The 114,359-nt window shown below is 69.9% G+C and carries 101 protein-coding genes and 1 riboswitch (2 of these 102 cut by a window edge); of the genes, 45 read left to right on the top strand and 56 right to left on the bottom strand.

Translation table 11 applies throughout. The features are described 5' to 3' along the window. Positions 1-473 carry the start of a sigma-70 family RNA polymerase sigma factor gene (locus ATL42_RS11245; RefSeq protein ID WP_169925401.1) on the bottom strand. The gene continues 3,049 nt to the left of window position 1, outside the view, so only the first 473 of its 3,522 coding nucleotides appear in the window; it begins with the start codon at positions 471-473; its stop codon lies off the left edge, out of view. Between the two features lie 166 nt (positions 474-639). Here ATL42_RS11245 and ATL42_RS11250 point away from each other — a divergent pair, with 166 nt between their 5' ends. Beyond that, positions 640-1,407 (top strand): hypothetical protein, encoded by a 768-nt coding sequence (locus tag ATL42_RS11250; RefSeq protein ID WP_098455418.1) that lies wholly within the window; start codon positions 640-642, stop codon positions 1,405-1,407. 79 nt (positions 1,408-1,486) lie between these two features. Here ATL42_RS11250 and ATL42_RS11255 read toward each other — a convergent pair whose 3' ends face one another. Next, on the bottom strand, positions 1,487-1,792 hold the full coding sequence (locus ATL42_RS11255) for a DUF1540 domain-containing protein (protein WP_098456524.1): 306 nt from the start codon (positions 1,790-1,792) through the stop codon (positions 1,487-1,489). Positions 1,793-2,009: 217 nt separating this feature from the next. On the opposite strand from ATL42_RS11255, the gene ATL42_RS11260 reads away from it, so the two are divergent. Beyond that, positions 2,010-2,762, top strand: coding sequence for a phosphotransferase (locus tag ATL42_RS11260; RefSeq protein ID WP_098455419.1), 753 nt, complete (start codon positions 2,010-2,012; stop codon positions 2,760-2,762). 15 nt (positions 2,763-2,777) lie between these two features. On the opposite strand, the gene ATL42_RS11265 is transcribed toward ATL42_RS11260, so the two are convergent. The 5 genes from ATL42_RS11265 to ATL42_RS11285 form a co-directional block, all read right to left on the bottom strand. Continuing rightward, positions 2,778-3,158: a heat shock protein transcriptional repressor HspR gene (locus tag ATL42_RS11265; protein WP_098456525.1), complete on the bottom strand. Its 381-nt coding sequence runs from the start codon at positions 3,156-3,158 to the stop codon at positions 2,778-2,780. A gap of 107 nt (positions 3,159-3,265) precedes the next feature. Next, positions 3,266-4,279: a DnaJ C-terminal domain-containing protein gene (locus ATL42_RS11270; protein ID WP_098455420.1), complete on the bottom strand. Its 1,014-nt coding sequence runs from the start codon at positions 4,277-4,279 to the stop codon at positions 3,266-3,268. Positions 4,280-4,424: 145 nt separating this feature from the next. After that, positions 4,425-4,985, bottom strand: coding sequence for a nucleotide exchange factor GrpE (locus ATL42_RS11275; protein WP_098455421.1), 561 nt, complete (start codon positions 4,983-4,985; stop codon positions 4,425-4,427). After that, positions 4,982-6,841, bottom strand: a complete 1,860-nt coding sequence (gene dnaK / locus ATL42_RS11280) for a molecular chaperone DnaK (protein ID WP_098455422.1) — start codon at positions 6,839-6,841, stop codon at positions 4,982-4,984. The genes ATL42_RS11275 and dnaK overlap by 4 nt, the downstream gene beginning before the upstream one ends. A gap of 651 nt (positions 6,842-7,492) precedes the next feature. Further along, positions 7,493-7,870 (bottom strand): hypothetical protein, encoded by a 378-nt coding sequence (locus ATL42_RS11285; RefSeq protein ID WP_098455423.1) that lies wholly within the window; start codon positions 7,868-7,870, stop codon positions 7,493-7,495. A gap of 164 nt (positions 7,871-8,034) precedes the next feature. On the opposite strand from ATL42_RS11285, the gene ATL42_RS11290 reads away from it, so the two are divergent. Continuing rightward, complete coding sequence (locus tag ATL42_RS11290) at positions 8,035-10,116, top strand: heavy metal translocating P-type ATPase (protein ID WP_211281804.1); 2,082 nt, start codon at positions 8,035-8,037, stop codon at positions 10,114-10,116. A 71-nt stretch (positions 10,117-10,187) separates the two neighbouring features. Here ATL42_RS11290 and tehA read toward each other — a convergent pair whose 3' ends face one another. Continuing rightward, positions 10,188-11,201 carry a dicarboxylate transporter/tellurite-resistance protein TehA gene (tehA, locus tag ATL42_RS11295; protein ID WP_098455425.1) on the bottom strand — a complete coding sequence of 338 codons (1,014 nt, stop codon included), beginning with the start codon at positions 11,199-11,201 and terminating at the stop codon, positions 10,188-10,190. 209 nt (positions 11,202-11,410) lie between these two features. Here tehA and ATL42_RS11300 point away from each other — a divergent pair, with 209 nt between their 5' ends. The 3 genes from ATL42_RS11300 (at position 11,411) to ATL42_RS11310 (ending at position 13,815) form a co-directional block, all read left to right on the top strand. After that, complete coding sequence (locus tag ATL42_RS11300) at positions 11,411-11,812, top strand: GNAT family N-acetyltransferase (protein WP_098455426.1); 402 nt, start codon at positions 11,411-11,413, stop codon at positions 11,810-11,812. 58 nt (positions 11,813-11,870) lie between these two features. Further along, a complete protein-coding gene (locus tag ATL42_RS11305; protein WP_098455427.1) occupies positions 11,871-12,401 on the top strand; it encodes a DinB family protein in 531 nt (176 codons plus the stop codon). A 454-nt stretch (positions 12,402-12,855) separates the two neighbouring features. Continuing rightward, positions 12,856-13,815: a hypothetical protein gene (locus ATL42_RS11310; RefSeq protein WP_143556748.1), complete on the top strand. Its 960-nt coding sequence runs from the start codon at positions 12,856-12,858 to the stop codon at positions 13,813-13,815. Positions 13,816-14,163: 348 nt separating this feature from the next. On the opposite strand, the gene ATL42_RS11315 is transcribed toward ATL42_RS11310, so the two are convergent. Next, positions 14,164-15,033, bottom strand: a complete 870-nt coding sequence (locus ATL42_RS11315; RefSeq protein WP_098455429.1) for an NAD-dependent epimerase/dehydratase family protein — start codon at positions 15,031-15,033, stop codon at positions 14,164-14,166. A 324-nt stretch (positions 15,034-15,357) separates the two neighbouring features. Beyond that, on the bottom strand, positions 15,358-15,789 hold the full coding sequence (locus ATL42_RS11320; RefSeq protein ID WP_098455430.1) for an organic hydroperoxide resistance protein: 432 nt from the start codon (positions 15,787-15,789) through the stop codon (positions 15,358-15,360). 86 nt (positions 15,790-15,875) lie between these two features. Between ATL42_RS11320 and ATL42_RS11325 the strand changes: the two genes are divergently transcribed. Beyond that, entirely contained in the window at positions 15,876-16,415 is a 540-nt protein-coding gene (locus tag ATL42_RS11325) for a MarR family winged helix-turn-helix transcriptional regulator (RefSeq protein ID WP_098455431.1), read from the top strand. A 224-nt stretch (positions 16,416-16,639) separates the two neighbouring features. Beyond that, a complete protein-coding gene (locus ATL42_RS11330; protein WP_143556749.1) occupies positions 16,640-17,476 on the top strand; it encodes a hypothetical protein in 837 nt (278 codons plus the stop codon). A 133-nt stretch (positions 17,477-17,609) separates the two neighbouring features. On the opposite strand, the gene ATL42_RS11335 is transcribed toward ATL42_RS11330, so the two are convergent. From ATL42_RS11335 to ATL42_RS11345, 3 genes are read right to left on the bottom strand one after another with little or no spacing between them, the layout of a single operon-like run. After that, on the bottom strand, positions 17,610-18,488 hold the full coding sequence (locus tag ATL42_RS11335) for a PP2C family protein-serine/threonine phosphatase (protein WP_098455433.1): 879 nt from the start codon (positions 18,486-18,488) through the stop codon (positions 17,610-17,612). Next, on the bottom strand, positions 18,485-19,669 hold the full coding sequence (locus ATL42_RS11340; RefSeq protein WP_098455434.1) for an RDD family protein: 1,185 nt from the start codon (positions 19,667-19,669) through the stop codon (positions 18,485-18,487). Before ATL42_RS11340 ends, ATL42_RS11335 begins: the two co-directional genes overlap by 4 nt. A gap of 35 nt (positions 19,670-19,704) precedes the next feature. Continuing rightward, the gene (locus ATL42_RS11345) at positions 19,705-20,784 is read right to left on the bottom strand and encodes a methylenetetrahydrofolate reductase C-terminal domain-containing protein (protein ID WP_098455435.1); all 1,080 of its coding nucleotides are present in this window, start codon (positions 20,782-20,784) and stop codon (positions 19,705-19,707) included. A 59-nt stretch (positions 20,785-20,843) separates the two neighbouring features. Here ATL42_RS11345 and ATL42_RS11350 point away from each other — a divergent pair, with 59 nt between their 5' ends. Next, on the top strand, positions 20,844-21,500 hold the full coding sequence (locus ATL42_RS11350; RefSeq protein WP_098455436.1) for a cyclodeaminase/cyclohydrolase family protein: 657 nt from the start codon (positions 20,844-20,846) through the stop codon (positions 21,498-21,500). Here ATL42_RS11350 and ATL42_RS11355 read toward each other — a convergent pair. Beyond that, positions 21,389-22,978, bottom strand: a complete 1,590-nt coding sequence (locus ATL42_RS11355) for an amidohydrolase family protein (RefSeq protein ID WP_098455437.1) — start codon at positions 22,976-22,978, stop codon at positions 21,389-21,391. The genes ATL42_RS11350 and ATL42_RS11355 overlap by 112 nt on opposite strands. 232 nt (positions 22,979-23,210) lie before the next feature. Between ATL42_RS11355 and ATL42_RS11360 the strand changes: the two genes are divergently transcribed. From ATL42_RS11360 to ATL42_RS11375, 4 genes are all read left to right on the top strand, one after another. After that, entirely contained in the window at positions 23,211-23,783 is a 573-nt protein-coding gene (locus ATL42_RS11360; RefSeq protein ID WP_169925402.1) for a flavin reductase family protein, read from the top strand. Between the two features lie 73 nt (positions 23,784-23,856). Beyond that, positions 23,857-24,300, top strand: coding sequence for a cupin domain-containing protein (locus ATL42_RS11365; RefSeq protein WP_098455439.1), 444 nt, complete (start codon positions 23,857-23,859; stop codon positions 24,298-24,300). Then, entirely contained in the window at positions 24,297-25,394 is a 1,098-nt protein-coding gene (locus tag ATL42_RS11370; RefSeq protein WP_098455440.1) for an acetamidase/formamidase family protein, read from the top strand. Before ATL42_RS11365 ends, ATL42_RS11370 begins: the two co-directional genes overlap by 4 nt. A gap of 87 nt (positions 25,395-25,481) precedes the next feature. Continuing rightward, on the top strand, positions 25,482-26,105 hold the full coding sequence (locus tag ATL42_RS11375; RefSeq protein WP_098455441.1) for a hypothetical protein: 624 nt from the start codon (positions 25,482-25,484) through the stop codon (positions 26,103-26,105). Here ATL42_RS11375 and ATL42_RS11380 read toward each other — a convergent pair. The 6 genes from ATL42_RS11380 to ATL42_RS11405 all read right to left on the bottom strand — a co-directional run bounded on the left by ATL42_RS11380 (position 26,102) and on the right by ATL42_RS11405 (position 32,410). Next, positions 26,102-27,082 carry a 4Fe-4S dicluster domain-containing protein gene (locus ATL42_RS11380; protein WP_169925403.1) on the bottom strand — a complete coding sequence of 327 codons (981 nt, stop codon included), beginning with the start codon at positions 27,080-27,082 and terminating at the stop codon, positions 26,102-26,104. The genes ATL42_RS11375 and ATL42_RS11380 overlap by 4 nt on opposite strands. Positions 27,083-27,095: 13 nt before the next feature. Further along, a complete protein-coding gene (locus ATL42_RS11385) occupies positions 27,096-27,776 on the bottom strand; it encodes a TorD/DmsD family molecular chaperone (protein ID WP_169925404.1) in 681 nt (226 codons plus the stop codon). A gap of 5 nt (positions 27,777-27,781) precedes the next feature. Then, the gene (locus ATL42_RS11390) at positions 27,782-28,732 is read right to left on the bottom strand and encodes a dimethyl sulfoxide reductase anchor subunit family protein (protein WP_098455444.1); all 951 of its coding nucleotides are present in this window, start codon (positions 28,730-28,732) and stop codon (positions 27,782-27,784) included. Between the two features lies 1 nt (position 28,733). Continuing rightward, on the bottom strand, positions 28,734-29,348 hold the full coding sequence (locus ATL42_RS11395; RefSeq protein WP_245862469.1) for a DMSO/selenate family reductase complex B subunit: 615 nt from the start codon (positions 29,346-29,348) through the stop codon (positions 28,734-28,736). An 18-nt stretch (positions 29,349-29,366) separates the two neighbouring features. Beyond that, positions 29,367-31,823: a DMSO/selenate family reductase complex A subunit gene (locus ATL42_RS11400; protein ID WP_098455446.1), complete on the bottom strand. Its 2,457-nt coding sequence runs from the start codon at positions 31,821-31,823 to the stop codon at positions 29,367-29,369. Positions 31,824-32,095: 272 nt separating this feature from the next. After that, positions 32,096-32,410 (bottom strand): DUF6457 domain-containing protein, encoded by a 315-nt coding sequence (locus ATL42_RS11405; protein WP_098455447.1) that lies wholly within the window; start codon positions 32,408-32,410, stop codon positions 32,096-32,098. Between the two features lie 132 nt (positions 32,411-32,542). Here ATL42_RS11405 and ATL42_RS11410 point away from each other — a divergent pair, with 132 nt between their 5' ends. Continuing rightward, positions 32,543-34,264, top strand: a complete 1,722-nt coding sequence (locus ATL42_RS11410; RefSeq protein ID WP_098455448.1) for a hypothetical protein — start codon at positions 32,543-32,545, stop codon at positions 34,262-34,264. A gap of 44 nt (positions 34,265-34,308) precedes the next feature. On the opposite strand, the gene ATL42_RS11415 is transcribed toward ATL42_RS11410, so the two are convergent. The 7 genes from ATL42_RS11415 to ATL42_RS11445 all read right to left on the bottom strand — a co-directional run bounded on the left by ATL42_RS11415 (position 34,309) and on the right by ATL42_RS11445 (position 42,373). Then, positions 34,309-35,103 carry a creatininase family protein gene (locus ATL42_RS11415; protein ID WP_098455449.1) on the bottom strand — a complete coding sequence of 265 codons (795 nt, stop codon included), beginning with the start codon at positions 35,101-35,103 and terminating at the stop codon, positions 34,309-34,311. A gap of 4 nt (positions 35,104-35,107) precedes the next feature. Then, positions 35,108-36,478, bottom strand: a complete 1,371-nt coding sequence (locus tag ATL42_RS11420) for an FAD-binding oxidoreductase (protein WP_098455450.1) — start codon at positions 36,476-36,478, stop codon at positions 35,108-35,110. Between the two features lie 42 nt (positions 36,479-36,520). After that, positions 36,521-37,702, bottom strand: coding sequence for a hypothetical protein (locus ATL42_RS11425; RefSeq protein WP_098455451.1), 1,182 nt, complete (start codon positions 37,700-37,702; stop codon positions 36,521-36,523). Between the two features lie 132 nt (positions 37,703-37,834). Next, positions 37,835-38,893, bottom strand: coding sequence for an ABC transporter permease (locus ATL42_RS11430; RefSeq protein ID WP_098455452.1), 1,059 nt, complete (start codon positions 38,891-38,893; stop codon positions 37,835-37,837). Continuing rightward, complete coding sequence (locus tag ATL42_RS11435) at positions 38,890-39,672, bottom strand: ABC transporter ATP-binding protein (RefSeq protein WP_211281805.1); 783 nt, start codon at positions 39,670-39,672, stop codon at positions 38,890-38,892. Before ATL42_RS11435 ends, ATL42_RS11430 begins: the two co-directional genes overlap by 4 nt. A gap of 5 nt (positions 39,673-39,677) precedes the next feature. Beyond that, positions 39,678-41,228, bottom strand: a complete 1,551-nt coding sequence (locus ATL42_RS11440; protein WP_211281806.1) for an amidohydrolase family protein — start codon at positions 41,226-41,228, stop codon at positions 39,678-39,680. Then, positions 41,225-42,373 carry an MBL fold metallo-hydrolase gene (locus tag ATL42_RS11445; protein WP_098455453.1) on the bottom strand — a complete coding sequence of 383 codons (1,149 nt, stop codon included), beginning with the start codon at positions 42,371-42,373 and terminating at the stop codon, positions 41,225-41,227. The genes ATL42_RS11440 and ATL42_RS11445 overlap by 4 nt, the downstream gene beginning before the upstream one ends. A gap of 238 nt (positions 42,374-42,611) precedes the next feature. Here ATL42_RS11445 and ATL42_RS11450 point away from each other — a divergent pair, with 238 nt between their 5' ends. The 6 genes from ATL42_RS11450 to ATL42_RS11475 all read left to right on the top strand — a co-directional run bounded on the left by ATL42_RS11450 (position 42,612) and on the right by ATL42_RS11475 (position 48,605). Further along, on the top strand, positions 42,612-43,226 hold the full coding sequence (locus ATL42_RS11450) for a helix-turn-helix domain-containing protein (RefSeq protein WP_211281807.1): 615 nt from the start codon (positions 42,612-42,614) through the stop codon (positions 43,224-43,226). A gap of 49 nt (positions 43,227-43,275) precedes the next feature. Next, on the top strand, positions 43,276-43,932 hold the full coding sequence (locus tag ATL42_RS11455; protein WP_098455454.1) for a pyridoxine/pyridoxamine 5'-phosphate oxidase: 657 nt from the start codon (positions 43,276-43,278) through the stop codon (positions 43,930-43,932). Positions 43,933-44,100: 168 nt separating this feature from the next. Beyond that, positions 44,101-45,789: an AtzH-like domain-containing protein gene (locus ATL42_RS11460; RefSeq protein WP_211281808.1), complete on the top strand. Its 1,689-nt coding sequence runs from the start codon at positions 44,101-44,103 to the stop codon at positions 45,787-45,789. Then, on the top strand, positions 45,786-46,592 hold the full coding sequence (locus ATL42_RS11465; RefSeq protein WP_098455455.1) for a cysteine hydrolase family protein: 807 nt from the start codon (positions 45,786-45,788) through the stop codon (positions 46,590-46,592). Before ATL42_RS11460 ends, ATL42_RS11465 begins: the two co-directional genes overlap by 4 nt. After that, positions 46,589-47,632 (top strand): bile acid:sodium symporter family protein, encoded by a 1,044-nt coding sequence (locus ATL42_RS11470; protein WP_245862472.1) that lies wholly within the window; start codon positions 46,589-46,591, stop codon positions 47,630-47,632. Before ATL42_RS11465 ends, ATL42_RS11470 begins: the two co-directional genes overlap by 4 nt. A 148-nt stretch (positions 47,633-47,780) precedes the next feature. Then, positions 47,781-48,605 (top strand): HNH endonuclease family protein, encoded by an 825-nt coding sequence (locus ATL42_RS11475; RefSeq protein WP_098455456.1) that lies wholly within the window; start codon positions 47,781-47,783, stop codon positions 48,603-48,605. A 7-nt stretch (positions 48,606-48,612) separates the two neighbouring features. On the opposite strand, the gene ATL42_RS11480 is transcribed toward ATL42_RS11475, so the two are convergent. The 3 genes from ATL42_RS11480 to ATL42_RS11490 are packed head-to-tail and all read right to left on the bottom strand — an operon-like array spanning position 48,613 to position 52,536. Further along, entirely contained in the window at positions 48,613-49,746 is a 1,134-nt protein-coding gene (locus tag ATL42_RS11480; protein ID WP_098455457.1) for an ABC transporter ATP-binding protein, read from the bottom strand. Continuing rightward, a complete protein-coding gene (locus ATL42_RS11485; RefSeq protein ID WP_098455458.1) occupies positions 49,746-51,437 on the bottom strand; it encodes an ABC transporter permease in 1,692 nt (563 codons plus the stop codon). Before ATL42_RS11485 ends, ATL42_RS11480 begins: the two co-directional genes overlap by 1 nt. 4 nt (positions 51,438-51,441) lie before the next feature. Then, on the bottom strand, positions 51,442-52,536 hold the full coding sequence (locus ATL42_RS11490) for a thiamine ABC transporter substrate-binding protein (RefSeq protein ID WP_098455459.1): 1,095 nt from the start codon (positions 52,534-52,536) through the stop codon (positions 51,442-51,444). A gap of 57 nt (positions 52,537-52,593) precedes the next feature. Beyond that, a riboswitch (TPP riboswitch) is annotated at positions 52,594-52,698 on the bottom strand. Between the two features lie 94 nt (positions 52,699-52,792). Between ATL42_RS11490 and ATL42_RS11495 the strand changes: the two genes are divergently transcribed. The 5 genes from ATL42_RS11495 to ATL42_RS11515 all read left to right on the top strand — a co-directional run bounded on the left by ATL42_RS11495 (position 52,793) and on the right by ATL42_RS11515 (position 55,202). After that, positions 52,793-53,035 carry a DUF4235 domain-containing protein gene (locus tag ATL42_RS11495; RefSeq protein WP_098455460.1) on the top strand — a complete coding sequence of 81 codons (243 nt, stop codon included), beginning with the start codon at positions 52,793-52,795 and terminating at the stop codon, positions 53,033-53,035. 142 nt (positions 53,036-53,177) lie between these two features. Next, the gene (locus ATL42_RS11500; protein WP_098455461.1) at positions 53,178-53,546 is read left to right on the top strand and encodes a YbaB/EbfC family nucleoid-associated protein; all 369 of its coding nucleotides are present in this window, start codon (positions 53,178-53,180) and stop codon (positions 53,544-53,546) included. Further along, positions 53,546-53,869: a type VII secretion target gene (locus tag ATL42_RS11505; RefSeq protein ID WP_098455462.1), complete on the top strand. Its 324-nt coding sequence runs from the start codon at positions 53,546-53,548 to the stop codon at positions 53,867-53,869. The genes ATL42_RS11500 and ATL42_RS11505 overlap by 1 nt, the downstream gene beginning before the upstream one ends. Further along, positions 53,866-54,789 (top strand): WXG100 family type VII secretion target, encoded by a 924-nt coding sequence (locus ATL42_RS11510; RefSeq protein WP_098455463.1) that lies wholly within the window; start codon positions 53,866-53,868, stop codon positions 54,787-54,789. The genes ATL42_RS11505 and ATL42_RS11510 overlap by 4 nt, the downstream gene beginning before the upstream one ends. Further along, complete coding sequence (locus ATL42_RS11515) at positions 54,786-55,202, top strand: YbaB/EbfC family nucleoid-associated protein (RefSeq protein WP_098455464.1); 417 nt, start codon at positions 54,786-54,788, stop codon at positions 55,200-55,202. Before ATL42_RS11510 ends, ATL42_RS11515 begins: the two co-directional genes overlap by 4 nt. A 486-nt stretch (positions 55,203-55,688) precedes the next feature. Here the strand turns inward: ATL42_RS11515 and ATL42_RS11520 are convergent, their stop codons facing one another. From ATL42_RS11520 to ATL42_RS11555, 8 genes are all read right to left on the bottom strand, one after another. Continuing rightward, the gene (locus ATL42_RS11520; RefSeq protein WP_143556750.1) at positions 55,689-56,291 is read right to left on the bottom strand and encodes a hypothetical protein; all 603 of its coding nucleotides are present in this window, start codon (positions 56,289-56,291) and stop codon (positions 55,689-55,691) included. Positions 56,292-56,377: 86 nt separating this feature from the next. Continuing rightward, positions 56,378-59,977 carry a glycoside hydrolase family 9 protein gene (locus ATL42_RS11525; protein WP_098455466.1) on the bottom strand — a complete coding sequence of 1,200 codons (3,600 nt, stop codon included), beginning with the start codon at positions 59,975-59,977 and terminating at the stop codon, positions 56,378-56,380. 53 nt (positions 59,978-60,030) lie between these two features. Further along, the gene (locus tag ATL42_RS11530; RefSeq protein WP_098455467.1) at positions 60,031-61,206 is read right to left on the bottom strand and encodes a glycoside hydrolase family 88 protein; all 1,176 of its coding nucleotides are present in this window, start codon (positions 61,204-61,206) and stop codon (positions 60,031-60,033) included. A gap of 96 nt (positions 61,207-61,302) precedes the next feature. Continuing rightward, positions 61,303-61,941, bottom strand: a complete 639-nt coding sequence (locus ATL42_RS11535) for a YesL family protein (RefSeq protein WP_169925405.1) — start codon at positions 61,939-61,941, stop codon at positions 61,303-61,305. Between the two features lie 68 nt (positions 61,942-62,009). Beyond that, positions 62,010-62,894, bottom strand: a complete 885-nt coding sequence (locus ATL42_RS11540) for a carbohydrate ABC transporter permease (protein WP_098455469.1) — start codon at positions 62,892-62,894, stop codon at positions 62,010-62,012. Further along, the gene (locus tag ATL42_RS11545) at positions 62,894-63,856 is read right to left on the bottom strand and encodes a carbohydrate ABC transporter permease (protein ID WP_098455470.1); all 963 of its coding nucleotides are present in this window, start codon (positions 63,854-63,856) and stop codon (positions 62,894-62,896) included. The genes ATL42_RS11540 and ATL42_RS11545 overlap by 1 nt, the downstream gene beginning before the upstream one ends. Before the next feature lie 65 nt (positions 63,857-63,921). Further along, positions 63,922-65,247, bottom strand: a complete 1,326-nt coding sequence (locus tag ATL42_RS11550) for an ABC transporter substrate-binding protein (protein ID WP_098455471.1) — start codon at positions 65,245-65,247, stop codon at positions 63,922-63,924. Between the two features lie 60 nt (positions 65,248-65,307). Then, positions 65,308-67,206 carry a DUF2264 domain-containing protein gene (locus tag ATL42_RS11555; protein ID WP_098455472.1) on the bottom strand — a complete coding sequence of 633 codons (1,899 nt, stop codon included), beginning with the start codon at positions 67,204-67,206 and terminating at the stop codon, positions 65,308-65,310. A gap of 257 nt (positions 67,207-67,463) precedes the next feature. Here ATL42_RS11555 and ATL42_RS11560 point away from each other — a divergent pair, with 257 nt between their 5' ends. Further along, positions 67,464-68,609: a LacI family DNA-binding transcriptional regulator gene (locus ATL42_RS11560; RefSeq protein WP_169925406.1), complete on the top strand. Its 1,146-nt coding sequence runs from the start codon at positions 67,464-67,466 to the stop codon at positions 68,607-68,609. A 10-nt stretch (positions 68,610-68,619) separates the two neighbouring features. Here the strand turns inward: ATL42_RS11560 and ATL42_RS11565 are convergent, their stop codons facing one another. After that, the gene (locus tag ATL42_RS11565; RefSeq protein ID WP_098455474.1) at positions 68,620-69,192 is read right to left on the bottom strand and encodes a TetR/AcrR family transcriptional regulator; all 573 of its coding nucleotides are present in this window, start codon (positions 69,190-69,192) and stop codon (positions 68,620-68,622) included. A gap of 109 nt (positions 69,193-69,301) precedes the next feature. Here ATL42_RS11565 and ATL42_RS11570 point away from each other — a divergent pair, with 109 nt between their 5' ends. The 3 genes from ATL42_RS11570 to mobA are packed head-to-tail and all read left to right on the top strand — an operon-like array spanning position 69,302 to position 71,918. Further along, on the top strand, positions 69,302-69,955 hold the full coding sequence (locus ATL42_RS11570) for a peroxiredoxin-like family protein (protein ID WP_098455475.1): 654 nt from the start codon (positions 69,302-69,304) through the stop codon (positions 69,953-69,955). A gap of 53 nt (positions 69,956-70,008) precedes the next feature. After that, positions 70,009-71,241 carry a molybdopterin molybdotransferase MoeA gene (locus tag ATL42_RS11575; protein WP_098455476.1) on the top strand — a complete coding sequence of 411 codons (1,233 nt, stop codon included), beginning with the start codon at positions 70,009-70,011 and terminating at the stop codon, positions 71,239-71,241. Beyond that, positions 71,238-71,918, top strand: a complete 681-nt coding sequence (gene mobA, locus ATL42_RS11580; protein ID WP_245862476.1) for a molybdenum cofactor guanylyltransferase — start codon at positions 71,238-71,240, stop codon at positions 71,916-71,918. Before ATL42_RS11575 ends, mobA begins: the two co-directional genes overlap by 4 nt. Here the strand turns inward: mobA and ATL42_RS11585 are convergent. After that, on the bottom strand, positions 71,908-74,325 hold the full coding sequence (locus ATL42_RS11585; RefSeq protein ID WP_098456531.1) for an ATP-binding cassette domain-containing protein: 2,418 nt from the start codon (positions 74,323-74,325) through the stop codon (positions 71,908-71,910). The two genes, mobA and ATL42_RS11585, sit on opposite strands and share 11 nt — an antisense overlap. 148 nt (positions 74,326-74,473) lie before the next feature. Then, the gene (locus tag ATL42_RS11590; RefSeq protein ID WP_098455477.1) at positions 74,474-75,283 is read right to left on the bottom strand and encodes a CPBP family glutamic-type intramembrane protease; all 810 of its coding nucleotides are present in this window, start codon (positions 75,281-75,283) and stop codon (positions 74,474-74,476) included. Between the two features lie 149 nt (positions 75,284-75,432). Here ATL42_RS11590 and ATL42_RS11595 point away from each other — a divergent pair, with 149 nt between their 5' ends. The 6 genes from ATL42_RS11595 (at position 75,433) to ATL42_RS11620 (ending at position 85,562) form a co-directional block, all read left to right on the top strand. Beyond that, a complete protein-coding gene (locus tag ATL42_RS11595) occupies positions 75,433-76,782 on the top strand; it encodes a nitrate/nitrite transporter (RefSeq protein WP_098455478.1) in 1,350 nt (449 codons plus the stop codon). Positions 76,783-76,795: 13 nt separating this feature from the next. Then, the gene (locus tag ATL42_RS11600) at positions 76,796-80,551 is read left to right on the top strand and encodes a nitrate reductase subunit alpha (protein ID WP_098455479.1); all 3,756 of its coding nucleotides are present in this window, start codon (positions 76,796-76,798) and stop codon (positions 80,549-80,551) included. Then, positions 80,551-82,251, top strand: coding sequence for a nitrate reductase subunit beta (gene narH / locus ATL42_RS11605; RefSeq protein ID WP_098455480.1), 1,701 nt, complete (start codon positions 80,551-80,553; stop codon positions 82,249-82,251). Before ATL42_RS11600 ends, narH begins: the two co-directional genes overlap by 1 nt. Then, positions 82,251-82,958, top strand: coding sequence for a nitrate reductase molybdenum cofactor assembly chaperone (gene narJ, locus ATL42_RS11610; protein WP_098455481.1), 708 nt, complete (start codon positions 82,251-82,253; stop codon positions 82,956-82,958). The genes narH and narJ overlap by 1 nt, the downstream gene beginning before the upstream one ends. Further along, positions 82,958-83,704 carry a respiratory nitrate reductase subunit gamma gene (gene narI / locus ATL42_RS11615; RefSeq protein WP_098455482.1) on the top strand — a complete coding sequence of 249 codons (747 nt, stop codon included), beginning with the start codon at positions 82,958-82,960 and terminating at the stop codon, positions 83,702-83,704. The genes narJ and narI overlap by 1 nt, the downstream gene beginning before the upstream one ends. Before the next feature lie 73 nt (positions 83,705-83,777). Then, positions 83,778-85,562, top strand: coding sequence for a SpoIIE family protein phosphatase (locus tag ATL42_RS11620; RefSeq protein ID WP_169925407.1), 1,785 nt, complete (start codon positions 83,778-83,780; stop codon positions 85,560-85,562). Positions 85,563-85,577: 15 nt separating this feature from the next. Here ATL42_RS11620 and ATL42_RS11625 read toward each other — a convergent pair whose 3' ends face one another. Further along, positions 85,578-85,973, bottom strand: coding sequence for an ArsR/SmtB family transcription factor (locus ATL42_RS11625; RefSeq protein WP_098455484.1), 396 nt, complete (start codon positions 85,971-85,973; stop codon positions 85,578-85,580). A 75-nt stretch (positions 85,974-86,048) separates the two neighbouring features. On the opposite strand from ATL42_RS11625, the gene ATL42_RS11630 reads away from it, so the two are divergent. The 3 genes from ATL42_RS11630 to thrC all read left to right on the top strand — a co-directional run bounded on the left by ATL42_RS11630 (position 86,049) and on the right by thrC (position 91,471). Continuing rightward, complete coding sequence (locus ATL42_RS11630; protein WP_098455485.1) at positions 86,049-87,350, top strand: FAD-dependent oxidoreductase; 1,302 nt, start codon at positions 86,049-86,051, stop codon at positions 87,348-87,350. 1,061 nt (positions 87,351-88,411) lie between these two features. Then, on the top strand, positions 88,412-89,692 hold the full coding sequence (locus ATL42_RS11635; RefSeq protein WP_098455486.1) for an MFS transporter: 1,281 nt from the start codon (positions 88,412-88,414) through the stop codon (positions 89,690-89,692). 354 nt (positions 89,693-90,046) lie between these two features. Continuing rightward, the gene (thrC, locus tag ATL42_RS11640; RefSeq protein WP_098456532.1) at positions 90,047-91,471 is read left to right on the top strand and encodes a threonine synthase; all 1,425 of its coding nucleotides are present in this window, start codon (positions 90,047-90,049) and stop codon (positions 91,469-91,471) included. Positions 91,472-91,501: 30 nt separating this feature from the next. Here thrC and ATL42_RS11645 read toward each other — a convergent pair whose 3' ends face one another. The 6 genes from ATL42_RS11645 to arsB all read right to left on the bottom strand — a co-directional run bounded on the left by ATL42_RS11645 (position 91,502) and on the right by arsB (position 97,625). Further along, positions 91,502-92,626, bottom strand: a complete 1,125-nt coding sequence (locus tag ATL42_RS11645) for a HupE/UreJ family protein (RefSeq protein ID WP_098455487.1) — start codon at positions 92,624-92,626, stop codon at positions 91,502-91,504. A gap of 3 nt (positions 92,627-92,629) precedes the next feature. Beyond that, a complete protein-coding gene (locus ATL42_RS11650) occupies positions 92,630-93,751 on the bottom strand; it encodes a YHYH protein (protein WP_169925408.1) in 1,122 nt (373 codons plus the stop codon). Between the two features lie 57 nt (positions 93,752-93,808). Then, on the bottom strand, positions 93,809-94,741 hold the full coding sequence (locus ATL42_RS11655; protein WP_211281809.1) for a YHYH protein: 933 nt from the start codon (positions 94,739-94,741) through the stop codon (positions 93,809-93,811). A 196-nt stretch (positions 94,742-94,937) separates the two neighbouring features. Beyond that, complete coding sequence (locus ATL42_RS11660; protein ID WP_098455489.1) at positions 94,938-95,408, bottom strand: arsenate reductase ArsC; 471 nt, start codon at positions 95,406-95,408, stop codon at positions 94,938-94,940. Continuing rightward, a complete protein-coding gene (locus ATL42_RS11665) occupies positions 95,405-96,511 on the bottom strand; it encodes a metalloregulator ArsR/SmtB family transcription factor (RefSeq protein ID WP_098455490.1) in 1,107 nt (368 codons plus the stop codon). Before ATL42_RS11665 ends, ATL42_RS11660 begins: the two co-directional genes overlap by 4 nt. 10 nt (positions 96,512-96,521) lie before the next feature. Then, entirely contained in the window at positions 96,522-97,625 is a 1,104-nt protein-coding gene (gene arsB, locus ATL42_RS11670) for an ACR3 family arsenite efflux transporter (protein ID WP_098455491.1), read from the bottom strand. 247 nt (positions 97,626-97,872) lie between these two features. On the opposite strand from arsB, the gene ATL42_RS11675 reads away from it, so the two are divergent. Continuing rightward, complete coding sequence (locus ATL42_RS11675; protein ID WP_098455492.1) at positions 97,873-99,174, top strand: APC family permease; 1,302 nt, start codon at positions 97,873-97,875, stop codon at positions 99,172-99,174. On the opposite strand, the gene ATL42_RS11680 is transcribed toward ATL42_RS11675, so the two are convergent. The 4 genes from ATL42_RS11680 to ATL42_RS11690 form a co-directional block, all read right to left on the bottom strand. After that, entirely contained in the window at positions 99,116-100,444 is a 1,329-nt protein-coding gene (locus ATL42_RS11680) for an MFS transporter (protein ID WP_169925409.1), read from the bottom strand. The genes ATL42_RS11675 and ATL42_RS11680 overlap by 59 nt on opposite strands. A 156-nt stretch (positions 100,445-100,600) precedes the next feature. After that, positions 100,601-100,765, bottom strand: coding sequence for a hypothetical protein (locus tag ATL42_RS16440; RefSeq protein ID WP_169925410.1), 165 nt, complete (start codon positions 100,763-100,765; stop codon positions 100,601-100,603). Next, positions 100,755-101,438, bottom strand: a complete 684-nt coding sequence (locus tag ATL42_RS11685; RefSeq protein ID WP_098456534.1) for a DsbA family oxidoreductase — start codon at positions 101,436-101,438, stop codon at positions 100,755-100,757. The genes ATL42_RS16440 and ATL42_RS11685 overlap by 11 nt, the downstream gene beginning before the upstream one ends. A gap of 43 nt (positions 101,439-101,481) precedes the next feature. After that, a complete protein-coding gene (locus tag ATL42_RS11690) occupies positions 101,482-102,162 on the bottom strand; it encodes a DUF2510 domain-containing protein (RefSeq protein WP_098455494.1) in 681 nt (226 codons plus the stop codon). 270 nt (positions 102,163-102,432) lie between these two features. Here ATL42_RS11690 and ATL42_RS11695 point away from each other — a divergent pair, with 270 nt between their 5' ends. From ATL42_RS11695 to ATL42_RS11705, 3 genes are read left to right on the top strand one after another with little or no spacing between them, the layout of a single operon-like run. After that, a complete protein-coding gene (locus ATL42_RS11695; RefSeq protein WP_098455495.1) occupies positions 102,433-103,044 on the top strand; it encodes an AIM24 family protein in 612 nt (203 codons plus the stop codon). Between the two features lie 2 nt (positions 103,045-103,046). Then, positions 103,047-103,721, top strand: a complete 675-nt coding sequence (locus tag ATL42_RS11700) for an AIM24 family protein (protein WP_098455496.1) — start codon at positions 103,047-103,049, stop codon at positions 103,719-103,721. 14 nt (positions 103,722-103,735) lie between these two features. Beyond that, the gene (locus ATL42_RS11705) at positions 103,736-104,485 is read left to right on the top strand and encodes an AIM24 family protein (RefSeq protein ID WP_098455497.1); all 750 of its coding nucleotides are present in this window, start codon (positions 103,736-103,738) and stop codon (positions 104,483-104,485) included. A 75-nt stretch (positions 104,486-104,560) separates the two neighbouring features. On the opposite strand, the gene ATL42_RS11710 is transcribed toward ATL42_RS11705, so the two are convergent. Together ATL42_RS11710 and ATL42_RS11715 are read right to left on the bottom strand one after the other, a co-directional pair. Beyond that, positions 104,561-105,610: a glycosyltransferase gene (locus tag ATL42_RS11710; RefSeq protein WP_098455498.1), complete on the bottom strand. Its 1,050-nt coding sequence runs from the start codon at positions 105,608-105,610 to the stop codon at positions 104,561-104,563. Further along, positions 105,607-108,249 carry a sodium-translocating pyrophosphatase gene (locus tag ATL42_RS11715; RefSeq protein ID WP_098455499.1) on the bottom strand — a complete coding sequence of 881 codons (2,643 nt, stop codon included), beginning with the start codon at positions 108,247-108,249 and terminating at the stop codon, positions 105,607-105,609. The genes ATL42_RS11710 and ATL42_RS11715 overlap by 4 nt, the downstream gene beginning before the upstream one ends. Before the next feature lie 242 nt (positions 108,250-108,491). Between ATL42_RS11715 and ATL42_RS11720 the strand changes: the two genes are divergently transcribed. The 3 genes from ATL42_RS11720 to ATL42_RS11730 all read left to right on the top strand — a co-directional run bounded on the left by ATL42_RS11720 (position 108,492) and on the right by ATL42_RS11730 (position 111,394). Beyond that, the gene (locus tag ATL42_RS11720; RefSeq protein ID WP_211281810.1) at positions 108,492-109,160 is read left to right on the top strand and encodes a biliverdin-producing heme oxygenase; all 669 of its coding nucleotides are present in this window, start codon (positions 108,492-108,494) and stop codon (positions 109,158-109,160) included. Between the two features lie 92 nt (positions 109,161-109,252). Beyond that, on the top strand, positions 109,253-110,233 hold the full coding sequence (locus ATL42_RS11725; protein WP_098455500.1) for a phosphodiester glycosidase family protein: 981 nt from the start codon (positions 109,253-109,255) through the stop codon (positions 110,231-110,233). Positions 110,234-110,242: 9 nt separating this feature from the next. Further along, the gene (locus ATL42_RS11730; RefSeq protein WP_098455501.1) at positions 110,243-111,394 is read left to right on the top strand and encodes a bifunctional glycosyltransferase family 2/GtrA family protein; all 1,152 of its coding nucleotides are present in this window, start codon (positions 110,243-110,245) and stop codon (positions 111,392-111,394) included. A gap of 24 nt (positions 111,395-111,418) precedes the next feature. On the opposite strand, the gene ATL42_RS11735 is transcribed toward ATL42_RS11730, so the two are convergent. Together ATL42_RS11735 and ATL42_RS11740 are read right to left on the bottom strand one after the other, a co-directional pair. Then, on the bottom strand, positions 111,419-112,417 hold the full coding sequence (locus ATL42_RS11735) for an Ig-like domain-containing protein (RefSeq protein WP_169925411.1): 999 nt from the start codon (positions 112,415-112,417) through the stop codon (positions 111,419-111,421). Continuing rightward, positions 112,417-114,359, bottom strand: partial view of an Ig-like domain-containing protein gene (locus ATL42_RS11740; protein WP_098455503.1) — the 3' portion only. The gene runs 610 nt beyond the window's last position; only the last 1,943 of its 2,553 coding nucleotides appear in the window; its start codon lies off the right edge, out of view; it ends in the stop codon at positions 112,417-112,419. Before ATL42_RS11740 ends, ATL42_RS11735 begins: the two co-directional genes overlap by 1 nt.

Here is a 114,359-nt window from a genome sequence, read left to right on the forward strand (position 1 = left end):
AGGACGGACTGCCACCGCTCGGGGAGGGAGCGGAACGCTTCGGCGACCGTCGTGCGCTCGAATCCCTGGAGGGCGGGCTCTTCGGTCGAGGCCAGCGGGCCGAAGGCCGACTCGAAGGCCTCCGTGTCGTCCGTCGGCTGGGTCCGGCGGGCTCCGTTGATCATCTCGAACGCGCGCCGACGCACCACGGTGAACAGGTAGGCACGGAAGGCGATGTCTGGGCCGCCGCCGCCGCTGACGATGACGAGGACCTTGGTGAACGCGTCCGCCACGGCGTCGTCGACCTCGCTCGGTGAGCGCAGGTACTGCCCAGCGACCCGGCACGCCGCTGCCGCGTGCCGCTGGTAGAGCGCCCCGAAGGCCTCGTTGTCACCGAGACGAACAGCCGTGATGAGCTCGGCATCCGAGGAGCCTGCGCCCCATGCTGCCCCGTGCTCGTCCGTCACCTTGCCCGCTCTCGACGCTCGCTCCACGACCCGATCAGGTCCTTTGTGCCAGCGCCCCGCACACGCCCTGTCGAATTCGGCAGGACGTACGGTTGGTGCCGTTATCACTCAGGATAAGGGGCGATGGGCGAAAGTAAGAAAGTCCTCACGCAAAAACGCGTCATGATCGACCTCACGAGAACTCTCACAGAGTGTGGAGATCCTCGTTCAGGGCGCTGTGCCGCCCACTGGCGCGCTGCGCGAGCAGTGGCGTGAGGCGAGCCTCCAGACTGCCTGGCTCCACGAGGACGACTGGTACCACCCCGCGGTCGACGCGGTCGTCGAGGCCCTCGCTGACGGGACCCCGACGCTCCGTGCGTGCGAGCGGCTCGGTCTCGCACGTGCCTCCAGCGGGTGCGGGATCGGCGAGACCATCGACGACCTCATGTGCCTGCTCGGCTCAGCATCAGCCTCGGACGTCGGTGCTGCGCTGCGCGCGCTCTGCAGCGGGTGGGCGGACGGACAGGTTCCGCCACCCAGCGTCGACGGCTGCACGGATCCCGAGACGGGGTTGCGTACGGCCGACTATCTCGTAGCTCGCGTCGCGGAGCTGTATGGCTCGACAGGTGATCTCCCGGCCGACCCTGGCACGTCCCACGCGCTCATCGTCGTCGACGTCAGCCTGGACCGCGTCTCACCGTGGGAACGGATGGCTCGCTCGGCAAGCATGGGACGCACGCTCGTCGACGCGTTCGGTCCGAGCCACCCGATGGCTCCTCTCGGCGGTGGCGTCTTCGTGGTCCTCGTCGAGCGCGACGGCACTGTGCTCACGACGCTCGACGAGGTCCGGCTCCTCATCGAGCAGGACTCCGCCGACCTCGGGGTGTCGACGATCGTCCGCCGGCCACCCCGCCTCTGGATCGAGCACCTGCCCTCGACCTCGCGAGCGGCCGTGCACCTGCTCCAGAGGCTCGCCCGCTGACGAGCACGATCAGCAGGTCGCCGCGGATCGGGCGCACCCGGACAGCGAGACCCGCGCCACGGGGCAGTCTCGGCCTGCGTCAGCGCGGGGTGTAGGTGAGGCAGTCCGCGAGCTCGTCCATCGAGGAGCCTGCTCCGATGCGGATCGAGTCCGCATGACACTCGAGCGACTCGTTGTGCGCACATTCTCCGCGCTGGCACGCGCCGACCTGCGCGACGACCTTGTCGAGCCCGCCCTTGACCGACAACGGAATGAAGGTGGCGCACTCTGCTGCGGAGCCGTGCCCACCGACCGTGACGGCGCCAGCATGGCACCCGTCGTGGTTGTATCCGCAGGTGGAGGCGGTGCAGTCGACGACGTGCGGGAGATCGAGGAGCGAGCTCATCATTCCTCCAGGGAATGTGTCACGGGAGGTGCGCGACGGTTCCGTGCCCACCTTTGGGTCGTTCCCACGATAAACCTGCCCAGCATTCTTGTATAGACAGGAAAGGCTCACCACAAAAGACCTGCGAGCACGAAACAACGAGGCCTGCAAAGAGATTTCGACGGACAGGGCGCGGGTATCCGCTGCACGACGTGCGACCAGGCACTACGGTCGAGGCATGGACGCTGATGCCCGCCCTCGGACGGGGTACGACACCACCACGACAACCCCCGACGAGAGGCTGCCGGTCCTTGACGACTGTCACCTGCTGACGAGCGGTCGCACGTCGAACGTGTACCTGCTCAACGACACCCAGGTGGTGCGCCGCCTCCACGATCCGGACGCCTCGTTCGACAACGTCGAGCTCATCCGGTACCTCGACACCGAGGACTTCCCCACCGCCCGGCTCGTCCAGGCGCAAGGCCCTGACCTGGTCTTGGAGCGCCTGCACGGCCCGACGCTCCTCCAGTCGCTCGACGTCCAGGACGTGAGCATCTCCGAGGGCGTGCGCATCTTGCTCGACCTCCACGAGGCGCTGCACGGGATCACGGCGCCTCCGCCGGGAGTGGCTGCCCGCGTCATCGGTCAGGGAGAGTGCATCGTCCACCTCGACCTGCACCCGGCCAACGTCCTCATGACGGACGAGGGTCCGTTCCTCATCGACTGGGAGGCCGCCGGGCTCGGGCCGGCAGGGCTCGACCTGGCCACGACCGCGCTCGTCTTCGCGGAGATCGTCGCCGACGAGGACGAGTATGCCCGGCCGGCTCTGGCGCTCCTGCGGGCGTTCACGACTCTCACCGGACCGGCGTTCTCTGACCACATCGCGGACGCGGCCACGCACCGGGCATCGAGCAGGACGGCAGACCCGGAAGAGGTCGAGCTCATCCCCCGAGCGCAGGCGATCGTCGAGCGGGAGCTCGCGCGGCACTGAGCAGCGCGGTGGCCGTCACGGACGCCACAGGACGACTGCTGCGCGCTCGTCGCCCTGCTCGCCAGAGACCTCCCGCCGCCCCCAGCCACGACGCCGGGACCACGGGCCTCGCCGCACGGCGACGACGTCCCCTGACGCTGCTGCGGTGAAGACTCTGGACCCCGGGTCCACCGCTGCGGTGAGGTGCTCGACCTTGTGCTCGAGGCGTCGTACCTGCGCTTCGAGGTCGAGGATGCGTTTGATCCCGGCCAGGTTGATGCCCTCGTCCTGGCTGAGCGCCTGGACCTCGATGAGCTGCAGCACGTCTCGCCGGGAGTACCGCCGGCCTCTGCCTGCGGTCCGTCCCGGCGAGACGATGCCGAGCCTGTCGTACTGACGGAGCGTCTGCGGGTGCATGCCCGCGAGCTCTGCGGCGCGGGAGATCGGGAAGACAGGCTCGTCGTCGCGAGACCCGCCGGCTGCTCCGGGCTCCAGGTCGTCGAACACGATCTCCACGCGCACGGCTACTCCTTCGCTCGGGCGCTCAGGTCGGCACGGACGTTCTCCCCGCTCGTCGCCTCAGCGAACGCCTCGACCGCAGCACGGGCCTCGTCGGAGAGCCGCTGCGGCACGACGACCTGGATGGTGACGAGAAGGTCGCCGGTCTCTTTGGCCGTCTTGACGCCGTGGCCCTTGACGCGCATGACCCGGCCGGAGGGGGTTCCTTCCGGGACGCGCACCTTGACGACCGTGCCGCTGAGCGTGGGAACCTCGAGCTGGCTGCCGAGCGCCGCCTCCGCGAACGTGACGGGCACGGCGACGCGCAGGTTGTGGCCGTCGATGGTGAAGACCGGGTGCGGTGTGACGGCGACGGTGATGACGAGGTCACCAGCCGGACCGCCTCCGGCGCCAGGGCGTCCCTTGCCCCGCAGCCGGATCTTCTGTCCGTCACGGACTCCGGCGGGGATCCGTGCGGTCACGGACCGCCCGTCGACGCCGAGCGTGACGGTGCATCCCTCGACCGCGTCGCGGAACGGGAGCGTCGTGGTCGCAGCGATGTCCTGTCCGGCCTGCGCGCGCGTGTTGGGGCGGAACCCCGTCTGCCCACCGCGGCCGCCCGCCGAGCTGCCGAACATGCTGCTGAGCACGTCCTCGAAGCCGTCAGGCATGCCGCCCTGGCTCGTGGAACGGGTGCGGCCGCCGGTGCCGGCTCCGCCGAACATGCCGCCGAAGAGGTCTTCGAAGCCGCCGGCGCTCCGACCGCTCGCGCCGCCGGGTCCTGCCGCGAAGCGTGCACCGCCGCCGGCCATCGCACGGATCGCGTCGTACTGCTGGCGCTGTTCCGTGTCGGAGAGCACCGAGTAGGCCTCGCCGATCTCTTTGAACTTGCTCTCGGCTGCGGCGTTCCCGGCGTTCTGGTCCGGGTGGTACTTGCGCGCGAGCTTGCGGTACGCCTTCTTGAGCGCTGCGTCGTCTGCGTCTTTCGAGACGCCCAACGCGGCATAGAAGTCCTTCTCGATCCAGTCTTGACCGGTCATGGCGCCTCCTTCCGTTCGATGTTCTGCACGCTCTGCTTCCTCTGCCTCGGAGAGTACCGACTACGGGCACCGCACCCGCACGCCAGGCCGGTCAGGGCCTGTCGGCGAGCGGGGTGCCCGTGGTCGGTCGTGCTCGGTGCTGCTGTCAGGCCTCGGGGCCGACGACGGCGACGCGCGCCGCGCGGACCACGCGGTCACCGATGCGGTAGCCGACCTCGACCACGTGCTGGACGGTCGTCGACTCTGCCTCGGCGGACGTCTGGTGCATGAGCGCCTCGTGCTTGGCGGGGTCGAACTCTTCCCCCACCTCGCCGTACGTCTCGACGCCGAAGCGTGAGAGCGCACCGGTGAGCTTCTCCGAGATGGCTTCGAACGGCCCGGTGAGGTCGCCTGCCTGACGAGCGCGGTACACGTCGTCGAGCACGGGGAGCAGGCTGACGAGGACGTCCTCGACGCCGCGGGCACGTGCTGCCTCCTGCTCGCGCTTGGCGCGCTTGGAGAAGTTCACGTACTCGGCGTTGAGGCGCTGGAGGTCGTTGAGACGGTCGGCAGACTCGGCCTGGGCCTTGTCGAGCTCGGTCATCTCCACGACGGGCTCCGACGCTTCTGCGACGGGCTCGTCCACGTCGAACGCCTCCTTCGAGGGTTCGAAGTCGAGTCCTTCGAGCGGGTCGCCGCTCTGGTTCTCGTCGTTGGGCGTCGTCACTTGGTGTCTTCCTCGTCGTCCACGATCTCGGCGTCGACGACGTCCTCGTCAGAGGCCGACGGCTTGCCGGCGTCACCCTCGGGTGCGCCCTCGGCTGCTGCTGACTCCTGGGCGTAGAGGGCCTCGCCGATCTTCTGGGCGACCGTGTTGAGGTTCTCCTGCTTGGCCTTGATCTCCGTGATGTCCGTGCCCTCGAGCGCGGTCTTCACCTCGTCGACGGCTGCCTGGACCTCGGTGCGGATCTCCTCGGAGAGCTTCTCCTCGTTGTCCTTGAGGAGCTTCTCGGTCGAGTAGGCGAAGGACTCGGCCTGGTTGCGGGTCTCGGCCTCTTCACGACGCACCTTGTCCTCGGCTGCGTGCTCTTCGGCCTCGCGGACCATGCGGTCGATGTCTTCCTTCGGCAGCGCGGAGCCACCGGTGATCGTCATCGACTGCTCCTTGCCGGTGCCGCGGTCCTTGGCGCCGACGTGGACGATGCCGTTGGCGTCGATGTCGAAGGTGACCTCGACCTGCGGCACGCCGCGCGGCGCGGGTGCGATGCCGGTGAGCTCGAACGTGCCGAGCGCCTTGTTGTCGCGGGCGAACTCGCGCTCGCCCTGGAACACCTGGATGAGCACGGACGGCTGGTTGTCGTCAGCGGTGGAGAAGATCTCGCTGCGCTTGGTGGGGATGGCCGTGTTGCGCTCGATGAGCTTGGTCATCACTCCGCCCTTGGTCTCGATGCCGAGGGACAGCGGCGTGACGTCGATGAGGAGGACGTCCTTGCGCTCTCCACGGATGACACCGGCCTGGAGGGCTGCGCCGACGGCGACGACCTCGTCCGGGTTCACGGACTTGTTGGGCTCCTTGCCGCCGGTGAGCTCCTTGACGGCCTCGGTCACGGCGGGCATGCGGGTGGATCCACCGACGAGCACGATGTGGTCGATGTCGCCAACCGAGATGCCCGCGTCACGGATGACGGAGTGGAACGGTGCCTTCGTCCGGTCGAGGAGGTCCTGCGTCATCTGCTGGAACTGCGCGCGGGTGAGCTTGGAGTCCAGGTGGATGGGGCCGTTCTCGCTCATGGAGAGGTACTGCATCGAGATGTTGGTGCTGGTGGCCGAGGAGAGCTCCTTCTTGGCCTGCTCAGCAGCCTCGCGCAGACGCTGGAGGGCGATCTTGTCCTTCGACAGGTCGACTCCGGAGGAGTTCTTGACCTCCTTGATGAGGTGCTCGACGATCCGGTTGTCCCAGTCGTCGCCGCCGAGGCGGTTGTCACCGGAGGTGGAGCGGACCTGGATGGTCGAGAAGTCGTCCTCGTCCTTGCCCACCTCGAGGAGGGAGACGTCGAACGTTCCGCCACCGAGGTCGAAGACGAGGATGAGCTCGTCTTCCTTGCCCTTGTCGAGGCCGTAGGCGAGCGCGGCGGCGGTGGGCTCGTTGACGATGCGCAGGACGTTGAGGCCGGCGATCTGGCCGGCGTCCTTCGTGGCCTGGCGCTCGGCGTCGTTGAAGTAGGCGGGGACGGTGATGACCGCGTCGGTGACGGGCTCGCCCAGGTACTCCTCGGCGTCGCGCTTGAGCTTGCCGAGCACGCGGGCGCTGATCTCCTGCGCGGTGTAGTTCTTGTCGTCGATCGCGACGGACCAGTCGGTGCCCATGTGGCGCTTGACCGAGCTGATGGTGCGGTCGACGTTGGTCACGGCCTGGCGCTTGGCGATCTCGCCGACGAGCACGTCGCCCGTCTTGGAGAAGGCCACGACGGAGGGCGTAGTGCGGGCGCCTTCGGCGTTCGCGATGACGGTGGGTTCTCCACCTTCGAGGACGGAGACCACGGAGTTGGTGGTACCCAGGTCGATTCCGACTGCACGAGCCATGTGTGGAGCCTTTCAGTGCGAACGGGACCAGGATGCTGCGAGACGTTCGATGCGCGTCCTGGTTGAGTCTCTTGCGCTCAAGTCTGCGCCTTCGTTCTCGCGGGTGCAAGTTCGAGGGACAAACTTGAGTCTGTCAGGCTCAACCTTGGAGGGCGGGGTTGTATTCCAGGGGATGGAGAACGGGGCGTCAGGGCGTCGGGGCGGCGGCACGGAGCGCTCGGGAACGGTGGCGACGGTCGGGGCGCGACAGGTCGCACAGGGGATGCCTGCGAGGCTCCCCGGTCCGGTGCCAGCCAGAAGCGCTGCCCCGGACGCTTTTGGTCCGCGGCCATAGGCCGACGTGTACTTTTTGGCGCGTCCTCGAGCTCTCGTGGTCGTAGACCGCGAACTTCGGCCCGCCAGGCGTACGGATCGCCGCTCAACCGCTGCTCATCGAGGGCTCTGACGGTCCTGCGAAGCGGTCACGCTTCCCCAACTTCATTCTGCGTGGCCGCCGACTGACGAGTCCGCGTGGTTGACGTGAAGGCGCCATCCTCCCTGACGAAGCCTGATGTCGTCGCGGCCCTCGACTGAACTCGAGGAGTGATCGACGGTCGGGGCTAGGAGTACGAGATCTGGACAGGCGATGGCTGCCAGACCGTCCCGGTCCCCTCAGTCGATTCGAGGGGCGGAGCACGCCGGACGGTCAGCACTCTCTGCCCTCGAGCACAGGTCCCGCAGCACCTCTTGCGGGTCGGTGCCGTCCGGGATCGCGCCCGGCACTTCGCCTGCGCCTGCGAGCCACTCGTCTGGTGACCCGCAGTAGCGCAACGACCGACTCTCGGTGTCGGCGAGCACGATGTTGGCAACACCTTGGCGAGCTGAGGCCATCTCAGAGAACGCCGCCTGGCAGATGCTCATGTGCCCAACGGCGGGCTCCGCGCCAGCACCCGGATCGCACGCCCTCAGCGCGGCCACGACCCCGACAACGACGACGAGCACACCGAGACGGGCTGGCCACCGACGCGCACCCTCGATCGCTCGCACCACGACCTGACCTCCTCAAGCGCTGGGACCAGTCACGTATGCAGGGGCGCCCGTACGGAGACCCGCCCCGCCGACCGGCGAAGCATCAGCTCCGAACTGCCTCCACACCCCGTCCAAGATAACGTGCGCAAGAGGCCGTTCTCGAGTTCTGTCCGCGGGGAGTCACCATGAATGCCATGCAGGAGCATCATCACGGCCCCTCGACGGAGCCGGGTCCGAAGCTAGATCCGAGCCGTCCGCGAGACCCGGATCACGACCTCGGGCATGCGGGTGGGATGCACCACGACCACGGCGATCACGTGGGACAGTTCCGGCGGTTGTTCTGGCTGATGCTCGTGCTGGCACTGCCGACGGCCTACTTCAGCGAGATGTTCGCGTCGATCCTCGGCTACTCCCTACCCGAGGTGGGGGCGGTGGCTGTGATCTCCCCGGTACTCGGAACGGTGATCTACGCGTGGGGAGGGCGTCCCTTCCTCGCGGGCGCCGTCTCCGAGCTCAAACAACGCTCCCCCGGGATGATGCTGCTGATCGCGATGGCGATCACGGTGGCCTTCGTCTCGTCCTGGGGCGCCAGCCTGGGAGTTCTCTCCCACGAGCTCGACTTCTGGTGGGAGCTGGCTCTCCTGGTCGTCATCATGCTCCTCGGCCACTGGATCGAGATGCGTTCGCTCGCCCAGACCTCGTCCGCGCTGGACTCTCTCGCGGCGCTGCTCCCGGACACTGCCGAACGCATCGACGGCGACCAGGTCACTCAGGTCAGCCCGGCCGACCTGCAGGTCGGCGACGTGGTCATGGTCCGGCCCGGAGGACGCGTCCCGGCCGACGGGCACGTCGTCGACGGCACGGCGGACGTCGACGAGTCCATGATCACCGGAGAGTCCCGACCCGTGCAGCGCTCCTCCGGCGATCGCGTCGTAGCCGGAACAGTGTCCACCGATTCCGCCCTCCGCATCGAGATCTCGGCAGTCGGGGAGAACACCGCCCTGGCCGGGATCCAGCTGCTCGTCAGCGAAGCCCAGTCGTCGTCCACCCGTGCCCAGCGCCTGGCCGACAAGGCCGCCGGATGGCTGTTCTGGTTCGCGCTCGTCTCGGCCGCCTTGACTGTCGCGGCCTGGCTGGTCTTCGGCAGCCCCGAGAGCGCGCTGATCCGTGCGATCACCGTGCTGGTGATCGCCTGCCCGCACGCCGTCGGCCTGGCGATCCCGCTGGTCGTCTCGATCTCCACCGAACGTGCCGCTGCTGCGGGCATCTTGATCAAGGACCGGATGGCCCTGGAGCAGATGCGGACCGTGAGCACGGTGATCTTCGACAAGACGGGCACCCTGACGAGAGGCACCCCGGGCCTGCGGAAGGTCCTCGCCACCGACGATCACAGCGAGCAGATCGTGCTCGCCTGGTCGGCCGCAGTCGAGCGCGACAGCGAACATCCCTTGGCACGAGCGATCGTCTCAGCAGCAGACGATCGAGGCGTCACCGTTCCCAGCGCGACAGACTTCCAGGCGTCCACAGCGGTCGGGGTCACCGCAACGGTCGAGGGCCACACCGTCAGCGTCGGCGGCCCCAGCATGCTCCGCGCGCACGACCAAGAGCCCCTGGCCGGGAGCCAGGCCTGGTCAGCCCAGGGGTCCATCGTTCTTCACGTCCTGATCGACAATGAGGTCGCGGGAGCGTTCGAGCTCGTCGACGAGGTTCGCCCCGAGTCGCGCGAGGCCGTCGACGCGCTGCAGGCTCGAGGGATCCAGGTCGTGATGATCACCGGCGACGCTGAGCCCGTCGCTCGTTCGGTCGCCGACGAGCTCCACATCGAGCAGGTGTTCGCCGGTGTCAAGCCCGAGAACAAGAGCGGCCACGTCCAAGAGCTCCAGCACGGCGGCCGGCTCGTCGCGATGGTCGGCGACGGTGTCAACGATGCCCCGGCCTTGGCACAGGCCGACGTCGGGATCGCGATCGGAGCGGGAACCGACGTGGCGATCGCCTCCGCCGGAGTGATCCTGGCGAGCGACGACCCGCGGTCCGTGCTCTCCGTGATCGACCTGTCTCAGGCGTCGTACCGGAAGATGAAGCAGAACCTCTGGTGGGCCGCCGGATACAACCTCGTGTCCGTGCCGCTGGCGGCAGGGGTGCTCGCCCCGATCGGGTTCGTCATGCCGATGGCGGTCGGTGCGCTGCTGATGTCGCTGTCGACCGTGGTCGTCGCGCTCAATGCCCAGCTGCTGCGCCGTCTCGACCTTCGCGTGGACGCGCGCTAGGCCAGCAGGCGGGCTTCAGCGCTGACCTGCCGACACCCGACACCGGACACGGAGACGCCAGAACGAGCCGGTTACCGTGACGTCGTCGCGGACGGCACCGGCGGTACCGGCTCGGGCCCGCCAGAGGACGCTGGTCGCGCAGCAGGCACCAGACGACCGCGGACCACGAGGACCACTGTCCCGACGATGAGCGCGACCAGCAGCGCCGTGGCGATCACCACGACCGCGATCGCCACGATCCGGACGTCGGTGTCTGGTCGGGAGTACAGGAACCGCAGCCCGGTGTTGGACATCGCTGCGAGACCGAAAGAGAAGGCCCAGAGCCCAGGCGTGAAGCCCGCAGCGAGGATCCAGCGCCACAGACGCAGCATGAGCACCAGCTGCAGCACCCCGTAGCCGAAGAGCCCGAGCGCGAGGGTGTCGAACCGCCCACCGTTGACCGCCAGGTAGGCATAGCAGGCGACGAAGGCTGGAGCGAGCTGCACGCCGATCACGCCGCGCGCAGCCGGGGGCGTCTCCGGCCCGGTGCGCAACCGGTGCGTGATGAGCGGTTCGAGCGTCAGCCACGAGATCACGCCGGCTCCGAGAAACAGGTACCCGAGCTTCTCGTGCCCTGCCGCACCGAGCCCGATGGCGCTGATGAAGTTGGCTGCGACGAACGGGAGGTAGAGCCCTGGGGTCGTGGCGTCGAGCGGCTGGGTACCGGCCCACAGCGGCGCGCAGCGGACAGCCACGAAGGCGAGCTGCCCAGCGATACCGAGCCACAGGAGCACGGCCGCAACGACGGGGACGTACGGGTGCAGCCCGACAGAGACCAAGACGCCGCCCGCGGGCAGGAGGCTGATGAACGAGAAGGTCGCCGGGTCACGCCACTCCGCTGCGACGCCGTCTCGCGCGGTCAGGAAGCGGTAGACATAGACGGCCACCAGCGCGAACCACACCCCGCACCCGGCGAGCACGCCGACCTCGCCCACCCAGTGCGGGACGAGCCCGATGCTCGCGCCGTACCGCCACGTGCTCCCGAGCCCGAAGACGCCGAGGACCATGCCGAAGAAGCTCGCCGGGACACGCTGGAGGGTGCGCACGAGCTCACCTCCTACAGGTCTGGCGAACGGTCGACGGTTCACACCCGACCATAATGACGACGAGTGCACGAGATGTGGGTCGTTCGTCCGGCGGCAGGTGCCATCCGGCCGGCGGCCTCGTCAATGGTCGGCAGTGGTTGTCAGCGGTCGGCAGCGGTCGTCCCGACAGACGGGACCAATACGACCCGACACCGGGAGAGGATCGAGCCATGGACCCCGCGATCGAGCTGCACATCAGAGACGACCTGGACGACGCTGACCTCGAAGCCCTGCACGCCGCCGCGTTCGGGCACCCGGTCACCTCGACCCCGTGGCGACGACGCCTCGCAGACCACAGCATCACCTGGATCGCCGCGCGCACCGATGGCCGACTCGTGGGGTTCGTCAACGTCATCGGCGACGGCGGCGCCCATGCCGTCCTCCTCGACACGTGCGTCGCGCCAGATATGCGCGGGCGCGGACTGGGGCGAGCGCTCGTCGCGGCCGCGATCGAGGAAGCGCGGCGTGCAGGCTGCCAGTGGGTGCACGCCGACTATGAGCCCCACCTGGTCGGTTTCTACGAGGGCGCGTGCGGCCTGCGACACAGCGAGGCCGGGCTCGTCCGGCTCTGATAGCGGGCAGGGAGCTCGTCCCCGCCCGCCCCGACCGCTTCCATCTAGGCTCACCGTCATGATCGAGACGCCCGCAGACGCCACGCAGGACCTCCGAAGCCACCCGCCCTTCATGGCAGGCGACCGGGAGAGCCTCGAGAGCTGGCTCGAGCTGTACCGGACGACCCTGCCGCTCAAGATCGACGGCCTCACGCCGGAGCAGCTGAGCGCACGGTCCGTCCCGCCGTCGACGTTGTCGCTCCTCGGGATCGTCCGACACCTCACGGGTGTCGAGCAGTACTGGTTCACCGTCGTCGTCGGCGGGAACGAGACCCCGCCCATCTACTGCGAAGACGATGACGACGGCGACTTCGACGACGCCCGTGCAGAGACCGCGAGCGCGGACGTGGCCCGCTACGGTGCCGAGCTGAACACCGCGCGAGAGCGCGCGGGCGAGGTGGTGGACCTCGACGCGGCCCTGCCGGGTCGGCGGCGCGGGAGCGAGGTCAACCTGCGGTGGGTCTATGTCCACATGATCGAGGAGTATGCCCGTCATCTCGGGCATGCTGACCTGCTCCGCGAGGCGGTCGACGGGGTGACGGGCTACTAGTCCCCCCGTGGGGAGATATGCCATTTATCGTACATGTCACACCATGTCGGCAAATGCGATCTACTTCACATACCGTCGGTCGGTGACTGTGCTCACCGAGATTCTGAGGGCAAGAGTGCGGGCAAAACCTGCCCCGCAACCCTCTTTCACCTGCGACACACCCCGCCTCTTCAGCTGCAACACACCCTGGCTCCTGTCTCCTGCCTCCTGCCTCCTGCCTCCTGCCTCCTGCCTGAGCGTCGCCCGCCACAGCGTCACGCCGCTGAGTTCGGTACTTTGTGCCGAGGTCGGCATGTGCGTATGCCGACCTCGACGCGCGGTGCCGAACTGGCGAGTCTCGCCGGGACAGTGCACAGGGCGACTCGCTGGTGCACAGGCCCTCAGGAGCCCTGCCTGTCCACAGGTCAGCGCCCCGGACGCAATGCGCCAGGCGCCTGTCGCACACCATCTGCTCATGCCTCGACGCCCCGGCCCTCTGTCTCCGACGCAGCTCAGCACCGCACCGCTGCCCGCCGTGCATCTCGCGCGGGACTTCACCGCCGCCCACGTCCGATCGTGCGCTCGGGACGGGACCTGGATCCGCGTCCGCCCCGGCGCCTACCTGTCCACGACTGAACATCCCGCCAGCACCCGCGACCGTGACGTCGCCCTGTCGCGCATGATCGCTCTCGCCCGCCAGTCGACGGTGCCGCTGACGTTCAGCCACATCTCCGCCGCGCTCCTGTGGGGTCTGCCGATGGTCCCTGGGCACGAGCACACTCACGTCGTCCAGGGGTCGCGGCCCGGCACACGAGGCGACCGCGGCGTCGTCCGCCACCGGACCACCCTGCACGACGAGCACCGGACCCGGCACAACGGACTCATCGTCACGACGCTCGAACGCACTGTCGTCGACTGCCTCCGGATGCTGCCCCCGCTGAGCGGGCTCATCATCGCGGACGCCGCGCTGCACGTCGGCGCCGACCGCACGGTGTGCTCGCAGATGCTCGAACAGCTCGCGGGCTCGAGGGGGATCATCAAGGCCCGCGAGGTCCTCGCGCTCGCAGACGAGGGTGCCGAGTCACCAGGCGAGACGACCGTGCGCTTCGCGGCGCTCCGGATGGGGCTGCCCGTCCCCGAGACGCAGATCAAGGTCGTCACCAGCTCGTCGACGTACTGGGCAGACCTCGGGTGGCGCGGGTGGCGACTGCTCGTCGAGTACGACGGTCGGCAGAAATACGCAGACGCGGCGACGGACGTCCTCCTCCACGAGCGCCGACGCCAAGAGTCCGTCGAGGATGCAGGCTGGCACGTGGTGCGTGTCATGAAGGAGGACCTCCGGACACCAGGCCTCCTGCGTCGCCGGCTCCTGCGCCACGTCCCGACGACCGCGCACGCCCACCTCTCTCGACGCCCGGTCCTCAACAGCCGCTGACGTCGCCAGGACCCGGCGACCGATGACCCCGGGACGTCCCTCGATCCGAACCGGTCATCACGTTCGACACTCCCGACAGGCACCAGCGCTCCCGGACGAAGTCGGCACGCCCGGCTGAGGTCCGCACGCGCGGCTGAGGTCCGCACGCTCAGCCGAGGTCCGCACGCTCAGCCGAAGTCGGCACGCTCAGCCGAAGTCGGCACGCTCGCCCGAGGTCGGCACATGAGACGGCCGACATCGGCTGAGAGTGCCGAACTCACGGGCCACGCCTGAGGCACGCGGCTGTCGCACCAGCCCTTTGGGATTCAGCAGTGAGTCAGCCGCTGACGCAGACCTCGCCCCTGCGTCTCAGGCTCGGGTCGTGATCCGCCAGCTGTGCTCCGGCTCGAACCCGAGGAGACGACGCGCCTTGTCGATGCCCAGCAGCGTGCTGTGCTCACCGACGTCGCCACGGAACTCGACGTCAGGGAACTCTGCTGCGAGCAGCTCGGCGTTCGACCGGCTCATGACCGTGTCAGCGTTGGCGATGATGAAGACCTCGACACCCGTGAGCTCGACCTCCAGCGCGCGGCGGACCGCCTGCGCGCCGTCGCGCGCGTCGATGTAGCCCCACAGGTTCCACCGGCGCTTCGCCGAGTCCGTGTCGTATGACGCGAACGCACGGTAGTCGCCCGGCTCCATGACGTTCGAGAAGCGCAGCCCGATGAGGGTCCGCGACGGGTCCCACCGGCTGAACTGCCGAGCCATCTCCTCCTCGAGCGTCTTCGCGAGGGAGTACGACGACTCAGGGCGCGGGTGGTACTCCTCGTCGACAGGGACGTAGGGCGGCGGCGTGTCGAACGGCAGGCCGAGGACCGTCTCGCTCGACGCCCACACGACGCGGCGGATGCTCGCCACCCGCGCTGCCTCGAACACGTTGTACGTGCTCGTGATGTTGTTCGCGAACGTCACGGCGTTGGGCGCGAGCCCCGGCGCCGGGATCGCACCGAGGTGCACGACCGCGTCGACAGGGCCGCTCGTGCGGTCGTCGATCGCCAAGAGCGCACCGAGGACCTGACCGTAGTCGGTGAGATCTACACATGTGAAGAGCTCGACGAGCTCGGTCGGCGCGACACGGTCGAGGTTCACCACGTCGTACCCGTGCTCGACGAGGTCCCGCACGACGGCTCGTCCTAGCTTTCCGCTGCCACCAGTCACTGCAACTCGAGTCACGACCATCTCCTCCGCACCAGACCCAGCAGACCGAGAGAGGCCTGCAGCCCCACCATCGCACCGACGGGCTGACCTTGCCCGTCCCCACGCTCCCGATGCTGCCGCTGCCCCGCCACGTCTCGCGGCGCCCCCCATGCCCACCACTGAGGTCGACAGCTTGAGTCCACTTCGGCACCCTGTGCTGCCGAACTGAACTCAAACTGACGACCTCAGCGATCACGGTGGCGGCGGCTGGGCCGGGGCCGGGGCCGTGTGGCGGCTGAGCCGGGGCCAGGGCCGGGCGGCGGCCGGGTCAGGGCATAGCGGCTGGGTCGGGGCCCTGCTGCCGGGTCAGTCCTCGTCGGTGACGACGCGGAGGGTGACCGGGACGTTGCCGCGGGTGGCGCGGGAGTACGGGCAGACCTGGTCGGCGGCCTCGAGGAGCGCCTGGACGGTGGCCGTGTCGAGGCCTGGGACCTGGGCCTCGATGGTGACCTGGAAGTCGAAGCCCGCAGCCACGCCGCCGACGACGTCGACGCTCAGGCTCACGGCCGAGTCGGTCATGTCGACCTTCTGCTGGCGTGCGATCGCTTTCATGGCATTGTGGAAGCACGCAGCCCAGCCGGACGCGAAGAGCTGCTCAGGGTTGGTGCCTGGGCCACCGTCGCCGCCCATCTCGGACGGGACCGAGAGGTCGAGCTGGAGACGGTCGTCGCTCGTGACGACCTTGCCGCTGCGGCCGCCCCACGACGTAGCCTGCGCTGTGTAGATGGTGCTGCTCATGGTGTCTTCTCTCCTCGTACGGACGGGCTGCCACACTTGCTTCGTATTTGAAACATATTCGCGTCTGTCACAACCTGGAGGTGCCAATGCCTATTCCCGGCTCGTCGTTCGAGCGTCGGCCTGCCCCTCAGCGCGTCGCATCCCCCGAGGAGATGCGCGCGTGGGTAGCCCTCCTCGAGACCACGGCGATCGTCCAGCACGCCGCCGATCGCCGCCTGCGCGACGAGATCGGCCTGCCCACGACCCAGTTCGAGATCCTCGCCCGCATCGTCGAAGGCCCTGACGACGGGCTGCGGATGACGGAGATCGCCGACCGCCTGGTCATCTCGCCCAGCGGGCTGACCTATCAGGTGACGCAGCTCGTCGAGCGCGGGCTCGCCGAGCGCGGCGCGCAGGCGACCGACGAGCGGGTCGTGCTCGTCCGCATCACCGACGCTGGTCGCGCGCTCGTCGCGCAAGGCATCCCGGAATACGTGGACGTCGTCACGACGATGCTCCTCGACCACCTCACGGCCGACGACCTCACGACGCTCACCGACATCCTCGAGGGCGTCCGCGCGCAGCTCCGCAGCGCGCCGCGACGACCTCGCCGAGGCGGAACGCCTCCCGACGCGCGCCAGCGGTGACAGCACGACGCGCCGTCACAGCGTCATGCTGTCACGCCGTCACGCCATCACCGCGTCACCGCGTCACGGCATCACGGCATCACGGCGTCACGGCGTCAGATCACGACCGACACACCTTCGTGACCGGACAAGACACCACATACCAGACTCTGCGAGGAACGTCACCCCCTCTCGGGACCGATCGACCTATCCCCCACCCGTGAACGGCTGACAGAATCGCGCGGATGTCACTATCGATCCTGGCCGCGATGGCCGCTGCAGCCGGGTACGGCGGAGGGTCCGTCGTGCAAGCGATGGCTTCCTCGAAGTCCGCCGGTCTCAAGGTGCTGCGCGAGCCCGCCTACGCGGTCGGGACGTCCATCACTCTCGTCGCGTGGGCCTTCTCGCTCGTCGCGCTGCGGTACCTGCCGCTCCTCACGGTCCAGACGATCCTCTCCTCGTCGCTGGTCGTCACCGTCCTGCTCGACCGGGTCGTCTTCGGGACCCGCCTGCGCACGATCGACAAGTGGGCGGCGCTCGCCGTCACCGGCGCGCTCGCCATCCTCGCCCTGAGCACCGGCGTCCAGTCCGACGTCGCGACCCCCACGTGGTTCGGGTTCGCGATGCTCGCTCTCCTCCTCGGCCTGCTCGCCGCGACGGTCCTCACGTACCGCCGCGCGAGCGCGACCGTGCAGGCGCTCCTCAGCGGTCTCGCGTCGGCGGGGCTCGCGATGTGCGCCCGCGCTGCGCACGGCGGGACGTGGCTCGACTTCTTCCTCACCCCGACCGCGTGGCTCACGGTGGGCTTCGCGATCCTCAGCAGCGTGACGTTCTCCCGGGCGGTCGAGAACGGGACGGTCGGCCCTGCACGAGCGCTCGTCAACGTCACGCAGGTGCTGCTCCCCGGCCTCGTCGGCGTGTGGGTGCTGCACGACGGCGTCCGCAGCGGCTGGGAGATCGCGTGCATCGCCGCCGTCGCCGTCTCGCTCGCGGCGTCGTTCGTGCTCTCCACGCGCCCGCCCGCCGCAGCCCGCACGACGAGCGAGAGCACCGCCCCCGCGACCGTACAGACCAGCGCCTAGTCTCAGCCCGACCCCCGCTCGACCAGCACCCGACCTGCGCCTCGACCCGATCGGGACAACCGCCCGATCGAGACGACCGCCTGATCACGACGACCGCCCGATCAGGGCGCAGCCGGGTCACAGCCCAGCCAGGTCAGCCGCGCGCGACCGTCGGGATGGTGTCCTCGATGTCGCTGTGATCGTCGGCGCCGTGCTCACCGGTGCCGCCGTCCGCGCCGGTCGCGTCCGCGCTCTGCTCGTCTGCGCTGCGCGCGAGAGCCACGACGTCCACGACGACGACCGTGATGTTGTCCCGCGCCTCTTCCGCGAGCGCCGCGTCGACGAGAGCGCCGGCCGCGGCCTGCGGGTCGTCGTGCGCCGCGAGGATGTCGTGGATGTGCTCGTCGGAGATCTCGCCGGTCAGTCCGTCGGAGCAGGCGAGGAACCGGTCTCCGGGGCGCGCGGGGACGGACCAGACGTCGGGCTCGGAGTCGGCTGTCGGGCTGATGGCGCGGGTGATGACGTTGCGGGACGGATGGGTGCGGGCGTCTTCAGGTGTGAGCGACCCGGCGTCGACGAGCTCTTGGACGGTCGAGTGGTCTTTGCTCAGCTGTTCGAGGTGGCCGTCGCTGAGCCGGTAGGTGCGCGAGTCGCCGATGTTCACGACGACGAGCGCGGGCTCGTCGCCCACGGTGCTCATCGCGACGCCCGTGAGCGTCGACCCGCCGGACATGCTGGTGGGCTCGAAGAACTCGACGACGGCGCGTCGTGCGCCGAGGACGGCGGAGCGGACGTCCTCTTCTGTGACCGCCGTCTGCTTGACGTAGGGCGAGAAGGCGTCGAGGACGATCGAGGAGGCGATGTCGCCGGCGTCGTGCCCGCCCATGCCGTCTGCGACGAGGAAGAACGGCGGCGTCGCGAGCAGCGAGTCTTCGTTGACCCTGCGCACGGCGCCGCGGTCGGTCGCAGCGCCCCACCGGGCGATGAACGGTGAGCGTCCGGCGGGGATGCCTGCGCCGGCGCCGCGCGTCATCGTCGTCCTCGCAGGAGGGTCTGCCCTGCGTCGTCGAGCTCATCCTGGGGGGTCGTGACCCGGGCAACCGTAAACCAGTGCTCTCCGACCGTGACGACGGAGCCGTAGAGCGCGAGGACGGGGCTGCCCGCGTCGAGCGTGGTCGTGTCTCCGTGGGGGTCGATGATGGTGGAGCCGTTGGTGGACCAGAGGTCGGTGACCCGCACGCCGTCGTCCTCGACGACGAGCTCGAGGTGGGTCTTGGAGACGGTGCGGGTCCCGTCGGTCATCGCGAGGAGCGTGCCTTCGGCGCCGTCGGCGAGGCGCGGCTTGCGACCGACGAGCGCTCGGCCCTTGACGTCCGCGACGGTCCCGCAGTCGAACGTGAGGTGTGCGACGACGAGCGGGTCGAACCTCTCGCCGCGCGTCGTGATGTCGACGGTCACGTCGGTCTGGTCGAGCGCGTCCAGGTCGTCCAGGTCGTCGGGGTCGTCCGACGCGTCGGGCGCCGGCGGCGGCACCGGCGCAGGCGTCAGCGGCGCGGGAGCGGCGCCGTCCGGGTGGAGCGGTGCGCCGTCCATCGTGACAAGGGTCGGGACGGGGGCCAGACGGTCCGGTGCGTGGCCGGCTGCGGTTGCTGTCGGCGCTGTCGACGGGGCCCTCTTCGCGAGCCAGGGCTGGACGTGGTCGGTGGCAGGGTCACGACCAGCGACGACGTCGAGCAGCGCGACGTCCGTCGCCGAGTCGTACCAGGTGCGCCGGTCGCCAGGACGGTCCCGCAGGACCTGGACGGCAGCGAGGACCCAGCCGACGAGGAGGACCGACCCCAGCCCGGCGAGGACGAACCGCAGCCAGGTCCCACCGGTCCCGGGGGCGCCGGCTGTCCGGGCGTCGACGAGCCGCAGGCCCATCGCGGCCTTGCCCGGCGAGCGGCCGGTCCTGGCGAAGGAGACACCGACAGCGACGAGGCCGACGAGCGTGAGGGCCCCGAGGACACCACCGACGACGACGAGCGGGGCCGTCTCCTGCACGAGCCCGACGGCTGTGCAGGCGCCGGCCGCTCCGGCCGGCACGGAGAGGACGACCGTGTCGAGCGCCGCGGCCCCGGCGCGCCGTCCTGGCGCGGCCGGTACGCACCCGCCGAGCGCCGAGAGAGACGGCACAGGCGAGACGCGCCGCGGAGGCGGTGGCGCGAACGACATGACGGCGGCTCCTTCGACGACCAGGTGAGGGAACTCTACCTAGTGCGCGGCGCCAGCGGCTCTCCCGCGCCGAGCGCGCGTCCGATCGATGCGAGCGCGTGAGCGAACGCGACCTCGGTGCCAGGCTCCGGTCCCCCTGCTGGTAGGACGCCGACGACCCCGTCGATCGCGAGCAGCTGCTCGGACAGGTCGATCGCTGCGGCGACCCCCGCCTGGTACGCGTCGGGCGCCGCGAGGATGCCCTCGACGTACCCGGGAGGCAGGACTGCTGCGGCGAAGGACTCGAGCAGCTCGGCCCCGGCGCGGTCGATGACCACCGGGACGCCCGGGACGAAGCCGATCGTCACCCCCGCCTCTCGCGAGCGGTCGATGAACCGGCGCACGTCGTCGACGTCCCCGCAGTACTGCAGGAAGCACAGCTCGCCGCCGGCGGCGACCTTCTGTGCCAGACGCGCTGGTCGCAGGTCGACGGGCGGCGCCGCAGGCGACTCCGCCACGGAGGTGGCCAGGCCCCAGCGCCGAGCGAGGGCGACGAGCTCGGTGGACTCCATGTCGAAGACCGGGCGCGCGTCCGGGCGTGTCCCGGTGAGCGTGTGGTCGCCGGTCACGCAGTGCACCCCCGCGACGCCCACGTCGGCGAGAGCCGCCACCTCGCCCTCGAGCGCGACGCGGTTCCGGTCCCGGCAGCTGAGCCCCATCCACGCGCGCAGCCCGGCTTCCTGGATGACGTGCGCACGGTAGGCGGGCGGGAGCTGCACCCGGGCGCGGCCCGAGTCGCCGGCGAGCACCGCGTCGACGGTCCCGTGCAGGATCTCGGCGCACTGGCGGATCGAGTCCGCGTCGAGCGCCCGTGCTGGCAGGCCGGAGATGACGACCGGTCGCGCTCGCACGAGCTCCGCGAGCTCCACCGCCGCCGGAGAAGGTGCGTGCAGCACCCCGCCGGCGGCGACCGGGACGTCGCCCGGCCACAGCGCGACCGGGTCGTCGACGAACGTGCAGCGCACCGGGGAGACCTCGCACGCGCCGTCCGCGCCGACGCCACCGCACGGCCCGAACATCATGTCCTTCGGGCACGCGCTGCGCGGGTCCGCCTGGACGAGCGGGAGCCGGGTCATGACTGTGCCTCGCGGCGGCGCCCTGCGGGCCGGTCAGGTCGCTCTCGTAGGCTTCCGTCATGACGAGCACCGGTGCGCAGACGATCTCCCGCTGGCTGGACGAGCTCGGTGCGGCCACGCCCGCACCGGGTGGTGGTGCCGCCGGCGGCATCATGGCGGCGCTCGGGGCCGCGCTGGTTGGGATGGTCTCCGGGTACAGCACCGGTGACGCGGGCGGGTTCGAGCCGTCTGCCGAGCTCGTCGCCCGGATGAGCGACGTCCGGGCGACCGCGCACGCTCTCGTCGCGCAGGCGATCACCGCCGCGGACGACGACGCCCGCGCGTCGACGGGATTCGCTGCCGCGTTCCGGCTCCCGGCGCACAGCTCCGCGGAGGTCCGCGAGCGCGACGCCGCGATCGACGCTGCGACGCTCGCGGCCGCGCACGCGTCTGTCCAGGTCGGAGAGGTGGCGGTCGCGGTGCTCGACCTGCTGGAGGGCCTTGTCGCTGACGGGAACCCGATCGTCCTCGCGGACGTCGGTGTCGGGGCGGCTGCCGTCGGCGGGGCGCTGCGCTCGGCGACCGTCACGACGGAGGTGAACCTCGCTGCGGCCGCCGGAGCGGGTCACGGCGCCTCGCTCAGCGCTGCGGTCGCCTCGCTCGACGCAGCGACGGGGCGGGCAGACGCTCTGGTCGGCGCGGTCCGGGCAGCGATCACGTCGTCGTCCGGCACGTAGTCGATCGCGAGACCGGCCGCCCGTGCGCGGTGGACGATGCGGGCGTGGAGCTCGGCGCTCGCGTCGTCGGCCAGCGAGGTCGTCGCGACGCCCTGCGTGCTCACGAGCTCGCCTCCGATGTACACCTGCTGGAGGTTGCGCAGCCCGCACGCCATGACGTAGGTCGCGAACACGTCCCAGACCGGACCGGTGTCCGGGTGGCGCGGGTCGACGAGGAGGAAGTCGGCGTGCTTGCCGACCTCGAGGCTGCCGACCCGGTCCTCGACCCCGAGGACCTCTGCTGAGCCGAGCGTGTGCATCCGGAGCACCTCGCGCGGCGTCATGATCCCCGCGTCGGAGTGCTTCGCGCGCATCGTGTACATCCCGATCCGCATGTTCTGGAACGGGTCGGAGACGTCCGTGCACGACTGGTCGTCGAGGCCCATGCCGATCCGCATGCCGGCGTCGCGGAAGCGCGCGACGTCCGCGATGCCCGAGCCGAGGCGCCCGTTGGAGGTCGGCTGCCAGACCATCGCGCAGCCTGCAGCGACCGCGCGCTCGATCATCGTGTCGGTCGGGTGCACGAAGTGTCCGAAGAGGAACCGCGCCCCCAGCGCGCCTGCTTCCTCGTACCACTCGAACTTCGACTGCTGGAACTCGATGCCCTCGGCGGTCTCGACGAAGTGCGCCTGGTTAGACACGCCGAGGTTGCGCATCACCTGCGCCTCGAGCTCGGCGGACCGCCGGTGGCTCGACCACTGGACGGCGCCCATGATCGACTCGCCGAGGTGCTGGGCGGCAGGGGTCCGGTCGGCGCTCGCCGCCACCATCTCGGCGAACGTATCGAGGGTCTCGGTCTCGGTGAAGGCCTCGTCGTCCAGGCGGAAGCTGTTGACGACCCGGATGCCGGAGTCGGCGGTGCCGTCGAACTGGCGTGTGACGTGGTCGGTGCCGTGGATGCGGGCCGGGTGGTTGTAGCCCGTCTCGGGCTCGTAGAGCCACGAGACGCGGGAGTGCGTGAAGTTGTAGGCGGAGGTGATGCCGTTGTTCACGAAGTCGAGGCTGCCGTGGAGCGTGTACCAGTACATGTCGTCGGCGCTGGCGTCGAGGAGGGCCTCGCCGTTGGCGCGGACCCACGGGTAGAGGGTCTGCGAGTGGGCGACGCCGCGCAGGCCCGAGGTGTAGATGTGGCTGTGGGCGGAGACGAACCCGGGGGCGACCATCGCGCCGCGGGCGTCGAGCACCTCGCCGTGCATCGTGTGCTCTGCGCCCGAGGTGGGGTCGTCGCACGAGGGCGGGCAGGTGGCCGGGGGCGGCGATCCTGGGCCGATCCCGCTGATGAGGCCGTCGTCGCCGACGGTCATCCAGCCGAGGTACCAGTCGGGGTGCGTGGTGCTGCTCGGTCCGGCCGGGTCTGCCAGGGGCAGGAGGAGAGCGTTGATGACGGTGAGGCGGGTGGGACGTGCCGGGTGGGTGGCAGTCGTCGTGGGGTGAGGCATGACAGCTCCTGGTGCGCCGGTCGCGGCTGAGGTCGCTTCCTGGAGGCACGTAGGGGTACTCACGCGGCCGGCTGCCTCGGACACTACGGTGGCCGGGCTGCCGGACGGTGCCGTCTTACACGCTGTGTGCCCAAGGTTTACGCGCACGAAACGTGGCGCGAAACAAATGCCGCCTAGCGTCAATGTTGATGGCATCAACATCCGCGCCATCCGGGATTCGAGGAGGCTCACCGTGACGACACTCGTCGGACGCACGATGACCACGCCGATGGCACCGGCAACTACCTCAGAGCCACTCACCGACGTCCACCTGACCTTCCGAGAGGCCATGTCTAGCCTCGCGGGCGGCGTCTGCGTCATCACCACCGACGACCGCGGCACCCCCACCGGCCTCACCGTCACCACCGGGTTCAGCGTGAGCCTGGACCCACCCCTCTTCGGGATCTGCGTCGACAACGCCTCCCGCACGCTGCCCGCGCTCCTCGAGCGCGGCGCGTTCGTCGCGAACATCATGGCCGGGAGCGCCGCGCACGTGGCATCGAGCTTCGCGAGCAAGAGCGAAGACAAGTTCTCGCCCACGAGCGGCCCGATCACCCGAGGCACCACGGGCGACGGGCTCCCGTGGCTCCCCGACGACTGCCTGCGCGCCGTCGAGTGCACCATCAGCCAGGTGGTCGCCGCCGGAGACCACACGATCATCATCGGGGCGGTCCACGAGGTCCACGTCCCCGACCAGGACGCGACCCACGGCCTCGGCTACCTCGAGCGCACCTTCCACACCCTCCCCCGCGCGACCGTGCGCTGACCCACCCCGCCCCCAGCCCAGACCGTCTTTCCCGCCCGCGCGCAGACGCGGGAGACCTTCGAGAGGAACCATCATGAGCGGTGCAGCACCCATCGTCCGGAAGCTCACAGACATCCCGGGCTACCTCATCTCCCCCACGGACACCGTGCGTCTCGCCGAGCTCGCCGGCCCCAGCCACGGCACGAGCACCAGCGTCTTCCTCGAGATCTGGGAGCCCGGCGGCGCCCAGCCGCTCAACTCCCACGAGGACTCGGCGGAGATCTTCATCGTCCTCGCCGGGCACGCCGAAGCCCACTCGGACGACGACATGGTCCCGCTCAGCCCCGGAGACGTCCTCATCCTCCAGCCCGGCTCCGAGCACCGGATCATCAACACGTCCGCCACCGAGCGCCTCACCACCATCACCATCATGGCGAACGACGGCGGCTTCGCACAGCTCGTCACGGACGGCACCCCCGTCCCCCTGACCGCCGCCGACCTCGGTGTGCTCGTGCCGTCGCTCGCACCCGTCGCATGACCGCCGCCCCGCAGGCCCGTGCCGTCGGGCGGCTCGCCGCTGCACCGGACACGGTCCTGTGGGGCCGGCTCCCGTGCGCTGACGACCGCCCCGTCGTGACGATCGACGCGGGCGACTCCCTGTGGATCGACACCGTGAGCCACGAGGGCATCCTCGAAGACCAGGGCCGCGACCCCGTGGCGTTCTTCGCCTGCCACGGGATCGCCGCCGCTGACGTGCTGGCCGACGCGGTGCGCGTCGCCGCCGAGGTCGAGCACGACCCCGACGTCGACGGCCCGCACGTGGTCACCGGACCCGTGCGGGTCCGCGGCGCACGGGTCGGCGACATCCTCTCCGTCACCGTCCTCGACCTCGAGATGCGTGCCGGGTACGGCATCGTCTCCAACCGCCACGGGCGCGGCGCCCTGCCCGCGGAGTTCCCGCGCGGCGGGTCGCTCGACCCCGTGTCGATCCTGTGCACGGTCGACCCTGCCGGTTCCTCCGGTCCGGCCGGCGCGCCCGGCGCAAGCGAGCCACGACGCGGGTCCATGCCCGCCGGGCCCGGCGACCACCGCCGCGTGCGGTTCCCCCTGCGACCTTTCCTCGGCACGATGGGCGTCGCCGTCGCCGGCCACGAGCGCGCCCACTCCGTGCCGCCCGGCCCGCACGGCGGCAACATCGACATCTCGCTCCTCGGGGTCGGATCGACCCTTCACATCCCGGTCCAGGTCGACGGCGCCCTCGCGTACGTCGGCGACCCGCACTACGCCCAGGGCGACGGCGAGGTCGCCCTCACCGCCTTCGAGGCACCGCTGCGCGCCCACCTGCGCTTCGACGTCATCCCGCGCGAGGCCTTCGTCGTGCCCCGCACCCTGTGGGCCGAGACGTCCGAGCTGCTCGTGCCGATCGGCCTCGACGCCGACCTCGGCGAAGCGATGCGCGCCGCGACCCGGGCCGCCGTCAACCTCCTCGCCGACGCCGGGATGGACCCGTCGTACGCGTACGCCTACCTGTCTGCCGCCGGAGACTTCGCAGTCTCCCAGGTGGTCGACCGCGTGTGCGGCGTGCACGGCACGATCCGCAAGGCCGACCTCGTCGAGCTGCTGCAGATCTGACCGGGCATACCCTCGGACGATGGAGCCTGTGAGAAGCACCCCGCCCGGCCGTCCGGGCGCACCCGACCGTGCCGCGACGGAGCCCTCGTGACCAGCCCCGTCCTGCCTGCCGTCTTCCTCGCCAAGGTCGTCCAGACCGCGGGCGACCGCGCCGCGAGCTGGGACGCGGTGGCCGATGTGCTCTCCCCGCCGGACGCGGCGCTCGTCGAGCGTCTGCGGTCGGGCGCGCTCACCGAGGTGTGGCGCCAGGGCTCGAGCTGGCTCGGCGACGACGTGCACGTGCTCACGGCGGACCTCATGAGCCTCGACGTGTACTCCCGGGCCGCCTCCCGACGCGACCCGGCCGATGACCTCGCGGACCTGCTCGCCGACCACGAGTCCCTGGTCGCCCGCGACGCAGGCGTCGTCGCACCCGTCCGCGACCTCGCCGCCCTCTGCCGCGAGGAAGCGATCGCCTGGGCGCAGGGAGACCCGGTGCACGCCAAGTCCCTGCGCGTCGCGCAGCACGACCTCGTCTCGAGCAGGCTCGTGCCGGCGCTCCCCGAGCTCGGTGGCCGCCTCGTGCGGGACGCCCGAGCGAACGTCTGGCGCGTGCTCGGGCGGCTGGTCCTCGCGATCCTCTCCGCAGACACGGGCAAGGACTTCCGGCGCGCCGTCCTGGGCGCGGCTGCCGACCGCGCAGGACGCAGGCCGGACAGCACCACCGACTAGACCGCAGGGGCCTCGTACCCGGGCGGGAGCCGAGACGCGAACGGGTTGAGACGTCGGTAAGCGCACACCGGGCACAGGCTGCTGGCGTCGGTCGTCGGGAACCGTGCAGAGCACCGGGAGCACTCCTTCGTCGTGAGCGACGCGACAGGCGCGGACCTCGGCACGTCGACCCGGGAGAGCACCTCGTCCCAGCCCCACGCGCCCGTGACCGTCAGCACGTCCTCCGGGCAGAGGTCCACGCACCGCAGGCAACCGTCGCAGGCGACCGGGTCCTGGAGCAGGCTCGTGACCAGCGGGCCGACGTCCTGGCGGACGTCCTGGCGGGCATCCTCCCCGCCGAAGAACCTCAGGCTCAGGGCGTCCGTCGGGCACGCTCGCACACAGACACCGCACGCGGTGCACCCGTGCGCGCCGAGCCGGACCGCGTCCGCAGCCGCGTCCAGACCGTCGCGACGGTCCGGTGGGACGAGCTCGGCGAGCGCCGCGCTCAGCAGCCGAGGGCCCGACGGGGCCGCGACCGGTGCCGCGAGGTCCGCGTCCGAGGCCGCACCCAGCCCGAAGACGCTGCGGCGGGCGACCGGCAGGTGTACGGCGTCGAGCACCGGGCGTGGTGCCGGGGCGCGTGGGCCGCCGGAGACGTCAGTCGCGTCCGGTGCGCCTGGACCGTGAACGTCCTGGACCTGCAGCCGAGGCACGCCCGCAGCGGCGAGGAGGTGGGCCACCGTCGCGAGGTGCTCGGTGCTGGTCTCCAGCTCGTCGCACCCGTCCGTGCGCACGAGGACCGTCGCCGCGCCGGCGGTGAGCAGCTCGAGCACCGCGGACGCCGAGACGTCGCGGAGGCACGCAGGCAGCCGCACGACCGTGCGAGAGGGATCCCCCTGGGAGGGGTCGTCGTGCTCGACGCACACGATCTCGAGGTCGAGACCAGCAGGCTGGTGCGCGACCCATCGCGCGAGCGCGTCTGCCGGCCCGCTCACCGTCCGGACCGCCTCAGGACCTGAAGGTGCGCTCGGCGTCAGCCAGCGCACCGAGCCCGAGCAGGCCCACCCCGCGGTAGAAGCACGTCGCGGCCTCTGACTCCACGAGCGTGAAGCACTGCGGTCCCCACGCCAGCAGGTGCTCGTCGAGGAACGTCGCGATCCCGGTGACCAGACGCAGCAGCTCGGTGTCGTCCTGGGTGTCGAGCGCGTCGAGACCGCGGACGCAGAGCTCGGCGACGAAGCCCGTCTCGAGCCCGATGTGGTCGTCAGGCTCCTGGTTGAGGCGCGGTGCCGCCAGGCCGAACTCTGCGTAGGCGGCACGCACGAGGAAGGTGTCCTGCTCGAAGATGAGCCGGTCTTTCGAGCGGTGGACGGACTCGTACGGGGCAGCGGGCATGCGCTCGGGCCCGACGAAGAGCCGCGTGAAGTCACGCCTGACGTCGCGGGCGTCCTCGCCCGTGCTCGCAGCCTCGATCAGCTGACGCACCCCGTCCCGGGTCTCCGGGGACGGGAGCGACGGCCACTGCGCCAGGAGGTCCTCGTCGCGCAGCTGGCCGAGCACCTCCTCGAGCGGGGGTGCGAGCAGCACGCGCGAGAGCGTGGTGAAGACCGCAGCCGTCCGGTCGAGGTCGTCTGCGAGACCAGCCCTGTCCTCGAGGAGGTCGCTCACGGTGCAGGTCACGCTCGTCACGGCGTTCACATCCCGATCCGGAACATGGAGTCGTAGAAGAGAGACCGACCGATGAGCTCACCGACCAGCACGAGCGCGAACGACGAGCTCACGAGGATCGCGAGCGGGCGTGCGGTCGAGGCGCTGCTCGCGTACCGGAACAAGAACACGGAGAGGAGGCCCGCCCCGAGGAAGACGAGCACGAGCCGGGCCACGAACCACCCACCGCTGAAGACCGCCGCAGACTGACCGGCGACGTCACCGGCGCCAGACAGCTCGGAGAGGTGCAGGGCGATGATGATGAACTCGATGCCGAGCAAGACGATCGCTGCGACGCCGATCCCCTTGAGCGACGAGGTGAGCACCGTGCGAGACGTCGTGTCGACGACTGTCTGCTCCGCACCCACGACTCCGTCAGCGTCGCGGGACGCGACCCTGATCCGCCACATGACAGCGCCCATGAGCGCCGCACCGACAGCCAGCGCCCCGAGCAGGAACGTGGTGGTGAAGAACTGCGCCGGGGTCGCGAGGGTGTGCCATGCAGGGACCGTGACGAGGGAGTAGTAGATCATCGACATCGAGCCGACGAGCACGAGACCCACCACCGCGGTCACGAGCGCGAGCGCCTGACGCTGGCGGACGCTGCCGAGCTTCTTCCACTGGAGGAACGCGAACACGAAGCCGAGCCCCGCGAAGCCGGTGCCGAGGAGGATCTCCCGGGTGAGCCACGACGAGTCGACGTTCCGCAGCACGTTGAGCGTGTGCATCGGGTCGTTCATGTGGAACATCGAGGCCACGAGCCCGAGGACCATGGCCGGACCGATCGCGTAGAGCGCAGGGTCGGTGACCTTGTCGATCGCGTCGGACCCGAAACGCCGCGCGGCGACGATCTGGATGATGCCGAGGACCACGAAAGCGCCGACGCTCATCTGCGCGAGGGTCGTGAACATGATCATCGGCAGTTCGTGGACGTTCATCTCACAGCTCCTCAGGGTTGATGATCGCGCCCGTTCCCTGACCGGTCGGCTGTGCGTCACGGTGGGGGACGATGACGAGCCGCGGACGGGTGATGGCGGGGTCAGGGAGCGGCTCAACCCCGGCGAGCGTGCCGTGCTCTGCACGCAGCTCGTCGATCGGCCCCCAGCCGAGCGCACGGGACGGGCACGCGGCCACGCAGGCTGGGTCCTCGCCCTCGGCCCGGTAGTCCGCGCACATGTCGCACTTGGTCATGTGCCCGCTGCTCGGGTCGAACTGCGGGGCCGAGTACGGGCAGGCCCACTCGCAGTACCGGCAGCCGACGCACTTGTCCTGGTCGATCGAGACGATCCCGTCCTCACCGACGTGCATCGCTGTGGTGGGGCAGACCTTCACGCAGATCGGGTCCTCGCAGTGGTTGCAGGACATCGAGGTGAAGTAGGAGAAGACGTTGGGCACGACGGTGTCGCCGTCCTGCTGCCACGTGCCGCCGGTGTACTCGGCGACACGTCGCCACGTGACCCCCACGGGCAGGTCGTGCTTGTCCTTGCAGGCTACCGAGCAGGCTTTGCAGCCGTTGCACAGGGTCTGGTCGAAGCTGAATCCGAGCTTGTCCACAATGGTCCTGTCTTACCGTCAGGCTTTTTTCAGCTGGGCGAGTGTCGTGTGCTGGGCGTTGCCCTTCGCGATGGGCGACGCGTGCCAGCTCGTGAGGGTGTTGACCGACCCACCCATGTCGACACCGTCGGTGTCAGGCTTGAACCATGCCCCTTGGGGCACGGAGAGGACGCCGGGCATGATGCGCGCGGTCACGCGTGCGGGAAGACGAAGGCGGCCACGGTCGTTGAAGACCTCGACCAGATCGTCGTTGGCGACGCCGCGGGCCTCGGCGTCGATCGTGTTGATCCACACCACCTGCGGGTGCGCTTCCTTCATCCAGTCGACGTTGCCGTAGGTCGAGTGGGTGCGCTGCTTGAAGTGGTGGCCGATCACCTGCAGCGGGAAGTCCGTGTTGGTGCGTGCTTCCTCTGGGCCTTCCCAGGTGCTCAGCTGCTCCGGGAGCGCGGTGATCCTGTCGCCTTCTGGCAGCTCCCACGTCTGGGAGAGCTCCCACAGCGGCTTGGAGAAGATGTCGATCTTCCCGGACTCCGTCGCGAGCGGGTTGGCGACGGGATCGGCACGGAAGTCGGTCAGACCGATGTAGCTCTCGCCCTCGACCTTCCAGACGCCCAGCTCACGGAGGTCGTCGAACTCGGGCAGGTCGGGGATCGCCTCACGGCTCTCGTCGACGACCTGGCGGACCCAGTCTTCCTGCGTCTTGCCCTCGGTGAACTCCTTCTCGACCCCGAGACGGACAGCGATCTCGCTCATCATCTCGTAGATGGTCTTGCAGTCGTAGAGCGGCTCGATCGCCTTGTCGGCCACGATCGCGTAGCCCATGTTGCCAGCGCTGCCCTGGTGCACCACGTCGAGCTGTTCCGCGTTGGACACGTCCGGCAGGAGGATGTCCGCGTACCGCGCCGAGACGGTCATCTGGTTGTCGATCACGACGATCATCTCGCACAGCGAGTCGTCTTCCAGGAGGGCGACCGTGCGGTTGATGTCACCGTGCTGGTTGGTCAGCGCGTTGCCCGCGTACTGCCAGACCATCTTGATGCCGGTGTCGAGCTTGTCCTTGCCGCGCACACCGTCCCGGAGCGCCGTCATCTCTGCACCGTGCTCGATGGCGTCGGTCCAGGAGAACACGGAGATCGCGGTCTCGACCGGGTTCTCCATGACGAACGGGTTCGCCATCGGCAGGCTGTAGCTGCCCTCGCGCTCGCCGGTCCCGCCGCCCGGGACACCGACGGACCCGGTCATGGCGGCCAGCGTGAAGATCGCACGTGCCTGGTTCTCGCCGTTGGCGTGCCGCTGCGGTCCCCACCCCTGGGTGATGTGCACCGGGCGTGCACGACCGATCTCGCGGCCGAGCTGGACGAGCGTGCTCGCCGGGACGCCGGTGAGAGACGCTGCCCACTCCGGGGTCTTCTCGATCCCGTCGGGGCCGGTGCCGAGGACGTAGCTGCGGTACGAGTTGCCGGCGGGGATCCCCTCAGGCATGTGGTCCTCGTCGAAGCCCTGGCAGTACGTGTCGAGGAACTCTTGGTCCTGGAGGTCCTCGGAGATCATCACGTGCGCGATCGCGGCCACGAGAGCGGCGTCGGTCCCCGGTCGCGGGGCGATCCACTGGTCACCGATGCCGAGCGCGGTCTCGGAGTACCGCGGGTCGATGACGATCGTGCGCACGTTGTGCAGCTTCTTGGTCTGCTGCGTCACGAAGGTCTCGCCGCCGCCGCTCATCCGGGTCTCGAGCGGGTTGTTGCCGAACATCACCTGCAGCTGAGAGTTCTTGGCGTCGTCGAAGCTGTTCGAGCCGATCCAGCCGCCGTAGTGGTACTCGGCTGCGCCGGCGATCTGCGCCGAGGAGTAGTCCCCGTAGTGGTTGAGGTAGCCGCCGACACAGTTCATCAGGCGGGCGACCGGGGTGTCGCTCGGGGGCCAGCTGCGGGTGATCGTGCCACCGAGCGTCCCGGTCCCGTAGTTGAGGTAGATCGACTCGTTGCCGTGGTCCTTGATGAGCCGCGTGATCGTCGTCGCGATCTCGTCGTAGGCCTCGTCCCAGGTGATCTCGTCCCACTGGCCGGCGCCGCGCTTGGTGCCGGCACGACGGCGCATGGGGGTCTTGAGCCGGTCCGGGTTGTAGATGCGGTGGCGGATCGAGCGACCACGGACGCACGCACGGATCTGCTGCGTCCCGATCGAGTCGTCCCCCGTGTCGTCTGCGAGGACGCGGGCGATCTGACCGTCCTTGACGACCATGCGCAACGGGCAGCGGGACCCGCAGTTGACGTTGCAGGAGGACCAGACGATCGCGTCCTCGTCGGCAGGGACGAGGCCGACAGCGTTCTCGCTCCCGATCCCGGGCAGCGCAGCGCTGCTGTAGACGCCTGCACCGACGAGGGCTGCCCCACCTCCGACCGCGGCGCTCCACTTGAGGACGGAGCGTCGAGAGACGCCGCCCGTCACTGTTGGTTCGACGTCCTTGGTCTCCATCAACGCTCCCAGGGTCACGCAACGATCCGAATGACCCTCAGTCCACAGCATGTTTTTGAACTTTTAAGTACCGAAGGTCCTTGGCGGACGACGAGCGGCGTCTCCCCCGCCTCGCGGGGGAGCCACGATCGAGCGGTGTGCACGGATCCGCAGCACGACAGGCGCGGCGAACCCACCGATGTTCATCCGCACCGATGAGAAAGGTGCCGCTTATGCGGGGTTTAGGACGCGGCGATCAGCCGCGCTCGCGATGGATGTGACGACTTTTCAGGTCATTCCTGGCCGCGGTCCGCCCAGCGACCCGCCAGGGCGCTCGTCTGCTCTGCTGCGTCACGCACCGCCGCGGCGAGGTCCTCACCGTCAGCAGCACGCTGAGCCGCAGCGAGCCCGACGAGGTAGGTGCTCAGCGGGGCTGCCGGGCGCGCCACGTCGTGGGCCACGTCCCGCGCCACGTCGAGGATCGTCGCGGTCGGCACGAGCGAGGGATCGACACCGAGCTCAGCAGCCAGGGCAGCGAGCCACTCGTCGAGAGCCTCCGGAGGCAGCGTGCGGCTCGTGGGTGCTGCAGGGGTCTCGGAGCTCGTCATCGTGTGCTCTCTCTCGCCAGGTCGGGGTGTCCTTCGACTATGCCACGCGCACCGGCGGCGCCGTGCGCTGTCCGGTTCCGCCGCGCGCCGTCCGGTAGTGTCGCCGTCACCGCCCCCGACCAGAGGACCGTCGTGATCGTGCAGCCCGTCGGAGCGCCCGCCGGGCGAGGTGCGCACGGTTCCCTTCGACGGCCACCGAGCGGGCCGCTCTTCCCCGTCCGATACACGCCCGCGGACCCGATCGTCGGGATGCTCGTCCTGCTCGGCGTCGGCGCGCTGTCCATCGCCGGCTCCGTCGCCACCGGCGCTCTCGGCTGGCTCCTCGTCGGGATCCCCCTCGTCCTGCTCGTGGTGGTCGTCGCCGCACGCTGGGTGCTCCGGGCCCGCAACCTGCCCCGCCTGCCGGCACCAGCGGTCCGCCGTATCGGTGGCACCGCCTGGACCGCCGTCCTTCCTGAGCCGTCGGAGCGCGTGCTGCAGCTCGCGACGATGCTCGTCAGCGTCGTCCCGTTCGTCTGGGGTGCCGCTCTCGTGGCCGCACAGTCGCCGGGGGCTGCGGTGCTCCTCCTGCTCGTCCCGCTCTCTGCCGCACGGGCCACGCTGCGCATCGCTCGCGGCCGCGCCGTCCCTCTCGTGGCGCTCAGCCCCGACCACCTCATGTATCAGCGCGACGGGCAGCGGTCGGTCCTCCGCTGGGCGGACGTGCTCGACGTCTTCCCCGCGAGCGAGCCAGAGACCGCGACCATCCAGACGAGCAGGGAGGCGATCGAGGTCTCGGGCGCCGGCTCCCGACGCCGGCGCAGGTACCCCGGGCTCGGCTCGAGCAGCATCCTCTTCATCCGGACGCAGGACCTCGCGCTCGACGGCCCCAGCCTCTCGTCGGTGCTCGCGCACTACGTCGCGTCGCCCGCGGAACGGTCCGACCTCGGCACAGCACGGAGCCTGCCGACGATCGACCGGCTCGAGCGCGCCACGCCTGTTCTCCCGGCGAGCAGACCGACGCTCGCTCTCGCCCCGAGGGCGTCCGGGGCCCGCCCCGTCCGGCGACGTCCCGGAGAACCGACCGGAGCACCGGGCCTCGTCCTCGCAGCAGCCGCGGTCGCGCTCGGGCTCGTCCTCGTCGTCTCCGCACAGAACGACGGGGCAGACGGCAACGCATGGCTGGGAGGCTTGCTCGCCGCCGCGGGACTCTCGACCCCCGTCGCACGGCTCCTGCGCCACGGGCGCCGGTCACCGCCCCCACCACGCCTGCGGACCAGCGGCGTGCGGCAGAGCACGATTGTCGAACGCGACCCCGTGCGGTTCTACGCCGGCTTCGTGCCCTATGTCGTGTGCGCGGCGTACACCGCCGTCTGGGCCGTGCTGGCAGGGCCCTCCGACGCAGCGACCGGGTCGACGATCACTCTCGTCGCGCTGGTTCTCGCCGGCCCGCTCGGCGTCCTCGCGACGCGAAGCCTCACCCCCGGGTCCCTGGTGCTCGACGACGTGGGTGTCGTCTACCGGTCGCGAGGGCAGCGCTCCCGCATCCGCTGGGACGAGATCGGGCACGTCTTCGTGGGAGACGACCCGACGTCCGTGCACGTGCTCTCCCGGTCAGGCACATGGTTCCGGCACATCAACACCCCAGGATTATGGTCCAGCGAGGGCGGGGTGACACCGGGCTCCGCCACCGTCGCTACCGACGGGATGTGCCTCGACGGGCCAGGCCTCGCCACGCTCCTGCACGCCTGCGCCGAGTCGGCCGAACGCCGACGCGAGCTCGGCACCGACGCGAGCCTCCGGTTCGTCGACCGGCTCCTGAACGACGAGCAGCGAGCCCGGCGGGTCATCCAGACTCGCGGCGACGGCACCTGAGGTCGGGTCCAGATCCCAGGTGCCGACAGGTCACCGCAGACGCGTCACCCGATGGTGAAGTGGCTCGCCTCCGTGATCGCGGCGGCGCACCGCTCGACCGCGCCTTCGACGAGGATCTTGCCGATGTCGGCTGTCGCCCCCGTCGGGTCGCCGATGACGCCTCCCGGACCGAAGTCGTCAGACGTCCAGCCGAAGCTCACCGGCTTGCCGAAGCCGATGTACTTGTACTCCGCCATGGCGTCGGGCACCTGACGGGTAGCCCTGTCCATGTGGACGAGGTCCGGGCGCAGGTGGAGCACCATGGACGTCTCGCTGTGACCACCGTGGACCCCGAAACCGTTCTCGGTGTCCACGCCGTCCACACCACCCTGGTCCTTGGGGAAGGACGGGTGCGCGAAGAACGTCATGAGGCCGAAGCGGCGGTGCAGCTCGCGGCACGCCACCTGGCCGAGAGCCGAGTTGCCGCCGTGGCCGTTGATGAACATGATCCGCTTCACCGGGGTGTTCGCGAGCGAACGGCCGATGTCGATGAGCGTGTTCATGAGCGTCTCCCACGACAACCAGATGGTTCCCGGCGCCCAGTGGTGCTCGTCAGACTTCGTGTACGCGAGACCTGGCAGGAGGACGACGCTCGCCGACCCCGCCGCCGCGACCGTCGCGACCGCGGCCTCCGCGACGCTCGTCGCGACGAGGTAGTCGGTCGAGACGGGCAGGTGTGCACCGTGCTGCTCGATCGCACCGAGCGGCAAGACCGCCACGGTATCCGTGGGCAGCGCGGCGACCTCTTCGAACGTCAGGTCGATGAAGCTCGGCGCCTTGGGGGGGCTCAGCTCGGCCATCGGGCTAGGAGCTGAGAACGGTTGTGCGGGCAATGAGCACCTCGTTCCTCGTGTCGGCCTGAGGAGGCACGACAGCGTCGCGGTCGAGCTTGCCCTGGTTGAGCAAGCCCTTGGGGTCGGTCGTGGGAACGGTGGCGATCGCTTCGGCGACGTGCCGGTCGACCGCCCACTGGTGCGGGCTGTGGAAGCCGATACCGAGCTCCTCGAGCTTTGGGAACCCGGCGAGCACCTGGGCCTCGGACTCGTAGTCCGCCACGTACATGGCCATCGGAGCCTCGACGCGCAGCTCCATGTGGATCATCGACCCGGGGTACACCGTGCGGACGCTCTCCGGCGAGTCCCAGAGCGGCAGCCCGCCGACCTCCACGTGGAAGCAGTTCCGGCCAGACTTCTGGAGGAAGTACACCGGGTGGTTGTAGGACATCGACGAGAGACGGTCGCACTCCGCATAGTCCTCGAAGACCGCGACGACCTCACCGCTGCCCTCGACGACGAGGTCGGCGGCCTCCTCGACGGTGGACGCCTCGAGGATGATGCGCAGGCTCGTCTTCGTCGCATCGAGCGGGAGCGCCGCCGGGAGCGTCGCCACGAGGCCAGGCTCGTCGAGGGACGCGAGCCGTGGCAGCACGGACAGGCCAGGCAGTGCACGGTGCACCGCGAGCGCCTTGTCGTAGTCCGTGAAAGACGCGTACATCGCGACCCAGTCCCGTGCCGGGCTGCAGCGGAGCGTGATCTCCGTGGCGACGCCCGTGACGCCGTACGTGTGGACGTACGGGATCGTGGCCTCGCCCTCGACGTGAAACGTCTCACCGCTCCCGTCGCAGGGTGCGATCGTCATGGCGGCCACGAAACCGTCGGCCGTCGTGCCGAACTCGATGGTGCCGGCGCCGGCGCTCCCGCCGGCGACGAACCCGCCCACCGTCGAGCCCTTCGTGGACGGGAACATCCACAGGTCCTGACCGCTCGCGCGGACAGCGTCGTCGACAGCGGTGAGCTTGGCACCCGCCTGGGCGACGACATAGCCGTCGCCCACCTCGACGATCGCGTCGAGGCCACGCAGATCGAGGACTGCACCACCCGTGAAAGGCGTCGCCTGCCCGTAGTTCCCGGTCCCCGCGCCTCGCGGGACCACCGGGACGTCGTGCTCGAACGCCAGCTTGAGGAACGCGGGCACCTGCTCGGCCGACGTGGGGCGCACCACGAGGTCCGCGGGGAACCGGCCGGGCGGAAGCTTCTCCTGGAGGATCGGAGACATCCGGGACCAGTCGGACGAGCACTTGAGGATGAGGTCCGGGTCGGTGCTGGCGATCCCTTCGCCGAGCTCGTTCGTGACGAGCTCGGCGAAGGCTGCCGCACTCTCAGGGGTGAGAGTCATGTCAGTCCTGTCTGGTGGAGACGTGTGCGGAAGGGCGACGAGTCAGCCGAAGGTGATCGACGTGTCGAGGAACTCGTTGGTGAAGAGGTCCGAGGGGACGATGTCTTCCTGGAGCTCGGTGCCGCTCTCCTCGAGGATCGGGCCGAAGAGGTCGATGACGCCCTGGATGCGGTCCTCGTCCATGCCGCCGAAGATGCCGGACGTGTCGGTCTGGATGACGCCGAGGTCGAGCATCTCGTCGTGGGAGAAGTCCGCGACGCCCTTGGAGTAGACCCAGCCCGTGTTGTACGTCTCCACGAGCTCGACGATGAGGTCGTTCGTGAAGTCGGGTGCGTCGAGGTAGTCGATCTGGGCCTGCTGGAGGATCGGGACGAGCTTGGTGAGGCAGGGGGCGAGCTCCTCGAGCTCACCCGTGCGGACGGTCAGCGGCTCGGGGTACACGGTGTAGCCGACCTCGGAGACGAGCTGGTAGGTGATCGGCTTGCCCCACGCGGAGATCTCGTTCTCGTAGACGTACGGCTCGGCGGTCGCGAATCCCTGCTGGGCGATCGTCGGGTCGCCGACGAACCGGGACGGGTCGCCGTTGTAGCTCGCGTCGATCTGGTCGGCGGGGACGGTGCCGTTCCCGGAGAGCATGGACCCGAGGTTGCTGCCACCGCCGGAGACGACGATCGAGGCACCCTGCTCGGCGATCTCAGCGATCGTCGTGGCGCCCGGGTAGGACTCCGGGTCCCACATGATGACCTGCGGGCTCATGTTGAGCTGTGCGACGACGGCCGTCACCGGCTGGTCCATCGAGGAGGCGAGCCCGGCGTCCGTGGTGACCGCACCGAGCATGATGTCCGTGTCGACGTACATCTGCGACGAGACCGACTGGTAGCTGATCGCGGCGCCGCCGGGACGGACCTCGATCTCGACGCCCGTGTCCACGCCTTGCGCGACGAGCGAGCCGGAGACGCGCTTCTTGTCGGCGTCGACCGTGTAGTCGGCTCCGACGAGGGAGTACATGCCGGAGTGCTCAGCCTCAGGCTCCCAGTCCTGCTGCATGACGATGGTCGCGGGGCACACGTCGGACAGGTCGAGAGCGGATCCGCTCTCGGCGGTCTCGACGTCGAGCGATGCTGCTGCTACCTCGTCGTCGCCCGACGAGCACGCCGTGAGGGCGAGCAGCGAGGTGAGCGTGAGCACGGAACCAGCGGTGAGGAGGGACTTGGAACGCTTCATGGTGCATCTCCTTGGGGCGGGGAGGGAGAGCTGACGGGGGTGGTTGTTCGTGCGGGGGTGTGGGAGGGAGAACGTCTCGCGGTCGCGAGACGCCGAAGGGGTGGGTTCTCGGGGGTGGCGGGTCCGCGCTGGTCAGCGGCGGACGCCGTACCAGCGGGCCATGACGGCCTTGTCGATCACGGTGAAGAACGCGAAGACGGCGACCCCGAAGAGGCTGGCGATGCCGATGGCGGTGAGCAGGTTCTCCGACTCGACCCGCGCCCGGTAGACGTCGAGCAGGCTCCCGATGCCGGGGGCGCCCTGCCGGAAGAACATGTCGCCGACGATCGCACCGATGACCGCGAGGCCGGCAGAGATCTTGAGCCCGGCGAAGATCGACGGGACGGCTGCGGGCATCTGCAGCTTCCAGAGCCGTTGGGCCCGGGTGGCCTTGTTGAGCGTGAAGAGGTCGTGCGCCGCAGCGTCGGCGGACTGCAGGCCGAACAGCGTGTTCGAGATCATCGGGAAGAGCGCGATGATCACGCAGACGATGACCCGGGACGTGAACCCGAAGCCGAACCACAGACCGATGAGCGGCACGAGGGCGAGGACCGGGATCGTCTGCAGGACGACCGCGTACGGGTAGAGGAACTTCTCGACCCAGCCCGCCTGGCTCATGACGACGGCCTGCGTGATGCCGAGGACGACCGCGATCCCGAGACCGGTGAGCGCCACCTGAGCGGTGAGCGTGAGCGCGTCGAGCATCGGCTGGACCTTGCTCCAGTCGAGCACCGACTCGGTGAAGACCTGGTGCGGCGGCGGCAGGAGGAATCGGCGGCCTTCCGGCAGCACGACGTAGGAGACGAGGTACCAGAAGCCGATCGCCCCGGCCGCTGCGGCGACGAGCGGCCACACCGAGGAGACGATGCGGGCGAGCAGGCTCGGGCGCGTCGAGCCGGCAGGACGACGGAGGAGACGCAGCGCACGGGGACGCAGCGCGCTCGTGCGCTGCACCCAGGACGAGGTGGTGTCAGCAGCGGTGGCGTCAGAGGTCGTGGTCTCTGAGGTGGTGGTCTCTGAGACTGTCGCCTCCGCTGCGGGAGCCTCAGGTGCGCCAGCCTCGGACGTCGTGCCCTCAGGTGCGACGCCCTCGGCCTCTGGGGCCGTCGAGGACGCGTCGCGCAGGGTGGGGGTGGTGGTCGGGGTGCTCATCGGTGGTCTCCTTCCAGGGCTGCTGAGACCGTGCCGGCCAGCTCGGCGAAAGCAGGGTCGAACCGCAGCTCGGGGGGTCGGGGGTAGGAGAACGGGACGCGGACGTCGGCGACGACCGTTCCCGGTCGCCCGCTCATGACGATGACGCGGTTGCTCAGATAGACGGCCTCAGAGACCGAGTGGGTGATGAACAGACCAGCGAACTGCTTGAGCGCGAACAGCCGCTGCAGCTCCGTCTGCATGTTGAGCCGCGTGATCTCGTCGAGCGCACCGAACGGCTCGTCGAAGAGAAAGAGGTCCGGCTCGGCGACGAGCGCCCGGGCGAGAGAGACGCGCATGCGCATGCCGCCGGAGAGCTGACGCGGGTACTGCTTCTCGAACCCGTCCAGCCCGACGAGCGACAACGCCTCCTGGGCTGCCTTGCGCCGGTCGATCTTCGACTTGCTGCGCAGCTCGCCGATGAGCTCGACGTTCTTCTGCGCGGTCCGCCACTGCAGGAGCGTCGGGTCCTGGAAGACATAGCTCGTGGAGTCGGTGTTCACCTCGACGAGGCCGGTCGTCGCCGCGTCGAGACCGGAGGCGAGCCGCAGGAGCGTGGACTTCCCGCACCCGGACGGCCCGACGACGGACACGAAGTCACCGGCGGCGACGGTGAGACTGACGCCGGTCAGTGCGACGGTCCCGGTCGGGAACGTCTTGGACACGTCCTCCATGACGAGGGTGCGAGTCTTCGAGATGTGCTGGATCCGCGCGGGTGCGGGAGCTTCGACGGTTGCCATGGTGGTCACCTCACGGGTTGGAGTGCGGGGAGGGTGCGGATCGGTGCAGCCGAGGCAGGACCGGCGGCATCCTGGCTGGCGGAACCGGACAGGTCGAGGGAACGGTGGGTGCGGGTGTCGGACAGGACGCGGCCCTGGTGGACGACGATGCGAGCGTCGACAGCACCAGCGAGGACGTCGCCGAGGTCGACGTCAGGGACGAGCACGAGATCGGACGCGTCCCCGACCGCCGTGCCCACGGGCGCGAGGCCCATGACGGTCCGGGGACCGCTCGTCACTGCAGCGAGCGCCTCGACCGGGGTGAGGTGTCCGGCGGTCATGAGGAGCGACGTCGTCTCGAAGGGGTCTGCTCGGCCGACGGGGTTGAAGGGGTCACGGAGGTTGTCCGCACCGGCGGCGAGCGGGATGCCGGCGTCGAGGATCGCTCGGACGGCGGTGAGCCCACGGGGCGCGAGGTGCGTCGCGTCCCAGGCCTGGAGGTAGAGGTTGGTGATCGGCAGGGTGACGATGCCGAGGCCGGCGCGGGCGACGACGTCGAGCACCGGCCGCAGACGCTCGGGAGGGAGCGAGCCGAGACGGACGCAGTGGCTCGCGGTGACCCGCTGCTGGAGCCCGCGCGCCATGACCTGGTGAGCGAGGTCGAGGATGTCGAGCTCGTCCGCAGCGACCTGCTCGTCCGTGTGGAGGTCGACCGGCAGCCCGGTGCGCTCCGCGAGGTCGAGCATGCGGGTGGTCTCGCGGTGCGGGTCCGGGGAGATGTGCGGGCAGCCGCCGATGACGTCGAGGCCGAGCCCAATCGCCTCGTCGATCACCGTGTCGGGTGTGTGGAACCCGGCGAGACCGACGATCTGGACGGTGAGCACGCCCTCGAGCGCACGCTGCACCTTCTTCAGCGCGACGAAGCCGCGCAGCGGGTCCCCCGAGAGCGGGAAGTCGACGTGCGTGCGGATGCTCGTGATCCCGTTCGCGACGTACCGCTCGATCGCCCGGGTGGCACGGGCACGGATGTCGGCTTCGTCGATCGTGGTGAGCAGGCGCTGCCACTGCGCGATCGCTGCAGGCAGGTCGTTCTGCTCGGTGCCGGAGAAGTAGTCGATGCGCTCGCCGCTCAACGCCTTGTCGAGGTGCGCGTGCGGCTCCGAAGCAGCAGGCACGACCCGCCACCCACGGGCGTCGACGACGTCACCGCCGGCTGCTGCGGATGCTGCGGCTGCGGCTGCGGCTGCACCTCCCGCAGATCCGTCCGCCGAGCTCGGGCATTCGTCTCGAGATCGGGCGCTCGTCGGCCCGAGGTCGGGACGGATGCCCGAGTTCGACGACCCGGATGCGGACGCGGACGCGGATGCGGATGCGGACGCTCGCTGGAGGGCTTTCCTGTCGGGGCCTGCGTCCGACCGGGCGACGGACGTGATCTGTCCGCCCGCGAGCGTGAGGTTCGCGAGCGTGCCGTCTAGCAGGCGGACACCCCGGACCTCTGAGACGGTTCGGCCTGCCATCGACGGCGAGCCGTCCGGCGCTCCGAGGCCCACGACGGTCCTGCTGCCCTGGCGGGTCATGAGGTCTCCTCCTCGTCGGTGCTCGCTCCCGGCACGACGGCCGACAACGCAGGTGCGGGTGCTGCCGGTGCCGGTGTTGGTGTTGGTGTTGGTGTTGGTGTTGGCGTTGGTGTTGGTGTTGGTGTTGGTGTTGGTGTTGGTGTTGGCGATGGCGCAGGTACCGATGTTGGTGCCGGTGCAGGTGCCGGCAGGAGGAGCGTGACCCCGCCGACGTCGTGCCGGGTGACGGCGTTGCCGAGCATGTCTCGGCCAGGGACGCCGTGGGAGTGGCCGCCGTGAACGAGCGCCGCGGCGCGCGCGACGGCCTCGACGTACGCGGGCGACCGCTCGGAGACGAGGTTGTGGGCGGTGAGGACCCGGCGCAACGACGGGGTGCGAGCGAGGTGTGCGGCGGACCGGGCGAAGGCGGCGAGGTCGGCTCCGTCGTTGTGGAGCCAGAATCCGGCGGCGATGATCGTGTCGCCGGCGAGCAGGATGCCGGTGGCGTCCTCGACGAGGCTGATGGAGTCGGGGCTGTGCCCGGGCGTGTGGACCACGCGCAGGGTCCGCTTGCCGAGGTCGATCGTGTCGCCGTCGGCGAGGGTGAACGTCGGCGCCACGGCGGGGACTGTCCAGCCCGTCGTGTCGGGCATCGGACGCATCTGGCCGAGGCCTGCGAGCGCGTAGAAGCTCTGCGCGTCGAGGGCGGCGTAGGTCTCGTACTGGGCGTGGACGTCGTGCATCGCGGCGGCGTAGGCCGTGAGGAAGGCGGGGTCGGCGGCGCCGTGCTTGGGGGTGCAGCCGTCGGCGAGCGGCTCGACCGCGCTGACGTGGGCGCCGATCCCGATGAGCCCGATCTCGTCGGCGTGCGCGACGAGGTCGGCGTTGCCGCCGCGGTGGTCGACGTGGTCGTGGGAGTTGACCACGACGAGCGGCAGGTCGGTGAGCGAGCGGATGACCTCGGAGATGGAGGAGATGCCGAGGCCGGTGTCGAAGAGCAGCGCGCGGTCGGTCCCGAGCACGAGGAACGTGTTGACGTGGCCGGGCTCGGCGATGAGGACGATGCCGTCACCGATGTCTTCGACGTGGAACCACTCGTCGGCGTCGGCGCAGGACTGCGGCGCCTGGGGAGCGGGCCCGGGACGGGCTGCGGTCGTGGTGGTCATCGCCGTCGCTCTCTTCCGGTAGCTCCTCGGCAGTGCCAGGAGAAATGTTGATAGGACTAACATCGAGAACGTTAGGTAGTCACTGTTTCCTGCACGTAACCACGAGACACCGGATGTGTGACCAGTGGACACAAGCCAGAAAGGCCGCAAGATCTCAACCTTTTCCGCCCCTCCAGCCCCCTCGGAGAACGACTCGAGGCTCGCCGCGCACCAAGCGTCGACGGCGGACCCTGACCTCTTGCTCGGTGGTGTCATCCGCGCCCGGCGTCACCTCCTCGGCAAGACGCTCGTCGAGGTCGCGACCGCTGGAGGGCTCTCGCACTCGTTCCTCAGCCAGCTCGAGCGCGGGCACGCACGCCCGTCGATGCGGTCCCTGTTCCTCATCGCCCAGGCACTCGAGACGACCCAGCAGGCGCTCCTCGCTGCAGCAGCCCCCGACCTGTCGCCGACGAACGGTTCCGGGGACCCGAACATCCGTCTCGACCGTGGCGGCGGGTCCTCGATCCCGGTCCAGACCGGGTCAGCGCGCCTCATCAGCCACGTCGAGGGCGGGGCCGACGTCACCGAGTTCCTCGATCTCCCGACCGAGTTCGAGGACGCGTTCTCCCACACGCGCTACGAGCTCGTCTACGTCGTGTCCGGGCACATAGAGATCGAGCTCACCCCGCCCGGCTCCGACACGCCCGAGATCCATACGCTCGGCCCGCTGGAGAGCATCGGCTATCCCGGGGCGACCGCCCACCGCCATCGTCGCGTCGGCGAGGCCCGCTGCGTCTTCCTCGTCGTCCACTCCGGGCCCGACGTGCTGGAGAGCCCGCCCGTGCCCGCTCCCGCGCCCCCGCACGACCACTGACCGACCACCGAAGAACCACTGAAGAACCACCGACCGAAGGAGCCGCACCATGACGATCGAGAACCCGCTCGACACCCTCGCCGCCTGGGCCGACGAGGCGGAGTCCGCCGGGCTCGCGAGCCCCCGCACCCTCACCTTCGCGACCGTCGGTGCAGACGGTGCACCGCACGCCCGCATCGTCTTGAGCACCGTCATCGACTCCCAGCACGTGCGTTTCCACAGCTCACGACCGACGGCCAAGACCCGCGACATCGCGGAGAACCCGCGGGCGAGCGCCGTGTTCTACTGGCCCGACCTCTCCCGGCAGGTGATCCTCCACGGCACCGCGACCGAGCTCGACGAGGCGACGTCGCGCGTGGCCTACCCGACGCGCCCGCGTCAGCTCCAGCTCGTCGCGTGGGCCTACGACGACGTGCTCACCGAGGTCGGCGTGCTCGGAGCGCAGGCGACGCCCCCTGAGGAGACGACCTCGCGCACGGTGGCCTCCGACGTACCGACGTCCACCGAGCGCATCGCCGCGAGCGTCGCCCACCACGGCGCGCAGGACCCGGCGACGCTCCCCATGCCGGGCTCGTGGACGACGATCGCGTTCGTCCCCGACCGCGTCGACCTGTGGCAGGGCGTCGGCCCCGAGGTCGCCGCCCACAAGGCCCGCTACGACAAGGGCGCGGACGGGACGTGGCAGCGGTCCGAGATCCTGCCCTGACGGACGCCGCACCGAAAGCCACCGGAAACATCGTCCGCATACCGTGCGGGCACACCGCCACTCCCCCTGGACCCACACCCCCTGAGCGAGGACCCGTTGCACGATCCGACACCAGCTCCGACACCAGCTCCGACCGGCACACCCCGTGCCGCGAGCCTGCCCAGCACCGTGCCGCTCCCGGGTCTCCTCGAGGCCGTCGGCCGCTACGAGCATGCGCTCATAACGAACGACGTCCCCGAGCTGGACGTCCTCTTCGCGTCGGGCAGCACCACGATCCGCAGCGACGGCGGGACGACGCTCGTCGGCCACGACCACATCGCGACCTTCCGTGCGCAGCGCCCGCCGGTCCCCCGGCGCACCCTCGTGCGCGTCCACGTCCGGGGGCTCGCGCCTGAGCACGCGGTCGTCGTCGCCGAGTCGGAGCGTGCTGACGGCGGCACCGGGGTCCAGACCCAGGTGTGGTCCCGCACCGAGGGCGCGTGGGCCGTGACGACAGCGCACGTCTCGACCGTCCCGCCTGCTGTCCCCGTGCCTGCGACCGGCATCCCCGGCGACACCGGCACGCACCCCGAGCACCCCGAGCCCCCCACAGACCGCACCGTCTGGCGGGTGACGGCCGAAGACGCCGCCGCCGACGGGACCCCGCTCCCGGCCCCGCCGGCAGGGTCCACGGGGCCGCTCGCCGGAGCCCGGGTCGCGGTCAAGGACCTGTTCGCGGTCGCCGGGCAGCGGGTGGGCGCGGGCAACCCCGCATGGCTCGCCCAGGCTCCGGTCGAGACCGCGAGCGCCGCGGCGGTCGACGCCCTGCTCGCGGCCGGTGCGACGCTCGCGGGCATCGCTCAGACCGACGAGCTCGCGTTCTCGCTCGCGGGGACGAACGTCCACTACGGCACCCCGCCGAACCCGGCGGCGCCAGGTCGGATCACGGGTGGTTCGACGAGCGGTCCCAGCGCTGCGGTGGCTGCGGGCGTCGCAGACGTGGCGCTCGGGACGGACACGGGCGGCTCGGTGCGGGTCCCTGCGTCGTACTGCGGCCTGTTCGGGCTGCGCACCACGCACGGTGCGGTCTCGCGCGACGGGCTCGTGGGCCTGGCCTCGTCGTTCGACACGGTCGGGGTGCTGACCCGGACGCCGGAGCTGCTGACGGCTGCTGCGGGTGCTCTCCTCCCGGCCCAGGACGTCGTGCGCACGACGCGGATCGTCGTTTCTCCCCTGCTCATGGACCTGGCTGACGACGACGTACGACTTGCGGTCGAGGCTGCGCTGTGCGCCCTGGCGCTGCGCACGGGGGTCCCGGTCGAGACGGTCGACGCGCTGACCGCAGCAGGCCTGGAGGAGTGGTTCGAGGCGTTCCGGACCGTCCAGCAGGCGGAGGCGTGGGCCGAGCACCGGGCGTTCGTCGCCGTGCACGGCGAGAGCCTCGATCCTGCGGTCGCGGCGCGGTTCCGTGCCGGCGAGCGCATCGACTCCGCCCAGGAGGCCGGCGCCCGCGCGGTGCTCGCCGGTGCGCGGACGACCCTCGTCGGTCTGCTCCCGCCTGGGACCGTCCTCGCGCTGCCGAGCTCGTCGACGCCCGCCCTGCGTCGCGACGCGGACGCCGCCGAGGTCGATGCCGCCCGAGCGGGCACGCTGCGGCTCACGTGCGTGGCCGGCGCCGGCGGGCTCCCTGCCCTGTCCGTCCCGACGGGCCGCGTCGGCACCCTGCCCGTGGGCCTGTGCCTAGCGGCGGGCCCCGGTCAGGACCGGAGCCTCCTCGCGCTCCTCGGGCAGACGCCCGGACCTGCTGCACCGCTCTCGTCCCTCTCGCCCCTCTCGTCCGTCCCTGCCCCTGCCCCTGCCCCGGAGGCCCTCGCATGACTCGTCTCGACACCTCGCGCGGCCCGAGCGCGGCCCGCAACTCCTGGACCCTAGGAGCCGACCGGGCCGACCTGCGCCGTCCGGCGCGGGAGCCGCAGGTGCTCCACGTGGAGGCTGCGCCGCAGTCCCTCACGCTCGACCTCGCACGCACCGCCGTCGTGGTCGTCGACATGCAGAACGACTTCTGCCACCCTGACGGGTGGCTCGCCGGGATCGGCGTGGACGTCACACCTGCGCGCGCCCCGATCCCCGTTCTCGCCGACCTCCTGCCCGCCCTGCGCGGCCACGACGTCCCCGTCGTGTGGGTGAGCTGGGGCAACCGCCCCGACCAGGCGAACCTGCCCCCCAACGTGCTCCACGTCTACGACCCGGACGGCACCGGGGCAGGCATCGGCAGCCCGAACAACGCGGCGGGGTCGCCCGTGCTCGAGGCCGGGTCCTGGGCGGCGGCCGTCGTCGACGAGCTCTCGGGAGCCCCCGGGTTCGCCGACGACCTGCACGTCGACAAGTACCGCATGAGCGGCTTCGTCGACACCCCGCTCGACTCGGTGCTGCGCAACCTGCGCGTCGACACGCTGCTCCTCGCCGGCGTGAACGCCGACCAGTGCGTCCTCGCGACCCTCATGGACGCGGCGAACATCGGGTACGACGTGGTCATGCTCGAGGACGCCGTCGCGACCACCTCGCCGACGTTCTGCATAGAGGCGACCGTGTACAACGTGCGACAGTGCTTCGGCTTCACCGCGCTGGCGAGCGACCTGCTCGCCGCGCTCCAGCCCGCTCCGAGAAAGACCGCTCCGTGACGAACCACCCCTCCCCCGACGAGGCCGCGCGCCGCCCGCACCTCGGACGCCGCGTCCTGACCCGCATCGACCCGTTCATCGTCGGGATGCTCTGCGCCGTCCTGCTCGCGTCCTTCCTCCCGGCACGCGGCGACGCCGCCGAGGCGCTCGGGTACCTGGTCCTCGTCGCCGTCGGGTGGTTGTTCTTCCTCTACGGCGTCCGCCTGCCGACGAGCGACGCCTTCGCGGCCGTCCGCGACTGGAAGCTGCACGGCACCGTCCTCGGCGTGACGTTCGTCGCGTTCCCTCTCCTCGGCCTGGCGTCCCAGCTCCTCGCTCCCGCGGTCATCCCGGTCGACCTCGCGCGCGGTGTCCTGTTCCTCACGCTGCTTCCCTCGACGGTCCAGGCGTCCATCGCGTTCACGTCGATCGCCCGCGGCAACGTCGCCGGCGCCGTCGTCGCCGCGTCGTTCTCCAACCTCGCGGGGGTCGTCGTCACGCCCCTGCTCGTGGGGCTCCTGCTCGGCGGCGCGGTCGGCTTCTCCGCCGACTCGATCGTCAAGATCGGGCTGCAGCTGCTCGCACCGTTCGTCGCCGGCCAGCTCTTGCGCCCCTGGCTCGCGCCGTGGGTCCTGCGCCACAAGCGCCTCACCACCGTGACCGACCGCGGCTCCGTGCTCCTCGTCGTCTACTCGGCCTTCAGCCACGGGGTCGTCGACGGGATCTGGACGAGCGTCTCGTTCGGGTCCGTCGTCGCTCTCGTCGTCATCAGCGCCGTGCTGCTGACCATCGTCCTCAGTCTCACGACGTTCCTCGGGCACCGGCTCGGGTTCTCCCGGGCCGACCGCGTGGTGCTCCTCATGTGCGGATCGAAGAAGTCCCTGGCCACGGGCGTCCCGATCGCGACCGTCCTGCTCCCTGCAGCGACCCTCGGCTACATGGTGCTGCCGCTCATGATCTTCCACCAGCTCCAGCTCGTCGTGTGCTCCGTCATCGCGCGACGCCTCGGCGAGCAGGCCGATCCGGAACCCGTGGCGCTCAGCCCGGCACCGGCCGCCTGACGAGCTGAGCCGGCTCGCAGCACAGGGCAGCAGAGGGCAGAGCGGGTGAGCTCGAGGGTCGGCTCACCCAGTACAGTTCGGACGTCGTCCCTGGTCGGCAGACCAGGACGTGCTGCTCGCCCACCCGCACCCTCGTCGCAGGAGAACCATGTCACGCCCCGCTCGGTCGTCCTGGAGCCGCATCCGCTCCGTCGTCGTCATCGTCGTCGGGCTGGTCGTCCTCGCCCTCGGCGCGGGGGTGTTCAGCGACGGCGGGCTCGACCTCGACGTCCTCACCGGGACCGAAGAAGCGACGACCGCGCCCCCGGCAGCCGGACCCCTGACGCCCCTCACCGCCGAGGCTCTCGACCAGGTGGTCACGACGGCCTCCGCCGCGGACCCGACGACGGCGCTCGCCGCCATCATGACGCTCGACGTCAAGGGCCGCGCCCCGAAGACGGGCTACGACCGCGACGAGTTCGGCCCCTCCTGGTCCGACGTCGACCACAACGGGTGCGACACCCGCAACGACATCCTCGCCCGCGACCTCACGAACGAGACCTTCGAGGCCGACACCCACGACTGCGTGGTCCTCACCGGCACGTTCGTCGAGCCGTACAGCGGCGGGACGATCGCCTTCCAGCGCGGCCAGGACACGTCCGGCGCCGTGCAGATCGACCACATCGTCGCGCTCTCGGACGCGTGGCAGAAGGGCGCCCAGTCGTGGGACGCCGACACCCGCAAGGCCTTCGCGAACGACCCGCTCAACCTCCTGGCCTCCGACGGGCCGCTCAACGCTCAGAAGGGCGACGGCGACACGGCGACGTGGCTGCCGCCGAACGGAGCGTTCCGCTGCACGTACGTCGCCCGGCAGGTCGCCGTGAAGCAGAGCTACGACGTGTGGGTCACGCAGGCCGAGCGCGACGCGATGCTCACGGTGCTCTCGACGTGCCCGCAGGAGCCGCTCCCGGAGGCGGTGCCTGCAGCGGGGTGAGCCTGGCTCACGCTCCGAGCAGCGGGACGGTCTGCGTCGCGTCGACCGCGATCCCGACGACGTCCCCCGCCGCGTACGACACCTCGCTGCTGGTGCTCCCGGCGCCTGGGGCCGTGCCGACCACCGAGTAGCGCCGCATCCCGTCACCGAGGTCTGCGTCGACGGTCACCTCCGTGCGCCCCCGACGGAAGACCGAGCTGACGACCGTCCCGGACGCCGCGGCCCCCTCGACACCGACGAGCACCAGGCCCGACGGACCGACCGCCCGCGGACCGTCGACCCCGGGCAGGAACGCCTGGTACCCGAGGAACTCGGCGACCTCACGGCTCGCCGGCGCCGACCACAGATCGTGCGGTGCAGCGACCTGCAGCAGATGACCGCGCGCCATGACCGCCACCCGGTCGGCGACCGTGAACGCCTCGTCGTGGTCGTGCGTGACGAACAGCGCGGTGGTCCCGGTCGCCACGAGAGCGGCCCGCAGGTCGACCGCGAGACGTTCACGCAGGCCCCGGTCGAGGGCGGAGAGCGGCTCGTCGAGCAGGAGCAGCTGCGGCTGGGGGGCCAGAGCCCGCGCGAGCGCGACCCGCTGGCGCTCGCCACCGGACATCGTCGCGACCGCCCGCCGTCCGCTGCCTGGCAGGCCCACGACCTCGAGCAGCTCCTCGACCCGCGCGCGGCGCGCAGCCCGTGGCACCCGCTGCATCCGCAGCCCGTACTCGACGTTGCGCGCCACGTCGAGGTGCGCGAAGAGCTGCCCCTCCTGGAACATGAGGCCGAAACCGCGCTCGTGGACGGGCACCCCGTCCATGTCGGCCCCGTCCCACGCCACGTGGCCGGACGCGACCGGCTCGAGCCCCGCGACGGCGCGCAGCAGGCTCGACTTTCCGCACCCGCTCGCCCCGAGCAGCGCGACGACCTCGCCGGGCGCGACGGTGAGCGACGCACCCGCGACAGCGACCGTCGGCGGAGCAGACCGCAGGCCGGGGTACTCGACGACGACGTCCTCGAGCCGCAGGCCCGTGCCACGGGGGCTGCCCGTGGTCGCGGTGCTTCCCGTGACCGTCGACCGCCCGTCGGTCTGCACCCCGTGCGCGCCGGCCAGCACGCCGTGCTCACCCGTCAGTACTCCGGGCTCGCCCATCAGAACTCTCCTGTTCGTTCGCCGCGGAGCCTCTCGGCCCCGAGCATGACGGTCGCGGTGATCGCAGCGAGCACGACCGAGGCCGCGAGCGCCATGCCGTAGTTCTCCGCGCCTGGTCGGCCGATGAGCCGGAAGATGACGATCGGCAGGGTGGTGCTGTCGGGCCGGGCGAGGAAAGACGTGGCGCCGAACTCCCCGAGCGAGACAGCGAAGGCGAAGCCGATGGCGAGGCCGAGCGACCGTGCCGCGATGGGCCAGTCGACCGTCGCCAGGACGCGGCGCGGGGGCGCACCGAGGGTCGCGGCGACCTCGCGCTGGCGCGGGTCGATGGCCCGCAGCACGGGCAGCACGGTGCGCACGACGAGGGGGACGGCGACGACGGCCTGGGCGATCGGGACGAGGAGGCCGGAGGTGCGCAGGTCGACGTCGAGCCCGAGCGGGGTGTCGAGCGTGATGAGGAAGCCGAACCCGACGGTCACGGCGGACACCCCGAGCGGCAGCATGAAGGCGGAGTCGAGCACGCTCACGGCGCGGCGCGCGGCTGGTGCGCGGGGGCGTCGGGACACGACGAGGGCGACGAGGCCGCCGACGACGAGGGCGATCGCGGTGGCGGCGGCGGCCGTGCGCAGCGACGTCCCTGCCGCGGTCCAGACGGTGTCGGTGAGCGCGTTGTTGCCGCCGGTCGTGCCCAGCGCGACATAGTTGCCGATCCCCCAGCCGCTCGGGGTGCGGAAGGACCGCACGAGCAGGTTGACGAGCGGCCACGTGAGCAGGACCACCACGACGAGCGCCGTGAGCACGGCAGCCCCGAGGTCGGAGCCGCGGACCGGGCGCAGGCGCAGCGGGTGCGTCGAGCGCGTCGCGGCGGAGAGGTTGAGCGCGTGCTCGCGGCGCGACCTCGCGCGCGCAGCGACCCACAGGGCGCTGCTCACGACGACCAGCTGGACGATGGACAGGACGGCGGCCGTGCGCAGGTCGAGGAACTGGACCGTCTGGATCCAGATCTCCGTCTCGATGGTGCCGTACCGCTGGTTGCCGAGAACGAGGACCACCCCGAACGCGGTCGCGCAGAAGAGGAACACGACGGCGGCCGCGGACGCGATCGCCGGAGCCAGCGCAGGGAGGGTGACCGTCCACAGGGCGCGGGCCGGCGACGCGCCGAGCGCTCTCGCGGCTTGCTCGGCCCGGGGGTCGAGGTGCTCCCAGAGCCCGCCGACGGTACGGACCACGACGGAGTAGTTGAAGAACACGAGCGCCGCGACGATCGCCGCGAAGGTCCCGTCGATGTCGAGGAACCCGAGCGGACCCGACTCCGTGAGCAGCGCACGGAACGCCACACCGACGACGACGGTCGGGAGCACGAACGGCACCGTGACGAGCGCACGCACCGCGCCCTGCCCGCGGAACGTGCAGCGGTACAAGACATACGCGCCCGGCACGCCGAGCCCGACCGAGAGCAGCGTGCCGACGACCGCCTGGCCGAGCGTGAGCCCGACCAGGCGCCAGGTGCGTGGCGTGCTGAAGACCTCGGCGAAGCCCGAGAGGTCGACCGCCCCGTCCGTGACGAAACCTCGTCCGACCAGCGCGAGGACAGGCCACGCGAAGAAGACGGCGAGGAACGTCACGGGGACCGCGACGGCGAGCGCCCACGCGCTCCACCGCACCGCCCGTCCGGGGAGGAGGACCGTCACCGTGCTAGCCGAGGACCGTCGCCGTCCACTCCTTGATCCACGTGTCTCGGTTCTCCGAGATCTCCGCGGGGTCGAGAACGATGGGGTTGGTCGGCAGCGGCGCGAAGTCGACCCACTCCGGGGGGACCACGGCGTCCGGGTCGACGGGGTACACGTACATGCCCGTCGGGATCTCGGACTGGAACGGCTCGCCGAGGAGGAAGTCGACGAGCTCCTGCGCCCCCTCAGGGTTCTCGGCGCCCTCGAGCACGCCCGCGTACTCGACCTGCCGGAAGCAGGTGTCGAGCATCGCGGTCGTGGTCGTCGTGCTGCCGTCCTCGCTCACGGTGTACGCCGGCGACGAGCCGTACGAGAGGACGATCGGCCGTGCGCCGGCCCCCTCGCCCGCGGTGAACTCCGTCTGGTACGCCTCTTCCCACCCGTTGACGACGAGCAGCCCGTTGTCGGCGAGGCGCTCCCAGTAGTCGAGATAGTCGTCGCCGTACTCGCCGATCGTCGCGAACAGGAAGGCGAGGCCAGGGCTCGAGGTCGCCGGGTTGCTCACGACCGTGAGGTCCTTGTACTCGGCAGTCGTGAGGTCCTCGAGCGTCTCCGGCTCGAGCTCACCGTTCTCCTCGAACCAGGCGGTGTCGACGTTCATGCACACGTCGCCGTAGTCGATGGCGGTGAGCGTGCCCGACGGGTCGGCTGCGAGCTGCGCGGACAGCTCGCCCTGCACAGGCGAGGTGTACGGGGCGAACACGCCCTCAGCCACCGCGCGCGACGCGAACGAGTTGTCGATCCCGTACGCGACGTCGCCGAGCGGCGAGTCCTTCGTGAGGATGAGCTGGTTGGCGAGCGCCCCGCCGTCGCCCGCGCTGACCACCTCGAGGGTGAGCCCGCTCTCGTCCTCGAACGCGGCCTTGCTCTCGTCGCTGATGACGATCGAGTCGTGCACGACGACCGTGACCGTGCCGGACGCCTCGTCCGTCGCGTCGTCCTGCGTCGACCCGGACGCGCACGACACCAGCCCCAGGGCGAGGCTGGTGGTGAGCCCGACGACGGCGAGCCCGGCCCGTCCGGACCGGTGTCGTGCAGGCTGGTGAAGAGTGTTCAGCATGTGGTGCGTCCTCCTGTGGACCGTGACAAGCCATGAGGAGGGGTTCCACGCGCACGCGTGGCGAGAATCCCGACTCCCTACACCGGTGCTAACCGGATCAGGTTCGAGGGTCTGCGGAATACCGCACTCTCAGCGCTCTTTCGCGCTCCCCTGTCGTTCGTGACGAGTTTACACGTGGTGTGCGACCGCTGACGTGGGGCGCTAGCGTGGGGGCACACCGATCGCACGTGGAGGAACAGTGGCCCAGGATCAGTCCATGCAGGTCAAGCTCGCAACGCTCGCCATCTCCTTCGGAGCCGGTCTGCTCGCCCAGAAGATCGTCAAGGCCGTCTGGCTCAAGGCGACGGGCAAGCCTGGCAGCCTCGTCGACGACGACGACGCGACCCTCGCGAGCATGGTCGGGTTCGCCGCCGTGACCGGAGCGACCGCGGCCCTCACCAAGGTGCTCGCAGCCCGCGGCACGTCGCGTCTCGCAGCACGGCTCGCCACCCGCACCTGACCCACCTCTCGGCCGGTCGCCCCGATGCTCTCCGGGGCACTTCTCCCCATCAGGCCATCCCACGAAACCCGGCAGCCTCAGGCAAGATTGTCGTTGTCGGTCCGCATCCGTCGACTGCACGCAGGCGACCAGAGGGAGCACGGTGAACGAGCACGACCTCGCAGACGCCATGGAGTCTGCGCTCGCTGAGGCGCACCGCGCTGCCGCGCGCGCCAAGCGTGTCTCCGCCGACCTCGCCGACCTGCGCGGGACAGGCCGGTCCCTGCGCGGCGAGGTCACAGCCGAGGTCGACTACCGCGGGCTCCTCCAAGACGTGACGTTCACGCACGCAGCGCTGCGCCTCGACACCGACGGGCTGCGCAGCGCCATCCTCCAGACCGTCGGCGCAGCCCAGGCCGACCTCCAGGAGCAGGCCGCCGAGCTCCGCGGCTCGCTGCGCAGCGACCCGCGGCCGATCTCGGAGCAGACCGAGACGTTCGACGTCGCCGAACGCATCATGCGGGGAGAGTGATGGACGAGCGCGAGGTCTACGTCCACCTCGACTCGTTGCGTGCGCACGAGCAGGTCGTCCGCGGCCTCGCCCACGACCTCGGAGAAGCCGCCCAGGCCATCGCCCAGACGACCGCCCCCACCTTCGCGTACGGCATCCTGTGCTCCCCGATCCTCGCGGGCCCCATGGCCCTCGTGCAGCAGGACGGCGCCGACGGGGTCGCCGCGGTGCACGACATCATGGACGCCGTCGCCGCGAACCTCGAGACGACGATGTGCTCGTACGAGTTCGTCGACACCTCGACGCGTGACGGCATGAACCGCTTCCGGTCGGACCCGTCGTGACGGACGACCTCGTCCCCGACAGCCCGACCGCCTCCGTCACCGCAGGCGTCCGGGGCCTGGACCTCGGCAGGTCCGCCGTCGACGCCGCGGTCGCCGGCGACTGGCTCGGTGCGTCGCTCAGCGGGCTCGGCGCAGCCGCTGAAGGCGTCGCCATGATCATCGACCCCATCGGGGAGCTCCTCGCGAGCGGCGCCGCGTTCCTCATGGAGCACGTGCACCCCTTGCCCGAGATGCTCGACTCCATCGCCGGGAACCCCGCCGAGATCGAGGTCTTTGCCGGCACCTGGTACAACGTCGCGGCACGTCTCGACGAAGCCGCCGACACATACCAGAGCGCCCAGCGGGGCACCACGCACGACTGGACCGGCGCAGCCGCGACACAGTACCGGTGCTTCGCCGACACCTTCGCGGAGATGCTCCGGAGCGTCTCCGCCATCTGTGACGGCACCGGCAGGGCTCTCGCCATCGCGAGCGGCGTCGTCGCTGCGGTGCGCGCCATCGTCCGCGACCTCATCGCCGACCTCGTCGCCAAGCTCATCAAGTGGGTCGCTGAGATCGCGCTCACCGTGGGCGTCGGCGCCAGCTGGGTCGTCCCGCAGGCGTGCGCGGCCGTGACCACGTGGGTCAGCCGCGTGAGCGTCTGGTTGAACGACCTCACCACCGCGATGGCCAGGCTCACCGACCTCACCACGACGATCGGCACGAGCGTCAAGGCGACCAACCGCGCCCAGGCCGAGGTCGTGAACATCATGCTGGCCAAGCCCCGGATCGACCTGCCGAGCTGGCCCGTCGGCGCCATGCCCACGCCGCCGTGGCACGATCCCCTGTGGCGCTCCGGCATGATCCCCGCGAGCAGCACGACCGCCGGGCACGGAGCGGACGCCGTCAACCAGAGCGAGCAGTCTCAGGGGAACCGGTGACGACCGGCTCCGAGGCCTACCTCGCCGCACAGCAGCAGATCGCCTCGTGGGTCGAGCAGGCCCAACGGCAAGAGGCTGCCGCGTACGCCGTCCAGAGCCGGATCGAGGCGCTCACCGTCGACCGATGGTCACCGCACCGCGAGCTGCGCGTTGTCGTCGACCACGCGGGGATGCTGGCCGACGTCGAGATCACCGAGCGTGCGCTGGGGCTCGGCCCCCACGCCCTCAGCCGAGTCCTCATGGACACCCTGCGTGGCGCGCGCGCCACGCTGCGCGAAGCGGCGATCGCCGCGGCCGTCGAGGTCGAAGGCCGAGACAGCCCGCTCGCCCGCTCACTCTCCCAGGAGTACCGCACCACCTTGGGAGCCGACGGCCCGGCCCCAGACGCCCCGGAGGACCACCCGACCCTCTAGCTGCGGGGGATCGTTCCGGATCGCTGATGCTGGCGCCAGCGCGCCAGCAAGGTGTGCTGGTCTCGCAGGGTGCCTCGCAGGGTTGGTTGGCTGGCTGGCGAAGCCCGCGAGGTTCACTGAACTCGTGCATTCCTCTCGAGTTCGGGCCCCTATCTGCCCGATCTCGAGACAAGAGCCCGAGCTCGCCGATCCGCAGCGGCGCGGCGCGGCGCGGCGCGGCGCGGCGCGGCGCGGCGTGCTGAGAGTACTGGGCTCGCTCGTCTGCCGAGCTCGGGCCTTTGTCTCGATCTCGGGCGCTCATCGGCCCGAGCTCGAGACGAATGCGCGAGCTCGCCGATCCGCAGCGGAGCGAAGCGGGCTGGGCCGGGTCAGGCCAGGGCGGGGCGGGGCGGGGCGGGGCGGAGTGCTGCAGGGGCGGAGTGCTGCAGGGGGCTGTAGGGGGCAGCGGTCAGGGGGCAGGCAGAGGGGTGTCGTCAGGGGGTGCGGTCAGGGGGTTGCGCGGTGGTAGGCCTTGAAGAAGCGGAGCGTGTGGGGGTCCTTGACGAGCTCGGGGCGCTGTCGCGACCAGGCGAGGAGGTACGGCAGGAGCACGTCTGCTTCCCGTCGGTTCTCGCGAGAGGTGATCGTCGTGTCTCCTACCCCGGTGAGGATGATCGTCGGCAGCATCGACCTGCTCTCGGAGCTGGGATCAGCGAGGGACGTGGAGACCTCGATCCGGCGGGCCTCCTCCCAGGTGATCGTGTGCGCGTCGGAGAAGAGGCGCACCCGGGTGACCTCGTCGGTCGCAGCCGCGAGGCGCACACGCCAGCAGGCGACGAGGAGCACGACCGCGACGATGGACAACGCCACGGAGACGGTCCACGGCAGCGCCCCGGGCGCATCCGCGCTGCCGTCGAGCGGCGGCACGACGACCACGGTCACGAGAACGACGATCAGCGCCGCGAGAGCCACCGACGCACCGATGCGCAGGGCGAGCGGCGGTCGCAGGACCACCTCAGGAAGGACCGCGGGCGGTGGGACAGCTGGTGGCGGGGCTGCCAGAGGCCTGGCGGCCGGGAGCTGTCCGGTCGTGCTCGCATCGTCGCGCATGGCTTGCAGCGTAAGGGGTGAGGCCCGATCGCGACAGGCCCTGCAGAGATCGATACCAGCGGCGCGTGCCGCTTCACCCTGTCTCCTCAGCTCTCGACCACGACGGTGAGCGGCGCGCTACGGCTGGATCCCGCATCGTTGGTGAGCTCTACCACGTACTCACGGCTGCCGGGCGCTCTCGCCGTCAGCGGGACGTCGAGCCGCTGCGAGGTCGGGCTCAGCGCGCTCGCTGTGCCCTCCGCGACGACCTCGCCGTCCTCGAACAGCCGGTACGACGTCCCAGGCGTGCCCCACCACAGGTTCGCTGTGACCGTGCAGCTGCCGTCACGGTCGATGCTTCCGTGGCTGAGCACCGGGACGCCCGGGGCCGCCTGGGTGACGGAGACGGTCGTCGGCACGGTCACGGTGACGCCCTGCGAGCTGATGAGCTCACCCGTGTAGACGTACGTCCCGTCGCGGAGCCCCGACACCGTGACAGACGCTTCTTGGGGGCGTGTCCCACCGTAGGTGAGCGGCACGGTCGCGAGGAGCTCACCGTCCTGGAACAGTCGGAAGCGGGTCGCGTTCTCTCCCCACCACAGGTGCACGGTCACGACGAAGTCACCGTCCAGGAGGCCGGTGTCCCAGCCGTTGTCGTGGACGAGCACCGCCTGCGCCGGTGGCGCGACGGCGGCGTCGGGCTGCACCACAGTTACTGTGGCCGAGCGGCTCGCGACCGGCTCCCCGACGCCGTTCGACGCGACAGCGTGCACCTGCTGGCCGTCGAGGGTCTCGTCGACCTCGCTCAGGACCAGGGTCGTCCCGGTCCGCCCGAGGTCCACCCACTGGTCCCCGTCGCGCTGCTGCCAGGTGATCTCAGCAACAGGTCGCGCCTGGACCGAGGCGGTGAGCTCGGCGTCGGAACCCGCCGTGACGATGACGTCCTGGGGTTCGCTGCTGAACGTCGGAGCGAGGTCGACGGAGGCTTCGCCGGAACCTTGGTCAGCGACGAAGGACGCCACCCAGGTGAGTGCCGAGCCCCAGTTCACCGTGATCTCGTTGACCGCCCACGCCTCGATGTTGTCGACGTAGCAGGCCTGCGGTGCGCAGCCCGTCAACCATGCTTGAGAGACCGGGTCCTGGAGGTCGGAGTTCGGTCCGCCCGCGACGGAGCCGACCGGCGGGTGCGGGAGCGACGCATCGAGCTGGTTCGCATACCACCGGCTGTGCTGGTTCTCTGCCGAGTTCTCGCCGTACCCGGTGATGTACGACTGCCCGAGGATGTTGCGTCCCAGGAGGTAGTCGTACCCCTCGAGCACGGCCCGGGCGTACACCGGTGCCGCGGTGAGGTCGAAGGCGGTAGCGAGGACCACCTGGTTGTTCAAGATCGAGGAACTCGATCCCCAGACGTAACGACCGTCCTCGGGCGCGTAGGGCTGGCCGAAGGGCTGCGCTGCCTGCTGCGCGACCAGGTCGTCGGCACCGGCGACGACCGACGCACGGATCTCGTCGATGTCCTCGAGAGAGTCCCCGAACCGGGCCAGCTGCATCCGTGCCAGCGGTGCGACCGACCCCCAGTAGAACCCTCCGGGACCGAACACGTCGGCGGTGTGCAACGGGCTGTTCTCCACGTCAGAGAGATAGGTGGCCTCACCGGTCGTCAGGTACAGCTCTGCCGCTGCCCAGTAGAGCTCGTCGGTGACGTCGTCGTCGGCGTACGCCCCGCCGCCGTCCACGCCGTCTTCCCGTGTGGCGAACAGGTCCGGATGCGTTCGAGCGGCGGCGTAGGCACGGAGCGCGGCGCTGCGGAGCGTCGCGGCATAGTCGGGGTCGATCGTCGCGAAGGCACGAGAGCCCTGCGCGGCGACGGCCGCCAGGTTGAGCGTCGCAGCCGTCGAAGGTCGGTGCAGCTGGCGCGGCTTCGGGTCGGCCGATGGCAAGAGCGGCAGCCCTGTCCAGGTCTCGTCCTGCACCTTGTGGTGCACCATGCCGGCGAGCTCTTCGCCCTCGGGCACCTGCATCGCGAGCATGAAGTCGAGCTCCCACCGGGCCTCGTCGAGGATGTCCGGTACACCGTTGTCACGCTCCGGGATCGCGAGCGTGGAGTCTCCGAGCTCGTCCTGGGTCCCGACCTGGACGGCTCGCTCCCAGGTGGATAAGAGCTGTGCGACGGCGATCCCGCCGTTGACGACGTACTTGCCGTGGTCCCCGGCGTCGTACCAGCCTCCGGAGACGTCGAGGGTGTAGTCGCACGTCCAGCCGTCTGTCCATGTCTTCGGTTCTTGGCACCCGACCGCGGTGTCGCCCTGGTTCGGTGCGACTCCGACGTGACCGGCGGCGCGGGCGTACTCCGCACCGGCGACGTCGCCGTCGATCTCGATGCCCGAGCGGTTGGTGTAGAAGAACCGCAGCGCGTCGGTGCGCAACGACTGGTAGACGTCGGCTCCGATGGTGAACGGCTCGCTGACCTCCCCGTCGACGCGCAGCGTGAGCGCGTCACCCGTCGCGGTGACCGCAGAGAAGTCGATGGTGTGCACCGCGGCGCCCGCGGAGTCGTCGAAGCCAGCAGGCACGGTCTGTCCTGAGGCCACCGACGTGCCGTCCTGGTCCAGGCTCCACATGAGCGGTTCGGTCGCATCAGTGACGACCGTCGCGTTCTTGGGCCCGTCGGGCAGGTAGCCGACCTGGTTGACCTTGACCGCGGGTCCGGTGTCGGCGACATAGTCGTAGGCGGTGCCGGTCAAGGAGACGTTGTCGTAGCAGACGGTGTACGGGACGGTGCTCCCGCCGATGCGCAGCTGGAGCTGCGACAGCGCGTACGGGTCGGCGCTCGGCGTCTCGAAGTCGTAGCTGTGGTGGGTCGAGGCCGTACCCACCGAGAACTGCTGAGAGAGGTAGGAGACGGTGTCCGGGTTGTCGAACGGCCCGATCTGGACACCGTTCTGCACTGCGACCGAGGCTCGGACGTCGAAGCTCAGCCGGAACGTCGTGTCGCCCGGGAGGTAGAGGCTGTTCTGACCGATGAGCAGGCTCCACAGGTTCGCGGACGCACCGGCGTCGGCGCACAGCTCGCCGGTCGCGACAGACAGGGGTGTCCCGCCGCTCGTCCACCACGGCTTGGACGCATCGTCGAAGGTGGTGTTGACCAGCAGCTCGTCGGTCCCCGGCCCAACGGCCTCAGCCTCCGGCGTCGTGAGCGCGATGTCGTCGATGCAGACGGTGGCGGCGGCCGCGTTCCCTCCGAGCCGCAGCTGGATGCTGGACGCCACCGTGCTCGCCCCAAGGTCTGCGGTGAACGTCGACGTGAACGTCGTGCGCTCGGTCTCGAGGTCTGACGTGCGGTTGAGGTAGGTGACCAGGTCAGGGTTGGTGGTCGGCTGCACCTGGGTGCGGACGGTCGTCGGGACGGACGACCACGCGTCGAACGTCACCGTGTACGTCGCGCCGTCGTCGAGCGACAGCCCGTGCTGACCGACGATCGCCTGCCACTGCTGCAGGCCCGCGGGCACCTCTGCGCAGTAGGCACCGGAACCGGTGGAGAACGGGATACCGTCGGTGGTCCACCAGGGCTCGTGCCCTGTCGTGAACGCCCCGTTGACGATCAGGTCGCGGTCGGGGCTCTCCGCCGCCGACGCGACCGGAGCCGGCAGCGCCAGCCCACCCAGCAAGATCATGGCCGCCGCTGCGGCCAGCACTCTTGTCTTCATGTCACAACTCCCTTGGTGTGCGAACGATCTGGCGCTGCAGGTCTAGGTACCGCTCACCACCACGGCGACCACGAGGGCCTGTGACGACGGGTGAGCGCCTCGAGGTAGAAGTAGTCGCCCCAGAGGTTGCCCTCGTCGATGCCGTCCGCCTTGTGCCAGTGGTAGACGCCGTGGAGCAGGAGCGCATCGGACGGTGTTCCCTCGCTCGTGTAGGAGCGGTCGAGGGAGGCGAGGATGCGGTCGGCCTCCTCCTGGTAGCGGGTGCGCGAGGCGTCGTCGACCGACACAGCCAGCTCGAGCAGCCCGGCGACCGCGATCGCTGCAGCCGACGAGTCGCGTGGTTGTCCGCTCCCGTCCTGGAACGTGAGGTCCCAGAACGCCACACCGTCGGCAGGCAGGTGCGCGAGGAAGTAGTCGGCGCAGCGTCGTGCCGTCTCGAGGAGCGTCAGGTCGCCCGTGTGGCGGTAGCCGAGGGCGAACCCGTAGATCCCCCAGGCCTGACCTCTCGCCCAGCACGAGTCGTCGGTGTAGCCCTGCGCTGTGCTGCCGCGCTGGGGTGCGCCGGTAGCCACGTCCCAGTGGAACGTGTGGAAGGTCGAGCCGTCGGGGCGCATGATGTGGTCCCTCAGCGCGGTCACGTGCCGACGGGCTGCCTCGCTGTACCGGGGGTCGCTGGTCTGCTCGGTCGCCCAGAACAGCAGCGGCATGTTCATCAGGCTGTCGATGATGGTGCGCCCGCCCTCGTCCGGGTCGCCCAGGTCACCCCACGCCTGCACCACCCCGACAGGTTCGAGGAACCGTGTCATCAGCTGGTCGGCGGCACTGAGCGCCACTGCGCGGGCTTCCTCGCTCTGCGTCTCGCGCCACGCACTCACGCAGGAGAGCGTGTACAGGAAACCGAGGTCGTGGGTGTCGACGTCGATCGCCTCGTGCATGCGACGAGCGAACGAGCCCACGTGCGCCAGTGCGAGGTCACGGTAGGACTTCTCGCCGGTCAGCTCGTAGGCGAGCCAGAGCTGCCCGGTCCAGAAGCTCGTCGTCCAGCCGTAGTTGCTCCCGGCGGACAGGTCTTCGGTGGCGGGACGGTCCGTGTACTGCTGGTCGGTCGTGTTGTCGCCGGGGTACCGGAGGCCGAACGACCGGACGTTCCTGTCGACGACGCCCAAGGCGTGGGCGATGGCTGAGCCGTCTGTGACCGGGGTCATGGCGCTGGTGTCAGACGCGCGCATCTGAGGTCCTTTCTCGGGGAGCACCGTCTGGTGCTCTGGTGTGGTCTCTCGATCGATGAGGCTGTGGTCGGGCGGTCGTCCGCTCGGACGAGGCGGTCATGCCTGGGCGGGGTCTGGTGCGAGCACCGGGAGCAGGACGAACCGCGAGTTGCCCCACACCGCGTAGAGCAGCGGTGCGGCCGCTAGGCCGAGGGCGAGCGCTGGGTGGCTGGTGAACGTCACCGCGAGCAGGATCAGCACACCGAAGGAGACCACGGTGAGGTACCACCGGCGGGAACCGAGGTAGAGGGACACCTTGAGGACCTCGCGGAGGCGTGCGTCCGGGCGCTCGACGCTCGCCACGAGAGCGATGAGCGTCGTGGTCGCGGCCAACCCACCGAGCACGAGCAAGGCCGGGGTCACGGCCGCGCCGAGCCGGGTGCCCGAGACCGCTATGACGTCGACCACGATCATCACGCCGGTGCCTGCCGCGAGCGTCCCGAGGGCCAACGAACGGCGCAGCTGCTGACGCCAGGTGAGCCAGAAAACCCGGGCGACCGCGGTCGAGCGGTCCACGGTGAAGGCGCGGAACACCCCGAACGCCCCGGACAGCGCCGGAACCGCCAGCACCGCAGCCAGGACGAGCGCCGGCCACGAGCGTCGCGGGTCTGTCGTGACGAGCAGCAGCAGGAGCGGCAGCCCGGCAACCACGAGCATCAGGTTCGTCACGACGACGAGGTACCCGATGCTGAACATGGTCTCCCACGTTCCTGCCGACAGGCGCGGCGCCCGCCGACCAGAGAGTGTCGTGGCCTGTGCCGTCGTCATCCTTTGAGCCCGGAGGTGGCGATCCCCTGGACGAAGTAGCGCTGTCCGAGCAGGAAGATGATCGCGATCGGCAGCACCGAGAGCACCGAGCCGGTCATGATGAGCGCGTACTCGGCGTTGTACTGCGAGACGAGCGACCGGAGACCGATCTGGATGGTCCAGATGTCGGGGTTGCGCAGGTAGATCAGCGGGCCGAGGTAGTCGTTCCATGTGTTCACGAAGGTCAGCAGCGCGAGGGTCGCCAGTGCGGGGCCCGACAGCGGGAGCACGATGCGCCACCAGATCGCGTACTCCGAGAGCCCGTCGATCCGAGCTGCTTCCGAGAGCTCTTCGGGGATCGACTCGTAGAACTGCTTCATGAGGAAGACACCGAATGCTCCGAAGGCCTGGAGCGCGACCATCGCCCAGAGGGTGTTCGACAGCCCGAGCCTGGTCATGAGGATGAACTGCGGGATCATGTACGCCTGCCACGGCACCGCGATCGTCCCGATGTAGGCGAGGAACAGGACGTCCCGCCCGGGGAAGCGCATCTTGGCGAACCCGTATGCGGCGAAGCTGCCGGTGAACAGCTGCAGCAGCGTCACCGTGATCGACAGCAGCAGGGTCGTGCGCAGCCACCTCGACATCTCAGACTTGTCCCAGATGTCGAGGTAGTTCTGCCAGACCGCTGGGTCAGGCAGCCACTGGACGGGGACGGTAAAGATCTGGTTGTTGTTCTTCAGCGACGAGACCACCATCCAGAAGAACGGCAGCATGATCGCGGCCGCTGCCACGACGAGGACCGTGTACAGGAGCGCGGCGCTGAGGAGCCGACGCGTTCGTCGAGGGTCGCGCCGCTGTGCGGGGGGCGGTGCGGGCCGGTCCAGCGTGAGCGAGGCCATCAGGCGTCCCTTCTCTTGTTCGCGAGGAACTGCAGGACCGTGACGCCCAGGCAGATGACGAAGAGGACGACGGCGATCGCCGACGCGTACCCGAAGTCGTTCTCGACGAAGCCCTTGCGGTAGATGTACTGCGACAGCACGAGCGTGGACGTCCCTGGCCCGCCGTTGGTCATCACGAGGATGAGGTCGAAGATCTTGAAGCTGGCGATCGTCAGCATGACGGTCACGAAGAAGGTCGTGGGTCGCAGGCTCGGGAGCGTGACGTTGCGGAAGCGCTGCACGGCGCTCGCGCCGTCGACGCGGGCAGCCTCGTACAGCTCGGACGGGATCGCCTGCAGACCCGCTAGGAAGAGCAACATGTAGTAACCCATGTCGCGCCAGGTCGCCACGATGACGATCGCGGGCATCGCCCAGGTCGTCGAGGTGGTCCACCCAGGAGGGTCGTCGATACCGATCGCCATGAGCATCTGGTTGATGACGCCGGCCTCGGGCGAGAAGAGCATGTTCCACACGACCGCGATAGCGACGATCGACGTGATGTACGGGAAGAAGGCGACGGTGCGGAAGAACGCCATCCCCCGCATCTTGCGGTTGAGGAGCAACGCGAGGCCGAGCGAGGCCCCCAGCGTCAACGGGATGTGCATGACGGCGAAGTAGATGGTGTTCTTCAGCGCGGTGTGGAACGTCGTGTCTCTGACGAGCCGTTCGAAGTTGTCGGTCCCTGTGAAGGTGGCCGCGCCGAAGGCGTTCCAGGATGTGAACCCGAGGTAGAGCAGGATCACCACCGGCACGAGAGTAAGCGTCGCGAAGCCGATGAAGTTCGGCAGGATGAACGTCCAGCCGATGAGTGTGTTGCGCCGTCGCAACCTGGAACCGGGAGCCCGCTCACGCCGTGGGGCTTTCGGCGTGACGGTGGCGGGCACTGGTGCAGGCGCAGAGGCGGTCACGTCTAGCGTGGCCATGAGAGAGCTCCTTTCTGGGACCGGTCCTCCCCGTGCGGGGAGGACCGGGGGTCGTCGGGCGTGGGTCAGCCGAGGCCCTCAGACCGGGCGCGTTCCATCGCCTGTGCGATGCCGTCTTCTGGCGAGACCGCCCCGGACAAGATGGCCGAGTGAGCATCTTTGAGGATGTTCTGGAGCGCGGGGGTGTCGGAGCCCAACGGTGCGTCGGGGTGCGCTTCCAGGGTGCTGAACGCCACGCGGGACTCAGGGTCCGTGGGCATCCCCTCTTGAGAGAACACCGTGTCCGTCACGACGTCCGCGGTGTAGGACGGGCGCAGCCCGATCCCGGCGAGCTCGACGGCCGCGGGCTCTGAGGAGACGTAGGTCAGGAAATCTTTGGCTGCGCACGCCTTCGCGTCGTCGATCGCCGCGTTGATGCCGATCGCCGTCGGGTTACCCTGCGTGACGGGGTGGTCCAGCGTCGTGTCGTCGACCTGAGGGGCTGGTGCGATCCCCCACTCGAAGACGTCAGCGTCCCCGGACTCCCGCTGGGAGAGGAGCGCCGCGATGTACCACGACCCCATCGGCATCATGGCGGTCTTCTGGGTGCCGAACTGGCCTTGGTAGGTCAGCGAGTTCGTGGTGACAACGCCATAGTTCTCCTGCGCCCCGGCGTCCTGGAGGGCGATGGCCCTCTCGTAGAACGGGACCATGTAGTCCCAGTCGGCGGCGAAGTAGGCCTCGTCGCTGCCTGCCTGCGCGGTGGCGAAGGACTGGAGCGCGGTCGCCCAGGAGTGCAGGTAGGTGCCCTTGACGTTCTGCTGGCCGGCGGCTTCCAGGTTCTCGGTGAGCTCGACCGCGACGTCATCGTACTCGTCCCAGGTCCAGGTCCCGTCGGGGTAGGAGACGCCAGCGAGGTCGAAGAGCTCCTTGTTGTAGTAGAGGTACCAGGCATCTTGGCGGTAGGGGACCGCGTACGCTGCGCCATCTGTCGTGTAGTACTCGATGCCGGGGTAGTCGGCACCGAGCACGTCGGTGACCTCGCTGACATCGAGCAGCTGACCACCCTCCTGGTAGGTCGGGAAGGTCGTGATCGTCTTGATCGGATACAGGTCTGGGGCCGATCCGGCGGCGAGGTCGGCTGTCAGCTGGGTGTCGTAGTCGGTGGCGTCGTACTCAGCGAGCTCCACCGTGATGTTCGGGTTCTCGAGGTGGAAGCTGTCGGTCAGCGTCTGGAAATCGGTCGACGTGGAGAGTCCCCAGGCCGCCAACGAGAGCGTCACGGGCTCGGTGCTGTCTTCGCAGACGGCCGAGGCTCCTGCCGTGGTGTCCGACCCGCCGGTGCTGCACCCGGTGAGGGCTAGGGTTGCGGCAGCCAAGACGGCCGAGCGTGTGATGAGGGATCGCTTCATTGCGGTGTGTCTCCTTTGACGGCGGTGCGTGGGGTGGAGCGGAACAACGGTCCTGATGGGTCAGGCCTCCGGAAGATCGACGAGCGTGGCGGTCCCGTCAGGCCAGGTGACGCGCGCCCGGCCGTCGACCATCGCGATGCTGGGTGCCCGGTCGAGCGCGCCCGTGCCGCCGCAGGCGGCAAGGCCGACTGCACAGGCGGTCCATCCCGGGACGGCTGGGGCGTGCAGCACGCCGACGGTGGCGTGCGTGCCGACGGGTGTGGCGTCGTCGCGATGGACGACCGAGGCGTGGTCCCAGCCGAGCAGGGCGACGACCGCGCCGCGCACGGTCGGCGAGGTCTGGTCAACGCGTCGGCCGGCAGCGACCTCCACGGCCACCCCCGCGTCGTGGGCCACCGGCCAGCCGCCGCACTCCAGGCCTACGGCCAGTGCTGAGACGTCCTCGCCGACGTGCACGAGACGTACCTCCCAGGCACCGCGCAGCACCGAGACGACGGTGAGGGTCCCGGCAGCGGTGACGACCCCCGTGATCCCTTCGCCGTGGTGGGTCTGTGCCGCGTCTGGATCGATCCAGTGCGCTCGTGCCCGGGACGCCGCATCGATCGTCCCGTCGGTCTCCGAGAGCCGCAGCGGGGTCATGCCTGCGCGGTGGCTGCGTCGACCGTTCTCGTCGACCAGCGCGACGGACTGGTCGAGGGGCGCTTCCCAGTCTGTGCCGCGGTGCAGCGGGAACGTCACGGTCGAGTACCCCAGCCGCGCGTACAGGGGTGAGTCGCCGACATCCTGGCCGACGGTCGTGTGATCGGTGCCGTGGTTGACGACGCGGACGACTCCGTCTGCGGCGGTCCCGGCGATCCCCCACACCGGGGCGGCGACGACTCGCGCGTCGTCTGCCTCGGTGACGGCCAGCGGGGCGTCCGGCTCGGTCCAGACCGGGTGGTCGGCAGGGAGCGCGAGCCCGAGCAGCCCCTTGCTGGCCCAGTACGGGGACCCTGTCCCGGAGTACTGCTGGCCTAGGTGGCGCCATGGTCCCCACCAGCCGATGTCCAGCAGGCCGCGCTCGTCTGGTGCGCCGCGGGTCGCGAAGTGATTGACGATGGCGAGCGCGGTCGTGCGCAGCCGGCCGGGCGAGACCGACGGCACCTGGGCGATCGCGCCGGCCCAGAACGGTGCGGCCGCCGCGAACCGGTACGTGAGGCTCCGGCCCTGCGGGAGCGGTGAGCCATCGCCGCCCACGAGGTGGACCGCGTCTGTGAGGAAGCGGTCGAGCCGTGACCGGTCGAGCTCTGCGCGGGGCTGGGCGAGGTCGCTGGCGCCGCGCATGCGTGCCCAGAGGGTGGGGTAGAGGTGCATCGCCCAGCCGGCGTAGTGGTCGTAGGACCGTGCTCGTCCGTCGCGGTACCAGCCGTCGCGCTCGTAGAAGGACTCGTGCTGCTCCAGGTCGGCTGTGATGTCTTCCAGCCGGTGCGGTCCGCCGACCGAGCGCAGGAACGTCTCGACGGTGATGCGAAACCAGACCCAGTTGTTGCGCGGGTAGGTCTCATCTCCGACGACCTCGGCCAGGTAGTCGACGAGACGTTCCTGGACCTGTGCGTCGAGCGTGTCCCACAACCACGGTCGGGTCATGTCGAGGACGAGGGCGATCGAGGCGGCCTCGACCTTCGCCTGGCCGTGCTCGGTGGGGCGCGCCCAGCGTTCCGTGTTCCGCAGGTCGGTCCCTGCGGCGAGGCCTTCCGCGTAGTGCTCGAGATGACCGTGAGGGTCGTCGCCGTGTGCACCTGCCACACGGAAGCCTGCAGCGAGGAACGTGCGGGCGAACCCTTCTAGCCCGTCCATGGTGCTGCCGAATCCGCCGGGGGTACCTGGCAGGGTGATCAGGCTCCGGGTCGGAGAGGCGAACCGTCGCGCGTCGAGCAGCAGCGTGTCGGTCCAGCGCTCGAGGTCGTCGCGGGTCTGCACTCTTGCGCCTGGCTGGCCATCGGGCGAGCTTGCGGGAAGGAGGTTCGTTCTGGTGTGCACGGCCCCTGCCTCTCTGCTGGGTTCCGGCCCCCGAGAGGGCAGATGCGCACGACCTTCTTCGTCCGGCCAGGTGTGCCGACAGACTGAGGCATATGATCAACCTGATCATTTCGTGCGACAACCGAGTATGAGATCGTTCGCACAGAGCGGTCAATAGACATGATCATATGATCACCGATGTGCACGGAGGTGCATTCATGGCAGAGTCGAGAGACGACGGCCGGGACGGTCGCTTCGACCCAATCGCAGCACGGCACGAGGACGTTCTGGCCGCGATCATCGACCGCGGCCAGATCCGGGTGACCGAGCTCGCGGCGGAGCTCGGCGTGAGCGCGGTGACCGTCCGGCGCACCGTGAGCGAGCTGTCGGCAGCAGGCCAGGTCCGCCGGGTGCACGGCGGCGCCGAGGCGCTCCCTCGAGCACGCAGCACGGGAGACCCCGGACGCCGCATCACCGCAGGCATGCCCGTCGTGCAGCTCGCCGGCAAGACCGCGGGCGTGATGGTCCCGTCGCTCGACTACTACTGGCCGCGCTTCGTCCGGGCAGTCCAGGAGAACCTGGCTGCAGCGGACATGCGGATGCTGCTCCGCGGCTCGAGCTACGACGCCACCGACGAGCTGCGCGACATCCGCGAGCTGCTCAGCGCTGGCTCAGACGGGCTGCTCATCGCCCCGACGATGAGCGGCGAAGGAGGCGACCTCGTCCGCGACTGGCTTGCGAGCACCACCGTCCCGACCGTCCTGGTGGAGCGCTCGGCCGTGGTCGGGCGCGAGCACGTCGACGTCGAGTCGGTGCTCACCGACCACGCCGCCGGCGCGTCCGCCGCCGTGTACCACCTGGCCAGCCAGGGACACGCACGGATCGGGGTGGCGTGCACGGAGATCTCCTTGCACGCCGACGAGATCCGACGAGGCTGGTACCGCGCAGCCTCCCACCTGGGACTGCCGACGACCGGCGTGGTGGACACCGACATCCCCGAGCGACGCGGCCCCGGATTCCATGTCGGCATCGAGGAGTTCGTCGATGCCGTCCTGGCGACGGGCACCACCGCGGTGCTCGTGCACTCTGACCCCGAAGCCATCCAGGTGGCACAGAGCGTGACCGGTCGCGGGCTGCGCATCCCCGAAGACCTCGCGATCGTCGCGTACGACGACGAGATCGCCGCGTACGGATCGCCGCCCCTCACGGCCGTGCAGCCGCCGCGCCGCACGATCGGTCAAGCGGCGGTCAACCTGCTGGCCGCACGCATCGCCGACCCGGGTCGTCCTGTGCACCGACTGACCCTCAACCCCGTCCTACGGGTACGGGAGTCCACGACGTACCGGCGCGCACCGCAGACATGACGCGTCGCCCTTAGGCTGCCAGCGCCGGCCACACCTGGTCGACGATCGCGTCCACGCTCGGCTCGTCGAGCGGCTGGTGACCGAGGAGCATGCGCATCCACAGCGGCGCGTAGAGGAGGTCGAGGGCGATCTCGATGTCGAGGTCGGCACGAATCTGGCCGTGGTCGATGCCTGCGCGCAGGGCGGTGGCTCCTCCGCTGCGGCGTTCGGCGACGAAGCGTGTGCGCAGGTCGTCGGCGAGCGCGGGGTCGCCCTGGGACTGGGCGACGAGCTCGCGGATCATCGAGCCGGTGGGCGAGGAGAAGGTGCGGGCGACGGCGCGCATCTGTGCGCGGAGGTCGTCCTTGGCCGAGCCGGTGGTGGGGAACGGGTTGTCGGACGCGAACTGCTGCTCGAGGGCGTCGATGACGACGGAGGCTTTGGTGGGCCACCAGCGGTAGATCGTCTGCTTGCCGACGCCGGCGTGGGCGGCGATCTCGTTGATGGTGACCGCTCGGGGGCCCTTCGTGCAGATCAGCTCGTGCGTCGAGGCGAGGATCTTGGCCGTGAGCTCGGGGTCTCGGTGCGGCCCGGTGCGTCCCATGGGGAGAGACTAGCAGAATGACGAGACCGTCGGTCTTGACTACCGGTGCACCGAGACCTACGGTCGAGGTATCGAGACGCACGGTCGCGGTACGGCGAAAGGGACAGCAATGAGCCTCATGGACAACCTCAAAGCACAGGCAGAACGGTCTACCGCCGCCGCGACACCCGAGGTGAACGCAGGGCGCCGCGCCGCGATCGCCGCGGTCGCAGACGTCGCAAGCGGCGCCGTCACCGTCGGCGACCACGCCCCGGACTTCACGCTGCCCGACGCGACCGGCGCAGCCGTCCACCTCGCCGACCTCCTGGCGGCAGGCCCCGTCGTCGTCTCGTTCTACCGCGGCGGCTGGTGCCCCTACTGCAACCTCGAGCTGCACGCCTTGCAGGTGGCACTGCCCGACCTCACCGCGGCAGGCGGCACCCTCGTCGCGATCTCGCCCGAGGCACCGGACGCGTCGCTCACCACGTCGGAGAAGCAGAACCTCGAGTTCCCCGTCCTCTCCGACACGGACGCAGCGACGATCACTGCCTACCGCTTGAACTTCACGATCGACTCGACCACGCGGGCCGTGCTGAGCGAGCCTGAGGCGGAGGCTGCACGCGCCCAGGGCGTCGCGACCGAGATCTTGCCGGTCCCGGCCACCTACGTCATCGGCACCGACGGCACGGTCACCTTCGCGTTCGTCGACCCGAGCCACACGCACCGGGCCGAGCCCGCCGACGTCGTCGCCGCCGTGGCTGCGCTCACCGGGGGCGCGTCCTGAGCACGACGGTGGCGTCACCAGCGGACGGGGTGCAGCGGTCCTAGGGTGGACCCATGGCCACTGCACCCTTGCGCACCCTCACCGAGCACCACGCGATCGCGCTCGAGCTGTGCGAGCCGCTCACCGCCCGCCTCACCCCGCTCGCCGAGGCTTACGGTCTCGTCCTCGCGGCCGAGGTTCTCGCGGGCACGGACACGCCACCGTTCGACAACTCCGCGATGGACGGGTTCGCCGTGCGGCACATCGACGTCGAGCACGCCACGCCCGACGCACCCGTGACGCTCACCGTGGTCGGAGACGTGCCGGCAGGGTCTGACGAGGACCCTGCCGTCCCCGCCCACAGCGCCGTCCGCATCATGACCGGCGCCCCCGTCCCGACCCACGCCACCGCGATCGTCCCCGTCGAGCACACCGACGTCCCCTCCGGGCCCGGCGCGCTCCCCGAGACCGTCACGGTGCACCACGCCACCGTGCTCGGCGCCCACGTGCGTCGAGCCGGCGAGGACGTCCAGGCGGGCGACGTCGTGCTCACCGCCGGGACCCGGCTCACCGCGCGGGCGATCGCGGCCGTCGCGAGCGCCGGCAGCGCCGTCGTCGCCGCACACCCCCGGCCCCGCGTCGGGATCCTCTCGACCGGTTCCGAGCTCGTCGCCCCCGGCACCCCGCTGCGCCGCGGTCAGATCCCCGACTCCAACTCGTACCTGCTCGCGGCAGCAGTCGAGGAGGCAGGCGGGACCGCCGTCCGGGTCGGAGCCGTGACCGACGACGTCGCATCCTTCGCCGCGGCGCTCACCGACCTCGCCGCCACGGTCGACATGATCGTCACCACCGGTGGCGTCAGCGTCGGCGCGTTCGACGTGGTCCGCGAGGTCCTCGAGAGCTCCGAGACCGTCGAGTTCGTGCCCGTCGCGATGCAGCCCGGCAAGCCCCAGGGCCTCGGCACGTGGCAGGGCGTCCCGATCTTCACTCTCCCCGGAAACCCCGTGAGCGCCTTCGTGTCCTTCGAGGCGTTCGTCCGGCCCGGCCTGCGCCGCATGGCCGGACACACCGACACCGAGCGGCCGGTCCTCGTGCGCGCCGCGGGAGTGGCGTGGCACTCCCCCGCCGGCCGCGAGCAGCTCATGCCCGTCCGCTTCGTCGACGACACCGTGGTGCCCGCGACCGGGCGCGGCTCCGGCTCCCACCTCGTGGCGAGCCTCGCGCTCGCCGACGGTTTCGCCATCGTGCCGGCCGACGTCACCGAGGTCGCCGAGGGCGACGAGCTGCGGGTCATGGTCGTCTCGTGAGCAGGCCATCCACGGACAGCACCACGCCGGCGCCGGCGCTGCCGGTCCACGACGCGATCGTCCTCGCGGGTGGGCGTGCACGACGCCTCGGCGGCGACAAGCCGAACGTCCACGTGGGCGGGCGCCGCCTGCTCGACCACGCGCTCGAGGCGACGACGGGTGCGCGACGGGTCGTGGTCGTCGGGCCAGAAGACCTGCTTCCTGACGCGGACGTCGCACCGGGCGGTCGCCTGAGCGTCGTGCGGGAGGACCCGCCGTTCGGCGGCCCCGTCGCGGGGCTGGCGGCCGGGCTCGCCCGGCTCGCCGAGGAGAGCGCCGACGCCGTGCCCGTCCTCCTGCTCGCGTGCGACGTGCCGCTCGTTCCCCGGCTCGTCCGCCAGCTCCTCTCCGCGTGGTCCGACGCTCTCCTCGACGCGGCCCGGCACGAGGTCCTGCCTGCGGACGGCGTCTTCGTCGAGTCCGCCGGCAGAGCGCAGTGGCTCGTGGGCGTCTACGACCCAACCTCGCTCCGGCGCTCGCTCACCACCGTGGCATCGACCCGGACGATCGACGGGGCGTCGATGAAGCAGGTCGTCGGGCACCTCGCCCTCCTCACGACCCAGGACCCGGAAGGGCTGAGCGCGGACGTCGACACGTGGCTCGACGTCGAGCACGTCGACACCCGACTCAACCGCTGACGTACTCCGCCAGGTGCTCGCCCGTGAGCGTGGACCTGGCCGCGACGAGGTCCGCGGGCGTGCCCTCGAAGACGACCTGACCGCCGTCGTGCCCGGCGCCCGGTCCGAGGTCGATGATCCAGTCGGCGTGCGCCATGACCGCCTGGTGGTGCTCGACGACGATGACGGACTTCCCGGAGTCCACGAGCCGGTCGAGGAGCCCGAGAAGGTTCTCCACGTCGGCGAGGTGCAGCCCGGTCGTCGGCTCGTCGAGCAGGTAGATGCTGCCCTTCTCCCCCATGTGGGTGGCGAGCTTGATGCGCTGGCGCTCACCGCCGGAGAGCGTCGTGAGCGGTTGACCGAGACGGAGGTAGCCCAGGCCCACGTCGACGAGCCGCCGCAGGATCGTGTGCGCGGCCGGGACGCGGGCATCGCCGGCAGCGAAGAACTCCTCGGCCTCGGTGACGGACATGCCGAGCACCTCGCTGATGTCCTTGCCGCCGAGGCGGTACTCGAGCACCGAGGCCTGGAACCGCTTGCCCTCGCACACCTCGCACGGCGACGCGACGCTCGCCATGACACCGAGGTCGGTGTAGATCACTCCATTCCCGTTGCACACGGGGCACGCGCCCTCGGAGTTCGCGCTGAACAGCGCAGGCTTGACGCCGTTCGCCTTGGCGAAGGCCTTGCGGACGGGCTCGAGCAGCCCCGTGTACGTCGCCGGGTTGCTGCGACGCGAGCCGCGGATCGCGCCCTGGTCGATCGAGACGACGTCCTCTCCCGAGCCTTCCGGGCCACGGCTCAACGATCCGTGGACGAGGGAGCTCTTGCCCGAGCCTGCGACGCCGGTGACGACGACAAGGACCCCGAGCGGGACGTCGACGTCGACGCCCCGGAGGTTGTTCGCCGTCGCACCGCGGATCTCCAGCGCGCCGGTCGGCGTGCGGACCGAGTCCTTCACCGCGGCGCGGTCGTCGAGGTGGCGGCCCGTGAGCGTTCCGCTCGCCCGCAGGTCCTCGACGGTGCCCTCGAAGCAGACGGTCCCGCCCGCGGTGCCTGCCCCGGGGCCGAGGTCGACCGCGTGGTCGGCGATCGTGATCATCTCGGGCTTGTGCTCGACGACGAGGACCGTGTTGCCCTTGTCCCGCAGCGCCAGGAGCAGCGTGTTCATCCGCTGGATGTCGTGCGGGTGCAGGCCGATGGTCGGCTCGTCGAACACGTAGGTGACGTCGGTGAGCGACGACCCGAGGTGACGGATCATCTTGGTCCGCTGCGCCTCGCCGCCGGAGAGCGTCCCGGCCGGGCGGTCGAGCGAGAGGTAGCCGAGGCCGATCTCCACGAAGGACTCGAGGGTGTGGCGCAAGGCTGCCAGGAGCGGTGCCATCGACGGTTCCTCGAGCGTGCGGACCCACGTCACGACGTCGCTGATCTGCATCGCGCACACGTCGGCGATGCTCGTGCCGTGGACCTTCGACGCGCGCGCCTCGGCGCTCAGCCGGGTGCCCTCGCACTCGGGGCACGGCGTGAACGTCACGGCCCTGCCGACGAACGCGCGGACGTGCGGCTGCAGGGCGTCGACGTCCTTCGACAGGTACGACTTCTGGATCGACGGGATGAGCCCCGTGTACGTGAGGTTGATCCCGTCGATCTTGATCTTCGTCGGCTCCCGGTGGAGCAGGTCGTGGAGCTCGGTCGTCGTGTACGTCCGGATCGGCTTGTCAGTGTCGAAGAACCCGCAGCCGCGGAAGATCCGGCCGTACCAGCCCTCCATCGAGTACCCCGGGATGGTGAGCGCGCCCTCGTCGAGCGACTTCGTGTCGTCGTACAGCGCGGTGAGGTCGATGTCGTTGACCGTCCCCATCCCCTCGCAGCGCGGGCACATGCCGCCCGTGATGCTGAAGCTGCGCCGCTCCTTGACGGTCTTCCCGCCCTTCTCCATCGTCACGGCACCCGTCCCGCTGATCGAGGCGACGTTGAACGAGAATGCCTGGGGCGATCCGACGTACGGCTGGCCGAGCCGGCTGAAGACGATCCGCAGCATCGCGTTGACGTCCGTGGCCGTCCCCACGGTCGAGCGCGAGTTCGCCCCCATGCGCTCCTGGTCGACGATGATCGCCGTCGTCAGCCCCTCCATGTGGTCGACGTCCGGCCGCGCAAGGTTCGGCATGAAGCCCTGGAGGAAGGAGCTGTACGTCTCGTTGATCATCCGCTGCGACTCTGCAGCGATGGTGCTGAAGACGAGCGAGCTCTTGCCCGAGCCCGAGACGCCCGTGAAGACGGTCAGCCGCCGCTTGGGGATCTCGATGCTGATGTTCTGGAGGTTGTTCTCGCGGGCGCCCTGCACCCGGATGAGGTCGTGGGCGTCAGCGACGTGCGCGCTGTGCGGCGGCGAGCCAGCCGCGGAAGGCCTGGTCGGGACGGTGCTCATCAGGTCTCCCTCGGTGGAACGGTCAGCGGACCTCGGCGCCCCGGACGAGATCACGCACGGTCGGTGCTCCGCGGCGGTCGTGGGGCTCGCGCTCACGATCCTGCCACGCACCACCCACCACGCCCAGGACGCACGCCGTCGCCGAGAGTCAGTAGACGAAGATCGCGAACAGCGACGGGTCGTTCGCGTGGACGATCGCCATGAAGACGATCGCGTCGAAGAGCAGGTGCACCACGAGGACGAGGGTGAGGGACCCGGTCCGGACGAAGATGAGCCCCTGGAGCAGGGCGAACGGGATCGTCAGCAGCGGCCCCCACGAGCGGTAGCCGAGCTCCCAGAGGAAGGAGACGAAGATCGCCGCCTGGAGGAGGTTCGCCTGCCAGGCGGGGAAGTGCCGGAGCAGCAGCGCGAAGCACGTGCAGACGAAGAACAGCTCGTCCCACGTCCCCACGCCGTTGACGCCGACGAGGAACCGGAACAGCTGGTCGGTCTCCGTGAGCTCGGGCCAGTTCTCGTACGCGCCGGAGCGGATGAAGTAGAACGGCAGGATCGCCCAGCCCAGCAGCGGCACCACGAGGACGTAGACCTTCTCGCTCGTCGGCCAGCGCCGGCCGGTGCGCCACGGGAACCTGATCGCCTCACGGCGAAACACGAACCGGTCGACGAGGAACGGGACGAGGACCGCCAGGGTCAGCGCGGTGCCGATCGCGACGAACCGGGGCCACGACACGTCGGCGGCCATCGACGTGGTGCTGATGATCGAGATCCCGATCCCGACGAGGAGCAGGTCGCGGCCGAGACTGCGATCCGCGAGGAACCCGCCGGCGAGGCTGAGGGCGAGGAGCACGTAGCCGGCCGGGCGCAGGTGCAGCCCGAAGAGCAGGACCGCCGACGCGGAGACGCCGGCAGCAGGCAAGAGCTTCGCTGCGACACGACCGGTGACCTGGTCAGTCGTCATGCGCGCCACCCTAGTGGAGCGCTGCGAGCCCCGCACCGGCACTTCACCCGATGATCGCCGGCAGATACGTGCATGTTGTCCCGATCTGTGGGAGGTTCTTCACGAGGCGATGACGCCTCGGCACGAGTTCCTGCTGATCAGGGAGATCGATGCGTACCAGCGAGCCCGTCCCCGCACCGTCCGCCGCGTCGCGCCTGGCGCCCGACCTCTCGAACTGGGACCCAGAAGATCCTCAGACCTGGGACTCGAAGATCGCGTGGCGCACCCTGTGGGTCTCGACCTACAGCCTCACGCTCGCGTTCGCCACGTGGTACCTCGTCTCAGCGATCGCGCCGCGGCTCACCGACATCGGCTACGACCTCTCCAAGGCCCAGCTCTACTGGCTCGCGGCCATCCCGGGGCTCGCGGGCGGCCTCCTGCGGATCGTCTGGATGTTCCTGCCGCCGCTCCTCGGCACCAAGCGCCTCGTCGGATGGTCCTCCGTCCTACTCATCCTGCCGATGGTCGGCTGGGCGGTCGTCGTCCACGATCCGTCCACCCCGTACTGGTTGCTCCTGTCCCTCGCCGCGGCGACCGGCATCGGCGGCGGTGTGTTCTCCGGCTACATGCCCTCGACGAGCTACTTCTTCCCCAAGCGGATGGCCGGGACGGCGCTCGGGATCCAGGCCGGGATCGGGAACTTCGGGGTCTCTCTCATCCAGCTCCTCGGACCGTGGATCGTCGGTTTCGGTCTCCTCGGGACGGCGGCGCTCACGCCCCAGAGCACGCAGGACGGGCAGATCTACCTGCACAACGTGGGCCTGATCCTCATCCCGTGGGCGGTGCTGGCCGCCATCCTCGCGTTCGCGCTCCTGCGCAGCGTGCCCATCACGGCGAACTTCAAGCAGCAGCTCGACATCTTCGACAACAAGCACACGTGGATCCTCACGACCATCTACCTCATGACGTTCGGGGCGTTCAGCGGCCTCGCCGCCCAGACACCCTTGATCATCAACAACGTCTACGGCAGCGCGAGCGAGTTCGCGGGCATGGACGACCTCCCGCGCGGGCTGACGTACGCGTTCATCGGACCGCTCATCGGGTCCGCTGCGCGCGTCGCGTTCGGGCCGCTCTGCGACAGGTACGGCGGTGCGCGATGGACGTTCCTCGCCGGGGTGGGCATGGCGATCAGCACCGGCGCGGCGGTCGTCTTCCTCACGCCGGAGAACCCCGACGAGTTCAAGGGCTTCCTCGCGTGCCTCTTCCTCATCTTCTTGTTCGCCGGGATCGGCAACGCCGGGACGTTCAAGCAGATGCCGATGATCCTCCCGCCGCGCCAGGCGGGCGGCGTCATCGGCTGGACCTCGTCGGTGGCGGCCTTCGGGCCGTTCCTCGTCGGGATGTCGCTCTCGGTCGTCGCACCGGCGGCGTTCTTCACCGGTGTCGCGGTCTTCTGTGTCTTCTGCGCCGCTCTCACGTGGTATTTCTACGCGCGCCCTGGCGCCCCGAACCCCAGCTGATCAGAGGAGTCTCATGACCACGACGGAGGCAGGAGGCAGGTCCGCTCAGGACCTGCTGCTCTCGCTCGGCAAGCACCTGCGGCGCGGGGAGACCTCAGCCGACCTGCGCCAGGTCTACCTCGAGGGAGGCCGTGCGGGTGACGTCTTCTACCGGGACCGGTGGTCTCACGACAAGGTGGTGCGCTCGACGCACGGCGTGAACTGCACCGGCTCGTGCTCGTGGAAGGTGTACGTCAAGGACGGCATCATCACGTGGGAGACGCAGCAGACGGACTATCCGTCCGTCGGCCCGGACTCCCCGGAGTACGAGCCGCGCGGGTGCCCCCGCGGGGCCGCGTTCAGCTGGTACACGTACTCCCCCACGCGGGTGCGCTTCCCCTACGTCCGGGGCGTCCTCGCCCAGATGTATCGGGCCGCGAAGGCGCGCACGGGCGACCCGGTCCTCGCGTGGGCCGAGATCACGGGCAACCCGGAGACTGCGAAAGCCTACAAGTCCGCGCGTGGCAAGGGCGGGCTCGTCCGCACGACGTGGGAGGAGGCCGCCGAGATCGTCGCCGCAGCCCACGTCCACACGATCAAGACGTACGGGCCAGACCGCATCGCCGGGTTCTCCCCGATCCCCGCGATGTCGATGGTGTCTCACGGGGTCGGGAACCGCTTCATCACGATGCTCGGCGGGACGATGCTCTCGTTCTACGACTGGTACGCAGACCTTCCGGTCGCGTCCCCGCAGGTCTTCGGCGACCAGACGGACGTCCCCGAGTCGGCGGACTGGTGGAACTCGACCTACTGCATCATGTGGGGCTCGAACATCCCGGTGACCCGGACCCCGGACGCCCACTTCATGACCGAGGCGCGCTACCGCGGCCAGAAGGTCGTCGTGGTCTCCCCCGACTACGCGGACAACACGAAGTTCGCCGACGAGTGGCTCGCTGTGCACCCCGGGACGGACGGGGCGCTGGCCCTCGCCATGGGGCACGTCATCCTCCGCGAGTTCCTCGTCGAACGCCGCACGCCGCGCTTCGAGTCCTACCTCAAGACGTACTCTGACTCCCCGTACCTCGTGACGCTCGTGCCGCGCGGCGACTCGTTCGCCGCTGACAAGTTCGTCACGGCAGCAGACCTGGCGAACGCTGGGCTGCCGGGCTTCCGGTCCGCCAACGCCGACTTCAAACCGGTGCTGCTCGACGCGGACGGCACCGTCGTCGTGCCGAACGGATCTCTCGGGCACCGGTTCTCCGCTGAGGACGAGGGGCGGTGGAACCTCGACCTCGAGGGGGTCGACCCGCTCTTGTCCCTCCTCGACGCCGCCGACCACGACGGCCGCTCCGTCACGGTGGACCTGCCGCGGTTCGACGTCCAGCCTGCTCCCGGCGAGCTCGCTGCGCACACCGGGGGCGCGGGGACCGTCCGGCGCGGCGTGCCCGTCCGCGAGGTCGGCGGTCGCCTCGTGACGACCGTCTTCGACCTCCTCCTCGCCCAGTACGGCGTGGGCCGCCCCGGCCTGCCCGGCGACTGGCCGACCGGATACGACGACCCGACGTCACCCTGCACGCCTGCGTGGCAGGCCGAGATCACCGGTGTGCCCGCCCCCGCTGCGGAGCGCATCGGACGCGAGTTCGCGGAGAACGCCGAGAAGTCCGGCGGCCGCTCGATGATCATCATGGGTGCCGGGACCAACCACTGGTTCCACTCCGACACGATCTACCGGGCGTTCCTCGCCCTGACGACGATGACCGGGTGCCAAGGAGTCAACGGCGGCGGCTGGGCGCACTACGTCGGGCAAGAGAAGCTGCGCCCGCAGACCGGCTGGGCTCAGTATGCGTTCGGTCTCGACTGGATGCGCCCGCCGCGCCAGATGATCGGGACCGCGTACTGGTACCTGGCCACCGACCAGTGGCGGTACGACGGCCTCCCCGCCGACGCCCTCGCGACCCCGCTGGCGCGTGGAGCGTTCGCCGGGCGCACCACCGCCGACTGCCTCGTCGAGTCGACGAAGCGTGGCTGGATGCCGAGCTACCCGACGTTCAACAGGTCCTCGCTCCAGCTCGCCGACGACGCGGAGGCTGCCGGCAAGGACGCCGCGCAGTACGTCGTGGACTCCCTCACCGACGGGAGCCTCAGGTACGCGTGCGAGGACCCAGACGCCCCAGAGAACTTCCCGCGCGTCATCACGATCTGGCGAGCCAACATCCTCGGGTCGTCAGGCAAGGGCAACGAGTACTTCCTCAAGCACCTGCTCGGCACCGAGTCGGCTGTCCTCGCCGAGGAGGCCGGCCCGGAGCGACGCCCACGGGACATGGTGTGGCGCGAGGAAGCCCCCGAGGGCAAGCTCGACCTGCTCACGACGCTCGACTTCCGCATGACGTCCACGACCCTGTACTCCGACGTCGTCCTGCCTGCAGCCACCTGGTACGAGAAGTACGACCTCTCGAGCACGGACATGCACCCGTTCATCCACTCGTTCAACCCCGCGATCACGCCGCCCTGGCAGACGCGCACAGACTTCGACACGTTCCACACGATCGCGAAGAAGGTCTCCGAGCTCTCGGAGACACACCTGGGGGTCCGCAAGGACGTCGTCGCGACGCCGCTCCTGCACGACACCCCGGACGCCATGGCGACGCCCCACGGCGCCGTCGGCGACGTCCGAGACATGCCCCTGATCCCTGGTGTGACGATGCCGAAGATCACGGTCGTCGAGCGCGACTACCCGGCGATCGCCGAACAGCTCGCCACGCTCGGGCCGCTCACCGACACGCTCGGCATGGTCACCAAAGGCGTGAAGTACACGCCCGACCAAGAGATCAGCGCCCTCGCCCGCAAGAACGGCCTCGTCACGAAGGGCCGCTATGCGGGGCGCACGAGGCTCGACAAGGACACGCACGTCTGCGAGATGATCCTCGGGTTCTCCGGCACGACGAACGGTCGCCTCGCGACCCAGGGATTCGAGCAGGTCGAGAAGCACACCGGCCAGAAGCTCGCCGACCTCTCCCGCGAGTCAGAAGGCACGCGGATCACGTTCGCCGACGTCCAGGCACGGCCCGTCGCGGTCATCACGTCGCCCGAGTGGTCGGGTTCCGAGCACGGCGGGCGCCGCTACACGGCCTTCGCCATCAACGTCGAACGCCTCAAGCCGTGGCACACGCTCACCGGTCGCATGCACTTCTTCCTCGACCACGACTGGATGACCGACCTCGGTGAACAGCTGCCGGTCTTCCGTCCGCCGCTCGACATGCACCGCCTCTTCACGGACTCTCCCGTCCCGGGCGACCGCAGCCCCAGCGGCTTCCCCGCGTCTGCGGGCCACGCCGAGGTCGCGGTCCGCTACCTCACCCCGCACTCCAAGTGGTCTATCCACTCGGAGTACCAGGACAACCTCTTCATGCTCTCGCTGTCCCGCGGCGGGCCCAACATCTGGATGAGCCCGCAGGACGCCGAGAAGATCGGGGTCCGAGACAACGAGTGGATCGAGTCGTACAACCGCAACGGCGTCGTCGTCGCCCGCGCGGTCGTCTCGCACCGCATGCCCGAGGGCACCGTGTTCATGCACCACGCGACCGACAAGACCATCGACGTGCCGCTCGCCGAGACGTCCGGTCAGCGGGGCGGGATCCACAACTCGCTCACCCGCGTGCTCCTCAAACCGAGCCACCTCATCGGCGGGTACGCCCAGCTGTCCTTCGCGTTCAACTACCTCGGCCCCACCGGCAACCAGCGCGACGAGGTCACTGTCATCCGGCGCCGCAACCAGGAGGTCCAGTACTGATGAAGGTCATGGCGCAGATGTCGATGGTCATGAACCTCGACAAGTGCATCGGGTGCCACACGTGCTCGGTCACGTGCAAGCAGGCGTGGACCAACCGCACCGGTGTCGAGTACGTGTGGTTCAACAACGTCGAGACGCGGCCCGGTCTCGGGTATCCCCGCCGGTACGAGGACCAGGAGGAGTGGAAGGGAGGCTGGACCCGCACCAAGCGGGGAAAGCTCACGCTGCGCGGCGGCGGACGGTGGTCCAAGCTCGCCCGGATCTTCTCCAACCCCAAGCTCCCGTCCATCGAGGACTACTACGAGCCGTGGACGTACGAGTACGACATGCTGCTCTCGGCACCGGCCGGTCAGCACGTCCCTGTCGCACGGCCGAAGTCCCTGCTCACGGGCAAGGACATGAAGATCGAGTGGTCGGCCAACTGGGACGACGACCTCGGCGGCTCCACCGAGACGATGCAGGACGACCCGATCCTCCAGTCGATGAGCGAGCACGTCGCCGCGTCCTTCGAGGACACGTTCATGTTCTACCTGCCGCGCATCTGCGAGCACTGCCTCAACCCGTCGTGCGTCGCGTCCTGCCCGTCGGGCGCCATGTACAAGCGTGCCGAGGACGGCATCGTCCTCGTCGACCAGGACCAGTGCCGCGGGTGGCGCATGTGCGTCTCGGGCTGCCCCTACAAGAAGGTCTACTTCAACCACAAGACCGGCAAGGCCGAGAAGTGCACGTTCTGCTACCCCCGGATCGAGGTGGGCCAGCCCACCGTCTGCTCCGAGACGTGCGTGGGCCGGCTGCGCTACATCGGCCTCGTGCTCTACGACGCGGACAAGGTGAGCGAGGCGGCCGCCGTCGAGGACGAGCACGAGCTCCTCGCCTCCCAGCGCTCGGTCTTCCTCGACCCGAACGACCCGGAGGTGGTCCGCGAGGCAGAGAAGGCCGGGATCCCGCGCGACTGGGTCACCGCGGCGCAGAACTCACCCATCTGGGCACTCATCAACAGGTACGAGGTGGCGCTGCCCCTGCACCCCGAGTACCGCACGATGCCGATGGTCTGGTACATCCCGCCGCTCTCGCCGATGGTCGACGTCGTCACCGCGTCAGGCAACGACGGCGAGGACGCCCGCACCCTCTTCGCGGCCATCAGCCAGATGCGCATCCCGCTGGAGTACCTCGCCGGCCTCTTCACAGCGGGCGACACCAAGCCTGTCGAACGCGTCCTGCGACGCCTGGCCGCGATGCGCACCTACATGCGCGACATCAACCTCGGTGACGACCCGCGCGAGGAGATCGCGTCTGCCGTCGGCATGACCGGCGCCGAGGTGCAGGAGATGTACCGGCTGCTCGCGATCGCGAAGTACGAGGACCGGTACGTCATCCCGCCCGCCCACACGGAGACCGCACGCGAGCTGGAAGAGCTCGGGTGCTCCCTCGACTTCGACGGTGGCCCCGGCATGGGCGGCGGCGGGCCGTTCGGCTCGTCCTCCGGACCGGTGACGCCTGTCGCTGTCGAGAACTTCCACATGCTGCAGGCCCGCCAGACCGCCGACTCCCCGCACACGCCCTCCGGCCCGAGCCGCGTCAACCTCCTCAACTGGGACGGTCGGGGTCACCCCGACGGTCTCTTCCCCGGCGACGCGGCCGCTCATCCCGGCGACGGCACGCACCAGCACGACGGCGACGCCCAGGCAGGAGACCACTGATGCGCTCTCCCGTGCTGACGCCTCTCGTCCCCGTCCGGATGTCCGACCCCGACCGTGCCACCGCCCACATGGCGGCGTCCGTGCTCCTCGGATACCCCGGCCCTGCGGAGGTCGCTTCCTTCCCCGCCGTGCGCGCCGCTGTCCAGTCCCTGCCCGGAGCCGTCCGCGAGCGCTTCACCGACTTCCTCGACGCGGCCGACGCGATGGCTGCCGCTGATCCCGAGTCGCTCGCGGTCCACTACGTCGCGACGTTCGACCTGCGGCGCAGGTGCTCGATGTATCTCACGTACTTCGTGGCTGGCGACACGCGCAACCGTGGTCTCGCCCTCGTGTCGTTCGTCCAGGCGTACCAGGCGGCGGGGTGGGCGGTGGACAGCGACGAGCTGCCCGACTATCTGCCGGTCGTGCTCGAGTTCTCGGCGCGCGAGCTCGCCGGGGACGGTGCGCCGGTCATCGCTGCGGGGCTCCTCTCGACGAACCGTGGCGGCATCGAGGTGCTGCGCTCCGCGCTGACGGGCTTCGGCAGCCTCTACGCGTCGCTCGTCGAGGCGGTGTGCCTGACGCTCCCGCCGATCGATGCGGAGACGGAGCGCCGGTACCTCGAGCTCGTGTCCTCAGGGCCACCGAGCGAGCTCGTGGGGCTGCAGTCGTTCGGACCGTTGGAACCGTTCGTGCCGGTCGGCGCGCAGACCGAGACGAGGGTGTGATGGGCGGCGTCCTGCTGTGGGTCGTGGTTCCATACGTGTGCTTCGCGACGTTCGTCGTGGGGCTCGCGTGGCGGTTTCGCTACGACAAGTTCGGGTGGACCACGCGGTCGTCCCAGCTGTACGAGAACCGGTTGCTGCGGCTGGGGTCACCGCTGTTCCACTTCGGTCTCATCATGGTGGTCGGGGGGCACGTCCTCGGGCTGGTCGTCCCGAAGTCGTGGACAGAGACGGTCGGGATCAACGAGACGGCGTACCACCTCGTGGCGACGTACCTCGGCACGGTCGCGGCGGTCATGCTCGTCGCAGGGCTCATCATCCTCGTCTACCGGCGGCGCGTCACCGGGCCGGTCTTCCTCGCGACGACGCGCATGGACAAGGTCATGTACGTGTTCCTCGCGGCGTCGATCCTCGTCGGCACGTGGGCCACCGTGACCACCCAGCTCTTCGCCGCCGACCACGGGTACGACTACCGGGAGACCATCTCGGTCTGGTTCCGGTCGCTGTGGCTGCTCTCGCCTCAGCCCGAGCTCATGGCGGGCGTCCCGGTCGCGTTCGCCGTCCACATCACCGTCGCGAACCTCCTCTTCGCGCTGTGGCCGTTCACGCGCCTCGTCCACGCGTTCTCCGCCCCGGTGAAATACCCTTTCCGCCCATACGTCGTCTACCGGTCACGCGACGCGTCGTTGCCGACCCACACCACTCGCCGAGGATGGGAGGAATCACAGAGGCCGCGCACCCGCAGGTGATGCCATGAGGGCGTTGATCCTCTACAGTCCTCTCCGTCGCCGCTACGTGCGACCTACGAGCGAAGGAACACACATGGTCGCCCCGCCCACGGACCGCGTCGGAAGCCCCGACGACGCGGGCCTCGGCGAGCCCACAGACGTGTCTGCTGTTCACCAGCTCGAGGCGATGCCGACGGCGTACTTCTCCCTCGACACCGACTGGTGCTTCAGCTACATCAACGCGGCCGGCGAGAAGCTCTTGGGGTCCACCCGCACCGAGCTGCTCGGCGGCAACGTGTGGGACCTGTTCCCGGACGCCGTGGGTTCCGACTTCGAGACCCACTACCGCAGCGCGATGAGCACCGGACAGCCTGTCGTCTTCGAGGCCTACTACCCACGACCGCTCGACACGACGTACGAGGTGCACGCGTGGCCGGGCCGCGACAGTCTCGGCGTGTACTTCCAAGACATCACGCAACGGCGCCGTGCGCAGGAGGCCGCCGACCGCGACGCTCGTCGGGACGCTCTCCTCTCCGAGGTCGGCTCGTGCCTCGCCGAGACCCTCGACGCAGAGCACGCTCTCGACAGGCTCGCCGAGGTGCTCGTCCCCGCGCTCGCCGACTGGTGCGTCGTGACGCTCGTCGAGGACGGGTCCGACGGCAGCTCGAACCGGCTGCGAGACCTCGGCTGCGCGCACGTCGACCCCACTGCACGGCCCCTCGTGGAGCGGTACACGTCGCTGCGGATGGCGGCGCTCACCCAGGACTCGTACATCGCTCGAGCGATGGAGGACGGCGAGGTCGTGCGCATCACCAGCGGTGCGACAGCCGCCGTCCGCGCGGTCCTCGTGCCTGGCGAGGCGCGTGACCTCATCGACGAGCTCGCTCCTGAGAGCGTCACCGTCCTCGTCCTGCAGGGGCGTGGACGGACGATGGGTCTTGTGTCGCTCTTCAACGGGGCGGGCCGCACTGCGATGAGCTCCGACGACCTCACCGTCGCCCAGGAAGTCGCCACGCGTGCTGGTCTGGCGCTCGACAACATGCGGCTGTACCGCCAGCAGCGCCAGCTCGCCGAAGGGCTGCAGCGGTCGCTCCTCACGGCCCCCGTCCAGCCGGACCACGTGCAGATCGCGGTCCGGTACGTCCCGGCGACCGAGGCGGCCCAGGTAGGTGGCGACTGGTACGACGCGTTCCTCCAGCGCACCGGCGACACCGTGCTCGTCATCGGTGACGTGGTGGGCCACGACATCGCGGCGGCAGCCAAGATGGGTGAGATCCGGTCGATGCTCCGCGGCATCGCCGTCGCGACGGGCGCGTCGCCGGCCGAGCTCCTCCGGGAGATCGACACGGCGCTCGAGACGCTCCAGTCCGAGGTCGTCGCCACGACCGTCGTCGCACGGATCGAGCAGTCGCCGGACCAGCTCGAGCGCGGGGAACGGACCGTGCGCTGGTCGAACGCCGGCCACCCGCCACCCATGGTCGTCCGGGCGGACGGCACGGTGACGCCGCTCGTCGCGGCCACCACGAACCTCCTGCTGGGGATCACCCTGGACACGCAGCGCACCGAGACCACCGCGATCCTCGAGGCGGGGGCGACGGTCTTCCTCTACACGGACGGTCTCGTCGAGCGTCGAGACAGGACCCTGCGCGACGGCCAGGCGGCCCTCGTCGCCGCGCTGGAGAGCGTCGCCGACCTCGACCTCGAGGAGCTCTGCGACGAGATGCTCGTGCGCATGCTGCCGCCGACGCGGCAGGACGACATCGCGATCGTGGCCGTGCGTCTCCACCCTCAAGACCGGTCGCGCCCAGCCGAGGCAGGCGAGACCGACGTTCCCGAGACGGCGCCGCCCGACCCGGCGGCAGACGTCCCCGGCGCCTGAGCGCTGCGAGATCCGTCAGCGCACCCCGGCGGTCTCCGGTGTCGCCGTCTGCGTGGGTCCCGGTCCGCAGGGCGGTGTCGGTACGGCGAGGAGCTGGTGGCCGAGCTCGTCGAGCCTGCTCGTGACGACGGAGTAGTAGGACCACGTCCCGCGGCGCTCCCGCGTGAGGAGCCCCGCCTCGACGAGGAGCCTGAGGTGGTGGCTCACGGTCGCCTGACTCAGCCCGACCGGCTCGGTGAGGTCGCAGACGCACGCCTCGCCGCCGTCGCCCGCGGCGACGAGCGCGAGCAGCCGCAGCCTCGTCGCGTCGCCCAGCGCTCGGTATCCGGCAGCGATCCGCTCGGCCTCGCGCACGTCGAGGGACGCCTGCACAGCAGGGGCGCAGCACGTGGTGCTCAGATCGTCGGTCATGCAACAATCGTCGCATGGATCGGTTTTTTTCGATCCAGGAGATCGCGCCCGTCGTCGTCGACATCTGGAGACCCCGTGAGCCAGCCGTCTGCCCCAGCACCTGTGATCGTCGTCGGAGCCGGCCCCGTCGGCCTCGCCGCCGCCGCCCACCTCCTCGAGCGAGGGCTCGAACCGCTCGTCCTCGAGCAGGGCGAGCACGCCGGGGCTGCCGTCTCGGCGTGGGGCCACGTCCGCCTGTTCTCCCCGTGGCGCTACGACGTCGACGCCGCCGCCCGGCGCCTGCTCGAGCCGACCGGCTGGGCGAACCCCGACCCCGAGGCACTCCCGACAGGCGCCGAGCTCGTCGAGAGCTACCTGCGACCGCTCTCCGAGACGTCTGCGATCCGCTCGCGGCTGCGGACCGGGACGCGCGTCGTCGGCATCACCCGCGACGGCGCGGACAAGACCCGCTCGCTGGGCCGCGAGCGCAGGGCCTACCGCGTGCGCGTCGTGCACGACGGCGCGGTCGAGGACATCCTCGCCAGCGCCGTCATCGACACCTCCGGAACGTGGGGGCGCTCCAACCCGCTCGGCACCGGCGGGCTGCCTGCCCTCGGTGAGTCCGCAGCCTCGCACGCGCTCGCCGGCCCGCTCCCCGACGTCCTCGGAGCGGACCGCGCCGACTTCGCCGGTCACCACACGCTCGTCGTCGGCATGGGCCACTCCGCGGCCAACAGCCTGCTCGCTCTCGTCGAGCTCGCCGAGAGCGCACCGCAGACGCGCATCACGTGGGCGATCCGCGGCGGCTCCGCACGCCGCCTGTTCGGCGGTGGGACCGACGACGAGCTCCCCGCGCGCGGGCTGCTGGGCACCCGGCTGAAGGACGCGACGGAGTCGGGCCTCGTCACGCTCGTCCGGTGGGCGTCGATCGAGCAGCTGCTCGAGACCTCGGACGGAGTGCGCGTGCTCGGGCGCACACGCGACGACGCCCTCGACCTCACCGTGTCGACGATCATCAACGCGACCGGGTTCCGACCTGACCTCGACATGACGCGAGAGGTCCGGCTCGACCTCGACCCTGCGCTGGAGTGCCCTCGCGGGCTCGCTGAGCTCATCGATCCGAACCTGCACTCGTGCGGGACGGTGCCACCGCACGGCGAGGCGCTCCTCGCGCACCCTGACGCCGGCTTTTACGTCGCTGGGATGAAGAGCTACGGGCGTGCGCCCACCTTCCTCCTCGCGACAGGCTACGAGCAGGTGAGGTCGGTCGCCGCCGCTCTCGCCGGCGACCGCACCGCTGCCGACACCGTGCACCTCGATCTCCCGACGACAGGCGTGTGCTCCACCGACCTCGTCGAGGACGACGCGGAGTCGGCCTGCTGCGGCGTCAGCGGCTGAGGCATCCTGTGCTGAGGCATCCCTTCCAGATGCGCGATCGCTCGTCGTGGGTGAAGATCTTCAGGGGCGATCGCCGATAACGCGTCGCCGCGATGAGAGTGAGCCCCGTCCGGGGCAGTGAAGGTTCGTGAGCGAGCGAGGCGGACCTGGCGTGAGCCAGGCCGTGACGGATCGGTGTGACGTCGTGTGCTGACGAGGCACCACCGGCCGAGCAGCTCAGACCCCGGACGGGCTCCCTCCTCCCACTCGTGGCAGGACGCCTGCCCACCAGGTCGTGGGGCTCGTCCCACCCCTGCCGTCCGGACCTGCGCTGCCGTCCGGACCAGAGCTGTCAGCAAGATCCGACCGCCCATAACGACTGCGCTGGTCACAGACCCAGCACGACGGCGGCAGTCGCGCTCCCCACGCCGTCGAGCCCCGCAGCACGGTCCTCGAACCGGCGCGACACGCGTCCTGGACGACCGTCCGCCCAGGTCAGCCGCGCACCCCGAGGCCGCGGACCGCACCACGTGCGGCACCGCCCCGGATGCGCGAGGCCAGCGACGGCAACGATCCCAGGCGATCACGACCTGCCCGGACATGCACCAGGGACGTCCAGGGCTGGTCGCACGCACCGACGCGATGCATCACGGGACACCGACATCCCCACCACAGCCGGTCACTCTCGTGACGTTCGGACCTTGCACAAGTCCAGGCACTGAGTCTCGACACGCCGCGAAGGGAAGCGATTTCCCACATCAGGGGCCTGAGGTCGCATCCTCCCACCAAACGCGACATTCGAGGTGTAGCGTCAGCAAAGCGCCTCGTCCGAGGAGAGCACCTCTGGGCGGCCAGGACGCCCCGTGAGCACAGAGACCACGACTGACAGGCACCACGGCGGCGACGGCTGAGAACCAGCTCGCCGACCGCTCACCACGCGAGACCACTCCACGCTCCACACACCCGTGCAGCGCGCTTCTGCGCGCTCACGATGCACGCGCACGCCCTCGGGACCCGACGCACCCCGCTCGGCCCGTCTCTCTCCATGGCTGTAGCTACCGAACACGACAAGAGGTGCGAAAGTGAAAGGCAAGCTCCGTTGGGTGATCGTCGCCCTGGTCGCTCTAGCGACGATCATCAACTACATCGACCGTGGAGCACTGGCCATCTTGTGGCCCGAGATCCAGAGCGACCTCGGGATGACCAAGCTCGACTATGCGATCGTCATCAACATCTTCACGTTCGCCTACGCGTTCGGTCAGTCCATCTTCGGACGGATCTTCGACTGGGTCGGGACACGGCTGGGCTTCGTCCTGTCGATCGTGGCCTGGTCCGCCGCAACGATGCTGCACGCGCTGGCGACCGGCCTCGTGAGCTTCTCGATCTTCCGAGGAGCCATGGGTGTGTCCGAGGCCGGCAACTGGCCTGGCGCCACCAAGGCGAACGCCGAGTGGTTCCCGATCAACGAACGTGCGCTGGCACAAGGAATCTTCAACTCCGGCGCAGCGATCGGCGGCATCATCTCTGCTCCGCTGGTCGGGTTCATGTTCTTCATGCTCGGCTCGTGGCGCGCCACCTTCGTCCTCATCGGGCTGATCGGCTTCCTCTGGTTGATCCCGTGGCTGATCGTCTACAAGAGCGGGCCCGACTCGCACCCGTGGATCACCGAGGAGGAGCGCGAGTTCATCCTGACGGGCCAGCGGTCAAAAGAAGCTGCAGTCGTCGAGGAGTACGCCCCCAAGCCTGCCGCGATCCTCTCCCGCAAAGAGAGCTGGGGCGTCATCATGGCCCAGTTCTTCATCGACCCGATCTGGTGGCTCTTCGTCAGCTGGTTGCCGCTGTACCTGTACGAGACCTTCGGGTTCGGCGTCGAAGAGATCGCCGTGTACTCGTGGGTCCCCTACGTCGGCGGGATGATCGGCGCGTGGATCGGCGGATGGTGGGCCGGCCGCCTGCTCAAGAAGGGCGCTACCGTCAACCGCGCCCGCAAGACGGTGATCTCCACAGGCGGTGCCGTCATGCTCATCGCGCTGCTGCTGACCACCCAGGCGTCCACCCCCATCACCGCGGTCCTGCTCATGGCCGTCATCCTGCTCGGCTTCCAGCTGGCCGTGGGCAACATCCAGACGCTCCCGAGCGACTTCTACAGCGGAAAGTCCGTCGCGACGCTGGCCGGCTTCGGTGGAACTGCTGCCAAGCTCGCCGTCGTCGGTCTCAACTTCCTCATCCCGGTCATCACGGTCGACAGCTACGCTCCAGCTTTCGCCGTGGGTGCAGGCCTGGCCATCATGACCGTCTTGTCGGTGCTGATCCTCTGCCCGACCATCAAGCCCCTGCAGGCCAAGGTCAAGGTCGCGGTGTGAGCACGCGCTCAGGCGCCCTCGACGAGGTCGACGAGCGCCTGAGCGTCGTCATCTGGCGCGAGGGGGATCGAGAGCTGGTCGCCGACCAGCCTCCCCTCCACAGCGACGGCTGACCGGATGGTGTCCCCCACCTTGAGGACGAGGCGCGTCGTCCCCAGCCTGAGCAGCTTCCTCTGCCAGCGCATGCAAGACGGCCGCTCGAGGCTTCCCACCTCGAAGCTAGCGGGGACGCCGGGTGGAGGCCAGGAACCACGGCCTCGTGCGCACCACCCACCGAGATGCTCGGGCCCGACGCGGGACAGCCGCATAGGATCAGGGGTACCAGCCGTTGTCGTGGCGACCGAAGGATGTCTCGTGCAGTACCTCTCCACCCGTGGCGCGCAGCTCGGACAGTACCGTGACGTCATCGTCGAAGGGCTCGCGCCGGACGGCGGTCTCGCCGTCCCCGCAGAGCTCCCGACGATCGACGCAGCCTTGCTCGAGCGGTGGCGCCCGCTCGACTACGCCGGGCTCGCCACCGAGATCCTCGGGCTGTTCGCGACCGACATCCCCCGTGACGAGCTCGCCCGGATCTGCCGCACCTCCTACCGGCCTGAGGCGTTCGCGTCCCCCGAGGTGGTCCCCGTGACCAGCCTCGACGGTGGCCTGAGCCTCGTCGGGCTCTCCGAGGGGCCGACGCTCGCGTTCAAGGACCTGGCGATGCGGTTCCTCGGCGAGGCGCTCGACCTCGTGCTCACCGAGGCCGACGAGGTCTTGAACATCCTCGGCGCGACCTCTGGGGACACCGGCTCGGCCGCCGAGCACGCGCTGCGAGGCAGGGACAGGCTCGCGGTCTTCATGCTTTCGCCGAAGGGGCGGATGAGTCCCTTCCAGCGCGCCCAGATGTACTCGCTGCTCGAGCCTAACGTGCACAACATCGTCGTCGACGGTGTGTTCGACGACTGCCAGCGCTTGGTGAAGCGCATCTCCGAGGACGTCGAGTTCAAGCGCGCCCACCGTCTCGGCGCGGTCAACTCGATCAACTTCGGCCGCATCTCAGCCCAGATCGCCTACTACGTCTGGGCCTGGCTGCGTGCCACCGACGCCGTCCCCGCAGCAGACCGGGACGGCTTCGAGGTCTCGTTCGCGGTGCCCTCCGGCAACTTCGGCAACATCCTGTCCGGGCACTACGCCCGCAGCATGGGCCTTCCCGTGCGGCGGCTCGTCCTCGCCACGAACGAGAACAACGTGCTCGACGACTTCTTCCGCACCGGCCACTACCGTCCGCGCACGGCCGCGAACACGCTGACCACGTCGAGCCCGTCGATGGACGTGTCGCGGGCGTCCAACCTCGAGCGGTTCGTCTTCGACCTGCTCGGCAGCTCTCCGGAGCGGACCGCTGCTGCGTGGGGCGAGCTGACCGTCCGTGGCGAGATCGACCTCTCCGCCGAGCAGCACCGGTTCCTGCCCGAGCTCGGGTTCGTCAGCGGGACGAGCACCCACGCCGACCGCCTGGCGACGATCCGCGAGGTCGCCGAACGCTGCGGCGTCACCATCGACCCGCACACCGCCGACGGAGTGAAGGTCGCCCGAGAGCACGTCGAGGAGGGTGTGCCGATGCTCGTGCTCGAGACGGCGAAGCCCCAGAAGTTCGCCGAGACGATCACGGAGGCGCTCGGCGTCGCCCCCGCGATCGACGCCGAGACCCGCACGCTGCTCGACGCCCCGCAGCACGTCACGGAGATCCCCGACGACGAGCAGCAGCTGCGAGATCTCATCGCGAGCTCCGCGCTGCGCTGACCGACGGACCCTGCGGCCCCCGCGCGCAGGTCAGGACACGAGGCGGGAGACCGTCCAGAACAGCCCTGCGAGCCCCGCGCCCGAACAGACCACGACGCGGAGCCACCCGCTGCGCTCAGGGAGCAGCCGGCCGACCGCCCAGATCGCCCCCGTCACCACGAGGACCACGAGCGTCTGAGCGACGTCGATACCGATGTTGAAGGCTGCCAGCGCACCCACGTGGTAGGTGGTGACGAGCCCGAGAGAGCTCAGGCTGGAGGCAAACCCCAGCCCGTGCACGAGCCCGACGAGGCCTGCGAGCCACGGTCGGATGGTGTCCCCCCTGCCGCAGACGGCCAGCACCGCGGCGGCGACGATCGACAGAGAGATCGCCGGCTCCACCCAGTGCGCAGGGACGGAGACGACGTCGAAGTAGGCCAGGCACAGGCTCGTCGCATGGCCGACGGTGAAGGCGGTGACGAGCCCCACGACTCGCCAGGTGGATGCTCGGGTCACCGTCGAGCCGACGACGGCGAACGTGAGCACCACGAGGAACAGCAGGTGGTCGAGGCCTGAGCCGACGTGGTCGGTCCCGGTGACGAAGAACGACCGGACCGTCGTACCGGCGTCGAGCGAGATCGAGACCGAGACCGAGACCGTGCCGTCGTCGGCCAGGTGACCGGCGACCGCACCCTGGGCGGAGGACAGCAGCACCTGGCTGCTGGAGGTCGTGAAGGACCATGCGAGGCTGACCTGGGAGACGTCGTCGTCGTGCGGGCCCGTCGCGAGCTGGAGCTCCACGTACTGCGAGGGGTCGCCCTGGCTGCCCTCGGTGGGCGCAGGCCCGGCCCCGATGATCTCGACCTCGAGACCGTCGATCTCGATGCGCACGTGGTCACGGACCGTGCCGACCAGGCCTGTCGCGATGACCTGCTCTTGAGCACGCATCTCGTCGGCGTCGACGAGCCCGTCACCCGTGGTGTCCTCGTAGCCGAGCTCGGTGAAGAGGACCGGCGCTGTCACGACGATGCGCCGGTCCGTCAGGGTCAGGGCGATCGCGTCACCGGTGCTGTCGTGAGCCGAGGCCGGGACTGCGCCGACGACGATCGACACGGCACACCACAGCGCTGCCGCGGCTGCTGCGAGCCAACGGTTCGTCGTCGGCGCGGAGAGCACCCGTCAGCCGCCTGCGGGTGGAGGGCCGCCCGCGCCCGGCCCGTCTGCGCCCGGTCCGGCAGCGCCTGGCCCGTCGCCGCTCGGCAAAGACGCCTGGTCGTTGTCGGGGCTGGTCAGACCCGACTCGGCCATGGCGCCGACCCGGCATGCCGGAAGGTTCGGAGAGTCGTAGGTGAGGTGGTAGTGGTACACCTCGCCGAAGTCGGCGGTCTCCGAGACGTGACCGGAGCACTCGTCGAGGTCGTCCGGGATCGTCCGGTCTTCCTCGGGGCCGTAGATGGCGTAGCCGTCGAAGGAGAACCCGAGGAGCGCCTCGACGTCCTGGTCCACCGCGCAGGTTACCTCAGCACCGGCCTCGTCGAGGTTCGTCTGGATGGACTCCGCGCCGAAGTGCCAGTGGTAGTAGCCGGACGGGTCGATGTGACCGCCGCAGGTGTCGAGGGCCGGCAGGCCTCCTCGGTCGGCGACCGAGGGCGCGTCACCGAAGATCGTCACGCCGTCGAGAGCGAGCCCGACCTGGGAGATGGTGGACAGGTCGGTGGGCGAGTCGAGGTTCTCCGGAGTCACCGGGAGGAGCACCTGGAGGTGGTACGTCCCGTCCGCGGTGGCCTCGAGGCAGGAGTTCTCGGTGGTCGACGAGGAGGCTGCGCCCTCCGCCGGGTCGGTCACGGTGATCGCTCCGTCCGAGCTCGCGAACTCGTAGCCCTGAGCGGTCATGAGGTCCCAGAAGTTCTCGTCGAGGGCATACAGGCCCGGCTCCTCGCCGTCCCACACCCAGATGCCGCCCACGTCAGAGGTGGTCGCCGGGCAGTAAGGGCCGTCGGTCTCGACCGTCGAGGGCAGGCTGGACACCTCGACCTGGTAGCACGTGGTCTCGCTGCCGTTCTCCACGGTGCAGTCGACCGTCGTCGCCTCGGAGGTCAGGGCTCCGTCGTCGAACAGCGACATGGGGTCCGTGGTGCCTGATCCCTCCGTGGCGCCGGTCGTCTCGCCGGCAGCGCTGGCCGTGGTGGTCGCGGTCGCGTCCTCGGAGGTCGACGCGGAGCAGGCCGCAAGGACCAGGGAGGCGAGCGCACCTCCGACGAGGAGGCTGCCGCGGGATCGCACAGGTCGGTTGCTGGTCATCTGTCTCATCCACATCGTCGGTCGTCGGGAGGGCGGTCGTGCCGCAGGGTGCAGGGGCTACCGTCCGGGCGGAGGACCGCCGCCACCGGCCTCGTCACCAGCGACGCTCTGGCCGACGAAGCACTCGATGACCTGGTTCTTCTCGGCGGAGTTGGCGTGATAGTGGTAGCCAGCCTCCTCGGTGGTGTGCCCGTTGCACTCGTCGAGACCAGCAGCCTCGGCGGTCGCGTCGTGCATGTGATAGCCCTCGAAGGGGTTGAAGTGAGCGCCGCAGTCGTCGAACGCGGCGATGGTGTAAGCGCCGAGGATCGCGTCGACCGGGGCAGACTCGGCGATGACGACGCCGTCCAGCGTCACTCCGAGGTTGCCGGCAGGCGCGGCGGGTGCGTCGGCGAGCACGGGCGTGACCGGGATGAGCACGGTCGTCGTGATGGGCTCACCGTTCTCGAGCCACTCGAGGGCACCCTGGACGCAGTGGTTCGCCAGCGCGGGGTCGACGTCCGGGCGCGCTGCGGCCTCGAACTCCTCCGCGGTGTCAGTCGACAGGACGTTGCCGTCCTCGTCGTACATGTGCCACGTGTCGTCGCCGTACAGCTCGTCGAGGTTGGCGATGAACTCGCCGTCGAGGTCGTAGACCGCGTCGCCGTCGAACCACAGCCCACCGGCATCTGCACCGTCGGTGATCGTGTCCGGGCAGAACGGGCCGACGTCGTGGCTCGTCGGGTAGCCGGCGACCGTGATGCTGTAACAGCTCGTCTCGGCACCGCCGTTGAGCGTGCAGTCTTCGGTCGTGGCCTCTCCGGCGAGGGCGCCGTCGAAGAACAGTGCGGTGTCGACGCCCGCGGTGGCCGCCGTCGAGTCGTCTGTCGTCTCGGACGTGGACGTCGCGGTCGAGGTCGCCGTCGAGTCCTCGGAGTCGGTCGACCCGCAGGCCGCGAGCACCAGCGAGAGGAGCGCACCTCCCACGAGGACGCTGCTGCAGAGTCGCACGGCACGGCCGCTCGTCGTGGGGGCTATGGGTGCGAGGCTACGGGCGGGAAGCGGCTTCTCACCAGAGAGGCCACGCAAAGTTCACCGACTTCACTCTGAAGAACTATCCCGACAAGTCACCCCTATCGAGCGTCATCCCTGGCTGCCCCTGGTCCGCGTCCCGTCACCTGTCGGGCGACGGGGGCTCGTTCAGGACTCAGACGTCGGCACCCTTCACGACCACCGGCACGCCGAGCTCGTCGAGCAGCACGACGATCCGCCGTCGGATCTCGTCGCGGATCGGACGGACGGACTCGATGCCCTGGCCTGCCGGGTCCTCGAGCGACCAGTCCTCGTAGCGCTTGCCGGGGAAGACGGGGCACACGTCCCCGCAGCCCATCGTGATGACGGCGTCGGACGCTTGCACCGCTTCGGGCGTGAGGACCTTGGGCGACTCGGCGCGGATGTCGATCCCCAGCTCGAGCATGGCCTCGACGGCCGTGGGGTTGATCTGGTCGGCCGGGACCGAGCCCGCAGAGCGCACCTCGACCGCACCGCCCGAGAGGTCGCGCAGGAAGCCTGCGGCCATCTGCGACCGGCCGGCGTTGTGGACGCAGACGAACAGCACGCTGGGGCGAGGCTGCTCCGTCGCGGACGAAGAGGTGGTGGTCGTGGCGGCGTCGGTCATGAGCTCTCCTGGGAGTCGGTCGTCTGGGCGGCGGTCGCCTGGGAGTCGGCCATCAGGCTGGCGGTCGGGACGGTGAGTGACGGAAGGATGTCGGCGAGCAGGCCGCGCACGCGGCGGTCGAGCTCGTCACGGATCGCGGCGACGCCCTCGGGCGACGCGAGCACAGGGTCTCCGACCTCCCAGCTCTCGTACCGCGTGCCGGGAAGGACGGGGCACGTGTCTCCGCACCCCATCGTCACGACGACGTCGGCAGCCCGGACGGCGTCGTCGGTGAGGGGCTTCGGGAACGCGTCGGGCGCTCCGAGCGCGTCGAGGACGGGACGGACTCCTGAGTGCACCTCGCCCGCCGGTGCAGAACCGGCAGACCGGACCACGACGGCGTCGCCGGCGTAGCGCTGCAGCAGGGCGGCTGCCAGCTGTGACCTGCCGGCGTTGGCGACGCACACGAAGAGGACCTGAGGCCGGTGCGCAGCCGCGCCCGGGCCGTCGACACCGTCTGCACCAGCCGCCCGAGACAGGTCCGCGAGACGCTGCCGCGCGAACCGCTCGGTGGTGACGACGAGGTGGGTGCGCACCGTCGAGCGACGGGCGAGGGCCGTGTAGGACTCCCGCACGGTGCGCAGCACCACCTCGTGACCGAGCACCGGGAACCGCTGGACCAGCTCGTCGGCCAGGCGGGTGAGCGTGTGGTCGATGTCCGTGAGCCCGACGGGCTCCGGCACGGTCCGGGCCGCATCGAGCGTCGCCGGGGCGAACGCCTCGAGGAGCACAGAGACGGCGTCGCGCATCGCTGGGGCGACCCGGTAGTAGACCCACGTGCCCCGTCGCTCGGAGGTGAGCACCCCGACGTCCCGGAGGACCTTGAGGTGGTGCGAGACAGTGGGCTGAGAGATGTCGGTGATCGCCGCGATGTCGCAGACGCACGCTTCTCCCGTGGTCGACGTCGTGATGAGCGAGAGCATCCTCAGGCGCACCGGCTCCGCCAGCGCCTTGAGGGTGGAACCGACGCGCTCGGCGGCGTCGACCGCCATCGCGTGCGACTCGGGTCCGGGCGCACAGCCCGCACCGGTGCCGGTAGGTGTGGCGAGAGCGGTGGTCGTCATGACTCTTCTCCTAGACGCTCGAGCTGCGGACGTACGGGGCGGTCGGGTCGCCGACGAACCAGCGGCGCCCGATCCAGAGCGAGACGTAGACGAGGCCGACGAGCACCGGGACCTCGATGAGCGGGCCGACGACACCGGCGAGAGCCTGCCCCGACGTGGCGCCGAACGTGCCGATCGCGACAGCGATGGCGAGCTCGAAGTTGTTGCCGGCGGCGGTGAAGGCCAACGTCGTCGAGCGGGCATACCCGAGCCCGACGGCTCGGCCGGTCACCATCCCGGTCCCCCACATGATGGCGAAGTACGCGAGCAGCGGCAGGGAGATCCGGACGACGTCGAGCGGCGCCGACGTCACAGCCTCGCCCTGGAGCGCGAAGAGCAGGACGATCGTGAACAGCAGCCCGTACAGGGCCCACGGGCCGATGCGCGGCACGAACATCTCCTCGTACCAGTCGCGCCCCTTGGCCCGCTCGCCGATCCAGCGCGACGCGAAGCCGGCGACGAGCGGCACCCCGAGGAAGACGAGGACGTTGAGCGCGATCTGCGTGATCGAGACGTCGAGCCCCTGGGTGTCGAGCCCGAGCCAGCCGGGCAGGACCGTGAGGTAGAAGTAGCCGAGCAGGGAGAACGCGACCACCTGGAAGACCGAGTTGATCGCGACGAGGACGGCTGCCGCCTCACGGTCGCCGCACGCGAGGTCGTTCCAGATGACGACCATCGCGATGCAGCGGGCGAGACCGACGACGATGAGACCGGTCCGGTACTCGGGGAGGTCGGGGAGGAACACCCAGGCGAGAGCGAACATGAGCGCCGGGCCGACGAGCCAGTTGAGGACGAGGGAGCTCACGAGGAGCCGGGTGTCACCCGTGACGGCAGAGACGCGGTCGTAGCGGACCTTGGCGAGCACCGGGTACATCATGACGAGGAGCCCGATGCCGATCGGCACGGAGATCCCGCCGACCTCCATGGCGGCCAGCGCGTCGGACAGCGCCGGGACGAACCGTCCGAGCACGAGCCCGCCGACCATCGCCAGCCCGATCCAGACAGGCAGCCAGCGGTCCAGGGTGGAGAGCCGGGCGGACGTCGTGTCCACCTGGGCCTCGGTCGCGGTGCTCATGATGTCTCCAGTGCGTCGACGGTGCGGGGGCGGTGGATGGGCGAGGCAGGGTGAGGAGTTCTCGTGGGCGAGGCCGTCTGTGTCGCTCGGCGGGCCGTGGCACACCGAGCCGTTATATCGAATCGGGTCTATGTTGACACGCATCGATACAGGGGGGCAAGGGGCGACACGACACATCACGCCAGCAGCACCGTGCACGGCCCTTCCGCCGCCCCGCACCGGCGGCCGACCCCGAGGCGACACCTTGATGCGTCATCATGTCCGCGTGAACCTCAGACGATCCCTCGGCGTGGGCGACGCCATCATCATCGGGCTCGCCTCGATGCTCGGCGCCGGCGTCTTCGCGGTGTTCGCCCCCGCCGCCCAGGCCGCGGGCGGCGCCCTCCTCTGGGCCCTCGCCCTCGCCGCCGTCGTCGCTGCGTGCAACGCGACCTCGACCGCCCAGCTCGCCGCCCAGCACCCCACCTCGGGGGGCACCTACGCCTACGGCCGCGCCCAGCTCGGGCCCTGGTGGGGCTTCGTCGCCGGATGGTCCTTCGTCGTCGGCAAGACCGCGAGCACGGCAGCCATGGCTCTCACGTTCGCGGCATACGCCGCCCCGACCGGATGGGAACGCCCCACCGCGGCCGCAGCCGTCGTCGCCCTCGGGCTCGTCAACCTCCGCGGGATCACCCGGACGGCGCACGCCGCACGGGCCATCCTCGTCGTGGTGCTCGTCGCGCTCACCGTCGTCGTCGCTGCAGGGTTCGGGGCCGGCGGCGCGCACCTCGGAGCCGAGGCCGTCCTCACGAGCGAGCCCGACACCGTCGGCTGGTACGGCGTGGTCCAGGCCGCCGGGCTGCTCTTCTTCGCGTTCGCGGGCTACGCGCGCGTCGCCACCCTCGGCGAAGAGGTCCGCGACCCTGCCCGGACGATCCCGCGAGCGGTCCTCGGCGCCCTCGGTGCAGCGATGCTCGTCTACGTGCTCGTCGCGGTCTCCGCCCAGCACGCGCTGAGCACCGACGGCCTCGCAGAGTCCACCGAACCGCTCGTCGACGTGGTGCGCGCCCGCGCCTGGGACTGGGCCGTGCCGCTCGTCGTCGTCGGAGCCGCAGCCGCGTCGCTCGGCGCGCTCCTCGCGCTCCAGGCAGGCATCGGGCGTACCGCCCTCGCCATGGCGCGCGAGCGCGACCTCCCGGTCGGTCTCGCTGCGGTCCACCCGACGACGGGCGTCCCGCACCGCGCCGAGACCGCCGTCGTCGTGGCCGCCGTGCTGCTCGTCCTCGTCACTGACGTCCGCGGGGCGATCGGCTTCTCGTCCTTCGGGGTCCTGCTCTACTACTTCGTCGCGAACGTCGCGGCGACGACGCAGGCACCTGCCGAGCGCCGCTTCCCCCGGGTCCTCGCGGTCGTCGGGGCTGTCGGGTGCCTCGCCCTGTGCGTGACGCTCCCCGTCGGGTCGGTCGTCGGCGGCGTGGTGGTGCTCGCCGTCGGTGTCCTCTACCGGCTGGTCACGCGCCGCGCGCGGGCGGCAGGCGCCCCATCTCCCGCCAGACCGCACGACGACTGACGAGGAGGCCGACGAACCCGACCGCGAACGGCACGGCGATGACGGACAGCGCGATGCGGAAGTCGTCGAGCACGTACCGGCCGTCGGGTCGGACCACGTCGAGCACCAGGCCGATCGCGAAGGTCGTCACGAGCGCGCCGAGAAAGCCGCCCATGTTCGCCAGCCCGGTCGCCGCCCCGAGCCGCCCCGGAGGGTTCGACGTGCGGACGAAGTCGAAGCCCATCATCGAGGCGGGGCCGCCGAGCGACAGGAGCACGATGAAGATCACGAGCTGCCACATCGGTCGAGGGGTAGCCGGAACGAGGACGCTCGCCCACGCGACGACCATGAGCACCGCGATGACGAGGATCATCCGCGAGCGCCGGGCCGGCCGGCGGGCCGTGAACTCGCCGAGCAGCGGTCCGGCGACGATCGCGATGATGACGTTGAGGGTGAGCAGCGCTCCTGCCTCCTGGGGCGTGAGCCCTTGCCCGAGCACGAGGAACGGGTAGCCCCACAGGAGCACGAACGTCGTCAGGCTGAAGGCGGTGAGCTGGTGCGTCCAGAACCCGAGCCACGACCCGGGCGTCCGCAGCACGGCGCGCAGGGAGAGGTCGGGCAGCACGCCGTCGACGAGCGCGGCGTCGGGCCGAGGAGCGTGGACGACGTGCGGCGCCTCGTGCGGCTCGCCCGGCGCTGGAGGCGCGGGGCGGTCGCGTACCAGAGCGACGACGAGGACTGCCGCCACAGCGCCGACCACGGCGACCGTCGTGAACGCGGTGGTCCACCCGCCCTCGTGGAGCAGGTAGACGAACGGGAGCGCCGAGGCGACCTGGCCGAGCTGGCCGAGGATGCCGGTGAGCTGTGTGAAGAGGGGGACGCGGCGCGGCGAGAACCACGACGGCAGGAGACGCAGCAGCGACACGAAGGTCATCGCGTCGCCGGCCCCGATGAGCACGCGCGCGACGATGGCGAGCGGGACGCTCTCCGCGAGCGCCATCCCGAGCTGCCCGACAGCCATGAGCGCTGCGCCTGTGGCGATGAGCTTGCGCGGCCCGAGCCTGTCTAGGACCACGCCGACCGGGATCTGTGCGGCGGCATAGACGACGAGCTGGACGACGACGAAGAGGGAGAGGACCGCGGCGGTGGCGTGGAAGCGCTCGACCGCGTCGATACCGGCGACGCCGAGCGACGTCCGGTGCAGGATCGCGACGATGTACGCGACGATCGCTGTTCCCCAGACGAGGAGCGCCCGGCTGAGCGGTGCGGGGGCGTGGTCGGCGGTGGTCACACGCCCCCGATGAGGAGGGACGCCCTGAGCGAGCCGAGGAGCGCCACCGAGAAGCCGACCGAGTTCCACGGGATGGTGCGGGGGCGCAGGTGCATGACCTCCATTGTCCTCCACCGGTCGGCGGGGTCGGAGGGACCCTGCCGCGTCACCGGGACGTCACACCGTGGCCGGCCCCTGCTCTGCTGGTGGTCGAGGCACGGCGCAGACGCCGTCGACGCACAGGTCGCCGTCGTCTCCGACCATGAGGAACGGTGACGCGGCCGGGGTGCCCTCGGCAGGCACCGGCCCGGTCTGGTCGTCCGCTCCCAGGTCAGCCGACATCGACGCCTGCTCGTGCTTGTTGGTCGGCTGCGGCCTTCTCGAGGACCTCGACGAAGACGGCCGGGTCCTGTGCACCGCTCACCCCGTACTTGGTGTCGATGACGAAGAAGGGCACGCCCTGGATCCCGTAGCCGCGCGCCTGCGCGATGTCGGCGGCGACATCGGCTCCGTACCGACCGTCCTCCAGCGCGGCACGTGCCTCATCGGCGTCCAGGCCGATCTCGGTGGCGTACCGGACGAGATCGTCGACACGGCCGACGTATCCACCCTCGACGAAGTAGGCCTTGAGGAGGCGCTCCTTCATGTCGATCTGGCGGCCGTGGGCTTTGGCGTGGTGGAGGAGCTCGTGCGCCTTGAGCGTCTTGGTGTGCTGGAGGATGTCGTAGCGGAAGTCGAGCCCTTCACCTGCGGCGACCTCCGTCACCTGTGCGAGCATCTGCTGGGCCTGGTCCTTCGAGATGCCCTTCGCGTCAGCGAAGTAGTCGAGGATCGGTCCCTCGAAGTCGACCGGGGTGTCCGGGGACAGCTCGAACGAGTGGTACTCGATCTCGACGCCGATGCCGGAGTCGGCGGCGTCGAGACGTCGGAGCGCCTCCTCGAGACGGCGCTTGCCGATGTAGCACCACGGGCAGGCGATGTCGGACCAGATGTCGATCTTCAGAGTTGCGTTCACGGTGGCGGCAACCATGGCGAGGTCTCCGTCATTCCCGGACGTGTCACCGCACCGAGTAGGACACCCATGCGTCGCCCGCGGAGTCGAGGCTGAGCTCGAGGTCGACCGACTCTCGGGAGCCGTCTCCCCACTCGGAGTCGCCTCGGCAGGCGAGCGCGACCGTCCTGCCGCTCTCGGGGACCTCTACGGTGCTCCGCAGGTCTTTCGTCATGGTCAGGTTGCTCGTGGAGACGAGCGGCACCTCGTCGGGTTCGCTGAGCAGGACGGCCTGCTCACCGAGCGCCTCGCAGTCGAACCCGTCGTCGACGACCGCGGACAGCGCGTCGGAGAGCTCGTCAGGATCAGCCTCGCTCGTGCTGTTGCCGCTGAGCGCCAGCCCGACACCCATGAAGACGACGATCCCCACGAGGGCACCGGCGATCGCCAGCTTCACCCCGGTGGGCGTGCCACCGCGCCCGCCGGACGACGCCCCGGTCCCCCAGGCGGGCTGGCGCTGCTGAGCGGTGAACTGGCTGGCGAGCGGGCTCGGGCCCTGCTGCCAGCCCTGCTGGGGCTGCGACTGCTGGCCGTACTGTCCCTGCTGGAACTGACCTTGCTGGCCGTACTGCCCGGACGCCGGAGCCGCGGGGACAGGCTGGGTGTGCGTCGTCCAGCTGGCGCCGTCGAAGTAGCGCAGCACCTGGGAGTCCTGGGGATCCGTGTACCAGCCTGCTGGGGCGCTCATGGTGGTGCTCCTGTCACGTTCTGCGGTCGATGGTCGTGTTCGCGCCGGGCCCCCCAGCCCCTGTGCTCTGAATCCTCAAGCATCGACGCCCCCGGACGCAACCAGCCTGCGCTCGTGTCGGTGCGGTTCGCCAGCGAACGGCAGCTCTTTGCCTAGACCTCACCCATGGGGAGAAGTCTCCGCGACGTGAGCGACGTCGTCTGGCAGGATCACGACCAGCAGGGATGACCGAGGACGACGACGATAGGGACGTTCGTGGTGCAACTGAGGATGCAAGGCCACCGGATCTTGGTGGCAGACCTTGCTGGTGACTCCATGCGAGCCATCACCGGCTCGATGGTGGCGTACGAGGGCAAGGTGACGTTCAAGAACGCCGGCATGGGCGGGGGCGACGGCTTCAAGGCGGCGCTCAAGCGCAAGGTCACCGGCGAGTCGATCGCGCTCATGGACGTGACCGGCAGCGGGACCGTGTACTTCGCGGTCGACGCCCAGGACATCACGATCGTCGAGCTGAACAACGACGTCCTGCACGTCGAGGCGTCGCAGCTCCTCGCCCTCGTCGGCGACCTGCGCACGGACGTGAAGTTCTCCGGCCTGCGCGGCGCGACGTCGGGCGGGCAGGGCCTGTTCACCACGACGGTGACGGGGTCTGGGACGATCGCGCTGCTCTCGGCCGGCGGGCCGATCATCGCGCTCGAGGTCAGCCCGCAGTACCCGCTCGTCGCCGACCCGGACGCGTTCGTCGCGTTCCGTGGTCAGCTCACGCAGAGCTTCGTGACCGACGTGTCGTGGCGCTCCGCCCTGAGCGGCGGGAGCGGCGAGGCGTTCTCCCTGCGGTTCGACGGCCAGGGCGTCGTGTACATCCAGCCTGAGGAGCGGTAGAGATGACGATGGAGCTGGCCAACGACAAGGTCGTGCGGGTCTCGGTGCAGCAGGGGCAGCAGGTCCTCGCGCGCAAGGGCGCGATGCTCTACTACACGGGTGACGTCCGGTTCACCCCGCACAGCATGGGTGGCGGCGGTGGCTTCCCCGGTGCTGGCGCGATGGTCGGCATGGCGGGCCGCATGATGCAGGGCGAGCACGTGGCCCTCATGGTCGCCCAGGGCCAGGGCGAGGTCTTCTACGGCCGCGACGGGCTGCACGTCGAGCTCGTCCAGATGGACGGCTCGCAGGTCCTCACGGTCGAGGCGAGCAGGCTCCTCGCGTACGAGGGGCACCTGCAGACGTCGATCGTGCCGCTCACCTCGCAGGGCGGCGTGCGCGGCGCCGTGCGGGGCGCGATGACGGGCCAAGGCCTGTTCACCACGCAGATGACCGGCCAGGGCACGGTCGCGATCCTCTCCCACGGCGGCGTGGTGCCGCTCACGGTCGGCGGGTACAGCGGCGAGATCGTCATCGACCCGCAGGCGTACGTCGGGCACCTCGGCCAGATCACCGTCGACCTCTCGGCGAGCGTCGGGTTCCGTGACGTCGTCGGCCGGGGCTCGGGCGAAGCGACACAGCTCAAGCTCACCGGGCAGGGCACCGCCTGGGTCCAGGCGTCCGAGCAGAAGTTCTAGGGGCGGGAAGAATCATGAGCATCGAGATCCACAGCCCGGCCACCCTGCCGGTCAACGACAACATCCCCGGGAACGACTACGCCTTCTGCGTCGAGCTCTCCGGGGCACCCTGGTTCACGTCGAAGGGCGCGATGATCGCGTACTACGGCAACGTGCGCTTCGAGCCGCTCGGGGCCACGAGCCTCACCGGGCTCGTCGCCACGCAGTTCTCGTCCCCGCTGTACGCGAACGACTGGGTCGTCGCCCAGGGCCAGGGGAAGGTCATCCTCGGGGACCGCGGGTACAACATCAACTCGTTCGACCTCGACGACGGCAACCTCACCATCCGGGCGTCGAACCTTCTCGCGTTCGAGCCGGGGGTGAGCCTCAAGCAGTCGATCGTGCCCGGGTTCGTCACGCTCCTCGGGACGGGGAAGTTCCTCGCGTCCTCGAACGGGCCGGTCATGTTCGCCGAGCCTCCCCTGCGCATCGACCCGCAGGCGCTCGTCGGCTGGGCCGACTGCCCGTCGCCGTCGCACCACTTCGACGCCGACTGGATGAGCAATTTCTTCAGCGCAGCAGCCGGGTTCCTCGGCATGGCGTCGGGCGAGGAGCGCCAGTTCGACTTCACGGGCGCGGGCACAGTGCTCGTCCAGTCGAGCGAGAAGGTCATCGACGACGGCCACCTCGTGCGGCACATCGAGTCCGAGACGATGGCACTGAGCCAGTCGGGTCTGCACCAGCTCCACCGCACCATCGGTGCGCGTCTCTCGCAGGAGCAGTAGACACGACCGGGACATGACAGGGCGGTCCCGTGTGCCAGATCGGCGCACGGGACCGCCCTCGGTGTCAGAACCTGCTCAGAGCCCGAACCACTCCGTGACACGACCGGCGAACGCCTTCTCGAAGTAGTCGTCGTCGTGTCGCGCCCGCAGCCACTGTCCGAAGTCGCCGTCGGCTGCCGTGTCCATCTCGCGCCGGCACCGAGCCGTGTCCGTGACCGCACGGTAGAGCATCTCCTCCGCCTCGGCGGGGGTGCGATAGATGAACGGGTAGCCGGTCGGCAGGATCGCCCGCGCCCAGGCGCGGTCCGGGAACACCCCGACGGCGCCTGCCACCAGAGCCTCGATGTACTCCAGGCCGTACGACTCCTCGTCCGCGGTCGCGAGGAACGCCGTGGTGCGCGCGAGCGCCTCCCAGTAGTCCTCTCGGGTCGCGGTCAGCGGCCCGACCCAGGCCCAGCTGCGCCGGGACAGGCGCATGGCGAGCTCAGAGATGAGGTGCGACTCGTGCAGCCGCGCCTCGACGTTGATCGGTGTGCGCTTGACGATCCGCTCGACGACGTCGACGAACAGCTGCGGCTGCTTGCGCTCGGACAGGTAGATCGCGGGGTAGAGCACCACCGGGATCGGCTGGTCCGTGTGCGGACGCACGTGCTCGAGCCGGATGCCGAGGTTGACCCAGCCGATCTTGGCCTGCTCGGCGATCGGCTGGACCGTGAGCTTCGTGACGATCTCGCGGACCTCGCTGGCCGTGCGCTCGGAGTTCGCGAACGTCGGGAACAGCGCGCAGGACAGCGCGAGCCCCGCCAGCTGGACGTGGTGCGTGAACTGCGACGTGTTCCACCAGACGAAGTTCATCACCTTGGGCTCGGCACAGCTGATGTTGAGCGTGTGCCAGATGCTCAGCGAGTCGATCACGTCCATCGAGATGACGATGGTCTCGTCGCCGTCGACGAACTCGAGCGGGATCATGTCGAAGCCCGAGCAGTGCCGTGGGCCCGGCCCGATGAGCATCGAGCCGGGGAACAGCCGCAAGAGGCGTCGCACGAGGGTCGCACCGGCGTCGTGCCCCGACACGAACCCGTCCGGGTCGACCAGCGCGTTGCTGTACCGGACCGCGATCTTCATCGCGACTCACCAGCTCCAGCGGGCTCGAGCGCGGTCGCGGGACGGTCGACGGACGACGCCGTGCCGTCGTCGGTCGGGAGCGTGTGGTCCTGGTCGTCCATGCTGTCGTCCTCGAGCGAGGTCTGGATGCGCATGCCGTAGAACGACCGGTGGACGAAGTACACGGAGACCAGGAAGAACACCGCGGCGAGCACCGTGACGAGCGTCTGCATGCCCTGGTCGACCAGGCTGACCGCCAGGTCGACGGCGAGCAGGCCGAACAGCGTCGTGAACTTGATGACGGGGTTGAGCGCCACCGAGGACGTGTCCTTGTACGGGTCGCCGACGGTGTCGCCGACGATCGAGGCCTCGTGCAGCGCCGTGCCCTTGGCGTGGAGGTCGACCTCCACGATCTTCTTCGCGTTGTCCCACGCGCCACCGGCGTTCGCCATGAACACCGCCTGGTAGAGGCCGAAGACGGCGATCGAGATGAGGTAGCCGATGAAGAAGTACGGCTCGACGAAGGCGAACGCGAGCGTGGCGAAGAAGACCCCGAGGAACATGTTGAGCATGCCCTGCTGGGCGTACTGGGTGCAGATCTCCACGACCTTGCGGGAGTCGGCCTCGCTGGCCTTCGTCGCGCCGGCGTCGAGCTTGATCGTGTTCTTGATGAACTCCACGGCGCGGTACGCGCCGGTGGTGACCGCCTGGATCGATGCGCCGGTGAACCAGTAGATGACTGCGCCACCGGTGATGAGCCCGAGCAGGAGGGGAGCGTGCAGCAGGGAGAGGTTCTCCATGCCGGTCGTCAGGCCGTCGGTGAGGCTGATGATGATCGAGAAGATCATCGTGGTCGCGCCGACGACGGCGGTGCCGATGAGCACCGGCTTGGCGGTCGCCTTGAACGTGTTCCCTGCGCCGTCGTTCTCCTCGAGCATCTGCTTGGCCTTGTCCCACTGGACGTCGATGCCGTGCTCGCGCTTGAGCTCGTCCTCGATGCCCTCGACGTCTTCGATGAGGGAGAGCTCGTACACGCTCTGCGCGTTGTCCGTGACCGGACCGTAGGAGTCGACCGCGATCGTCACCGGGCCCATGCAGAGGAACCCGAACGCGACGAGCCCGAACGCGAAGACGGCCGGCGCGATCATGAGGGCGTCGAGGCCCTGCTCGCTCATGACGAACGCGCCGCCCATGAGGCCGACGATCGCCATGCCGAGCCAGTAGGCGGAGAAGTTGCCGGCGACGAGGCCAGACAGGATGTTGAGCGAGGCGCCGCCCTGGCGCGAGCTCTTGACGACCTCACGCACGTGCTTGCTGTGCGTCGAGGTGAACACCTTGACGAGCTCGGGGATGACTGCCCCGGCGACGGTGCCGAACGAGACGATCGTCGCGAGCTTCCACCACATGCCGTTGTCGGCGAGGGTCTCGCCGATGACGACGTAGGTGATGAGGAACGTGGAGGCGATGCAGACGGCGGACGTGACCCACACGAGCGAGCTGAGCGGGGTCTCGAAGTTCATGCGCTCGGCCTTGGCGTAGTGCGCCTTGGCCCACATGTCGTTCGCGACGTACGAGAGGGCTGCCGCGATGACCATGCCGACGCGGACCGCGAAGATCCACACGAGCAGGCTGGCCTGGACGGCCGGGTCGTCGACGGCGAGCAGGACGAACGTGATGAGCGCGACGCCTGTGACGCCGTAGGTCTCGAAGCCGTCGGCGCTCGGGCCGACCGAGTCGCCGGCGTTGTCCCCGGTGCAGTCGGCGATGACTCCCGGGTTGCGGGCGTCGTCTTCCTTGATCCCGAAAGCGATCTTCATGAGGTCTGCGCCGATGTCGGCGATCTTGGTGAAGATGCCGCCGGCGATGCGCAGGACGGACGCCCCGAGGGACTCGCCGATCGCGAAGCCGATGAAGCAGGCACCAGCGATGTCGTGGGGCAGGAAGAGCAGGATGATGAGCATCATCAGCAGCTCGATGCTGATGAGGACCATGCCGATCGACATGCCGGACTTCATGGGGATGCGGTGCATCTCGAGGGGCTTGCCGTCGAGGGACGCGAAGGCCACCCGCGAGTTCGCGAAGGTGTTGACACGGATCCCGTACCACGCGACCGCGTACGAGCCACCCATGCCGACGAGGCTGAACGCGATGACGATCGCGACCCGGCCCCACGTGAAGTCGGCGAGGAAGCCGTAGTAGACGACGATGATCGCCGCGATGAACACCCAGAGCATGAGGAGGAACTTGCCCTGCTGGACGAGGTACGTCTTGCAGGTGGAGTAGATGAGCTCGGAGACCTCGCGCATCGTCTGGTGGACGGGGAGGCGACGGAGCTGCTGGTAGCCGACGAACCCGAAGCCGATGCCGAGCACGCACACGAGCAGACCGATGAGCAGGAGGGTCCGGCCGGAGCCGCCGCCCATGATCGTGACAGTGCCGAGGTCCGGGAGCACGAGGCTCGCTTCGCCGCCTTGGATGGTCGCCTCGCCCGTCCCTGAGGACGCGCAGCCGGTGAGCGCCAGAGCGGCCACGCCGACGAGCGCCGCAGCGCGGGACGCGGTGCGGGCCCGGCGCGAGGTTCCCCCGGGCGAGGCGCTGCCGTCACCTCCTGGCGCGTCGGCACGACGCCGATCAGAAGGACGTTCCGACGCACCTGGCATGGTGCGTACCCCGGGATGAACAACACTCACGATGACCCCTGTATTGCCTGTTAGCGACTCTGCTAGGACTTTTCCACGCTAGACCGGGCAACGATGACCTACCCATGACCTTCGACTCAGGTGCTCTGTGCCAGATCTCTATGCACCGTGCTCCCGTTCGTCCTCTCACAGACCGTCAGATACCGTGACGCTCAGTCTCCCGGCCGCACCGAGGGCTACCGTCCCGACCCCGAGGAGCCCGCATGACCGCAACCGCCCTGGACCTGAGTGCCCTCGACGCCGAGCCGCTCTCCGTGCACCTGCGTGCCGCGACGCGCACGCAGCACGAGCAGGCCGAGGGGACGTCGTTCATCGGGCGGCTCATGGCGGGCAGGCTCGACGTCGCCGCGTACGCCGACCTCGCTGCGCAGCACCACGCGATCTACGGCGCGCTCGAGCAGGCCGAGCTGTTCGTCCGCGCCGACGTGGTCGGAGCCACGATCGTGTTCGACGAGCTGCCGCGGCTCGCGGCGCTCGAGGCCGACCTCGCGGTCCTCGTCGGCCCGGCGTGGCGCGACGAGATCCGGACCCTGCCGGCGACCCTGCGCTACGCCGAGCGGCTGCGGGACGTCGCCGGGACCTGGGTCGGCGGGTACGTGGCCCACGCGTACACCCGGTACCTCGGCGACCTCTCTGGCGGGCTCGCCGTCAAGGCGGTCCTCCAGCGTTCGTACGGTGTCGCGGACGACGCGGTGAGCTTCTACTCGTTCCCGGCGATCCCCAAGCCGAAGCTCTTCAAGGACGAGTACCGCGCGCGCCTCGATGCTCTGCCGTTCGACGCGGCGGAGCGCGCCCGGGTCGCGGCGGAGGCCCAGGTCGCCTTCGACCTCAACACCGCCGTGTTCTCCGAGCTGGGCGCGGTCCACCTCTGACCTGAGCGGCCGGCACCGGCAGCCGGAGCAGTCTCAGCGGGTCCACAGGGTCATCAGGGCGCAGGCTCACGTCGGGTCCGTAGACAAGAGGCATGGACACCGCACCCGCTCGTGAGACCCCGCCGGCCAAGAGACGAGCCCCTCGCCACCGCAAGCTGCTCGTCGCGTTCCTCGCCGTCGCGCTCGTCCTCACCGGGAGCACCGGGTGGGCGCTCGACAGGTACGTCTTCGAGCACGTCGAGATCGCCGACGTCGCGGCCTACGAGGCGAGCGTCACCGGGCAGACCGCCAGCACCACGAGCACCACCGACGCCGACGCGGTCGTCACCGACACGACGTACACCTCCGACGCCGCCGGGGTCACGATCTCGACCGTCGTGACCGGGAGCGGCGAGAGCACGGTGACGTACTACGTCGCCGACGTCGTCCTCGACGACGCCACGACGCTGCGGTCCGCGTTCGCGCAGAACGCGTTCGGCGAGAACATCACCGAGACCACCTCCGCGATCGCGGAGGACAACGGTGCGGTGTTCGCGATCAACGGGGACTACTACGGGTTCCGCGACACGGGCATCGTCGTGCGCAACGGGGTCGCCTACCGCGACGAGGGTGCCCGCGACGGCCTCGCCTTCTACACCGACGGCACCGTCGAGGTGTACGACGAGACGACGACGACGGCCGACGAGCTCGTCGCCGACGGCGTGTGGAACACGCTCTCGTTCGGTCCCGCGCTCGTCGACGACGGTGCGGTGCTCGACGGGATCGAGGACGTCGAGGTCGACACGAACGTCGGCAACCACTCCATCCAGGGCGACCAGCCGCGCACGGCGGTCGGCATCGTCGACACGAACCATCTCGTGTTCGTCGTCGTCGACGGTCGGAGCCCCGGGTACAGCGAGGGCGTGACGATGACGGAGCTCGCCGAGATCATGCAAGGGCTCGGCGCGACGACCGCGTACAACCTCGACGGTGGCGGCTCGTCGACCATGTACTTCGACGGCGAGCTCGTCAACGACCCGCTCGGCACGGGCGAAGAACGTGCCACGTCCGACATCCTCTACATCGCGGGCTGAGGGCCAGAGATGATCGTCCTCGTCCCGGCCTACGAGCCCGCCACGAGCCTCGTCGACCTCGTCTCGTCCATCCGCTCCGCCGCACCCGAGCTCCATGTCCTCGTGGTCGACGACGGGAGCGGTCCCGCCTACGAGCACGTGTTCGAGGCCGTCCGCCGCCTCGGCGGGAGCGTCGTCGACCTGCCGGTCAACCGTGGCAAGGGCTTCGCTCTCAAGGAGGGGTTCGCGTTCGTCGAGCGCACCTACCCGGGCGAGGACGTCGTGTGCGCCGACTGCGACGGGCAGCACAGCGTGGTCGACATCCTCCGGGTGGCCGGCAGGATCGGCCGCGCACAGGACGACGGCGAGCCCGCCGCCATGGTCCTCGGCGCCCGCCGGTTCACCGGCGAGGTCCCTGCACGCAGCCGCTTCGGCAACGCGGCGACCCGCGCTCTGTTCCGTGCCGTGACCAGGGTGCCGGTCCAGGACACGCAGACCGGGCTGCGGGGCTACCCGGCCTCGATGCTCCCGTGGTTGCGCTCGGTCCCCGGGGACCGCTTCGAGTACGAGCTCAGCCTGCTGCTCCGCGCCCGCGGTGCTGGCTACGGGATCGACGAGGTCGAGATCGCGACGATCTACCTCGAGGAGAACGCGTCGTCCCACTTCCGGCCGGTGGCCGACTCCGTGCGCATCTACGCGCCGCTGCTCAAGTTCTCGCTGTCGTCGCTCGGGGCCTTCGCGCTCGACACCGTGGCGCTGCTCCTGCTGCACTCGCTGACGGGCTCGCTCCTCGTGTCGGTCGTCGGCGCGCGCGCCGTGAGCTCGGGGGCCAACTTCCTCGCCAACCGTCGCCTCGTGTTCGACCCCGACCACCGCACCCGGCTCGGGACGGCTGCTGTGCACTACTGGGCTCTCGTCCTCGTCCTCCTCGCGGCGAACGCCTCGATGCTGTGGGCGCTCACACAGGCCGGGACGGGGCTGCTGGCCGCGAAGGTGCTCACCGAGGCGGTGCTCTTCGTCGTGAGCTTCCAGGTGCAGCGTCGCTTCGTGTTCACGGCAGACCGCCCGCAGCGTGCACGACGCGCGCCGGCTCCGCGGGGAGCGGCCGTGCTGCACCGCGGAGGACGGTCGCGCGCCGTCGCAGCGCGACCCCGGCAGACAGGCGCGTCGGCCCGGAGGTGACGCGCGACGCCCCGCCGCGGCTCGCTATCCCGACGGGACGTCCGCGACCGGGACGACCACCAGCATCACGAGGCCGAGGTTGCCCACGTCGAGGTCGTCGCTCGCCTGGTACACGAACAGGTCGGTCCCGGTGAAGCCCACGTCAGGGACATAGGTGAACGTGCCGTCAGGCGCGAAAGACAGGGTGCCGTGCCGTGTCCCGGTCACCGTCGCGGCCGTCATCGAGGTGCCCTCCGGGGCCCGGTCGTTCGCCAGGACGCTCTCGGCGACGAGGGTCGTGCCCTCGTCGAGGACGTGCACGTCGTGCTTGACGACAGGACCAGACCCCCGCACCCGGAGCGTGACCTCGACCGGGGCGGAGAACGCCAGGCCGTCGGTCAAGGCGTAGGAGAAGGAGTCGAGACCCTGGAAGATCTCGTACTGCACGTCCGGCGTATAGGTGAAGGCACCGCCACCGCTGGCGCTGAGGACGACCTTCCCGTTCTTGCTCCCCCGGACGAGCACCGCTCTCAGCGGCAGCCCTTCCGGGCTGCTGTCGTTACCGACGAGACCCGGCTCGTCGACCACGAGCGGGACGCCCGCCGGGGTCGTGTAGGAGTCTCGTTCCGTGACCAGCGAGAGGCTCGCAGGCCGGACCGTCAGGCTGATGGTCGCAACGTTGCTCGAGACGGTCCCGTTGACCAGCCGGTACGTGAGACTGTCGCTGCCGTTGAACCCTGGTTCCGGGACGTAGACCAGGCCCCCGCTCCGGAAGATCGAGGCCGTGCCGTGCGTCGGTCCGCTCACGACCTCGACCGTCGACGACGAGTACCCGATGTCGTTGGCGAGCACATCGGCCTTGTAGGCCGCGCTGCCGATCGCGCGGTCCAGATCGGTGACGTAGGCGTCGTCGACAGCGACCGCAGGCGTCGGCTCCGCCGCGCTCGCGGGGGCTGGGACCCCGAGCCCGAGGGCCGCGGCGAGCACGACGCCCAGGACGGTCGACCGACGACGTGCGGGGCACGCGGTCCTCTTCGTCGTCATCATCGGCCCATCACCACGAACCGGTCGAGCCACCCGAACAGGGACGAGAGAGCACTCACCCGCGGGGGCGTCATCCACCAGCTCCGTCTGAGGTCGACCGTCACGGTCGCCGAGCCGCAGAGACCACCCGGGTCGCACGCCTCGACGACGAAGGCGTCGTCGGCTGTCGACCACCAGGCCGGCGTGTAGACGAACGTCTGCGCCTGCGTGTCGAGCACCACGGTGCCGCGCTGCGGTGCCGTCGTGACAGCGAGCGCGAGCGTGGGGCTGTCGACGTCGGTCACGTCGAGAGCCCCCGTGACAGATCTGCCCCAGAAGGTCTGGACGGTCTGGTCTGCCATCACGGGAGCACGCGGGGCAGCGGTGACGGTGATGTCGAGCCGCTGGGTCGCGCACTGGAAGAGCCTGGTGCACGCGGAGATCTTGATCTGCGCGAGACCGACGAACTCGTCGGCGGGGGTGAAGACGTAGCTGCCCGAGCTCGAGACGGTGACGGATCCGCCCGGCACCGTGTCCCGCTCCTTGAGGTACCCGAAGAAGTACACGCCGTACTGCAGCGGCAGGTTGTCGACGTTGATCGCCGTGACCTTGCCGGAGAGCGGGGTGTTCTCCACCGTCTCGAGCTGGACGACCAGCGGATCGAACTCCGGGAGCTCGTCGACCGCCCGGACGCTGATCCGCACGGTCGCCGGGGCGCTCACGATCGTGCCGTCGCTCGCCTCGTACGTGAAGGAGTCCGGGCCGTTGAAGTCCTTGTCGGGGGTGTAGACGAACACGCCGTCCGACCCCATGGTGACCGTGCCGTGCTCGGTGTCGGTCAGCTTTGTCGCCGTGAGCGGCTTCCCGGCAGGGCTGTCGTCGTTCGCCAGGACGCTCCACGACGAGGTGTAGACGTCGTCCTCTGTGACGCCGTAGCTGTCGTCGCGAGCCGCAGGGCCCTCACCGACCACACGGATGCTGACCGTCACCTCGTCGGTGTATCCCAGCCCGTCGTACACGACGTACGTGAAGCGGTCGGCCCCCTGGTACCCGGGAGCCGGCGTGTAGACGAAGGACCCGTCAGACGCGACGGACAGCCGCCCTCCGGTCGAGTAGTAGCCCGTGTTGTAGTGGTAGAGGATGCTCTGGAGCGGCAGGCCGTCTGGGCTGACGTCGTTCGCGAGCAGACCCGGAGCGTCGACCGTGAGCGCGACTCCGGCGGGGGTCTCGTAGGAGTCCGGGGTGGCGATCAGCGCGCGGTCCGCAGGCCGGACCGTCAGCGTGACCGTCGCGACGTTGCTCACCGAGCTGGTCGTCACCGTGTACGTGAAGCTGTCGGTGCCGTGGAACCCCGGCTCAGGGTAGTAGTCAAAACGCCCTTGAGGACTCAAGCTGACCGTCCCGTGGGTGGTGCTGTCGACGATCGTCGCTGTGCCGACGGCGTCCAGGTCGTCGTTGTCGAAGAGGCCGCGAGCGACGTTCCGGGCGTCGAGCTGGAGATCCTGGTCCGTGGTGTACGCGTCGTCGACGGCGACCGGGAGGAAGTCCTCGACCGACGCGACGGTCAGCGTGACGGTCGCCGGCTCGCTCTCCGCGGACCCGTCCTTCGCCACGTACGTGAAGGAGTCCGTCCCCGCGAAGTCGAGATCAGGGGTGTACGTGAAGGTCCCGTCGGGTGCGAAGGCGAGCGTGCCGTGCTCCGGGTCCGTCACCGTCGAGGCCTCGTCCGGCCGGCCGGCCGGACCGAAGTCGTTCGTCAGGACGCTGCTGGCGACGAGGGGCGTGTCCTCGTCGAGCTCGTAGGCGTCGTCGACGGCCACGGGCGTCGAGTCGACCACCTCGATCGTCACCGTCTGCGGAGCGGAGTGCGCCACGCCGTCTGTCACGGCGTACGTGAACGAGGCGGCTCCCGTGAACCCCGCCGGTGGCGTATAGACGAAGGACCCGTCCGCGGGCTGGACCA

The organism is Sanguibacter antarcticus, from assembly GCF_002564005.1.
GTDB lineage: Bacteria > Actinomycetota > Actinomycetes > Actinomycetales > Cellulomonadaceae > Sanguibacter > Sanguibacter antarcticus.

What these genes read in the sequence shown, in the direction of transcription:
- ATL42_RS11255 (WP_098456524.1), bottom strand. Translation starts at nt 1,792, where the DNA reads ATGAGCTCGCTCCTCGATCTCCCGCACGTCGTCGACTGCACCGCCTCC.
- ATL42_RS11260 (WP_098455419.1), top strand. Translation starts at nt 2,010, where the DNA reads ATGGACGCTGATGCCCGCCCTCGGACGGGGTACGACACCACCACGACA.
- ATL42_RS11265 (WP_098456525.1), bottom strand. Translation starts at nt 3,158, where the DNA reads ATGCACCCGCAGACGCTCCGTCAGTACGACAGGCTCGGCATCGTCTCG.
- ATL42_RS11270 (WP_098455420.1), bottom strand. Translation starts at nt 4,279, where the DNA reads ATGACCGGTCAAGACTGGATCGAGAAGGACTTCTATGCCGCGTTGGGC.
- dnaK (WP_098455422.1), bottom strand. Translation starts at nt 6,841, where the DNA reads ATGGCTCGTGCAGTCGGAATCGACCTGGGTACCACCAACTCCGTGGTC.
- ATL42_RS11290 (WP_211281804.1), top strand. Translation starts at nt 8,035, where the DNA reads ATGAATGCCATGCAGGAGCATCATCACGGCCCCTCGACGGAGCCGGGT.
- ATL42_RS11300 (WP_098455426.1), top strand. Translation starts at nt 11,411, where the DNA reads ATGGACCCCGCGATCGAGCTGCACATCAGAGACGACCTGGACGACGCT.
- ATL42_RS11305 (WP_098455427.1), top strand. Translation starts at nt 11,871, where the DNA reads ATGATCGAGACGCCCGCAGACGCCACGCAGGACCTCCGAAGCCACCCG.
- ATL42_RS11310 (WP_143556748.1), top strand. Translation starts at nt 12,856, where the DNA reads ATGCCTCGACGCCCCGGCCCTCTGTCTCCGACGCAGCTCAGCACCGCA.
- ATL42_RS11315 (WP_098455429.1), bottom strand. Translation starts at nt 15,033, where the DNA reads ATGGTCGTGACTCGAGTTGCAGTGACTGGTGGCAGCGGAAAGCTAGGA.
- ATL42_RS11320 (WP_098455430.1), bottom strand. Translation starts at nt 15,789, where the DNA reads ATGAGCAGCACCATCTACACAGCGCAGGCTACGTCGTGGGGCGGCCGC.
- ATL42_RS11325 (WP_098455431.1), top strand. Translation starts at nt 15,876, where the DNA reads ATGCCTATTCCCGGCTCGTCGTTCGAGCGTCGGCCTGCCCCTCAGCGC.
- ATL42_RS11330 (WP_143556749.1), top strand. Translation starts at nt 16,640, where the DNA reads ATGTCACTATCGATCCTGGCCGCGATGGCCGCTGCAGCCGGGTACGGC.
- ATL42_RS11335 (WP_098455433.1), bottom strand. Translation starts at nt 18,488, where the DNA reads ATGACGCGCGGCGCCGGCGCAGGCATCCCCGCCGGACGCTCACCGTTC.
- ATL42_RS11340 (WP_098455434.1), bottom strand. Translation starts at nt 19,669, where the DNA reads ATGTCGTTCGCGCCACCGCCTCCGCGGCGCGTCTCGCCTGTGCCGTCT.
- ATL42_RS11345 (WP_098455435.1), bottom strand. Translation starts at nt 20,784, where the DNA reads ATGACCCGGCTCCCGCTCGTCCAGGCGGACCCGCGCAGCGCGTGCCCG.
- ATL42_RS11350 (WP_098455436.1), top strand. Translation starts at nt 20,844, where the DNA reads ATGACGAGCACCGGTGCGCAGACGATCTCCCGCTGGCTGGACGAGCTC.
- ATL42_RS11355 (WP_098455437.1), bottom strand. Translation starts at nt 22,978, where the DNA reads ATGCCTCACCCCACGACGACTGCCACCCACCCGGCACGTCCCACCCGC.
- ATL42_RS11365 (WP_098455439.1), top strand. Translation starts at nt 23,857, where the DNA reads ATGAGCGGTGCAGCACCCATCGTCCGGAAGCTCACAGACATCCCGGGC.
- ATL42_RS11370 (WP_098455440.1), top strand. Translation starts at nt 24,297, where the DNA reads ATGACCGCCGCCCCGCAGGCCCGTGCCGTCGGGCGGCTCGCCGCTGCA.
- ATL42_RS11390 (WP_098455444.1), bottom strand. Translation starts at nt 28,732, where the DNA reads ATGAACGTCCACGAACTGCCGATGATCATGTTCACGACCCTCGCGCAG.
- ATL42_RS11400 (WP_098455446.1), bottom strand. Translation starts at nt 31,823, where the DNA reads ATGGAGACCAAGGACGTCGAACCAACAGTGACGGGCGGCGTCTCTCGA.
- ATL42_RS11405 (WP_098455447.1), bottom strand. Translation starts at nt 32,410, where the DNA reads ATGACGAGCTCCGAGACCCCTGCAGCACCCACGAGCCGCACGCTGCCT.
- ATL42_RS11415 (WP_098455449.1), bottom strand. Translation starts at nt 35,103, where the DNA reads ATGGCCGAGCTGAGCCCCCCCAAGGCGCCGAGCTTCATCGACCTGACG.
- ATL42_RS11420 (WP_098455450.1), bottom strand. Translation starts at nt 36,478, where the DNA reads ATGACTCTCACCCCTGAGAGTGCGGCAGCCTTCGCCGAGCTCGTCACG.
- ATL42_RS11425 (WP_098455451.1), bottom strand. Translation starts at nt 37,702, where the DNA reads ATGAAGCGTTCCAAGTCCCTCCTCACCGCTGGTTCCGTGCTCACGCTC.
- ATL42_RS11430 (WP_098455452.1), bottom strand. Translation starts at nt 38,893, where the DNA reads ATGAGCACCCCGACCACCACCCCCACCCTGCGCGACGCGTCCTCGACG.
- ATL42_RS11435 (WP_211281805.1), bottom strand. Translation starts at nt 39,672, where the DNA reads ATGGCAACCGTCGAAGCTCCCGCACCCGCGCGGATCCAGCACATCTCG.
- ATL42_RS11440 (WP_211281806.1), bottom strand. Translation starts at nt 41,228, where the DNA reads ATGACCCGCCAGGGCAGCAGGACCGTCGTGGGCCTCGGAGCGCCGGAC.
- ATL42_RS11445 (WP_098455453.1), bottom strand. Translation starts at nt 42,373, where the DNA reads ATGACCACCACGACCGCAGCCCGTCCCGGGCCCGCTCCCCAGGCGCCG.
- ATL42_RS11455 (WP_098455454.1), top strand. Translation starts at nt 43,276, where the DNA reads ATGACGATCGAGAACCCGCTCGACACCCTCGCCGCCTGGGCCGACGAG.
- ATL42_RS11465 (WP_098455455.1), top strand. Translation starts at nt 45,786, where the DNA reads ATGACTCGTCTCGACACCTCGCGCGGCCCGAGCGCGGCCCGCAACTCC.
- ATL42_RS11475 (WP_098455456.1), top strand. Translation starts at nt 47,781, where the DNA reads ATGTCACGCCCCGCTCGGTCGTCCTGGAGCCGCATCCGCTCCGTCGTC.
- ATL42_RS11480 (WP_098455457.1), bottom strand. Translation starts at nt 49,746, where the DNA reads ATGGGCGAGCCCGGAGTACTGACGGGTGAGCACGGCGTGCTGGCCGGC.
- ATL42_RS11490 (WP_098455459.1), bottom strand. Translation starts at nt 52,536, where the DNA reads ATGCTGAACACTCTTCACCAGCCTGCACGACACCGGTCCGGACGGGCC.
- ATL42_RS11495 (WP_098455460.1), top strand. Translation starts at nt 52,793, where the DNA reads ATGCAGGTCAAGCTCGCAACGCTCGCCATCTCCTTCGGAGCCGGTCTG.
- ATL42_RS11505 (WP_098455462.1), top strand. Translation starts at nt 53,546, where the DNA reads ATGGACGAGCGCGAGGTCTACGTCCACCTCGACTCGTTGCGTGCGCAC.
- ATL42_RS11520 (WP_143556750.1), bottom strand. Translation starts at nt 56,291, where the DNA reads ATGCGCGACGATGCGAGCACGACCGGACAGCTCCCGGCCGCCAGGCCT.
- ATL42_RS11525 (WP_098455466.1), bottom strand. Translation starts at nt 59,977, where the DNA reads ATGAAGACAAGAGTGCTGGCCGCAGCGGCGGCCATGATCTTGCTGGGT.
- ATL42_RS11530 (WP_098455467.1), bottom strand. Translation starts at nt 61,206, where the DNA reads ATGCGCGCGTCTGACACCAGCGCCATGACCCCGGTCACAGACGGCTCA.
- ATL42_RS11535 (WP_169925405.1), bottom strand. Translation starts at nt 61,941, where the DNA reads ATGTTCAGCATCGGGTACCTCGTCGTCGTGACGAACCTGATGCTCGTG.
- ATL42_RS11540 (WP_098455469.1), bottom strand. Translation starts at nt 62,894, where the DNA reads ATGGCCTCGCTCACGCTGGACCGGCCCGCACCGCCCCCCGCACAGCGG.
- ATL42_RS11545 (WP_098455470.1), bottom strand. Translation starts at nt 63,856, where the DNA reads ATGGCCACGCTAGACGTGACCGCCTCTGCGCCTGCACCAGTGCCCGCC.
- ATL42_RS11550 (WP_098455471.1), bottom strand. Translation starts at nt 65,247, where the DNA reads ATGAAGCGATCCCTCATCACACGCTCGGCCGTCTTGGCTGCCGCAACC.
- ATL42_RS11560 (WP_169925406.1), top strand. Translation starts at nt 67,464, where the DNA reads ATGGCAGAGTCGAGAGACGACGGCCGGGACGGTCGCTTCGACCCAATC.
- ATL42_RS11565 (WP_098455474.1), bottom strand. Translation starts at nt 69,192, where the DNA reads ATGGGACGCACCGGGCCGCACCGAGACCCCGAGCTCACGGCCAAGATC.
- ATL42_RS11570 (WP_098455475.1), top strand. Translation starts at nt 69,302, where the DNA reads ATGAGCCTCATGGACAACCTCAAAGCACAGGCAGAACGGTCTACCGCC.
- ATL42_RS11575 (WP_098455476.1), top strand. Translation starts at nt 70,009, where the DNA reads ATGGCCACTGCACCCTTGCGCACCCTCACCGAGCACCACGCGATCGCG.
- ATL42_RS11585 (WP_098456531.1), bottom strand. Translation starts at nt 74,325, where the DNA reads ATGAGCACCGTCCCGACCAGGCCTTCCGCGGCTGGCTCGCCGCCGCAC.
- ATL42_RS11590 (WP_098455477.1), bottom strand. Translation starts at nt 75,283, where the DNA reads ATGACGACTGACCAGGTCACCGGTCGTGTCGCAGCGAAGCTCTTGCCT.
- ATL42_RS11595 (WP_098455478.1), top strand. Translation starts at nt 75,433, where the DNA reads ATGCGTACCAGCGAGCCCGTCCCCGCACCGTCCGCCGCGTCGCGCCTG.
- ATL42_RS11600 (WP_098455479.1), top strand. Translation starts at nt 76,796, where the DNA reads ATGACCACGACGGAGGCAGGAGGCAGGTCCGCTCAGGACCTGCTGCTC.
- narH (WP_098455480.1), top strand. Translation starts at nt 80,551, where the DNA reads ATGAAGGTCATGGCGCAGATGTCGATGGTCATGAACCTCGACAAGTGC.
- narJ (WP_098455481.1), top strand. Translation starts at nt 82,251, where the DNA reads ATGCGCTCTCCCGTGCTGACGCCTCTCGTCCCCGTCCGGATGTCCGAC.
- narI (WP_098455482.1), top strand. Translation starts at nt 82,958, where the DNA reads ATGGGCGGCGTCCTGCTGTGGGTCGTGGTTCCATACGTGTGCTTCGCG.
- ATL42_RS11620 (WP_169925407.1), top strand. Translation starts at nt 83,778, where the DNA reads ATGGTCGCCCCGCCCACGGACCGCGTCGGAAGCCCCGACGACGCGGGC.
- ATL42_RS11625 (WP_098455484.1), bottom strand. Translation starts at nt 85,973, where the DNA reads ATGACCGACGATCTGAGCACCACGTGCTGCGCCCCTGCTGTGCAGGCG.
- ATL42_RS11650 (WP_169925408.1), bottom strand. Translation starts at nt 93,751, where the DNA reads ATGACCAGCAACCGACCTGTGCGATCCCGCGGCAGCCTCCTCGTCGGA.
- ATL42_RS11660 (WP_098455489.1), bottom strand. Translation starts at nt 95,408, where the DNA reads ATGACCGACGCCGCCACGACCACCACCTCTTCGTCCGCGACGGAGCAG.
- ATL42_RS11665 (WP_098455490.1), bottom strand. Translation starts at nt 96,511, where the DNA reads ATGACGACCACCGCTCTCGCCACACCTACCGGCACCGGTGCGGGCTGT.
- arsB (WP_098455491.1), bottom strand. Translation starts at nt 97,625, where the DNA reads ATGAGCACCGCGACCGAGGCCCAGGTGGACACGACGTCCGCCCGGCTC.
- ATL42_RS11675 (WP_098455492.1), top strand. Translation starts at nt 97,873, where the DNA reads ATGCGTCATCATGTCCGCGTGAACCTCAGACGATCCCTCGGCGTGGGC.
- ATL42_RS16440 (WP_169925410.1), bottom strand. Translation starts at nt 100,765, where the DNA reads ATGTCGGCTGACCTGGGAGCGGACGACCAGACCGGGCCGGTGCCTGCC.
- ATL42_RS11690 (WP_098455494.1), bottom strand. Translation starts at nt 102,162, where the DNA reads ATGAGCGCCCCAGCAGGCTGGTACACGGATCCCCAGGACTCCCAGGTG.
- ATL42_RS11695 (WP_098455495.1), top strand. Translation starts at nt 102,433, where the DNA reads ATGCAAGGCCACCGGATCTTGGTGGCAGACCTTGCTGGTGACTCCATG.
- ATL42_RS11700 (WP_098455496.1), top strand. Translation starts at nt 103,047, where the DNA reads ATGACGATGGAGCTGGCCAACGACAAGGTCGTGCGGGTCTCGGTGCAG.
- ATL42_RS11705 (WP_098455497.1), top strand. Translation starts at nt 103,736, where the DNA reads ATGAGCATCGAGATCCACAGCCCGGCCACCCTGCCGGTCAACGACAAC.
- ATL42_RS11710 (WP_098455498.1), bottom strand. Translation starts at nt 105,610, where the DNA reads ATGAAGATCGCGGTCCGGTACAGCAACGCGCTGGTCGACCCGGACGGG.
- ATL42_RS11715 (WP_098455499.1), bottom strand. Translation starts at nt 108,249, where the DNA reads ATGCCAGGTGCGTCGGAACGTCCTTCTGATCGGCGTCGTGCCGACGCG.
- ATL42_RS11720 (WP_211281810.1), top strand. Translation starts at nt 108,492, where the DNA reads ATGACCGCAACCGCCCTGGACCTGAGTGCCCTCGACGCCGAGCCGCTC.
- ATL42_RS11725 (WP_098455500.1), top strand. Translation starts at nt 109,253, where the DNA reads ATGGACACCGCACCCGCTCGTGAGACCCCGCCGGCCAAGAGACGAGCC.
- ATL42_RS11730 (WP_098455501.1), top strand. Translation starts at nt 110,243, where the DNA reads ATGATCGTCCTCGTCCCGGCCTACGAGCCCGCCACGAGCCTCGTCGAC.
- ATL42_RS11735 (WP_169925411.1), bottom strand. Translation starts at nt 112,417, where the DNA reads ATGACGACGAAGAGGACCGCGTGCCCCGCACGTCGTCGGTCGACCGTC.